87 protein-coding genes and 1 tRNA gene are annotated in these 113,403 nt (G+C 65.1%); 41 read left to right on the forward strand and 47 right to left on the reverse strand.

Going from position 1 to position 113,403, the window contains the following annotated elements:
• From QRN45_RS15825 to QRN45_RS15835, 3 genes are all read left to right on the forward strand, one after another.
• Positions 1-737: MFS transporter (locus QRN45_RS15825; RefSeq protein WP_502870724.1), on the forward strand; the 737-nt coding region annotated here is incomplete at its 5' end.
• A 1-nt stretch (position 738) separates the two neighbouring features.
• Positions 739-2,931, forward strand: coding sequence for a molybdopterin oxidoreductase family protein (locus QRN45_RS15830; RefSeq protein ID WP_284763930.1), 2,193 nt, complete (start codon positions 739-741; stop codon positions 2,929-2,931).
• Complete coding sequence (locus tag QRN45_RS15835; protein ID WP_284763931.1) at positions 2,928-4,490, forward strand: FAD-dependent oxidoreductase; 1,563 nt, start codon at positions 2,928-2,930, stop codon at positions 4,488-4,490. Before QRN45_RS15830 ends, QRN45_RS15835 begins: the two co-directional genes overlap by 4 nt.
• A gap of 92 nt (positions 4,491-4,582) precedes the next feature.
• Here QRN45_RS15835 and QRN45_RS15840 read toward each other — a convergent pair whose 3' ends face one another.
• Together QRN45_RS15840 and QRN45_RS15845 are read right to left on the reverse strand one after the other, a co-directional pair.
• Complete coding sequence (locus QRN45_RS15840) at positions 4,583-4,948, reverse strand: hypothetical protein (RefSeq protein ID WP_284764008.1); 366 nt, start codon at positions 4,946-4,948, stop codon at positions 4,583-4,585.
• Between the two features lie 244 nt (positions 4,949-5,192).
• Positions 5,193-6,608, reverse strand: coding sequence for an NAD(P)H-quinone dehydrogenase (locus QRN45_RS15845; RefSeq protein ID WP_284763933.1), 1,416 nt, complete (start codon positions 6,606-6,608; stop codon positions 5,193-5,195).
• Between the two features lie 145 nt (positions 6,609-6,753).
• On the opposite strand from QRN45_RS15845, the gene QRN45_RS15850 reads away from it, so the two are divergent.
• The 4 genes from QRN45_RS15850 to QRN45_RS15865 all read left to right on the forward strand — a co-directional run bounded on the left by QRN45_RS15850 (position 6,754) and on the right by QRN45_RS15865 (position 11,029).
• Positions 6,754-7,554 (forward strand): purine-nucleoside phosphorylase, encoded by an 801-nt coding sequence (locus QRN45_RS15850; RefSeq protein WP_284763934.1) that lies wholly within the window; start codon positions 6,754-6,756, stop codon positions 7,552-7,554.
• Positions 7,555-7,661: 107 nt separating this feature from the next.
• A complete protein-coding gene (locus tag QRN45_RS15855) occupies positions 7,662-8,264 on the forward strand; it encodes a hypothetical protein (protein WP_284763936.1) in 603 nt (200 codons plus the stop codon).
• Positions 8,265-8,377: 113 nt separating this feature from the next.
• Positions 8,378-9,103: a YcnI family copper-binding membrane protein gene (locus tag QRN45_RS15860; protein WP_284763937.1), complete on the forward strand. Its 726-nt coding sequence runs from the start codon at positions 8,378-8,380 to the stop codon at positions 9,101-9,103.
• 177 nt (positions 9,104-9,280) lie between these two features.
• Entirely contained in the window at positions 9,281-11,029 is a 1,749-nt protein-coding gene (locus tag QRN45_RS15865) for a phospho-sugar mutase (protein WP_284763938.1), read from the forward strand.
• On the opposite strand, the gene nirD is transcribed toward QRN45_RS15865, so the two are convergent.
• Entirely contained in the window at positions 11,030-11,401 is a 372-nt protein-coding gene (gene nirD, locus QRN45_RS15870; protein ID WP_078105873.1) for a nitrite reductase small subunit NirD, read from the reverse strand.
• Positions 11,402-11,680: 279 nt separating this feature from the next.
• Here nirD and nirB point away from each other — a divergent pair, with 279 nt between their 5' ends.
• From nirB to QRN45_RS15885, 3 genes are read left to right on the forward strand one after another with little or no spacing between them, the layout of a single operon-like run.
• A complete protein-coding gene (gene nirB, locus QRN45_RS15875) occupies positions 11,681-14,305 on the forward strand; it encodes a nitrite reductase large subunit NirB (RefSeq protein ID WP_284763939.1) in 2,625 nt (874 codons plus the stop codon).
• A 13-nt stretch (positions 14,306-14,318) separates the two neighbouring features.
• Complete coding sequence (gene cobA, locus QRN45_RS15880; RefSeq protein ID WP_284763940.1) at positions 14,319-15,353, forward strand: uroporphyrinogen-III C-methyltransferase; 1,035 nt, start codon at positions 14,319-14,321, stop codon at positions 15,351-15,353.
• Positions 15,354-15,363: 10 nt separating this feature from the next.
• Positions 15,364-16,524, forward strand: coding sequence for a uroporphyrinogen-III synthase (locus QRN45_RS15885; protein WP_284763941.1), 1,161 nt, complete (start codon positions 15,364-15,366; stop codon positions 16,522-16,524).
• Here the strand turns inward: QRN45_RS15885 and QRN45_RS15890 are convergent.
• Positions 16,521-17,978, reverse strand: a complete 1,458-nt coding sequence (locus QRN45_RS15890) for a sugar porter family MFS transporter (protein WP_284763942.1) — start codon at positions 17,976-17,978, stop codon at positions 16,521-16,523. The genes QRN45_RS15885 and QRN45_RS15890 overlap by 4 nt on opposite strands.
• Positions 17,979-18,111: 133 nt before the next feature.
• Here QRN45_RS15890 and QRN45_RS15895 point away from each other — a divergent pair, with 133 nt between their 5' ends.
• The 9 genes from QRN45_RS15895 to QRN45_RS15935 all read left to right on the forward strand — a co-directional run bounded on the left by QRN45_RS15895 (position 18,112) and on the right by QRN45_RS15935 (position 25,875).
• Positions 18,112-19,122, forward strand: a complete 1,011-nt coding sequence (locus tag QRN45_RS15895; protein WP_284763944.1) for a LacI family DNA-binding transcriptional regulator — start codon at positions 18,112-18,114, stop codon at positions 19,120-19,122.
• 74 nt (positions 19,123-19,196) lie between these two features.
• Entirely contained in the window at positions 19,197-20,144 is a 948-nt protein-coding gene (locus QRN45_RS15900; RefSeq protein WP_284763945.1) for an acetoacetate decarboxylase family protein, read from the forward strand.
• Between the two features lie 177 nt (positions 20,145-20,321).
• Positions 20,322-21,233, forward strand: coding sequence for an FAD-dependent oxidoreductase (locus QRN45_RS15905; RefSeq protein WP_284763947.1), 912 nt, complete (start codon positions 20,322-20,324; stop codon positions 21,231-21,233).
• Positions 21,234-21,400: 167 nt separating this feature from the next.
• Positions 21,401-22,105: a deoxyribose-phosphate aldolase gene (gene deoC / locus QRN45_RS15910; RefSeq protein ID WP_241707955.1), complete on the forward strand. Its 705-nt coding sequence runs from the start codon at positions 21,401-21,403 to the stop codon at positions 22,103-22,105.
• 53 nt (positions 22,106-22,158) lie between these two features.
• Positions 22,159-22,383, forward strand: coding sequence for a hypothetical protein (locus QRN45_RS15915; RefSeq protein ID WP_078105872.1), 225 nt, complete (start codon positions 22,159-22,161; stop codon positions 22,381-22,383).
• 355 nt (positions 22,384-22,738) lie between these two features.
• Positions 22,739-23,197, forward strand: a complete 459-nt coding sequence (locus QRN45_RS15920; protein WP_284763948.1) for a hypothetical protein — start codon at positions 22,739-22,741, stop codon at positions 23,195-23,197.
• 86 nt (positions 23,198-23,283) lie between these two features.
• Complete coding sequence (locus QRN45_RS15925) at positions 23,284-24,135, forward strand: COG1470 family protein (protein ID WP_284763949.1); 852 nt, start codon at positions 23,284-23,286, stop codon at positions 24,133-24,135.
• A 1-nt stretch (position 24,136) separates the two neighbouring features.
• Entirely contained in the window at positions 24,137-24,646 is a 510-nt protein-coding gene (locus QRN45_RS15930) for a hypothetical protein (RefSeq protein WP_284763950.1), read from the forward strand.
• Positions 24,643-25,875 carry an OmpL47-type beta-barrel domain-containing protein gene (locus tag QRN45_RS15935; RefSeq protein WP_284763952.1) on the forward strand — a complete coding sequence of 411 codons (1,233 nt, stop codon included), beginning with the start codon at positions 24,643-24,645 and terminating at the stop codon, positions 25,873-25,875. The genes QRN45_RS15930 and QRN45_RS15935 overlap by 4 nt, the downstream gene beginning before the upstream one ends.
• Positions 25,876-25,884: 9 nt before the next feature.
• Here the strand turns inward: QRN45_RS15935 and QRN45_RS15940 are convergent, their stop codons facing one another.
• Complete coding sequence (locus tag QRN45_RS15940) at positions 25,885-26,691, reverse strand: metal-dependent hydrolase (RefSeq protein WP_241707958.1); 807 nt, start codon at positions 26,689-26,691, stop codon at positions 25,885-25,887.
• 3 nt (positions 26,692-26,694) lie between these two features.
• Complete coding sequence (gene mfd, locus QRN45_RS15945) at positions 26,695-30,411, reverse strand: transcription-repair coupling factor (RefSeq protein WP_241707959.1); 3,717 nt, start codon at positions 30,409-30,411, stop codon at positions 26,695-26,697.
• Between the two features lie 142 nt (positions 30,412-30,553).
• On the opposite strand from mfd, the gene QRN45_RS15950 reads away from it, so the two are divergent.
• The 3 genes from QRN45_RS15950 to nhaA all read left to right on the forward strand — a co-directional run bounded on the left by QRN45_RS15950 (position 30,554) and on the right by nhaA (position 32,747).
• Positions 30,554-31,051, forward strand: a complete 498-nt coding sequence (locus tag QRN45_RS15950; protein WP_241707960.1) for a DUF2505 domain-containing protein — start codon at positions 30,554-30,556, stop codon at positions 31,049-31,051.
• A gap of 1 nt (position 31,052) precedes the next feature.
• Positions 31,053-31,274: an SCO4848 family membrane protein gene (locus QRN45_RS15955; RefSeq protein WP_241707961.1), complete on the forward strand. Its 222-nt coding sequence runs from the start codon at positions 31,053-31,055 to the stop codon at positions 31,272-31,274.
• Positions 31,275-31,457: 183 nt separating this feature from the next.
• Positions 31,458-32,747: a Na+/H+ antiporter NhaA gene (gene nhaA, locus QRN45_RS15960; protein WP_284763956.1), complete on the forward strand. Its 1,290-nt coding sequence runs from the start codon at positions 31,458-31,460 to the stop codon at positions 32,745-32,747.
• On the opposite strand, the gene QRN45_RS15965 is transcribed toward nhaA, so the two are convergent.
• The 6 genes from QRN45_RS15965 to QRN45_RS15990 all read right to left on the reverse strand — a co-directional run bounded on the left by QRN45_RS15965 (position 32,744) and on the right by QRN45_RS15990 (position 40,650).
• The gene (locus QRN45_RS15965; protein ID WP_284763959.1) at positions 32,744-33,733 is read right to left on the reverse strand and encodes a glycosyltransferase family 2 protein; all 990 of its coding nucleotides are present in this window, start codon (positions 33,731-33,733) and stop codon (positions 32,744-32,746) included. The genes nhaA and QRN45_RS15965 overlap by 4 nt on opposite strands.
• Positions 33,730-35,268, reverse strand: coding sequence for a polysaccharide pyruvyl transferase family protein (locus QRN45_RS15970; RefSeq protein ID WP_284763961.1), 1,539 nt, complete (start codon positions 35,266-35,268; stop codon positions 33,730-33,732). The genes QRN45_RS15965 and QRN45_RS15970 overlap by 4 nt, the downstream gene beginning before the upstream one ends.
• Positions 35,269-35,804: 536 nt before the next feature.
• Positions 35,805-35,942 (reverse strand): hypothetical protein, encoded by a 138-nt coding sequence (locus tag QRN45_RS15975; protein WP_171983394.1) that lies wholly within the window; start codon positions 35,940-35,942, stop codon positions 35,805-35,807.
• 68 nt (positions 35,943-36,010) lie between these two features.
• The gene (sufU, locus tag QRN45_RS15980) at positions 36,011-36,526 is read right to left on the reverse strand and encodes a Fe-S cluster assembly sulfur transfer protein SufU (protein WP_241707966.1); all 516 of its coding nucleotides are present in this window, start codon (positions 36,524-36,526) and stop codon (positions 36,011-36,013) included.
• Positions 36,523-37,857: a SufS family cysteine desulfurase gene (locus tag QRN45_RS15985; RefSeq protein WP_241707967.1), complete on the reverse strand. Its 1,335-nt coding sequence runs from the start codon at positions 37,855-37,857 to the stop codon at positions 36,523-36,525. Before QRN45_RS15985 ends, sufU begins: the two co-directional genes overlap by 4 nt.
• Positions 37,858-37,995: 138 nt before the next feature.
• Entirely contained in the window at positions 37,996-40,650 is a 2,655-nt protein-coding gene (locus QRN45_RS15990) for a LuxR C-terminal-related transcriptional regulator (protein ID WP_284763964.1), read from the reverse strand.
• Positions 40,651-41,107: 457 nt separating this feature from the next.
• On the opposite strand from QRN45_RS15990, the gene QRN45_RS15995 reads away from it, so the two are divergent.
• Complete coding sequence (locus tag QRN45_RS15995) at positions 41,108-42,298, forward strand: hypothetical protein (protein ID WP_284763966.1); 1,191 nt, start codon at positions 41,108-41,110, stop codon at positions 42,296-42,298.
• 137 nt (positions 42,299-42,435) lie between these two features.
• Here the strand turns inward: QRN45_RS15995 and QRN45_RS16000 are convergent, their stop codons facing one another.
• Positions 42,436-43,815, reverse strand: a complete 1,380-nt coding sequence (locus tag QRN45_RS16000; protein ID WP_078105889.1) for a glycosyltransferase family 2 protein — start codon at positions 43,813-43,815, stop codon at positions 42,436-42,438.
• The gene (locus QRN45_RS16005; RefSeq protein WP_284763971.1) at positions 43,812-45,203 is read right to left on the reverse strand and encodes a polysaccharide deacetylase family protein; all 1,392 of its coding nucleotides are present in this window, start codon (positions 45,201-45,203) and stop codon (positions 43,812-43,814) included. The genes QRN45_RS16000 and QRN45_RS16005 overlap by 4 nt, the downstream gene beginning before the upstream one ends.
• 538 nt (positions 45,204-45,741) lie before the next feature.
• Here QRN45_RS16005 and QRN45_RS16010 point away from each other — a divergent pair.
• Positions 45,742-46,905: a chitinase gene (locus QRN45_RS16010; protein WP_241707972.1), complete on the forward strand. Its 1,164-nt coding sequence runs from the start codon at positions 45,742-45,744 to the stop codon at positions 46,903-46,905.
• Positions 46,906-47,133: 228 nt separating this feature from the next.
• On the opposite strand, the gene QRN45_RS16015 is transcribed toward QRN45_RS16010, so the two are convergent.
• The 13 genes from QRN45_RS16015 to QRN45_RS16075 all read right to left on the reverse strand — a co-directional run bounded on the left by QRN45_RS16015 (position 47,134) and on the right by QRN45_RS16075 (position 68,696).
• Complete coding sequence (locus QRN45_RS16015; protein WP_241707973.1) at positions 47,134-47,577, reverse strand: hypothetical protein; 444 nt, start codon at positions 47,575-47,577, stop codon at positions 47,134-47,136.
• Positions 47,578-48,026: 449 nt separating this feature from the next.
• Entirely contained in the window at positions 48,027-49,874 is a 1,848-nt protein-coding gene (locus QRN45_RS16020) for an S-layer homology domain-containing protein (protein WP_264637581.1), read from the reverse strand.
• 196 nt (positions 49,875-50,070) lie between these two features.
• Positions 50,071-51,075, reverse strand: coding sequence for a dTDP-glucose 4,6-dehydratase (locus tag QRN45_RS16025; protein ID WP_078105892.1), 1,005 nt, complete (start codon positions 51,073-51,075; stop codon positions 50,071-50,073).
• A gap of 32 nt (positions 51,076-51,107) precedes the next feature.
• Positions 51,108-52,490: a nucleotide sugar dehydrogenase gene (locus QRN45_RS16030; RefSeq protein WP_241707975.1), complete on the reverse strand. Its 1,383-nt coding sequence runs from the start codon at positions 52,488-52,490 to the stop codon at positions 51,108-51,110.
• Between the two features lie 482 nt (positions 52,491-52,972).
• A complete protein-coding gene (locus tag QRN45_RS16035; RefSeq protein WP_284763976.1) occupies positions 52,973-55,654 on the reverse strand; it encodes a helix-turn-helix transcriptional regulator in 2,682 nt (893 codons plus the stop codon).
• Positions 55,651-58,437, reverse strand: a complete 2,787-nt coding sequence (locus QRN45_RS16040; RefSeq protein WP_284763977.1) for a helix-turn-helix transcriptional regulator — start codon at positions 58,435-58,437, stop codon at positions 55,651-55,653. The genes QRN45_RS16035 and QRN45_RS16040 overlap by 4 nt, the downstream gene beginning before the upstream one ends.
• A 212-nt stretch (positions 58,438-58,649) precedes the next feature.
• Positions 58,650-61,403 carry a LuxR C-terminal-related transcriptional regulator gene (locus QRN45_RS16045; RefSeq protein ID WP_284763978.1) on the reverse strand — a complete coding sequence of 918 codons (2,754 nt, stop codon included), beginning with the start codon at positions 61,401-61,403 and terminating at the stop codon, positions 58,650-58,652.
• Entirely contained in the window at positions 61,381-63,945 is a 2,565-nt protein-coding gene (locus tag QRN45_RS16050; protein WP_264637576.1) for a helix-turn-helix transcriptional regulator, read from the reverse strand. The genes QRN45_RS16045 and QRN45_RS16050 overlap by 23 nt, the downstream gene beginning before the upstream one ends.
• A gap of 435 nt (positions 63,946-64,380) precedes the next feature.
• Complete coding sequence (gene pth / locus QRN45_RS16055) at positions 64,381-64,965, reverse strand: aminoacyl-tRNA hydrolase (RefSeq protein WP_284763980.1); 585 nt, start codon at positions 64,963-64,965, stop codon at positions 64,381-64,383.
• A 106-nt stretch (positions 64,966-65,071) separates the two neighbouring features.
• On the reverse strand, positions 65,072-65,644 hold the full coding sequence (locus QRN45_RS16060; RefSeq protein ID WP_241707981.1) for a 50S ribosomal protein L25/general stress protein Ctc: 573 nt from the start codon (positions 65,642-65,644) through the stop codon (positions 65,072-65,074).
• Between the two features lie 340 nt (positions 65,645-65,984).
• The gene (locus QRN45_RS16065) at positions 65,985-66,965 is read right to left on the reverse strand and encodes a ribose-phosphate diphosphokinase (protein WP_078105900.1); all 981 of its coding nucleotides are present in this window, start codon (positions 66,963-66,965) and stop codon (positions 65,985-65,987) included.
• Positions 66,962-68,470, reverse strand: coding sequence for a bifunctional UDP-N-acetylglucosamine diphosphorylase/glucosamine-1-phosphate N-acetyltransferase GlmU (glmU, locus tag QRN45_RS16070; RefSeq protein ID WP_078105901.1), 1,509 nt, complete (start codon positions 68,468-68,470; stop codon positions 66,962-66,964). Before glmU ends, QRN45_RS16065 begins: the two co-directional genes overlap by 4 nt.
• A 154-nt stretch (positions 68,471-68,624) precedes the next feature.
• A tRNA-Gln gene (locus tag QRN45_RS16075) sits at positions 68,625-68,696 on the reverse strand.
• Positions 68,697-68,882: 186 nt separating this feature from the next.
• Here QRN45_RS16075 and QRN45_RS16080 point away from each other — a divergent pair.
• Positions 68,883-69,569, forward strand: coding sequence for a TetR/AcrR family transcriptional regulator (locus QRN45_RS16080; protein WP_502870725.1), 687 nt, complete (start codon positions 68,883-68,885; stop codon positions 69,567-69,569).
• Positions 69,570-69,722: 153 nt separating this feature from the next.
• Here the strand turns inward: QRN45_RS16080 and QRN45_RS16085 are convergent, their stop codons facing one another.
• The 5 genes from QRN45_RS16085 to QRN45_RS16105 form a co-directional block, all read right to left on the reverse strand.
• Positions 69,723-71,570, reverse strand: a complete 1,848-nt coding sequence (locus QRN45_RS16085) for an ABC-F family ATP-binding cassette domain-containing protein (protein WP_241707982.1) — start codon at positions 71,568-71,570, stop codon at positions 69,723-69,725.
• Between the two features lie 39 nt (positions 71,571-71,609).
• Entirely contained in the window at positions 71,610-72,587 is a 978-nt protein-coding gene (locus tag QRN45_RS16090) for a 4-(cytidine 5'-diphospho)-2-C-methyl-D-erythritol kinase (RefSeq protein ID WP_078105903.1), read from the reverse strand.
• Positions 72,584-73,465, reverse strand: a complete 882-nt coding sequence (rsmA, locus tag QRN45_RS16095; RefSeq protein ID WP_284763982.1) for a 16S rRNA (adenine(1518)-N(6)/adenine(1519)-N(6))-dimethyltransferase RsmA — start codon at positions 73,463-73,465, stop codon at positions 72,584-72,586. Before rsmA ends, QRN45_RS16090 begins: the two co-directional genes overlap by 4 nt.
• 105 nt (positions 73,466-73,570) lie before the next feature.
• On the reverse strand, positions 73,571-74,722 hold the full coding sequence (locus QRN45_RS16100; RefSeq protein ID WP_241709521.1) for a resuscitation-promoting factor: 1,152 nt from the start codon (positions 74,720-74,722) through the stop codon (positions 73,571-73,573).
• A gap of 265 nt (positions 74,723-74,987) precedes the next feature.
• The gene (locus QRN45_RS16105) at positions 74,988-75,872 is read right to left on the reverse strand and encodes a TatD family hydrolase (protein ID WP_284763983.1); all 885 of its coding nucleotides are present in this window, start codon (positions 75,870-75,872) and stop codon (positions 74,988-74,990) included.
• A gap of 187 nt (positions 75,873-76,059) precedes the next feature.
• Here QRN45_RS16105 and QRN45_RS16110 point away from each other — a divergent pair, with 187 nt between their 5' ends.
• The 3 genes from QRN45_RS16110 (at position 76,060) to QRN45_RS16120 (ending at position 81,069) form a co-directional block, all read left to right on the forward strand.
• Positions 76,060-77,136, forward strand: a complete 1,077-nt coding sequence (locus tag QRN45_RS16110) for an AAA family ATPase (protein ID WP_284763984.1) — start codon at positions 76,060-76,062, stop codon at positions 77,134-77,136.
• 22 nt (positions 77,137-77,158) lie between these two features.
• On the forward strand, positions 77,159-78,580 hold the full coding sequence (locus tag QRN45_RS16115) for a DUF58 domain-containing protein (RefSeq protein WP_284763986.1): 1,422 nt from the start codon (positions 77,159-77,161) through the stop codon (positions 78,578-78,580).
• A 134-nt stretch (positions 78,581-78,714) separates the two neighbouring features.
• Positions 78,715-81,069, forward strand: coding sequence for a transglutaminase TgpA family protein (locus QRN45_RS16120; RefSeq protein WP_241709517.1), 2,355 nt, complete (start codon positions 78,715-78,717; stop codon positions 81,067-81,069).
• Positions 81,070-81,235: 166 nt separating this feature from the next.
• Here the strand turns inward: QRN45_RS16120 and QRN45_RS16125 are convergent, their stop codons facing one another.
• On the reverse strand, positions 81,236-82,717 hold the full coding sequence (locus tag QRN45_RS16125) for an NAD-dependent succinate-semialdehyde dehydrogenase (protein WP_241709516.1): 1,482 nt from the start codon (positions 82,715-82,717) through the stop codon (positions 81,236-81,238).
• 232 nt (positions 82,718-82,949) lie between these two features.
• Positions 82,950-83,873: a 16S rRNA (cytidine(1402)-2'-O)-methyltransferase gene (gene rsmI / locus QRN45_RS16130; RefSeq protein WP_502870726.1), complete on the reverse strand. Its 924-nt coding sequence runs from the start codon at positions 83,871-83,873 to the stop codon at positions 82,950-82,952.
• A 68-nt stretch (positions 83,874-83,941) separates the two neighbouring features.
• Between rsmI and QRN45_RS16135 the strand changes: the two genes are divergently transcribed.
• The gene (locus QRN45_RS16135; protein WP_241709515.1) at positions 83,942-85,588 is read left to right on the forward strand and encodes a dolichyl-phosphate-mannose--protein mannosyltransferase; all 1,647 of its coding nucleotides are present in this window, start codon (positions 83,942-83,944) and stop codon (positions 85,586-85,588) included.
• A gap of 95 nt (positions 85,589-85,683) precedes the next feature.
• Here the strand turns inward: QRN45_RS16135 and QRN45_RS16140 are convergent, their stop codons facing one another.
• Together QRN45_RS16140 and QRN45_RS16145 are read right to left on the reverse strand one after the other, a co-directional pair.
• Complete coding sequence (locus QRN45_RS16140; protein WP_284763989.1) at positions 85,684-86,799, reverse strand: TIGR01906 family membrane protein; 1,116 nt, start codon at positions 86,797-86,799, stop codon at positions 85,684-85,686.
• A gap of 146 nt (positions 86,800-86,945) precedes the next feature.
• Positions 86,946-87,938 carry a stage II sporulation protein M gene (locus QRN45_RS16145; protein WP_241709513.1) on the reverse strand — a complete coding sequence of 331 codons (993 nt, stop codon included), beginning with the start codon at positions 87,936-87,938 and terminating at the stop codon, positions 86,946-86,948.
• 139 nt (positions 87,939-88,077) lie between these two features.
• Between QRN45_RS16145 and QRN45_RS16150 the strand changes: the two genes are divergently transcribed.
• Complete coding sequence (locus tag QRN45_RS16150) at positions 88,078-88,878, forward strand: RDD family protein (protein ID WP_284763991.1); 801 nt, start codon at positions 88,078-88,080, stop codon at positions 88,876-88,878.
• Between the two features lie 64 nt (positions 88,879-88,942).
• Here the strand turns inward: QRN45_RS16150 and QRN45_RS16155 are convergent, their stop codons facing one another.
• From QRN45_RS16155 to QRN45_RS16175, 5 genes are all read right to left on the reverse strand, one after another.
• Positions 88,943-90,175 (reverse strand): L,D-transpeptidase, encoded by a 1,233-nt coding sequence (locus QRN45_RS16155; RefSeq protein WP_284763993.1) that lies wholly within the window; start codon positions 90,173-90,175, stop codon positions 88,943-88,945.
• Positions 90,176-90,291: 116 nt separating this feature from the next.
• The gene (locus tag QRN45_RS16160; protein ID WP_241709510.1) at positions 90,292-91,623 is read right to left on the reverse strand and encodes a L,D-transpeptidase; all 1,332 of its coding nucleotides are present in this window, start codon (positions 91,621-91,623) and stop codon (positions 90,292-90,294) included.
• A gap of 119 nt (positions 91,624-91,742) precedes the next feature.
• Positions 91,743-93,236 (reverse strand): adenosylhomocysteinase, encoded by a 1,494-nt coding sequence (ahcY, locus tag QRN45_RS16165; protein ID WP_284763994.1) that lies wholly within the window; start codon positions 93,234-93,236, stop codon positions 91,743-91,745.
• 42 nt (positions 93,237-93,278) lie between these two features.
• The gene (locus tag QRN45_RS16170) at positions 93,279-93,518 is read right to left on the reverse strand and encodes a Trm112 family protein (RefSeq protein ID WP_264637568.1); all 240 of its coding nucleotides are present in this window, start codon (positions 93,516-93,518) and stop codon (positions 93,279-93,281) included.
• Positions 93,519-93,698: 180 nt separating this feature from the next.
• Positions 93,699-94,076 carry a DUF3499 domain-containing protein gene (locus tag QRN45_RS16175; protein ID WP_284763995.1) on the reverse strand — a complete coding sequence of 126 codons (378 nt, stop codon included), beginning with the start codon at positions 94,074-94,076 and terminating at the stop codon, positions 93,699-93,701.
• 97 nt (positions 94,077-94,173) lie between these two features.
• Here QRN45_RS16175 and QRN45_RS16180 point away from each other — a divergent pair, with 97 nt between their 5' ends.
• Positions 94,174-94,692 (forward strand): metallopeptidase family protein, encoded by a 519-nt coding sequence (locus QRN45_RS16180; protein WP_241709507.1) that lies wholly within the window; start codon positions 94,174-94,176, stop codon positions 94,690-94,692.
• On the opposite strand, the gene QRN45_RS16185 is transcribed toward QRN45_RS16180, so the two are convergent.
• From QRN45_RS16185 to QRN45_RS16195, 3 genes are read right to left on the reverse strand one after another with little or no spacing between them, the layout of a single operon-like run.
• Entirely contained in the window at positions 94,686-96,365 is a 1,680-nt protein-coding gene (locus QRN45_RS16185; RefSeq protein WP_284763996.1) for a DUF5719 family protein, read from the reverse strand. The genes QRN45_RS16180 and QRN45_RS16185 overlap by 7 nt on opposite strands.
• Positions 96,358-99,693: a glycosyltransferase family 2 protein gene (locus QRN45_RS16190; protein ID WP_284764006.1), complete on the reverse strand. Its 3,336-nt coding sequence runs from the start codon at positions 99,691-99,693 to the stop codon at positions 96,358-96,360. Before QRN45_RS16190 ends, QRN45_RS16185 begins: the two co-directional genes overlap by 8 nt.
• Positions 99,693-100,238, reverse strand: coding sequence for a WhiB family transcriptional regulator (locus QRN45_RS16195; RefSeq protein ID WP_241709529.1), 546 nt, complete (start codon positions 100,236-100,238; stop codon positions 99,693-99,695). The genes QRN45_RS16190 and QRN45_RS16195 overlap by 1 nt, the downstream gene beginning before the upstream one ends.
• 364 nt (positions 100,239-100,602) lie before the next feature.
• Between QRN45_RS16195 and QRN45_RS16200 the strand changes: the two genes are divergently transcribed.
• Positions 100,603-101,301 (forward strand): TIGR03089 family protein, encoded by a 699-nt coding sequence (locus QRN45_RS16200; RefSeq protein WP_241709505.1) that lies wholly within the window; start codon positions 100,603-100,605, stop codon positions 101,299-101,301.
• On the opposite strand, the gene QRN45_RS16205 is transcribed toward QRN45_RS16200, so the two are convergent.
• On the reverse strand, positions 101,288-101,860 hold the full coding sequence (locus QRN45_RS16205; RefSeq protein WP_241709504.1) for a GtrA family protein: 573 nt from the start codon (positions 101,858-101,860) through the stop codon (positions 101,288-101,290). The two genes, QRN45_RS16200 and QRN45_RS16205, sit on opposite strands and share 14 nt — an antisense overlap.
• Positions 101,861-102,031: 171 nt before the next feature.
• Here QRN45_RS16205 and QRN45_RS16210 point away from each other — a divergent pair, with 171 nt between their 5' ends.
• From QRN45_RS16210 to QRN45_RS16225, 4 genes are all read left to right on the forward strand, one after another.
• Positions 102,032-103,219: a 5-(carboxyamino)imidazole ribonucleotide synthase gene (locus tag QRN45_RS16210; protein WP_284763997.1), complete on the forward strand. Its 1,188-nt coding sequence runs from the start codon at positions 102,032-102,034 to the stop codon at positions 103,217-103,219.
• Complete coding sequence (purE, locus tag QRN45_RS16215) at positions 103,216-103,809, forward strand: 5-(carboxyamino)imidazole ribonucleotide mutase (RefSeq protein ID WP_241709503.1); 594 nt, start codon at positions 103,216-103,218, stop codon at positions 103,807-103,809. The genes QRN45_RS16210 and purE overlap by 4 nt, the downstream gene beginning before the upstream one ends.
• 76 nt (positions 103,810-103,885) lie before the next feature.
• Positions 103,886-105,136, forward strand: coding sequence for a mannose-6-phosphate isomerase, class I (gene manA, locus QRN45_RS16220; protein ID WP_264637564.1), 1,251 nt, complete (start codon positions 103,886-103,888; stop codon positions 105,134-105,136).
• Positions 105,137-105,138: 2 nt separating this feature from the next.
• Positions 105,139-106,074 carry a lipid II:glycine glycyltransferase FemX gene (locus QRN45_RS16225; RefSeq protein WP_284763998.1) on the forward strand — a complete coding sequence of 312 codons (936 nt, stop codon included), beginning with the start codon at positions 105,139-105,141 and terminating at the stop codon, positions 106,072-106,074.
• A 29-nt stretch (positions 106,075-106,103) separates the two neighbouring features.
• Here QRN45_RS16225 and QRN45_RS16230 read toward each other — a convergent pair whose 3' ends face one another.
• Both QRN45_RS16230 and glpX read right to left on the reverse strand, forming a co-directional pair.
• Positions 106,104-106,448, reverse strand: coding sequence for a hypothetical protein (locus QRN45_RS16230; protein WP_284763999.1), 345 nt, complete (start codon positions 106,446-106,448; stop codon positions 106,104-106,106).
• 202 nt (positions 106,449-106,650) lie between these two features.
• Complete coding sequence (glpX, locus tag QRN45_RS16235; protein ID WP_171983398.1) at positions 106,651-107,670, reverse strand: class II fructose-bisphosphatase; 1,020 nt, start codon at positions 107,668-107,670, stop codon at positions 106,651-106,653.
• A 204-nt stretch (positions 107,671-107,874) separates the two neighbouring features.
• Between glpX and QRN45_RS16240 the strand changes: the two genes are divergently transcribed.
• The 5 genes from QRN45_RS16240 to QRN45_RS16260 all read left to right on the forward strand — a co-directional run bounded on the left by QRN45_RS16240 (position 107,875) and on the right by QRN45_RS16260 (position 113,273).
• Complete coding sequence (locus QRN45_RS16240; protein WP_413542310.1) at positions 107,875-108,594, forward strand: DUF4245 domain-containing protein; 720 nt, start codon at positions 107,875-107,877, stop codon at positions 108,592-108,594.
• A gap of 9 nt (positions 108,595-108,603) precedes the next feature.
• Entirely contained in the window at positions 108,604-109,218 is a 615-nt protein-coding gene (locus tag QRN45_RS16245) for a carbonic anhydrase (protein WP_264637561.1), read from the forward strand.
• Positions 109,219-109,316: 98 nt separating this feature from the next.
• A complete protein-coding gene (locus QRN45_RS16250) occupies positions 109,317-110,753 on the forward strand; it encodes a class II fumarate hydratase (protein ID WP_264637560.1) in 1,437 nt (478 codons plus the stop codon).
• Positions 110,754-110,883: 130 nt separating this feature from the next.
• Positions 110,884-111,552, forward strand: a complete 669-nt coding sequence (locus tag QRN45_RS16255; RefSeq protein WP_264637559.1) for a TetR/AcrR family transcriptional regulator — start codon at positions 110,884-110,886, stop codon at positions 111,550-111,552.
• Positions 111,549-113,273 carry an MDR family MFS transporter gene (locus QRN45_RS16260; protein ID WP_284764002.1) on the forward strand — a complete coding sequence of 575 codons (1,725 nt, stop codon included), beginning with the start codon at positions 111,549-111,551 and terminating at the stop codon, positions 113,271-113,273. Before QRN45_RS16255 ends, QRN45_RS16260 begins: the two co-directional genes overlap by 4 nt.
• Positions 113,274-113,403: the final 130 nt, after the last annotated feature.

Below are 113,403 nucleotides of genomic sequence, written 5' to 3' on the forward strand. Positions count from 1 at the left end.
CCCTCATCCTTGTCGCTGCGTTCGGCGCCTGGAAGTACATGAACAACCTCACCAGTGCCAAGGGTGACGTCGCAGGCTCCATCGCCGCACTCAAGGAACCGCACCTGTGGGTCATGGCTTTCCTGTACATCGGCACCTTCGGCTCGTTCATCGGCTTCTCCGGAGTCTTCCCCAAGCTCATCAAGGACTACTTTCCGGCCTTTTCGTCCATGCACCTCGGCGCGGTTGTCCTCTCGCTCGCCTTCCTTGGTCCGCTGGTCGGCTCCCTTGCCCGTCCCTACGGCGGACGCATGGCGGACCGCATGGGCGGAGCCCGCATGACCGTCACGGCGTTCGCGGCGATGGCGGTCATCACGTTGACCATGATCTGGACCCTTCCCCTCAAGAACTTCTGGCTCTTCCTGGTCCTGTTCCTGTTCCTCTTCACCGCAAGCGGCTTTGGAAACGGCGCCACCTACCGCATGATCCCGGTCATCTTTGCCACGTCCAGCCGGGCAGCGCTCTCCGGTGCAAAGCCCGCCGAAACGGCCCGGCTCGCGGCTTCCTCCCTCGGCCTGATCTCGGCGATCGGCGCTTACGGCGGATTCGTCATCCCCCAGGTGCTCAACGCATCCAGCGCTTCCGGCTCCTACACCCCGGCGTTCTATGGCTTCGTCGGCGCCTACGTGCTGATGCTCATCGTCTGTTGGGCCTGCTACCTCCGGAAGGCCAACCGCAACGCGATGGGACACATCTAACATGCCCAATGGCGCCAACACCCACTGCCCGTATTGTGCGCTGCAGTGCGCCATGACCCTGACCCCGGCGGCGCCCACAGCGCAGCCGGGGTCAGGGGTTGCGCAGCCGGGGTCAGACCCCGCTCCCGCGGCAAAGGCGCTTCCGCTCCTGGAAGTAGCCGGCCGCGACTTCCCCACCAACCGGGGCGGGCTGTGCCGCAAGGGCTGGACATCGCCGTCGTTGTTGAACCACAGCGGACGCGTCACGGAACCCATGCTCAAAGGGTCCGACGGCGTCCACCGGCCGGTTACGTGGGGCCAGGCACTCATGCTGGTCACCGGAGCCGTCAAGCAGACCCGCGAACAGTACGGTCCCGACGCCGTCGGCGTGTTCGGTGGCGGCGGACTCACCAATGAGAAGGCCTACCAATTGGGCAAGTTCGCCCGCCTGGCGCTCGGAACCTCGCGCATCGACTACAACGGGCGCTTTTGCATGTCTTCCGCCGCGGCAGCCGGAAACCGCGCGTTCGGCGTGGACCGCGGCCTCCCGTTTCCCGTCGAGGACCTTGATTCGGCAAGCGTCATCTTCCTCCTCGGCTCCAATGTTGCCGAGACCATGCCGCCGTTCGTCCAGCACCTGCAGGGCGCGCGGGATTCCGGCGGGCTGATCGTGGCCGATCCCCGCCGTTCCGCGACCGCCGCATTCACCGGCGACGGCGGCGGCATCCACTTGCAGCCGACCCCCGGAACGGACCTCGCCCTGCTGTTGGGTATCTCCCACGTGGTGGTCCTCGAAGGCCTCGCCGACACCGACTACCTCCAGGACCGCACCACGGGTTACCCCGCGATCGTTCGCAGCCTCGCCGGCTTCTGGCCGGAGCGCGTCCAGTCGATAACCGGCGTGCCCGCCACGCTTATCCGGGACACCGCCCGCCGACTTGCCGACGGCGCCCGGCGCGGCGGCAGCTACATCCTGACCGGCCGCGGCGTCGAGCAGCACGTCGACGGCACGGACACCGCGACGGCAGCGATCAACCTCAGCCTCCTCCTCGGCCTGCCGGGATCCGCCCGCAGCGGCTACGGCACCCTGACGGGCCAAGGCAACGGCCAGGGCGGCCGCGAGCACGGCCAAAAGGCCGACCAGCTCCCTGGCTACCGCAAGATCACCGATCCCGTCGCCCGCGCCCACGTCGCCAAAGTGTGGGGCGTCGACGAATCCCTCATCCCCGGCCCCGGACTTCCGGCCGTGGAGCTCTTGAATTCTTTAGGACAGCCCGACGGTATCCGTTGCCTTTTCGTGCACGGCGCCAATGTGGCAGTGTCAGCCCCCGACGCCGGTGCCGTGATCGAGGGCCTGCGCAGCCTGGATTTCCTTGTCGTCTGCGATTTCTTCATGTCCGAGACGGCGCTGGAAGCCGACCTGGTCCTCCCGGTGACCCAGTGGGCCGAGGAAGAAGGCACCCTGACCAACCTCGAGGGCCGCGTGCTCCGCCGTCGAAAGGCACTCAGCCCTCCCCCGGGCGTCCGCAGCGAATTGTGGCTCATGGCCCGGCTCGCCGAATCGCTCGACGCACCGTCCACGTTCAGCGACGATCCCGAGACCGTCTTCGAGGAGCTCCGGCTTGCCTCGGCGGGCGGCCTGGCCGACTACTCCGGAATCGACTACGCCATGCTGGACCGCGGGGAAGCCGCCTACTGGCCTTATCCCACCGGCAGTTCGGGAACGCCGCGGCTCTTCCTCGACGGTTTCGCGCACGCCGGCGGACGCGCGGTGATGGTCCCGGTGGCGCCGCAGAAGCGGTCCCGGCACTCCGCCGTCGTCGGCTCTGATCCTGATCCGCTGACGCTCGTCACCGGGCGGCTGCTGGAACACTACCAATCGGGCGCCCAGACCCGCCGCGTGGCCGAACTTGCGGCGGCGCAGCCGGAACCGCTGTTGCAGATCCACCCCGCGACGGCGGCTGTCAGGAAAATCTCCGACGGGGACTTCGTCCGGGTCTCCAACGAGCGCGGAGAGGTCGTGTGCCGGGTGGAGCTCAGCAACAGCATCCGGACGGACACCGTCTTCCTCCCCTTCCATTTCCCCGGACCGGGCAGCGCCAACCTGCTCACCGAAGCGGTCAGCGATCCTATTTCCGGCATGCCGGAGTTCAAGACCAGCACGGTCTGGGTCCGTAAGGCGGCACTGCCAATTCAAGTCAAGGAGGCGTCGTGAGCGAGCGAATTGTGGTGGTGGGATTCGGGCCGGTCGCGGCCCGGCTGGTGGACGAGTTGGTGCCTGCCGTGCGGAGCGGCCTTGTCCGGTTGCTCGTCGTCGGACAGGAAGCCGAAGCCGCGTACAACCGCGTCATGGTGGCGGAACTCGGCGTGGGGCGGACCACCGCGGAGGCACTCGCGATGGCGGACGCTGCCGCTTTGGCGGCCGACGGCGTCGAGGTCCGGCTGGGCGTCACGGTCAAACGCATCGACCGCGCCCGCCAGCAGGTGGTCCTATCGGATGGGACCACGCCCGGTTACGACCGCCTGGTGTTCGCCACAGGCTCGCGGCCCGTCATTCCGAACCTTACGGGTATCAACCCCGATCCTTCGCACCCTGTACTCCCTTCAGGGGTGACGGCCCTCCGCGATCTCCGAGATGCCGCGCAATTGCGCGACGCCGTGACTGCCGGCAAGCGCGTGATCGTCCTCGGCGGCGGTGTACTCGGCCTCGAAACTGCCTTGGCTGCGGCCGAAGAAGGCGCCCTCACCACAGTGGTTCACAACGGCGCCTTCCCGCTGGGCCGCAATATCGACCGCGGAGGCGGGGCTGTCCTCGCGGCGAGCTTGCGCAACAGCGGGATCACCATGGTGGGCAACGCCCGTTCCACGGCGGTGGAACACAACGGCCCGCACGGAATGTTTTCTGCCCTGGTACTCAACGATGGATCGAGGATCGAAGGCGACCTGCTGGTTCTGTCCTGCGGCGTGCGTCCGCGGATCGAACTGGCCGAAGGTTGTGGGTTGCCTGCGGCCACCGGGATCCTAGTGGATCACCACTTGCGGACCTATCACGAGCCGCACATGTTCGCGATCGGCGACTGCGCCGAAGTCCGCTGCGCCGATGCCGAGTGCGCCGAATGCCGCACGGCCTTGGGTCCTTCCGGGCTGGTGGGTCCGGGCTGGCGGCAGGCCGAGTGGCTTGCCGAGTATCTGATCCTCCTTGCAGAGGGCGGCCAGGGCGCTGCGGACACCCTGGCACCGCTCCCGCAGGAGAAGCCCGGCGTCGTGGTGTTGAAGGCGCGCGGCATCAACCTGGCGGTCGCCGGGGACAACAGCGCCGAGCCCTGGGACGACGAGTTATTGTCCGCCGGCGTCTCCGAGGGGATGCCCCAGCGCCAGGTCGCCCAGTGGGCCGATCCCGAACACGGCCGCTACGTCAAAATGACCACGCGGGGCGGCGCGCTCGAAGGACTCGTGACGGTAGGCATGCCGCGCACGGCCGCGGAGCTCGTGATGCTGTTCGAACGCGGCTCCGAACTGCCCGCAGACCGTTCGCTCCTGCTTCGCCTGGACGGTCCGGAGCAGCTGGGTTCCTCTGCTTCGAATGATGATCCGCAGCGCACAGTTTGCCGCTGCGCGGGCGTCAGCGGTGCGAGCATCGAGGAAGCCGTGCTGGATGGCTGCTCTTCCGTGCCGGAGGTTTCCAAAGCGACCCGCGCGGGGACCGGGTGCGGCGGGTGCCATGGGGACATCAAGGGGATTATTGAAAAGCACTTTCAGGGGGTTGCGGCGTAGGGGCTCGATCTTGGGCTCGGCGTTGTTGCGGTTGCCGATAGCTGCCCGTGCATCTCCTAGCCTGACAGTTTCCATCACACGGACACACGTGGTCACAGCTGAAAGTAGCGGTTCTTGCGTGGTCTTTGCCGTGGGTCGATGTGGGGTGGCGGGATGAACCAAGGCAAGCCGGTTCGGACTTGGATGAGTGGATCAGATGGTGGTGGTGGCTGCACAGCAAGCTGCAAATAGTCCAGCGTGCGGGAGAGTTCCTCCACACGGGAAGCAAACGCGGCGGAACCCTGCAGCCCCAGCGGCCCGACGTCGTCCTCCGTCGTCCGTGCCAGCGAGCGCAACGCCGCGAGTGCGCCCACAAGAACCCGCCGCGGATCACCGCGGCCGCCGTCGTGACCGCCACCGCGGCCGCCGTCGCGATCCTCGGGCGGATCCAGCAGGGCGAGCCGGCGCGGCCCCGGCATTTGACCCGGCGCTTGGGCAGCCGCCGTCACCCTCCGAGGACCGCGCACCTTACGGAACACGACGAACCCGCCGCCGGGCGCAGCGGCCTGGCGGGTAGTGGGATGTTCGATCCACCGCGAGTACGGAGCAGTTTGGATGGCGCATCTGGTTTCACGCGACGCAAAATGCCCCACGACACGCGAATACGCGCGTCGCGGGGCATTTAATGTGTCACAGATCCGAATGCGAGTCGAGAGCCATGCCCTACATATGCACGTGCAACCGTCGCGCAGCTTCCGAGATGGACCCGGTCAGCGAGGGGTACACGGTAAAGGTGCTTGCGACGTCGTCGACATGCAGTTTCTGCTTCACTGCGACGGCGATCGGGAAGATCAACTCGGAGGCGTTCGGTCCAACGACGACGCCGCCGATCACGGTGCCCGAACCCTTGCGCGCGATGATCTTGACGAAGCCGTCCTTGGAATTGCGCATCTTGGCGCGGGCGTTGCTCAGCAAGGAGAGCATGACCACGTCACCCTGGTATTTGCCGGATTCGAGGTCGGCCTCGGAGACGCCCACGGAGGCGATTTCCGGTGAAGTGAAGATGTTTGACGCCACCTGGCGGAGCTTGATCGGCATGACAGCGTCGCCCAGGAAGTGCGCAACCGCGATGCGGCCTTGCATGGCAGCGACCGAGGCGAGGGCCAGGATCCCGGTGCAGTCGCCCGCCGCGTAGATGTTCGGCGCCGTGGTGCGGGACACGCCGTCGACCTTGATGTGGCCGGACTCCGTGACAGCCACGCCGGCTTCTTCCAAGCCCATTCCGTCAGTGTTCGGGATGGAGCCAACACACACGAGGCAGTGGCTGCCCGAGACGGTGCTGCCATCGCCGAGCGTCACCTTCACGCCGGCGTCGGTCCTCTCAACCGCCTCCGCGCGCGAGCGGGACAGAACGCGCACGCCGCGTCGCTTGAAGACACCCTCAAGGACCTGGGCCGCGTCGGTGTCCGAGCCGGGAAGCACCTGGTCGCGGCTCGAAATCAGGGTGACGTTCGAGCCAAGGCCGTTGTAGGCGGAAGCGAACTCTGCGCCGGTGACGCCGGAACCGACGACGATCAGGTCTTCCGGAAGTTCCTCGAGGTTGTAGATCTGAGCCCAGTTCAGGATGCGCTCACCGTCGGGCTTTGCCGTGGGCAGCTCGCGCGGGTGGGCGCCGACAGCGAGAAGAATGGCGTCGGCGGTGATCGTCTTGACGCCGTCCGAGGTGATGACCTCGATGGTGTGGTTGTCGAGGAGCTTGCCGGAGCCCATCAGGATTTCCACGCCCAGGTTTTCGAGGCCCACCCGGATGTCGTCGGACTGCTCCCGCGCGAGGTGCAGCACGCGGTCATTGATGTGTGCGAGGTCCGCGCGCATGCGCGGCGCTACATCGCCGCCGTCGACGGCGAACTTGACTCCCAGCTCCCCCGCCTCGCCGACGCGGGTCATGAGATCCGCCGTCGCGATCAGGGTTTTGGAAGGTACGACGTCGGTGAGGACGGCTGAGCCGCCGAGCCCGGCGCGCTCGATGAGGGTTACCCGCGCGCCCAGGTGCGCTGCGACCATGGCCGCTTCATATCCGCCTGGACCTCCGCCCAGGATCGCGATTCGTGGTGAGCTGAAGTCAGGATGCATGGTCACAATGTTCAATTCTCACTTAATGCCGGCGGACCTGCCACTAAGCCCCGCCTGAGGACGCCCGCCGAGGCCGTTTACCTGCCCGACTGCGCCCTGTTCAACAGCGCGCGCGGCAATGTAGTTTGTACCAGTGAGTAACACAGAGCTGATGAAGACAGACCCATTCGAGGCCGCCAAATCTGCGGCCGACTACATCGCGGCGGAGACCGGCGTCGAATCGCACGACGTCGCGCTCGTCCTCGGCTCAGGCTGGGGCGCGGCTGCGGACCTCATAGGCGAAACGACGGCGACCCTCACGGCGTCGGAGGTTCCCGGCTTCCATGCTCCTGCCGTTGAGGGGCATGTGGGCACCATCCGCTCGGTCCTGACGAAGCAGGGCAAGCGGGCCCTCGTCCTGGGCGCGCGCACCCACTACTACGAAGGCAAAGGCGTCCGCGCAGTGGTCCACGGCGTGCGCACGGCCGCGGCGGCCGGATGCAAGACCTTGGTGGTAACCAACGGTTGCGGCGGATTGAACGAGGCCTGGACCCCCGGAACTCCCGTGCTCATCAGTGACCACATCAACCTGACGGCGGCTTCGCCCCTTGAAGGCGCCACGTTCGTCGACCTCACGGACCTGTACTCCTCGCGCATCCGTGGCCTGGCCCGCGAAGTGGATCCGACGCTTGATGAAGGCGTCTACGCCCAGTTCACAGGCCCGCACTACGAAACTCCGGCCGAGGTCCAGTACGCCAAGCGAATCGGCGCGGACCTGGTGGGCATGTCCACTGCTTTGGAAGCGATCGCCGGCCGGCATGCAGGCATGGAGGTCTTCGGCATCTCGTTGGTGACAAACCTCGCCGCAGGCATCAGCCCGGTACCGCTGAGCCACCAGGAAGTCATCGAGGCGGGCCAGACGGCGGGTGCACGCATTTCGCGCCTCCTGGCGGACATCATCGCCAAACTTTGATCGAGTGCCGGGGGGGTCAAAGCTCCCCGGCGCTTCGGGCCCGGGCGGCACCGTAGAATTTGAGTGATTCTCCGCCACTGCCACCGAATCGGAAAGGACCGCCGATCATGACATCCGCGCCTTTCCGGCTATTACGAACAACCCTGATCGGCGCAATCATCCTGGGCTTGGCCGCGGGTGGTCACCTTGCCGGCGGCGGAAACCTTCCGGCGCCAGCCATTTTGACGGCGCTCTGTGCTTTGACGATCCTCCCTGTCGCCATCCTGACGCGCGCCCGGCTGTCGTTTCCGGCCCTCGCAGGACTACTAGGGGCCGGGCAGCTCTGTCTTCACTGGGCGTTCGGCGCCTTGTCCGGGACCTCCACCGCGGCCCAATTACCGTCCGGGCATGCTGGACATGTCCCTTGGTCGCCGGCACCCGACGCCGTAGGCGTCATCGCCTCGAGCCACGCCGCGGCAAGCGACTGGCAGATGCTCGCGGCGCACACCCTGGCAACCGCGGGCACTGCGCTGGTGCTTGCACGCGGCGAACAAGCGCTGTGGGCCTTGGCATCGTGGCTGCGACCGTTGGTCCACCTGCCGGCTCCAACAGCGATTCAGCCGCTCCGCGCCCCAGCCCCCTGCACGCCTCCGGCTGTGCGTCCTCGCGGCCTTGCCGGACTGCGGCTTCCCTCGCGGCGCGGTCCACCCACCCTGGTGCCCGCCGCCTAAGACCCGTCATCACACACGGAAAGGGTCCTGGCGGCGACTCGCTGCCTTCACCGGTCCGGACCCACGTCCGCCCGGCCACCCACCGCTTTTCATTTGTGAAAGGGCACCTTGCCATGAAATCCTCACGCCGCCGTACCCTCAAAACCGCCTCCGCTGCCATGATGGCCGCGGGGCTGCTCGCCTTCGGCGTCTCAGCCGCCTCAGCACACGTCAACGTCAATCCCGACGACCCCGCAGCTGGTGGCTACACCCACCTGACCTTCAACGTCCCCAACGAGTCCGCGACAGCCAAGACCAACAAGCTCGAAGTCGCCCTCCCCACCGATACACCCTTCAACTCGGTGTCCGTGAAACCCGTTGAGGGCTGGACGGCCCAGCTCGTCACCACCACCCTGCCCAAGCCCATCACGGTTGCCGGAGCAACAGTGACCAAGGCGATCAGTTCAGTGGTGTGGACTGCGGACGCCGCCCACCAGATCGGGCAGAACGAATACCAGGCGTTCTCGATCTCCGTGGGGGTCCTGCCCGACGCCGGCACCACTGTGTCGCTGCCGGCGACCCAGACGTACACCGACGGCTCAGTAGTGAAATGGGACGAGAAGACCGTTGCGGGACAGCCCGAACCGGAACACCCGGCTCCTTCGTTCGTGACCACAGCTAGTGACGATGCCGCGGCTTCCACGTCCACACCGTCCGCGACACCTGCTCCGTCAGCTGCGGCGTCGACGAGCGACGCCGGATCCACGGCCGGCTGGTTCGGCCTCGCGGCCGGCCTCATCGGCCTGGCCGCCGGCGTCACAGCCCTGGTGCGGACCCGCTCGACCCAAGCTGCCAAATAGCGCCACCACGAACAGCGGAACCGCCCCCGGCATCCCAACTGACTCGCAGTACTTGTCGTTAAAACGCCCCATAACGACAACAAATGCGAGTCAGTTGGGGTGGGGGCGACCGGACTGTGACGGCTGCCATAGCTCGTGACCTCGGCATTCAATCTCTTTGACGATAGCTTTGTTCCTATGACATCGAGCGATGCCGAATTTGAAAAGCTGATATCCGACGCCGGCGAGTGGGCTGCCCAGGACCCGGACCCGATCACTGCGGCAGCACTGGCCGAACTGACCGGACTCGCCTCCAGCGGCGTCGCTGCTGCCCGTCAACAGCTTGAAGACAGCTTCAGTGGAACCCTGCAGTTCGGTACCGCGGGACTCCGGGCAGCCCTCGGCCCAGGTCCCAACAGGATGAACCGCGTGGTGGTGCGGCGGGCAGCGGCAGGTTTGGCGGCCTTCCTCCAGGACGCCGTTGAGGCGGCTTCCCCCGGAACGCGGCCGCGCGCCGTCGTCGGCTATGACGCGAGGCACAACTCGGATGTCTTCGCCCTGGAAACGGCGGCAATCTTCACGGCCGCGGGAATCGACACCTTCCTGATGCCTTCGGCGCTTCCTACCCCGCTGCTGGCGTACGCGGTCCGTTCCCTTGATTGCGACGGCGGGGTCATGGTCACAGCGAGCCATAACCCCCCGCAGGACAACGGATACAAGGTGTACCTGGGCGGCCGGGCTGTTGAGGAAAGCGGCCAGGGGTCCCAGATCGTGGCGCCCTACGATTCGCAGATAGCCGCAAGCATCGAAGCCGTGGGCTCTTTGGATTCCATTGAACTGGCTGAATCCGGCTGGACCGTGCTCCCCGGCTCCATCACCGGCGAGTACGAGGCCGCAATGGCCGGCCTGGCCGACGTCGAAAACTTTCCGGCCCGCGAGCTGAAGATCGTCCTGACCCCCATGCATGGCGTGGGCGGCGAGACTGCGGTGTCGGTACTCAATGCCGCGGGCTTCACGGACGTCTCACTCGTGGAAGAGCAAGCAGCCCCGGACCCGGATTTCCCCACGGTCAGCTTCCCCAACCCGGAAGAACCCGGCGCGCTGGACCTGGCTTTGGCGGCAGCGGCGCGCTTGGATGCCGATATCGTGCTGGCCAACGACCCCGACGCCGACCGTGCGGCCGTGGCGGCGAAGGACCCGGACACGGGTGCTTGGCGGATGTTGCGCGGCGACGAAGTAGGAGCCCTGCTTGGGGCACATGTCGTGGCCCGGCACGCCGCGGACGTCCGGCAAAGCGACTCAAGCCGGGGTGTATTTGCCAATTCGATCGTCTCGTCCCGGCTGCTCTCCCGCATCGCTGCTGCGGCTGGCTTCGCGCATGAGGAGACCCTGACAGGATTCAAGTGGATTTCCCGAGTGCCCGGGCTGGTTTACGGCTACGAAGAGGCCCTGGGCTACTGCGTGGCACCCGAACTCGTCAGGGACAAGGATGGCATTTCGGCCTCCTTGCTCATCGCCGAACTGGCTGCGGCGGCCAAGGCCGAAGGAAAGACGATCTTCAACACCTTGGACGAGATCTACCTGGTGCACGGCCTGCATGCGAGTGACCAACTCAGCATCCGGGTGGCGGACCTTGGATTGCTGGACGCCATGATGAACCGGCTCCGGGCCGATCCCCCGGAATCCTTCGGCGGATCCGCCATCGAGACCTTTGTGGACTTGGCCGAGGGAAGCGAGCAGTTGCCGCCGACGGACGGCCTCCTCTACCTGACCAAGGACCTAAGCCGCGTCATCATCCGGCCCAGCGGCACCGAGCCGAAGCTCAAGTGCTACCTGGAGGTCATCAAGCCGGTCGGCTCGGCGGCGGAACTCGCGGAAACCCGGCAGGCAGCGCGAACCACTTTGGATCACATCCTCGCGGACGTCCGCGAGGCGCTCGGGCTCTAGTTAGACTTCGACCTCGATGAAACCGTCAACCATGCGGGTCTTGAATGCCGGAAGCCGGAGCCCGGGGTTGGAATAGCACTCACCGGTCTGCAGGTCGTAGACCTCCTTGTGCAACGGCGAGGCGATGGTGGGGCGTGATCCCCGGGAACCGGTAATGCCGCGGGCCATGACGTTGGCCAAAGTTGCAGGGTCCTGCTGGGCAACCGCGTAGACATTTTCGGCGTCGACACGGAAGAGCGCCACCTGCACGCCGTCGATCAACGCTGCCTCGCCCCAAGCCGGCTCCAGCTCATCCAACGGGCATATCCGGTGCCAGCCCGACGCCGTCGACGCGCTCGTCAGTTGTTCTTCCCGTTCCAGAATGACGGTCATGTCAACCCTTTCCACTATGCCTGCGTCGGGACAAATGCTGCCCTTCCTTTCAGGCCCTGGCCGCGCAGCAGCCATACCTTCAAGGTAGGCGGGCAGTGTTTCACTCGATCGCAGTCAATGTGTCCGGTGCGTAAAAGAGACCTCACGCGACCCGACATCCAATCGTGACCCAGAAGTTAAGACCACGAAACAAAAGGGAAACTGAGGAGAAACTGCCCGTCCGTAGTCTGAAACGACAAGTTGCGGAGCACGTTCTGCGGCGTATGCGAAAGGCCACCAGTGACCGGACACACCTCCACCCCAGAAAACCTGCGCCGTATTGTCGTGGCGGGCGGGGGCCCTGCGGCCCACCGTTTCGCCGATGCCATGCATACCCGCGGTCTTGAGGGCTGGCACGTCACGGTCCTGGCCGAGGAAGATCACGTTCCGTATGACCGGGTCACCTTGAGCAAGGCACTGACCGACGTGGACTACGACCTCAGCCTGGGGGACATGTCCATGTGGGAGCACGAGGCCCTGGACCTGCGCACGGGCGAACGGGTGGTCAAGATCAATCCCGAGGCCAAGTCCGTGGAAACCGCGGCCGGCAATACGTACGGCTTCGACCACCTGGTGGTGGCCACCGGCTCGGACGCGGCACGGCTCCCCTTCCCCGGCGGTGAGCTCGCCCATGTCTACCGCACCCTCGACGACGTGTGGGCCATCAACAATGCCATCGCCGAACTCAGGGAGACGCTCGGGCGGACCGTCAGGACCGTCACCATCGGCGGCGGCCTCCTCGGCTTGGAAGCAGCAGCCGGCACCATGGAGCTGGGCGCTCAAGCCACTGTCATCAACGGTTCGCGCTGGCTTATGAACGCCCAGCTGGATGAGGGCGCCGGCCAGGCATTGGGCCGGCTGGTCGCTGCCAAGGGACTCGAAGTGCTGACGGGAACCTACCCCGCCGAAGTATTGTCCGACGACGACGGCCGGGTCACCGGAGTCCTCATGAAGGACGGCCGCATCATCCCCGCGGACATGGTCATCGCGTCCATCGGCATCCGCCCCCGCGATGAACTGTTTCGCGCCGAGGACAATGCGGACGGCGCAGAACAGCTGTTCGAACTCGGCAAGAAAGGTGGCGTGGTCATCAACGACCATTGCGCCACGCCGGTCCCCGGTGTTTGGGCCATCGGTGAGGTGGCGAACTTCGAGGGCATGTGCCTGGGACTCGTGGCGCCGGCGAACACCATGGCCGAGATCGTGGCCGACCGGCTGCACGGCGGGCAGGCGACCTTCCCCGGCTTTGACACCGCCACCAAGCTCAAGCTCTCCGGCGTGGACGTTGCCAGCTTCGGCGACGCCTTCGCCACCACCGAGCACTCCCTGGAAATCGTCTATGCCGACCCGGCCCGGGGCGTCTACCAGAAAATCGTCACCACCGACGACGCCAAGACCCTCCTGGGCGGCATCTTCGTCGGCGACGCCACCCCCTACATGAGCCTGCGCCCCTTGCTCGGCCGCGAACTTCCCGCCGAGCCCGGCGCCTACCTCAGCGCCGCGGGCGGCGGCGACGCGCCCGACACCGAACTGCCGGACGACGCGATCCTGTGCTCCTGCAACAACGTGGCCGCAGGCAGCGTCCGCGACGCCATCAACGGTTGCGGCTCCTGCGACGGAAACGCCCCCGTCCAGGAACTCGGTGAGCTGAAGACCTGTACGCGGGCCGGGACGCAGTGCGGCTCCTGCGTCCCGATGCTCAAGAAACTCCTCGAAGGGGAACTGAAGAAATCCGGCATCGAAGTCTCCAAGGCCCTGTGCGAGCACTTCAGCCTCTCCCGCCAGGAGCTCTTTGACGCCATCCGGGTCCTGGAACTGACCTCCTTCGAAGACATCCTGGCCAAGTACGGCACCGGCGCGGGCTGTGACATCTGCAAGCCCACCATCGCCTCGATTCTCGCCTCGCAGAACAGCGAATACGTCTTGGGCGCCGGGCGCGGCACCCTCCAGGACACCAACGACCGCGCCCTGGCCAACATGCAAAAGGACGGCACCTACTCCGTGGTCCCCCGCATCGCCGGCGGCGAAATCACGCCGAAGGGCCTCGGGGTCATTGCCGCCGTCGCCGAGAAGTACGGGCTCTACACGAAGATCACAGGCGGGCAGCGGATCGACATGTTCGGGGCCCGCCTCGAACAGCTCCCGGAGATCTGGAAGGAACTCGTCGACGCCGGATTCGAGTCCGGCCAGGCCTACGGCAAGAGCCTGCGTACCGTGAAATCCTGCGTCGGCTCCACCTGGTGCCGCTTCGGCGTTCAGGACTCGGTCGCCATGGCCATCAATTTGGAACTGCGCTACCGTGGACTGCGCAGCCCGCACAAGCTCAAAATGGGCGTCTCCGGCTGCGCCCGCGAGTGCGCCGAAGCCCGAGGCAAGGATGTCGGCGTCATCGCCACCGACAAAGGCTGGAACCTGTACGTCGGCGGCAACGGCGGCTTCCTGCCCGCCCATGCCCAACTCCTCGCCCAGGACCTGGACGACGACACGCTGATCACATACATCGACCGTTACCTCATGTACTACATCCGCACCGCCGACCGCCTGCAGCGCACCGCCCGCTGGCAGGAAGAACTCGACGGCGGCCTCAAGCACATCGAAGACGTCATCATCCACGACTCCCTCGGCATCGCCAACGAGCTCGAGGCCGCCATGGCCCGGCACGTAGAGAACTACCAGGACGAATGGGCCGAAACCCTCAAGGATCCCGAACGCCTGCGCCGCTTCCGTTCCTTCGTCAACGCCCCCGACCAGAAGGACGAGGCCATTGCGTTCGTCCCCGAACGCGGCCAGATCCGCCCCGCCACCAACGAGGAAAAGGGCGGCGTCCTCATCGCCAGCACCATCCCCGTCCGCGGCCAGGACTAAGGAGCACCAAGCCATGCAGCTCACCCTCGACCTCACAGGCCGCGACGTTCTGGTCACCGGCTCGGCCCACGCCGCACGCCAAGCAGTCCGGCGCTTCGAAGCCGCCGGCGCCGTCGTCCATCGGCTCAGCACCCCCGACGGCGCCGACGCTGACGGCCCGCTGCCCGAGCGCCCCTTCCTGGTCGCGGCAGTCGACGACGGCCAGCCCGGATGGGAACCCCTGCTCGAACGCTGCCGCCAAGCGGGGATTCCCGTCGCCAGCGAACCTCCCGCAGGCGGGTCAGGCCACGTCACCTTGGTCGGCGGCGGACCCGGCGCCCTTGACCTGCTCACCATGGGCGGGGTCAACGCCCTGCGGGACGCCGACGTCGTCTTCTACGACCGGCTTGCCCCCTACGCGGAACTGGCGCAACTCACGTCCGCGGAGATGGTGGACGTCGGCAAGCGCCCGGGGCACCACAAGGTCGCCCAATGCGACATCGAAAAGCTCATGGTGGACGCCGCATTGAGCGGCAAGAACGTGGTCCGGCTCAAAGGCGGTGACCCCTACGTGTTCGGCCGCGGCGGCGAAGAAGTCAGCGCCTGCGTGCAGGCGGGCGTCCCCGTCCGCGTCATCTCCGGCGTCACGAGCGCCATCTCGGTCCCCGCGGCCGCAGGCATTCCCGTCACGCACCGCGAGGTCAGCCACATGTTCACGGTGGTCTCCGGCCACGCACCCCTGACCGAAAAAGAGCACACGCACCTCGCCGGGCTTGGCGGGACCATCGTGGTCCTGATGGGCATCGGGACCCTCCCCCAACTCGCCGCCGGGCTAAGGCGGGCCGGGATGGACCCCGCAATGCCCATGGCCGTCGTCGAACGCGGCTACCGCCCCGGACAACGCACCACGATCGCCGAACTCGGTACCATCGAAACCGCGGCCGCCGGCTGTACCAACCCGGCCGTCCTGGTCATCGGCGAGGTGGTCCGGGTGGCCGAAGCCAACCGCAGCCACGCCGAAGCCACGGCAGACCTGGACCGCCTCGCAGCTTCCCTCCTCGAAGCCTGAAAGAATACACATGACTACGTTGAATGCCCTTGATTCCCTCGATGCTGGCTCGCCGTTGGCCACCCAGGCATTAAACGACGACGCGCCCTTGGACGGTTTCCGCATCGGAGTGACTTCACACCGGCGTTCACGCGACTTGATCGAGGCGCTCGAACGGCGTGGCGCTTCGGTGCTGCACGCCCCGGCGCTGAAGATCGCCCCGGTCCAGGAAGACGTGACGCTCATCGAGGACACGAAAACGATCATCGCCGCCAAGCCCGATATCTGCATCGCAACCACCGCCTACGGCATGCGGCGCTGGTGCGAGGCCGCGGACTCCTTCGGCATCGGCGAGCAACTCCTCGACGTCCTGGCCGCCTGCCGCATGTTCGTGCGGGGACCCAAGGCGCGGGGTGCGGTCCGCGCGGCAGGACTTGCCGACGTCGGGATCAGCAGTGACGAAACCACCGCCACGCTGGTGGACATGCTCCTTCACGAAGGCGTCCGGGGGAAGACCGTCGCCGTGCAATTGCACGGCTACACCGACGTCCGCCAGCTGGAACGCCTAAGGATGTCCGGCGCGACGGTCCTCACCGTCACGCCCTACCGCTGGGTCAAGCCCGACGGCGAAGACAAGCTGCCGCGCCTTATCGAAGCCGCATGCTCTGGGGACTTGGACGTGCTCACCTTTACGAGCGCGCCCGCGGTAGACGCCATGTGGAGCACGGCCCACGAGATGGGCCTGTACCGGCAGCTGGTCGATGCCCTCAAGACCCAGGTGACCGTCGCCGCCGTCGGGCCCGTCACCGCACAGCCGCTGATCGACGCCGGGCTCTCTCCGCTCATCCCGGACCGCTACCGCATGGGTGCGCTCATCCGCCTCGTGACGGAACACCTGGCCTTGAACCATGTGCGCCGGCTCGACACGCCCGCCGGGCATATCGAGCTCCGGGGCCGCTGTTTGAGGATCGATGGTTCCGTGGTGGAGCTGGCCCCGGCTCCGCTGCTCCTGCTGCGGGCGCTTTTGGGAGCCGGGGGCGCCGTGCTGTCCCGCGAGGCGCTATCAGACCTACTGGAATTGCGTGGCTCGGTCCATGCCTTGGACATGACGGTGAGCCGCTTGCGGTCCTCGCTGCCGGACGGGAAGCTCGTGGAAACCGTAGTCAAGCGGGGCTATCGGCTCCGCGTCTAGCCCTGGCTCTTGTGGACGAGGTAGATGGCACCGGTGGTGACGTCTTCCTCGAGTGCTTCCAGGGTGCGGCCACGGGTTTCGGGAACCTGCTTGACGACGAAGACCAGAGCGAGCGCCCCGACGACGGCGAAGAGGAAGAACGTGCCGGTGATCCCGACCCCCGCGACCAACGACGGGAAGAACAGCGAAAGGAAGCCGTTGACGACCCAAAGGAAGAAGATCGAGACACCGGTGCCGAAGCCGCGCATGTGCAGCGGGAAGACCTCCGACAAGTAGACCCACACCGCGACGTTCAAGAACGTCTGCATGGACCCGACGAAGGCAACCACCAGGAAGAGGATCAAGTACGGGCGGATCGGGTTGCCCGCGGGCAGCATCATGGAGGCGAAGCCGATGAGCAGGTGGCAGCTGGTGGTCAGCGTGAGGCCCAGGATGAAGGTCTTGCGACGGTCGATCCGGTCCATGAGAGACAAGGCGATGACGCCGCCGATCACGGCGATCACGCCGGGCGCGATGTTCGCGATGAGCGCGCCGCTCTCGTTGAAGCCCGACTCCACGAGCACCGTCTGGCCGTAGTACATGATCGAGTTGATGCCGGTCAGCTGTTGGGCGACGCCCAGGCCGATGCCCACGAGCAGGATGCGGAACAGGTTCTTGTTGCTGAAGACCGCACGCCAACCGATCTGCTGGCTCTGCTGCTCTTCCTTGGCGACGCTCTCGACCTCGCCGAGCTCGGCAAGGGCACGGTCCTCGGAGCGGACGGACTGCAGCACGGCGAGGGCTTCGTCGTGCCGGCCCTTCTCGACGAGCCAGCGCGGCGACTCGGGCACGCGGAGCATCCCGAAGAACAGCGCGATCGCCGGCAACGCGCAGACCGCAAGCATGATGCGCCACACGCCGGGGATGTCGCCCCACACGATGCCGATGATGGCGTTGACCACGAAGGCGGCCAGCTGGCCGACGACGATCATGAGCTCGTTGCGGCCCGCGAGGGAGCCGCGGATCTCATACGGGGCCATCTCCGCGAGGAACACCGGGACCACCGCCGAGGCGCCTCCCACAGCGAGGCCGAGCAGGACGCGGCCGACGACGAGCACGCCGAAGCTCGGTGTGAACACGCACACCAGGGTGCCGGCGAAGAACAGCACAGCCAGCAGAATGATCGTCTTGCGCCGACCCCACCCGTCGGAGATGCGGCCGCCCGAGAGCGCGCCGATTGCCGCGGCGAAGACGAGCGAGCTGGCGACGATGCCCTCGGTGAACGGGGTGAGGCCGAGCTCGGCCGTCATCGGCCGGAGCGCCCCGTTGATGACACCCGTGTCATAGCCGAACAGCAGGCCGCCGAAGGTGGCGATCAGGGCGACCATGCCAAGGCGCTTGCGGTGCGGGCCGCTCGTCAGTGGAGGAAGCGCGATTGCGCTGCCGGCTCCCCTATGGCTTTGCGTTGCAGACATCAGGACTCCTTTGTCTTGTGATGCGGGTCATACACCCGCGCTGAATTACAGACTAACGCGCGAAAGGGTTAAATGTAAGGTCAATCTAACAAATGACTTAATTGAGACCTCTGCGCCGTGGGAAGATGAACCCATGGGTCTTGACCGGCAGCTTCGTCCCGCGACACAGAGCGATGTGGCCCGTGAAGTCGGCGTCTCCCGCACGCTTGTGTCTTTCGCCTTCCGCGATGCACCCGGTGTCAGCGGCGAGACGAAACAGGCCATCTTCGACGCGGCAAAACGTCTCGGCTACCGGCCCAACGCGGCCGCCGCCGACCTGGCACGCAAGCATCGCTCCGCCGTCGGGCTCTATTTGATGGACATCCACAACGAGGTCTACGCCGACATCCTCAGCGGCGTCAGGACGGCGCTCCCCCAGGCGCGCAACCGACTCATCCTGAGCGTCTCCCAGTCTATCGACGGCGTGGATCCGGGTGCCGTGGAATCGCTGATCGAGGCACGGGTGGGGATCATCATCGCCGCAACGCTGCTCGACCCGGACGAACGGGTGCAGGAACTTGCACAAATAGTCCCGATCGTCAGCGTCGCGCGGCCGGTACCCGGCGTCGACAGCGTCTATTCGGACGACGACGCCGGCGCCCGCGCCGCTACCGAACACCTCCTCGGCCTTGGACACACCCGGATCGCCCATCTGGCTGGACCCGATTATCACGGCCACACGGTCCGGCGGAAAAGCTACGAAAAGACGATGCGCGACGCCGGCCTGGTTCCCTGGACCGTACCGGCGGATGACTTCACCCAGGCTGCCGGACAGCGTGCCGCTGCTGGACTGCTTGACGCCGCGGACCGGCCGACCGCCGTCTTCGCCCACAATGACCAGTTCGCCATGGCGGCACGCGAAGCTGCCTACGCCAGGGGCCTCGCCGTTCCCGGGGACCTGTCGCTGGTGGGCTACGACAACTCACGGACCGGCCGGCTCCACGGAATCGACCTGACGTCGGTCGACCTCCACGCGATGGAACTGGGAAGCGTCGCCGGAGCCGTGGCCATGGACCGGCTCAACAATCCCGAGGCTCCCGTCGCGGACGAGCGTCTCACGCCCGAACTGGTCATCCGCAACTCGACGGCGGCGCCCAGGCGCTAAGTCCGCGTCATGGACAGATGCCCGGCCCGGTGGGACCATGGCCGTAGATTCGCTGTTGGTCCGGAGGAACGGCCATGAAAAACTTCGCACAGCTGCATGCGGCGATGCACAGGTCCTTCCACAGCTTGCTTCCCTCACCGGTCCCACGCCGCCAGACCAGACTCAGCGGCCAGTACGCCAAAGTGGATGGCATCAATCATGTGATGCCGCTTGAGTCGAACGACTCCCCCATGCTGATGGCGGCCTTTCCCATCAACAAACGCGCCGCCGCTGGACTGCTCCCAGGCAAGGAATTGCGGCCCTTCAGCTTCGGGGGCAAGGCCCTGCTGATGGTCATGGTGGTCAACCATACGTCGACGGATATCGGCACATACATCGAATATTCCCTGGCCATTGCCGTCACCCACGGCAGCCGGCCCGTCCCGCCGTTCCTGCCGCTCATCTTCCAGAAGTCGTTCAGGCTGGGCCTCTTCGTGTTGGACCTGCCGGTCAACACCGAAATCTCGGTCAAGGGCGGCAAGGGAATCTGGGGCATGCCCAAACATCAGGCCAACCTCGACTTCGTAGTCACGGACGCCACCGTCTCAGCCCAGTACGACCAGGACGGAATGCTGGGCTGCTATGTCGAAATCGAAAAGCCTCCTCCGGTCGGGCTCCCGGTGAGGCTCGCAGTCTCCAACTACTGCGCCTTCCGTGGAATGCTCTGGAAGTCGGACAGCTATGTAGAGGGCACGGCGAACGTCGCCTACGGCAGGCAGGCCAAGGCGCGGCTCGTCTTGGGCGACGCTCCCGGCGTCGCGCCCTTGAAAGCCCTCCAGGTGGCACCCGAGCCAGTGTTCACCGGGTGGCTTCCCCACGCTCATAGCCTCCTGGACGACCACGTCGAGGGCTGGTTCCTTACGGCTTCCACGCAAGCAAGTGCGGCGGCCCTCGGGGGCGCAGGCACGATGGACAGCGTCGTCGGGCTTGGCCAAGGTCAGCAGTGGTTGGCGCCTCCGGACCGCTCCCGCACTGCGCACTAACTGTCCCGAATTGTTGCCGCGCCCGCGCCCGTGTGACCCAGCTCATTACCAGCCGGTAACCATCAGGGAACGGGTCACCGCCAAATGGCAACAACGGGGAAACACCACCGAAAAACCCCGCGCCTACGCTGGGCACAGGCACATCCACCACAGCTCACTTCAGCGAAGGGACCCGCCATGTCCATCACCCCGTCCGCAGGCTCCATCCACCTCGTCATCGCCGGAGCCGGGCCCGCAGCCCAGGCCCTGGTCCGTCGGCTGACAGGCAGCAGCGCTACATCGCGACAGCCGGGAACGGCTGCATTCCACGGCACCATCACCGTCCTGAGCAACCGCGACGATTGCCCGGATGCGCTCCTGGAGCTCGCCGCCCTCCCCCAGGTCTCCATGCGTTTCGGCCAGGCCGCGAGCTTCATCGATGCCGACGCCCGCACGGTCACCACCACGGAGGGCCTCGAGTTCCCCTACGATCAGCTGGTCATTGCCACCGGCTCCTCCCCCATGTTTCCCCCGGTCCAAGGCGCCGCGCGGAGCCTTAGTTACTCCACCATCGACGACGCCGAACAGATCGGCACCGCAGTCCAGGACATCACCCGCGTTCTGGGCCGTCGGCCGCTGGGCATTTTGGTCGGCACCGGTCCGGCAGCCGGCCAGGCCGAGGCTGTGCTGCGTGCCCGCGGAGTCCGGCCTATCCGAACCACCTTGCGGCCGGCCGCTGTCATGCCTTCCGTCGCCGGTTCGGCCCTGCCGGCCACCGGGATCATTTTCGAGGACGGGAGCAGCATGAACGGCGATCTTGTGGTGCTCGCCGAGGAACGGCTCCCCCGCAACGGGCTCGCTGAAAGCGCGGGCCTGCAAACAGCTCCCGACGGCGGCATCAGGGTGGGGCGCGACTTCGCCACGTCGGTGCCAGGCATCTGGGCGATCGGCGACGCCGCCTCCCGGGACGGCATGCGCCTTGGTCTCGTGTTCTCCTCGAATGCCGCGGCGGCCCATTGCGCCGCCCGGCTCGAGGAAGACGCCAGGCTCCGCACCTCCAGCCCCGCGCAGTCCCCGCGTTCAGCACGCTCCGCCGTCGCCGCGGCCTGAGACGGCGCAGCCGGGTGCCTTCGCCGGACTGGGGGGCCGGGGAGCCCGATACCGGGCGCCCCGGCGCCCCACAGGGAGCCTCCGCGGCGCCCGGGCAGTGTGGCAAGATGGTCATTTGACGAGCCGCGACCCGTGCGGCACATCCGGCCCGCCACGGAAGGACCTCCATGAGCAACGAAGCCTCCCCCGCACTGGACAATAGTGCAAGCATCGCCTCCTACATCGACCACACGCTCCTCAAGCCAGAGGCCAGCGAAGCCGAGGTGCGCCAGATCTGCGCGGAGGCCGCGGAGTACAAGTTCAAGTCCGTGTGCGTCAATCCGATTTGGGTCAAGACCGTCACCAAGGCACTCAAGGGTTCCGGAGTACTCACCTGCTCGGTCGTCGGATTCCCGCTCGGCGCCACACCCAGCGACGTCAAGGCTTTCGAAGCACGCGGCGCAGTGTTGGACGGTGCGGATGAAGTGGACATGGTGATCAACATCGCCGCGGCCCGCGCTGGAGACAAAGGCGCGTTGGTGGATGACATCACGGCCGTAGCGGAGGCGGTCCACGCGGGCGGAGCCATCCTGAAGGTCATTATCGAGACCGCCCTGCTGAATGACGAGCAAAAGGTCCTGGCTTGCGAGGCATCCGTGGAGGCAGGGGCGGACTTCGTCAAGACCTCAACCGGCTTCAACGGTGGCGGCGCCACGGTGGAAGACGTGGCCCTCATGCGCAACACCGTGGGGCCGGACCTCGGCGTCAAAGCCTCCGGCGGAGTACGCTCCCTGGCCGATGCACAGGCTATGATTGCTGCTGGTGCAACACGTATCGGTGCGAGCTCCGGAATTGCCATCGTCAAAGGTGAACAAGGTTCATCCGCGTACTGAGTTTCCCGGCAGCCGCCATAGTTTTTGAGCCCCTCGGGGCCGAGGAGGAAAGCATGTCACAGAACACCAGCCAGCCCATCGAAAAAGAGAACCCGCTGGGCCAGAGCATTCTGCTCTTTGTGATCAGCATGGTCCTCTTCCTCGGCGCCATCTACTCCCTCACGTTCCTGACGCTTGAGAACACGTGGCCGATGGCCGTCTGCCTGGTCCTCTTTGGCCTCGCGTTCTGGATCCCGCAGACCATCCTCGGCCGCTCCAACTCGGCCGGCGAGAGCTAAGAACCCAACTGCAAACGCTGTGGCCCCGGACTTCGGTCCGGGGCCACAGTCGTTTAAGCGTCACTCCACCACTTCTGACCTCTTTTGAACGCGGACGACGGCGAAACGCCCCAAAAGAGGGTGTGTCGCCGTCGTTTTCCCAGCAAAGAAGGTCGAAAGTGACGGTCGAAACAAGTATTACCACTCGCTTTTGACAGCGAAAGACGGGTAACACCACTCGTTGTTAGTTAAAGACCGCCCATGCAAGCATTTGGTCATCGATTGAATGGGCAATCGAAGCAAGAGTTGGAACTTTCGAATTCATTGCCGCTGTCGCCTGTTCTGGGGAATACCAATTCACAAAGGAGTCTCACTAATGCGCAAATTGAGCAAAAAGGGAAAAGTCTACGCGGCAGCGGCAACAATCGCCCTCGTGGCGGCAAGCGGCGGAGCGGCCTACGCCTACTGGAGCACCACGGGTAGTGGTTCCGGCGGAGCGGCCAACTCGACAGGCGGAGGAACGGTCACCCTCCACGCAAACTTTGACGCGGGCGTTGCCCCCGGCGGTTCGGTGGCCGTCACGTACACGGCCGACAACGCCAGCACCACCACGGACACCAAAGTCGGGGTCCTCACGGTTAAATCAATTACCACAAGCGATCCTGGCTGCCTGTCCACGTGGTTCTCCGCGGACGCAACCACGATCAACGCTACCGTGCTGCACAATTCCACAAACACCACCGTGGGCACCGGCACGTTGACGTTCGCGAACGACACTGCCGACCAAGACGCCTGCAAGAGCGCCACCGTCACCATCAACGTAGGCAGCAACTAGTCATCCAACTGGTGGGCCCACCATGGGCCCACCAGCTTGTGCTGCCTCCACAGAAGCCACGCAAAACAAACCCAGAGGAGCAAACGGTGCCACGCATTCCGGAGTTATTCCGATCGCCGGTCCGCACCGTTCGCGCGGGAGCGAAAGTGCTTCTGGCCGGCCTTCTCTTGGTGACCCTCACATCTGGCGTCGTGCTCGCCGCCGGCAGCAATGGCAATGGCAATGGTAACCAAAACCCACAAATGGGCATCACCCTGCAGCTTGCCCCAAGCAGCAGATCTGTCACCCAGGGTACCTCGGCAAGCTACAACGTCGTGGTCCAGCCCTCAGGCGGGTTTGTTGGGAACGTCTGGCTGACGATCTCGGGTCTGCCGGCAGGCGCCACAGCTTCGTTTTCGCCCGCCGTCGTCGCCGCCGGGCCAGGATCGGCAACCTCGAACCTTGACGTGTCCACGAGTTCCGCCACACCCCTTGGCAACTACTCCCTGAGCCTCAAGGGCACCAGCGGAACGCTACAGTCCGCCGTCGTCGTCGCTTCTTTGACGGTGACCGCCGGCCAGCACCAGCCGTTCACCATCTCAGGCAACCCCACCGGCCTGCTGGCACCGGGCAACGCTGTCTCGATCAATCTGCAATTGGCAAACCCGGGCAATAACAACATCAACGTCACCGGCCTGACCGTATCCATCACGGGAATCACGCGGACCGCACAAGCCGTGGCGAACAGCCGGCCTTGCAATCCTTCGGATTACGTCATCACCCAATTCAGCGGCAATTATCCGATTTCTGCCCCGCCAGGGAATTCCTCGCTTTCCGGGGGCGGAATTCCGGCGGCTCGGTGGCCGCAGATAAGAATGCTGGACACGTCGCTCAACCAGGACGGTTGCAAAGGCGCAACCCTCCAACTTTCCTACTCCGGAACGGGACAGGGCAACTGACATGAAAGCGAACAGGTGGATTAAGTCCGGCTCCTTGGCGGCAGCCAAAGCAGCCGCGACGGCTACTGTGCTCAGCTTGGTGCTGGGAGTCGGATCGGCCTACGCCTATTGGTCCACTATCGGGATCGGCAGCGGCTCGGCCGCAAACGGCACCATGCAGACGGTGACCGTGGATGCCCTGGTGGCCGGCGACAGTCCCGCAACCACTCTCGTTCCAGGCAGCACCGCGGACGTCATCGTGCGGGCGAGCAACCCGAATGCCTTCGCGGTGCAGGTGTACAGTTTCACCGCGAACGGAACCGCCACCGCAGATGCTTCCCACCCGCTGTGCACCACCACTGGCGTGACGTTCAACGCCCCGGCCGCCCCTTTGACGCCGATGGTTTCCATACCGGCGAGTTCCTCCATTCTGATCACCTTGCCGGCAGCCGCGTCCATGTCGACGGCCTCACAATCCAGCTGCCAAGGCGCCGTATTCCAAATTCCAGTGACGATGGCGGTCCGCAAATGAACAAGCCCAAGCACTCTGCAGGCCGCGGATACAGGCATGCAGTCCACCGTCGCGTGACCTGGACGCTCCTGGCAGTGCTCTTCATCTCCTGGGGCGGCCCCGCCGCCAATGCCTTCTGGCAATCGCTGAGCAGCAGCAATTTCGGTGCAGCCAAAGCCGACAGCATGCCGCAAGGCGGCATTCCGACTGCATCCCTGAGCGGCACGAATGTCACAGTCAGCTGGGCGGCAGTCTCCACGCCGGCCGGACATGCAGTGACGGGATACACCGTCGCGCGCTACACCTCTGCGAGCGGTGGTACCGCGGTAGCCGCAGGAGGGGGCTGCGCGGGCACGGTGACCACCCTCAGCTGCATTGAACAAAGCGTGCCGGGCGGCTCCTGGTTCTACACCGTGACGCCCGTCATCTCCTTGTGGGCGGGCGCGGAAAGCGCCCGCAGTGCTGCCGTAAATACCGATTCGACGCCGCCCACTATCAGCGTGACGTCAATATCCCCGACGCCGAACGGTTTGGGCTATGACAACACCAGCCCGGTGACCGTGAACCTCGCCGCCGTGGACAACACGGGCGGATCCGGTATTGCGAACATCAAGTACGCGGTCGACGGCGGCAGCGCGGTAACGGTAAACGCGGCCACAGCCGCAGTAAGTGTCAGTGGCAACGGCACCCATACGGTGTCCTATTTCGCCACCGATGTCGAAGGGAACTCCAGCACACCCCAGACCCAGACGGTCAACATCGACACCACAGCCCCGACGGTCAGTTCCGTGACCATGGCCAACGGCGGGGGCGGCGGCAACGCCGGACGCGCAAGCACTGGCGACACGCTCACCATCGCCTTTTCCACGGACATGGACCCACACACCCTTTGCAGTGGCTGGGACTCCACCTCCGCCAGCCAGACGGCCAGCGGCATGGCCAGCATCAGCACTGCCGAGGTTTTGACGTTCAGCAGCACGAGCTGCGCGGTACCGTCGTTTGGCAGCGTCGCCCTTGGCGCCGCCTACAACACCAGTACCACGTCGTCCTTGGACTTCACCTCGTCCACGATGACCTGGACCCAGTCCACTGGGACACTGGTCATCACCCTCGGCATGCCGGGTACGGGGGGCACTGCGGGAACCGGCCTCTCACCGGCTACTCCCGTGTACAGCCCGGTCACGGGTGCAGCGGACAAGGCGGGCAACCATGTTGGAACCATCACCTCCGGCGGCAAGTCCAAGTTCTGAATTCCACCGTCATCCACCCAGGCCCAACATGAGCGCCAGGAGTGCCGGCCACTTGTTTCGCAGCAATGCCCACGCCGCAAGCCCGAATCCAACCATGGCATAGCCGCCCACGGGTATCAGGACAAGCCATTCCCGCCGGGAACCGGCCTTGCCAAGCAGGGGGATGGAGAAGGCGCCGTTGGACCGCCAGATCCCGCTGACCAAAGGCAGTTTGCGCCAGAACTTCGGCGGCTTGATGACGATGGGCCACAGCAGCGGCACTCCCCCGGTGGTGATCATGTCGCCCACGATGTGGACCACGACGCCGGTGAGCATGGCCAAGGGCAGCCAGCTCCACTGATGCGGGGCGAACCACGTGACCAGGCCGGCCATGGCAAGGGCAAAGACCCAGTTGGTGATCCACCCGGATTTCGGGAACAGCTTGAGTGCTTTGGCGGCCAAATTGACCATGAACATGCACAAGAGCCCGGCCCCGATGGACAAACGGCCCACGGGAGTATCCAGCTGGAGCTGGGCAGCCATGGCGGCGAGCACCACGAATGCCGAGGCACCCAGAAGCGAATGGGTTCCCTGCCGGTGCCCTCCGCTGGCCTTCTCGATCCCGACGGCAATCACGTTGGACAGCGGCGGCAGTGAGTGGGCGATGGTGCTTGCGCGGTGGTCCCAGTCGCACACCAAGGCAGTCCCCGCCGTCGTCATTGCTCCTATGAGGATTCCGGTGGCGTCCAGCGGGTACCAGCCCAGCGCGTACGGGCCGGTTGAAGCGATAGCTATCCACGCCGCGGCCCCGGACGCGGCGTGGTGTCCTCCCATCATCGGCTAGCCTGCGGTCTGCGAAGCGCTGGGTGTCGGCGAAGCCGAGAAAAAGATGGCTTCGATCACGGTGTTGGCCCACTCGAGGATCTCGGCGTCCTGCAGGTCCCGGCCGCCGATCCTCGCCGTCTTCGGCTTGGGGAGCAGCACGGCGTCGAGGGCAGGCTTGATCTGCGAGCCCGGGTACATGCGGTTGAGCCGCATGACCTTTGATTCAGGCAGCTGGGCCGGCGAGAAACGGATGAAGTTGCCTTGGAGCGCGACGTCGGACAGTCCGGCTTCGCGGGCACCCACCCTGAACCGGGCGACGGCGATCAGGTTCTTCGCGGGCAGCGGCGGCTCACCGTAACGGTCCACGAGTTCAGCCAGGACCTCGTCGATGGCGTCGTTGGTGATGGCTGCGGCCAGTTTCCTGTAGGCCTCGAGGCGAAGGCGTTCGCCCGGCACGTAGTCGTGCGGCAGGTGGGCGTTGACGGGCAGCTCGATCTTCATGTCGGCAGCCTTCTCTTCCGCCTCGCCGCGGTATTCGGCCACGGCTTCACCCACCAGCCGGATGTACAGGTCGAAGCCGACTCCTTGGATGTGCCCGGATTGCTCCCCGCCCAGCAGGTTGCCGGCGCCGCGGATTTCGAGGTCCTTCATGGCCAACTGCATGCCGGCGCCGAGCTCGTTATGCGTGGCGACGGCTTTGAGCCGCTCGAGCGCCACCTCGCCCAGGGGCTTCTCGCTCGGGTACAGGAAGTACGCGTAGGCGCGTTCGCGGCCACGGCCCACGCGGCCGCGCAACTGGTGGAGCTGCGACAGGCCGTACTTGTCCGCGCCGTCCACAATCAGGGTGTTGGCGTTGGAAATGTCCAGGCCGGTTTCGATGATGGTGGTGCAGACCAGGACGTCAAAGCGCTTCTCCCAGAAGTCCACGATGATCTTTTCCAGGCGGCTCTCGGACATCTGCCCATGCGCCACTTCGACGCGGGCTTCGGGAACGAGTTCCCGGATCTGGGCGGCGATGCGCTCAATCGAGGACACCCGGTTGTGGACGAAGAAGACCTGGCCTTCGCGCATGAGTTCGCGCCGGATCGCCGCGGAGGTCTGCTTGTTGGTGAACGGCCCGACGTAGGTCAGCACGGGGTGCCGTTCCTCCGGCGGTGTGGCCAGTGTGGACGTTTCGCGGATGCCTGTGAGGGACATTTCCAAGGTACGCGGGATGGGGGTGGCACTCATGGCAAGGACGTCCACGTTGGTGCGCATCTTCTTGAGCGCTTCCTTGTGTTCCACACCGAAGCGCTGCTCCTCGTCCACGATCACCAGGCCGAGATCCTTGAACTCGAAGTCCTTGGACAACAGGCGGTGCGTGCCGATGACCACGTCAACGGAGCCGTTCCTGACTCCTTCTATGGTCTCCTTGGCCTCCTTGGCACCTTGGAACCTTGACAGCGGCTTGACCCGCAGGGGGAATCCGGAAAAGCGCTCCGTGAATGTCTCGTAGTGCTGCTGGGCGAGCAGGGTGGTGGGAACCAGCACCGCGACCTGTTTGCCGTCCTGTACCGCCTTGAACGCAGCGCGGACGGCGATCTCGGTCTTCCCGTAGCCGACGTCGCCCGAGACCAGGCGGTCCATGGGGATCTCGCGTTCCATGTCGGCTTTGACCTCGTTGATCGTGGTGAGCTGGTCCGGCGTCTCCACATACGGGAAGGCTTCCTCGAGCTCCCGCTGCCACGGCGTGTCCGGCGCGAAGGCATGCCCGCGCGAGGCCATGCGGGCCGAGTACAGCCTGATGAGCTCACCGGCGATTTCCTTGACGGCCTTGCGGGCCTTGGACTTGGTGCTTGCCCAGTCCGCTCCGCCCATCTTGCTCAACGACGGCGTGTCGCCCCCGACGTAGCGGGTCACCTGGTCCAGCTGGTCCGTCGGCACGAAAAGCCGGTCGCCCGGGGCACCCCGCTTGGACGCTGCGTACTCGAGCACGAGGTACTCGCGGAGACCTTCATCGTTCGGGGAGGAACCGGCCACCTTGCGCTGGATCAGCTCCACGAACTTGCCGATCCCGTGCTGTTCGTGGACCACGAAGTCACCGGCGTGCAACTGGAGGGGGTCGACGGCGTTGCGGCGCTTGGAGGGCATGCGCCGCATGTCCTTCGTGGACCCGGCCGAGGTGCGGCCCAGGAGGTCCGCTTCCGTCAGCAGCCCTAGTTTGAGGCCGTCCAGGACAAAACCGCGTCCGACGGCGGCAGTGGTTACCTCGATGATCCCGGCCTGCGGTTCGTGGGCCAGGGATTCGACGCGGGAGCACGGGATATCCGCATCATGGAACAACTCGGCGAGACGCTGGGCAGGCCCAGGGCCATCGGTCGCCACCACGATGCGCCATTGCTCGCGCACGTGGGAACCGATGAATTCGAGCATTTCCGCGACGTCACCCTGGTAGCCGCGAGGTTCCCGGGCGTGCAGGTTCAGGACGTCGATGTCGAGGACCAGTTCCTCGTCCGTCGCCAATGATGTGATGGACCACCAGGACACGCCGTGGGCCAGGGCTGCGCTCCGGGTGTCCGTTAAGGATCGGAAACTGGCCGCATGCAAGGCGGAAGCGGCCTGGGAGCCCAACACCGAGTCGAGATCGAGGGGCGCCGTCCCGCCGTCGGACGCCGTGGACCAAGCCGCCTCGAGGAACTCCTCGTTGGTGGCCGCGAGGTCGTGCGCGCGGGTGCGGACCTTCTCCGGCTCGATGACCACACCGATCGAACCGGCCGGCAACTGGTCCACGAAAGGCACCATCGCGTCCACCAGGACCGGGGCCAGGGACTCCATGCCCTCGACGGCGATGCCGCCGGCGATCTTTTCCAACATGTCCGCGGCGGCCGGCAAGTCTGCCTTGAGCTTGGCCGCCCGGGACATGACCGACGGCGTGATGAGGATTTCCCGGCACGGCGGGGCGTGCAATTCGGTGGGGTGGTGCACGCCCGGGCCGGAGAGCGAACGCTGGTCTGCCACCGCAAACCAACGCATCTGGTCCACCTCGTCGCCGAAGAATTCCACCCTGATCGGGTGGTCTTCGGTGGGTGGGAAGACGTCCAAAATACCGCCCCTGACGGCGAATTCACCGCGGTGGGTAACCATGTCGACGCGCGAATAGGCAGCGTCGGCAAGGCGGCGTACCACGTCGCTGAAAGGCATTTCCTGCCCCACGCTCAACGTCACGGGGACCAGCTCGCCCAAGCCTGCCACGACCGGCTGGACCACGGCGCGAACCGGTGCCACGACCACCCGCAGGGGGCCCGCCGTCGAGCTCTCCGGGTGGGCCAGGCGCCGAAGGACCGAAAGCCTGCGTCCCACGGTGTCCGAGCGCGGGGAGAGCCTTTCGTGCGGCAGGGTTTCCCAGCTGGGGAAGGCCGCTACCGAGTCCGCGGGAAGGTAGGCGGCCAAAGCCGCGGTGAGGTCCTCGGCTTCCCGGCCCGTGGCCGTCACGGCCAACACCACCGCGCTGTCGTCGAGATTCCGGGAGGCGAGGCCGTCGGCCATCTCCGCCAGCAGCGCAGCCCTCAAGCCCGCCGGGGCGCTGATCTGGTAATCGCTACTGCGTTCACTAAACGCGCGCGAAGCCTCGGGCCTGACCCGCGAGAACGTCCGGTCCTCACCCAGGGCACGCCGCAATCCATCAAGCGATGCGACAGCAGCGGCAGGGCTGATTCCGGAGTTGACCGCTGACGGTTGGCCTTTGGGGCTCATTTGGCTCTCCTGGGATGGGGGAAGGCAGCACGAAAACCCGAAATTCTCTCGAATCCCGGGGCGTTCCTAGCCTACCCCGACCACACCGTAGGATGTTTGGGAGCCGCAAGAGCTTTCAACCGAGATATTCACGGAGGACCCCATGGCCCTGAACGCATCCACCACCCTGCCCTACGGCGTCGACCGCGTAGCCGCTACTTTCATTGACGAAGACTTCCTGCGCCACACGAGCGAGTACGTCGGCGGCACGTTGGAGTCATTCCAGATCGACGGCGACGTCGCCGGCGCCTTCACCACCACCACGGTCCGCACGCTGCCCACCACGCGCCTTCCGGAGATCGCCCGCAAGTTCGTGGGCGAGAAGCTCACCGTCACCCAGACCGAGAAGTGGGACGCCCCGACCGCCGACGGCTCCCGGAGCAGCAACATCTCCCTGAAGATCTCCGGCGCCCCGCTTGATGTCACCGCAGTCCAGCGCCTCGTGGCCGACGGCGGCAACACCCGCGTCGAGCTCGAAGGTGCCGTCACGTCGTCGGTCCCGTTCCTCGGCGGCAAGATCGCCGACGCAGCAGAACCGATGGTGGGCAAGGCCTTGAACATCCAGTCGCAGCAGGCCCAGGCCTGGCTCGAAAGCCACTAGCATGCAGCTGGGAGCCGGGCTGTCGATCGTACTGATCGTCGCAGGTGCGTGGTCCCTCATCGTGTGGCCACAGTTCCTGCGGCGTGTCATGGCAGACTCCCGTGCCCGCGACTCCAACGGGAAAGCCACGAAGTTCCTCACGGTGCACGTCGTGTTGGTCACCATCTCCATGGTGCTCGGACTCGCGACGGCGGTCATCGGGATCGCGGCGCTGCTCACGTAAGGCCCCTTCCGGCCCCAACTAGCTCGCATTTGTTGTCGTTATGAGGGCTCATAACGACAACAAATGCGAGCTAGTTGGGGGCTCGGCGGGGTGGGTGACCGTTCCGCTAAAATAGAACACAGGTGCGCCGGGAAGTCTGGTCGGCAATAGTTTTGTCGACCCCCGCACTTCCCAAGGAGCCACATGGCGAACCGTCCGCACCCCGCTGCCCCTTCCACGGTTTTCAGCCGATCCAGTCTCCCGGAATACCAACGGATCCTGGCCATTCTGCGCACTGAAACCGTTGGCGGGGCACTCCTGCTCGCCGCCACGGTGGCCGCGCTCGTCTGGGCAAACTCACCCCTCGCGAACGGCTACTTCGCGCTGCGCGACGTCAAGATCGGCTACGCCCCCTGGCATCTCGAATTGAGCCTGGGCCACTGGGCCTCCGACGGGCTCCTGGCCGTGTTCTTCTTCATTGCGGGGCTGGAGCTCAAGCGCGAATTCGTGGCCGGGGAACTGCGGAAGCCCGCAAAAGCGATCGTCCCGGTGGCGGCAGCAGTGGGCGGCGTGGTCCTTCCCGCACTCATCTACGTGGTTGTCAACCTCGGCTCGGGCCCGGAAACGCTCCGGGGTTGGGCCATTCCCACCGCCACGGACATCGCCTTCGCCCTGGCCGTCCTCGCGGTCATCAACACGCATTTGCCAGCTGCGTTGCGGACCTTCCTCCTGACACTCGCGGTGGTGGACGACTTGATTGCCATCGGCATCATCGCGTTCTTCTACTCGAGCGGCCTGGAGCCCTTCATGCTGCTGGCCGCCGCCGTGCCGCTGGCCCTCTTTACCGTTTTGGTCCAGAAACGCGTCCGGACCTGGTACCTGCTCCTCCCCCTGGCCGCAGCCACCTGGGCCTTCGTCCATGCCTCGGGAATCCATGCCACCGTCGCGGGTGTCCTGCTCGGTTTCGCCGTGCCGGTCGTGGCCTCCGGCAAGAAGGGCGAGCCAGCGGCCGGGCTCGCCGAAAGCTTCGAACACCGCTTGCGCCCCTTCTCCGCCGGCTTTGCGGTGCCTGTTTTCGCGTTCTTCTCCGCCGGCGTGGCCTTGGGCGGCGCCGGGGGCCTCGGAGCTGCCCTGCGCGATCCCGTGGCGATCGGCATCGTGCTGGCCCTTGTGGCGGGCAAGGCGGCAGGAGTCTTCGGCACCACATTCCTGATCACCAAGACCACCCGCGCGCGGCTCGATGACGGCCTCGGGTGGATCGACGTCGCGGGGCTGGCCATGCTGGCGGGCGTCGGGTTCACCGTCTCCCTTTTGATCGCCGAGCTGGGCTTCGGCACTGGCTCTCCGCACGATGACCACGCGAAAGTGGCCATCCTCGCCGGTTCCGTCGCCGCCGCGGTGCTTGCCGCCGTCGTGCTCAAAGCCCGGAACCGGCACTACCGCCGGGTCACGCGGGAGGAACAAGCGGACGACGGCGGATGGGTTGGCTTTTAGCGGTTGCCGCGCAGGAACCGGACGATCCTGGCGGTCAACCGGCCCGGCCGCCTCGCGAGATCAGTGAAACTCGTCCTGTTCAGGACGGTTTGTTCCAAGGAGGCCACCCTTCGTCCGAGCTCGTCCACGCTTGAATTTATCCGCTCGGCCAATTCGCGCAACGCATGGATCGAGCCTTCTTGCTGGCCGTGCATTTGGGCCAAATAAAGCAACGTTCCGTATCCGGTCTTGCCTGCCTCTTCGCGAAGGTAGACGTCACGGACGTAGCGGTCGAACTTCTGGTGGTCATCGGCACCGGCTATGACGCTGTTTCCCATGTCGCCGCGCTCTGATGGTCGATGGCACCAAAATGCGAGAGGCTCGCCGTCCAGCAATTCGATGGGGGAATCCGAAAGGAAACGGAGGTTGAACTCCCAATCTCCCACGGCGTCCAACGCTTCGTTGTAGACCCCGATCCTCTCGAGGATGGAACGGCGGTACAGGAAGGAAATCGGCACCACCCGGTTGGTTCGAAGCATATCTGACAGGGTGATTGCCCGAAGCTCACGCTCAAACCCTTGGGAGCCGGTCTGCTCGATGACTCCCCCGCGGATCTCCTCATAGACGATATCCGTCCGGACAGCCACGCCCTGGGCCTGCGGCGTCCCGTCGAGGAACCCCACGGTCTTCTTCAAGAAGTCCCTGTGCCAACGATCGTCGTCGTCGTGAATGGAGATGAACTCCGAGGCGCTGGCTTGGATTCCCGCGTTGGACGCGGCCTCCATGCCTTTGCTGGCCCCGTGGTGGAGGATCGTCAGCTTGCCGGCGGGAAGGTGGTCCCAGGTCCTGGCGAGCGCATCCACGGGAACCGGATCCCCGCCGTCGTTCACGACGACCACCGCAACATCCTCAAAGGACTGGTCAAAGATGTCCTCGAGCGCCCGGCGCAGGAGGACCGGCCGGTTCTTCGTGCGGACGACGACGGCGACGCGGGCCTGGGCGTTCATCGACGGCCTCCCGAAACACGGCGCAGCACGCCGGCGCCCCGGCGCAACAGGGAAGCGGCCCTGAAAGATCGTGATCGCACTATTCGTTCCTTTTCTTCCATCGCTTCATTCCGTTCATGCAACAGCAGGTCCCGTTGCGAGCGGACATCGTCCCACTCCGTCCAGAGGCTGGCGATTCCCCCGCTCAAGGCACGGAACTGGCCGCGTTGCCCCCTGGCCTGCGTGGCCCATTCCGAGTCCGATCCAAGCGTCACGACGTCCCCCAGCCCCTTAGCTGCCTCGGCATCCGTTGCCGAGAAAATGCTTGCGACGGCGTCCCACCAGTTCTCGTGGACGGCACGTATCCCGGGACGCAACGATTCGAGGTGCTCACGGATTTCCGCGCGCCTCGCCCAGGCTTCGGCGATGGCGTGGTCGAAACCACCGATGTCGAGGCTGTTCAGCGGCAAGGCCCAGTCCTGCACACCCCAATTGCCCATGGCTCCGTGCAGTCTTACGTCCGAGTAGGCGTCATTCGCGAGCGCAACCACGGGCACGCCTGCCGCGAGGCCGAAGACCACAGGGTGGTAGCGGTTTGTCAGCACCAGATCCGCTGCCACGGTCAATGCCGCGGCGGCGGGGGCAGGAAGGACGGGGCATACGTGAATCCGGCCGCTGCGGGAGTGCGCCACAACCGTCTCATGGGACTCGTGGTCACCACCCTGGCCATCGTGGCCCAGAGGACCCACATGTGGGATGAGATACACCGGAAGCCCGGTCAGCTCCACGGCACGGTCCAGCGCTTCTCCCAATTTCGCGAGGCTGCGGGTTCCGTCCCGCCAGGATTCAGGACCGAAGGTCGCCGCGATGAAGGGGCCGCTCGGAAGCCCGGATTCCTCCCCGGCTGGATCGTGCAACCTTGCCGATCCGGCCGGCATCCCTGGCGTTCCGGGCGGGACCAGGAAGCTCGCGTCGTCCAGGACCCTGGTCAGTTTCCCGGAATCCAAGCCCATCTGGAAGCCCACCGCATAGGAGGATGGCTCCCGCGCGCCCACCAATGCCGCGTAATCCAGGAGTTCGTGAAGAACATGCTGGTCCTGGGGCAACAGCGTGGGACCAAAGGTCTGGCCGCTCACCACCAAGGGCTTGCCCAGTTCCTTTGCGATGAGGCCAAGTGCCACGCGTTCGTACAGCAACCATCCGTAGAGGGAATTCATGTTGCCGCCGCCCGCGATCAGCACGCCGTCGGCCGACTTCACTTCGTCGATGACCTGCCACACGGAATCTTCCGGGGGCAAGGCAGTCCGGTCTCCGCGAGCGGCCCGGCGGACGAGCTCCAAGTGCTTAGTGCGTTCGGCGGGCGGCCAAGGGAACACCAAGGTGCCTATCGCGTCCGTGCCGTAAAGTTCCCTGGTCTGTCCCGGGTCACGGGTGAGGAGGACGATTCCGGCGTGCAACCGGGCTCGAAGCTCATCGGCCGCGGCGATTGCCATCGCCTCGTCACCTACGTGGTAGGCCACCTGGCCCAGGTCGCCTTGCACAAGAATCTTCAACACTCGGTCCTTCCCTCACGGCACGCAGCGGCTGCATTGGCTTGAGGCCTATGCACTTCCGGATGCGCTGAAACAGCCTATCGTTCTTCTCCCGGGATCTCCGAACCGCGGTGATTCCCCGGGTTTTGAGTGCTGTTACCCAGGAAATGCCCTGATGGGAATGATACGAGTAGCCGAAATTTCGATTGGAGTAATGAGCCGTTCAAGTAGGGTGGTTGGCACGCTGTTTGGGCGGAATCGGCAGGAATACCTTGCTGATATGGACGCGAATAGTATGGAACGAGTGTGGCATGGGGCCCACAGGAAAGCCCACGAGAAGAACTGGTCATTGATCTTTGTGTGGGCAATTCTCGGTATCATGTCAATTTCGGTGCTCATCGCAGCGGTACCCAAATGAGGCGATGACTAGGCCAACGGTACAAAAAAGCTCGGACCGGTATTTGCGGGTCCGAGCTTTTCTTTTCTTTGTTCGTCCGATTTCCAACGTCGCATAGCCAGCGGTGAACGACGCAGCATGGCTGCGTTCGAGCTTCCGTTCTTTACTGCACCAGCCCCGCGACGGCGGCAAGGATGGTGGCCGCGACGAGGACGAGCAACATTCCCACGACCACGAACTCCGCCCGGCGGACCCGATGCTGGCTCCGGCGCCATTCGCGCCTGCTCTCCAAGGTAATCATGCTTCGAGGCTAGGTCCGGCCAAGTGCGCGACATAGAGTGGACGCTACTCGACCTTCGGCTCCGCGCATTAGAGAGGCCGGGATACCCCTTGGCTCGCCTCGGCCTGGCGCAGTGCGTCCTCCGCGGCAACCCATGCGAGCATGGCGCACTTGACGCGGGCAGGATATTTGGCCACCCCGGCCAGGGCAGCAGCATCCTGGAGCAATTCCTCATCAGCTTCCAGCTTGCCGCGCGAACGCATCAATTCCCTGAAGTGATCGATCGTGTGTCGAAGGGACACCGGGGACATGCCCGGTGCCATTTCACTGAGTATGGACGCGGACGCCATCGAAATGGCACAACCGTCGCCGTCCCAGTGGATTTCGGTAACGGTTTGTCCATCCCCGTCGGCGCCGAGGCTGAGCCGGAGGGTGATTTCGTCCCCGCACACGGGATTGAGCTGGTGGCTCTGTCCCGTCCCAGCCTGTCCCGCGTCCCCGCGTCCCGCGTCCGCTGCGGCCGGAAGCTTGGCAAGGTCTCCCCCGCTGCGGGCCTTGGAGTGCTCCAGGATCAGCTGCTGGTACAGGGAGTCCAGGCCGCTCATGATGCGGCTCCGGCCGCGGTTACCCCAAAGTAGGGCCTGACCTGGGCAACGGCCTCAACGAGCATGTCGACTTCTTCGGAGGTGGTGTACAGGTAGGTACTGGCCCTCGTGGTAGCGCTCAGGCCAAGCCTGCGGTGCAGGGGCTGGGCGCAATGGTGGCCCACCCGGACAGCGATGCCCAGGTTGTCGAGGTACTGCCCGACGTCGTGGGCGTGCACTCCGGCGACATCGAAGGCGGCAAGTCCGGTCCGTTCTTCCCCCGGCCCGGGTCCGAGCACCCGCACGCCGTCGATGGCGCTGAGGCCCGTGACAAGCTTTTGGCCGAGCTCCGCCTCGCGAAGGGCAATCCGGTGCATTCCCGTTTCACTGAGGTAGTTTGCGGCGGCGGCGAGGGCCACGGCCTGCGAAATAGGCTGGGTTCCGGCCTCGAAGCGCTGCGGGGCCGGCAGGTACCGGGCTTCTTCCATGGTCACCGTGGTGATCATGGAACCGCCGGTCAGGAACGGCGGCATGGCATTGAGCAATTCGCTGCGCCCGTAGACCGCGCCGATCCCCGTGGGCCCCAGCATTTTGTGGCCGGAGAAGACGGCGAAGTCCACGTCCAGGGCCTTGAAGTCCAAGGGCAGGTGCGGCGCGGACTGGCAGGCGTCGAGGACCACCAAGGCGCCTACCTCGCGTGCCATGCGGACCAGCACGTCCACGGGGTTGATGTTGCCGAGCACGTTCGAAGTGTGGGTGAAGGCCAGGATCCTGGTGCGCGCGGTGATGAGGCGTGCCGCTTCCTCAAGGCGCAGCGCACCGGCGTCGTCAATGGGGATGTACTTGAGTGTCGCCCCGGTCCGCCGGCACAGCTCCTGCCAGGGGATCAGGTTGGCGTGGTGTTCCATTTCGGTGACAAGCACTTCGTCACCCGGCTTCAGGGCGAAACGCCCGGTGCCGCCTGCGGCCCTGTCCACGCTGGCGTTCGACAACGAATAGGCCAAGAGGTTCAGGCCAGCGGTGGCGTTGGCGGTCCAGATCAGCTCATCGTCCTGCACGCCCACGAAACGAGCCACGGTGGCACGCGCATCCTCGAAGGCGTCCGTCGCCTCCACTGCAAGGTGGTGCGCGCCGCGATGGACGGCGGAGTTCCGCTGCTCATAGAATTCCTGCTCGGCCTCAAGCACGCTCCGGGGGTTCTGCGAGGTGGCTCCGGAATCGAGGTAGACCAGCGGTTTGCCATTGATTTCCTGCTCAAGGACGGGGAAGTCGTTGCGGATGCGACGGACTTCATCGTCATCGAGTGCGGAAACCTGGGCATCTCCCCACGCGGGGGTGGAAACCATTGTCAAAACCGGTGCTCCTTGTCAGGACTACGTTTTGTTGGGACTACGTGGCAGTCACGAGCGGCTGACCGCCAGGGGTGGCGGCGTCACCTTGTAATTGTCCCACCAATCGGCTTCGCTGCCTTCATCCCGGGAGCACCGGCCCTACTCCTCCGGCTTCGCCAACTCGTCCCACAGTTCGGAAAGCTTCTGCCTGCGCGAAACTCCGAGCTTGCCGTAAACCCGCTGCAGATGGGCGTTGACCGTGTTCACGGCGATCCCCAATCGGGCAGCGACTTCCGCACTGCTCAGCCCGGAGGCCACCAACGCAGTCACTTCGCGTTCACGCTGGGAAAGCTTCACGACGCCGGGAAGAACCGAGGATCCGGCCTCCGGGCCCGCCTGGTGGGGCTCGTCAAAAACGAAAGCCTCCTCATGGTCGGTCGCTTGCTGGGCTTCTCCCATGCTTACCTGTCCTGTTCCCATTTCCTGTCCCGCTTCCTGTCCGGACGGCATGCCGGACTCCACACTCCACACCAGCTCGGACACTCCCGCCCCCAGCTGCCGGTATCCCCGGCTGCCGGTGCGGGCGGCCAGGCCGAGATTCAACATTTCAAGCGCCCGGTGTCCCTTCTTGGCCGCGGAACCGGCAAGTTGGAGCAGCTTCCGGTGCGAGTGTTCCGTACCAACCAGCACTGACCGTGCGGCGGACGAATAGCTTTCGGCGAGCTGCGAAGCAAGATAGTTGCCGCCACTGGCCCGCGAATCGTAGGCCGCCAGGGCGCGACGCACCTGGTTGACATCGCCCAGCAACCACGCAGCCGCGGCAAGTCCTCCGAGGGCCGGTGGCAGGAGTCCGTCAGGGTCGGCTTCATCTAGGCGTGCCTTGGCCTGGCGGAACTGTTCGCACGCCAGCTCCAGGCTCCCCTGCCGGGCAAGGACGAGTGCCCTGTAGAGATGCGCAGACCCGCCGAAGTAGCTCATCCGGTTGCTGTAGCTGGAACTGCCGGCGCAGAACATTTCGGGGCCGCCCCATTGCCCGCGCCAGATCAGATTGGACCCGTGGATGGTCAGCACGGTCGAGTGGAAGTCCACGGGGCACCGCGGCAACCGCCCGAGGGACTCGAGGGCCAGCGTCGAGAGCGCGACGGCGTCCGCGAACCGGCCGCTGACGGCCAGCCCTTGCGAGACGAGCGCCATCAACAGCACGCCGGCCTGGGTCGGCGGCGGTGGATGGCCCTCCGTACGCAATCCAGGGTCGACCAACTGGCTGTGGCAAAGCCTTTGGAACAGCTCGCCATTGCCTGAAGGCCAGCTGCCGTTCTGGGCGTCCAGATACAGCTGGAGGACGTCCAGTTCGTCCCGGACGGCCGCATAGTCCGCATGGGCCGGCTCGCCCTTCTGGAGGCCGACGGCGGCAGCCTCCAGCCGCCGTCGGGCATCCTGGAGGACCGCCTGCAGCACGTTGGCCCCGGGCGACGTCGGCAAGAGCGCATGCAGGAGAAGCCACACCGCGTGGGCGAAATCCACAGTCAGGACGCCGGGGGTGTTTGCCACCAAGCCCTTGAGGATTGTCACGGCTCCGGGGAAATCCCTGGTCTGGTAGAGCGCCCTTGCCAGTTCCACACCTGCAAGCAGAGCGAGCTCGGGCGCCTTCACGGCCTCGGCGGCCCGCCGCGCCCTTCGGTTGTCGTGAATGTCGTTTGCGGCGATGGCCACCGCCAGAAGATCGGCATCGGGGACCGGCATGCCACTTGCCTGTTCGAGATCCACGCGACGGAACAACGCCCAGATCGAGTCCTCGGCGGCGGGTGCGGACGCTGCGTAGATGCTCCGGTGAAGTTCGAGGATCCGCGCGGATCCCAGCTGTTGCCGGGCCAGTCTCCCCTCGATGGCGTGGCTGAGCGTCGCGGTCTCCTGGCTGTCTTTTTGGATACGGATCGTTCCGTCGGCACGCAGCGCGTCGATCGCGCGCTTTTGGACAAGTTGCTCAAGGACCGCCAGCGGTATCGGCTCTCCCACGGCGAGAAGGTCCACTACCTGCCTCTGTGGCACGGAATAGCCCTCAAGGCGGTGGCGGGTCAGTTCGAGCGCCTGCGAACCGTCCAGGCGTATCGGTCCGGACAACATCAAGGAATCGGCCTGCTCCACGATCTCGCCGCGAGCTGCGGCTTCGTCCAAAAGCAATTTCGCGGTCTGCAGGTTGCCGCCGGTGAGGGCATGGATGTCCCGGACGAGGCTGCGGGCGGCGTGGCCGCCGAGGCGGTCATCGAGGAATTCGCGAAGTTGCTCCTCTGTGAGATCGTCCAGCGTCACAACCGCCAGCTGCCGCGAAACCACGGACTCCATGAGTTCCATCCTCAGGGGCCGGTCCGAGCGGTGGGTGGCAATCAGGCGGATGTCCGGTTCGACAAGCAGTTGGCTCAAGAGCCAAAGGGACATGTCATCCAGGAAATCGAGGTTGTCCAGCACCAGCAAGGCAGGGGATCCGGAGGTCGCAGCGCCACGCACGGCCTTCCGGCAGGCCGCCACGATGGAACCGGGCCACACTTTGGCCCTGGCCGGCAGGTCCGGAACAAGCGCCATGGCGATTCCGAAAGGAATATCCGCGAAAGACTCCGAGACGTTGTGGGCGATCACGCTGAAGGATCCGCCCAGCACTGAGGCCGCCGCGTCCAAGAGGGTGGTCATTCCTGAGCCGCCCGGTCCCGAGATGATCATCCCGGCCGGTTCCGGCCCTGACAAGGCAACGACAATCTCTTGGAGCTCGGCTGCCCGAATGATCGGGGGCGAGGTGTGGGTCCCTTCGGTATCGTCCATGGTCCTGTCTCATCTTCGGGCCGCCGGACACACGTTCCTGACGGCTGTGGCACGGACCGGTGTCATTTCCACACGTTACCTCCGGGTTTCAGTCCTGGATTGAGTGGTAACTACTTGGTTTTCCGGGGTTACTTGCATGAAATATTCCCGCTCCACGCGGCCCTCGACGACGGCTGCGAGGCCGCTAAACAGAGCCTCCGCGCGGCCTGCCACGGAGCCTCCCGGCGAGCGCCGGCGGAGCCTCCCGGCAGGGTGCCGAAGGAGCCTCCCGGCAGGGTGCCGAAGGAGCCTCCCGGCAGGGTGCCGAAGCATCGTTTCCAGCCCGTGTCTTCCCCCGGATGTGCATCCGCTGTTATCGCCCTGTGATCTGACTGTGTAAGCTGGTGCCGCAAGAGTAAGTTCCGGCTGGCTACTTCTGGGGAGTTGAAGCGCAGCCGATTCCCGTAACAACTCTGTCGTGACACACCATTTGGCCGTGTACGACGCTGCGGCATTTTCGCCTGCAGATCGCCTTATCCATGCCCAGGTCTCGTATGTCTATGTCCCCAACAGATATGTCACCCAAAATATGAAACACCTGATCACAGCACTTGTCGCCGTGGCGCTCCTTGCCTTCGGCGGGTTCGCCACCATCTCCGCTGTCCAGTCCTCGCACAAATCCGCCTACCAGGCCGGAGACCGCTCTTCGAGCACGAGCACGCGGGCAACCCCCGCACCTTCCGCCACCTCCACCCCCAAGGCCACTCCGGCGCCGACGCCGACGCCGACGCCCAGCAATGTTCCGGCCTCGACGCCGTCGAGCAAGCCCGCCCCGGCGACGCCCGCGCCGGCCACCACAGCCGCGAGCGCGCCCGCCCCGACGGCGGCGCCGCTGCCCGTCACCGGGACCTACCCGCTGCACACCAACATCGTGAGCACCACCTTCTGGGTGGGCGAGATCTTCAATGCCAGCCTTTCGGACGGCTCCCAGGTGTGCTCCACCTACAACGGCCAGTGGGCTTTGCAGCACACCGGCGTCAACATGGGAACCACTCCTTCCAGCGCGAGCGGTTGCCCCGGCAGCACGTACGGCGGTTGTGACGGAGTCAGCTCCGGCACCGGCACGAACTTCACCTGCGCCACGGAACAACGCGTGGCCAGCAATGGATACTTCCCGCTGCACCAGCCCAAGCCTTTGCAGAACCCGTTCTACCTGGATCTGCCATACGACGACGTCAATGACAGCGTCGCGTTCGCCCAGCGTTGCAATGTGATTCCCTGGGCCGCCGCGGACAACGCCAAAACAGGCGTCAACCACTGCGCGGACTCGAGCTACAGCTACATGAAGAACGCTTGGGTCCAGATCACCGGCCCCAATGGCGGCGTGTGCTACGGACAAGTTGAAGATGCCGGTCCCTCCAGCGGCTCCCTGTACCACGATTCCGCCTACGTATTCGGCGCGAACAACGCCCGTCCGGCCAACAAGTCCTTCTCCGGCGACCCGAGCCAGGGTGCGGGCATGGATGTGTCTCCTGCCCTGAACGGTTGCCTGGGCTTCGCTGAGCTGAACGGCGACAATGACCACGTCTCGTGGCGCTTCGTTGACCGCGCCAGTGTCCCGGCTGGTCCGTGGCTCAATGTTGTCACCACGTCCGGAGTCACCAACTAGCGCAACACGCGTTCCCGGGGCCCTTACGGTCGGCAAGACACTGCGGACTCCGGAAATGTCAGACGCCCATGCCGCAAAGCCGCAAAGGCTGTGTGGCATGGGCGTCCGCGTGTCCGCTCACTGGGCGCGGCAGCGTCTTAGCCGGTCCGCACGACGGAAGGCCCCGGCGTCGCGATCTCCTGGGATTGGCGTTGGATTCTCCGGACCGGGCTGACCCAGACTCCCGATGAACTCGACGAGTACGCCCTGGGCAAGACCTGGAGGCAGATCACTGCGTCCAGGATCCGCATCAGCGGAAACAAGGGAGCCATCAACAAAAAGCGCGGGTTGCGCATCGAAACTGCGGCAAGGACCGTCAGGAAAAGGTCAGGCAGGAAGACGCCGATCAGGACGTCCTGGGGCCGCAGGACACCCGACAGGAAGACAAAGACGTCCGATCTATTTCCAAAGATCCACACCTCGATGGCCGCGAGGGACGACAGCAGGAAAGCCGGCACCAGAAGCACGAAGAAGAGGCAGCTGGCCACGAGCTCAACAATGTACAGCCCGAGCACAAACCAGAATCTGCTGAATTGCAGGCCGTGCCGGCGGACGGTCTGCCAGAAGCCGAGGATCCATCGACGCACTTGCTTGATGTAGTCCTTCAGGTTGTCCGGATCCTGGGTGTACGCAACGGCGGCAGAGGGATGGAATGCAATCCGTCCCAGTTTTTTTGCATGGATCTCAAACGTCATGTTGAAGTCTTCGATCACCAGTCCGGGCGCCAGGACCTCGATTTTCGCGAGCGCACTGGTTCTGTACATGCTGGCGAATCCAGGCACGATGGAGACGACATTGGCTCCGCGGGCTGCCTGCCCGTATTTGAGCAGCAATTGGACCACGATGTACAAGCGCTCCCGGTAGGCCACCAGGAAGCGGCCGATCGCCGTCGGAGGCGCCGGGCTCATGATCGACTTGGCGCGTCCCGCGACGGCAACCACGGTGGGATCATCAAACAGCGGGAGCCCTGTTTCGAGGTAATCCGGCGTCGGGCGGGTGTCCGCGTCCAGGAGCATGACCACCTTGAACCGCTTGCAGAGATCGAAATGGGCGATGCCCGCTGCGAGCGCGCCAGCCTTGCCACGGTTCGGTTCAAGGTCCAGGACCTTCACCCCGGCGGCCCGGGCAATGGCCGCGGTGTCGTCAGTGGACATGTCCGAAACGACGTGGATGTTGCGTCGGGGAACCAGCGCGGACGCGGCGAGGATTGTGTCCTTGATGACCAAGGCCTCGTTGTGGGCGGCCACGAGGACCGCGACATTCGACGGGGAGATACGCACTCCCTTCGAACGATGGCGGGCCCGTTGACGTCGAGGGATCGGCGCCTTGCGGCCGCGCAGCATGGCGATCCACCCGAGGATCCGGTAAGTCAAGCCCCGGGCACGCCACGACTCCTCACCCGCCAAACGGATCAGACCGGCAAGCGACCAAAAGATCGTGCTTACCCCCAGAACCAAAAAGATCGAAAGAACTATCACGGCGACGGAGCTCCAACTGTGTCGTACATTTCGTAGTCATCGGTAGCAAGCTGGCCATCACTGAAGAGGTTCATTCCAAAGCTGATGGCCTCGGCTCCTGCCGGCACGGGCGGCGTTTCCCAGACCGCCTGCTCGTAACTGGTGTTGGCCGCGAACCACGGACTGGCTGTCCAATAGGTCCACGTGCCCAGCTTGTTGCGGTAATACACTTCAAATTGGGTCTTCGCGGTGGACTGGTACCAAGCCCTCAGCGAATAGCTGTGGCCAGTGCTCACGCTCGGAGCGCAGGCGCCGAGGTCGAGGACGGGAAGCAGTTTGGCGTCACCGGAGGAGTATTCGGTCACGTCCAGGCGTCGGGCCACCGCGCCGGTGTGTCCCGGGGTCAAAGTGCTCAGGACCACGGCGTTCCTGCCGTAGGACGACACCTGCCAGCATTGCGGCAAGCCATACTTTCCAGCGATCTCCAGCCCCGGATTCCGAATGGCGTTCTGTCCTGGTGCTGCCGGCGCGGCCACGGGACCGTTCACCACCGGTTTCGCCACGCCGCCGATCACGTCATGTATCGTGCGCACGGCCATGGTCCCTTGTTGGGTCTTGGCCGCCAGCCATGTGGCGAACTGCTCGAACAAAGCCGGGCTGATGGAGCGGGGACTGCCGCTGTTATCGATGTCGTAGAAGGTGAGCTGCAACCAGCCTCCGGCCTTTTCGGCCTGCGCCACGGTCGCCTCAAGGTCTGCCAGCGTCCAGTTGCTGCCGACCTCCGATGTTGCCCGTGTCCGGAAGGGGTCGGCGGGGCGGACGGTTTCTGCTGCCGCGCAACCCACGCAGTCAACGGGGGTGGTGATCTCGCCGAGGCCCCGCGCGCTGTTGTAGCCGCATGCGGCCACCAATTCCTCCGACTTCGGCGTCGACGCCGCAAACGGATAGGCAAAGGAAGTGACCTTGAAGCCCCAGTCGGTAAGGTTCGCCCGATCGTTGCAGATCTGCCTCGACGCTTCGTCCGGTTCCACCGACGTCACATCGGCAAGGGTGACGGTATGGCCGCCGATTTCATTCTGGTCCGCGGCCAGGGTGTGGAGATTGTCTACCGTCATGTAGTCGGGTGCGCCGACAAAGCCCGAATCGATGAAGAAGGTTCCCCGGAGGCCGTGCTCCTTCAGGATCTTGGCCGCATCCATCTGGCTTGCCCGGCCCGCATCGAACGTCAAGCTGACGGACGAGAGCGGGTCGGCAGAAGGTGTGGGGCTGCTGTTCGCGGAGCCGCCGGCAGGAACTTGGTTTCCGTTGATCAGCGAGGTGGCGCCCGTCAGCAGGAGCAGTACCGACACCCAGGAGACAGCCCATAAGCCCGCCCGTTTCCTCGACGTGCGAACCGGGCCGGATGCCATGCCCTTCCCCCGGGCACTCATCGCCAACCCGCGCTGCCGGTTTTCCTGAAGGGGCCGGTGGCGACTGGGGGAAGCCTCGGTCTCAAAGGCTTATTCACCACCGGCCCCCGTTCAGGGGCCCTCTCTGCGAGGGCGCACTGCCGTCGGGCAGCTCCATCAATTGGCGCTGGGTCCATGGGAGGATCCGTGATGGTTCCCCCAAAAACAGGCTCGAACTCCAGGCAAACGCCTTCTCGGATTAATCCGCCGTGTCCTGATGCCGCTCGGACCAGAGCGTCCGTTTCCATTGTGAGACCTGTCTTTCCCCCGTTGCCCTCAACCAACTGACAGCATCAGCCTATGAATCAGGGCGACGGCGGACACGAGTAGCCTCTACCCGTCTTTACACTCAACCTTGACGTCCGGACAACGCCACTACTCGTCCGCTACGCGCCGAAACCCACGGGGACAAAAGCCGGGTGGGAGCAGGGGCGAATCCGATCTGTTCGTGGTCAAATGGTGCAATCAGGGCAGTCGGGGTTAAGGATGGCGGGAGAGCGTGTCCAGGAAACAGGCAAGCGGCACGCGTGTTGCGGCCGGGGCGCGCGCCCGGCGGGCGGTTCGTGGCTTGCCCACCCCGGCCAATGGACCCCGCCGCCGGCTGTCGGCTTTCGCCCGGGCCTGCATTGCCGCGGTCCTTGTGGTGGTGGGGATGGGAGGCATCCTCGTGTGGCGGTTTACGACCGACGCAAACGGCTCCCTCGAGCCCCCGTGGTTTTCCGGCTACGTCGACGTCACCGTCGTCCCCCAGTACCCCTTCGAGACACCCGCGGGCGAGGGCACCAAGAATGTCACCCTGGCGTTTGTGGTGGCATTGTCTGGACAGGCGTGCACACCGAGTTGGGGTAGCACCTACAGCCTCGATGCGGCGAAGACCTCGCTCAAGCTCGAGGACCGGATCGCCAAGCTGCGGTCGAATGGCGGCGCCTTCGCCGTGTCCTTTGGCGGCTCAGTGAACAGCGAGCTCGCCAACTCCTGCCAGAACGCAGCAGATTTGGAAAGGGCCTACCGGGCCGTCCTGGAGCGCTACAACCCCGCAACCATCGACTTCGACATCGAGGGCGACAACCTGGCGGACAGCGCAGCATGGCAGCGCCGCGCGTCAGCGATCGCGGCCCTCCAGAAGGAGCGGATCAAGGAAGGACACGCCCTGTCAATTTGGCTGACCCTTCCGGTCACCCCGCAAGGACTGACCGACGCCGGAACCTCGGCCGTTGACCAGATGCTCGCCGCCGGGGTCCAGCTGTCCGGCGTCAACATCATGACCATGAACTACGGTTCAAGCCGGAGTCCGTCGCAAAGCATGCTCGATGCCGGAACGTCGGCGGCCCAGTCCACCCACGATCAGCTCAGCATCATCTATCAGCGCGCAGGGACGACCCTCAACAGCGAGCAGATCTGGGGAAAAATGGGATTGACCCCCATGATCGGCCGGAACGACCTCCCTGGCGAAGTGTTTGACCTCGACGCCGCCCGGGGATTGAACTCCTTCGCCATCAGCAAAGGGGTTCAAAGAGTGTCCATGTGGTCCCTCAACCGGGACATGTCGTGCCCGCAGGACATGCCGGAGGACACGGCCAGCCACGTTTGCAGCGGCGTCGATCAAGGCACCCAACGCTTCTCCGATGTGTTGGGGGCGGGATTCCGCGCCAAACTGCCGTGACCCCGCAGATCAACCGGTAGGCGGATCGACCACCCAGGCGGTAGGCCGGCAAGCCGGTCGACCAGGGATCATGCGGGGCCGGGACGTTCCACCCTGCCCTGGTTCTTGGCCTCGGCCGGCCGGGCGAGGTGCCGGCCATTGCCGTGCTGGAACAGCTTCTTGAGCCACTGCATGGATACCTCCAGTTTTCGAGGGACTGCTTTTATCGGATTGCTTGGACGGCGCGGCCTACTTCACTTGGCTTACCGTGACGATGTTGAGCCATGGTCCCGCCGGAACCTGGTCCCGCGGCACGAACTGCCAGTCGACTTTGTCCGACTCGCCATCGAGCTCGGAGAAACCGAGGCACCCGTTAAGCGCAGGTGAGACATCCATGCCGGCTCCGTTGAAGTTCTTGTTGGCCGGACGCGCATCATTCGAACCAAAAACGTAGTCCTTGTCGTGATACTGGCCCGGACCGGCATCTTCGATCTGTCCATAGCATTCGCGGTTGCCCAGCCGGATCCTGACCCATTGGTTCTTCATGTAGCTGAAGGAACGGTTCTGGGCGTTGCCCGCGAAACCAGGGTCGTTGGCCCAGGGGATGACGCTGGCCCGTTCCGCAAAAGCGACGGGATCGTTGACGTCGTCAAAAGGAAGATCGAGGTAGAACGGGTTCTGTTTCGGAGTCATGCTGGTTGGCGCATATCCTTTGGCCGGCGTTCTCGCCTCGGTCTGGCAGCCGTTCGTCACCACGCCATCACAGCCTCCGTAGCTCTGCATCCATTGGGAGTCGTAGGTCGAAACCACTTGGCTGCCGTCCGCAGCATTGGGATCAAAGATCTCGCCGACCCAAAACGTCGTGGACACAATCCCGGTGTGCCAGGGATATCGGCCGGCTGATTGGCTCGGACTCGGTGCCGGGCTTGGTCCTGTGCAGGCTGCCGTCAGCAGGGCCAGGAAAAATGCACAGCAGACGGCTGGGCGTTTCCAACGCTTGACCGTCGATTTCGCCGTATTCACCATTCACTCCCCTAGAGGCCTTTCTCGGGTGCTTCTCGCAGTGTACGTGGCCTTGGGTGGGGGTTCACCGGAAATTGCCTGGCAAATCCCCGCCCGCCGTCCCTCAGGACGAGCCGCCGTCAGCCTTTCGGGAAATCGATGTTGTAGCGATACAGGAAAGCAGCCATGGCGTCGCGGTTGATCGCCGTGGTTGGCCTGTACGTGCCATCCGGGAAGCCGGTGGTGATGCCTGTGGACGCCAACCACCGGATCTCGTTGTAGAACGGAGCGACTGCCGGTACATCGGAGAAGGTCGGTGCGTTCGCCGGCACGGCCGGACTGCCCTTGAGACGGTAGAGGAAGGCGGCCATCGCGGCCCGGCTGACGGCTTCACCAGGGTGGTAGGTTCCGTCCGGGTAGCCTTTCGTGATCCCTGTTGAAGCCAGCCACCGGATCTCGTTGTAGAACGGAGCGCCGGGAGGAACGTCGGAGAACGTGGGAGCGTTGGCCGGCACCGCAGGGCTTCCGGAGAACCGGTAAAGGAACGCGGCCATCGCATCGCGGGTGATTGACGTGAGAGGACGGTAGGTATTATCCGGCCAACCCTGCGAAATCAAATTGTTCGACAGCCAACTGATCTCGTCATAGAAGGCCGCGGTAGGAGTGACGTCCGTGAAATGCTTGATGCCTGCACTGTCATAGAGTTCGAAATCATCCGTGGTCAGCGTTCCGTTGCCGAGCAGGTTCAAGCCCAAACTGATGGCCGAGGCACCGGCGGGAAGTGCCGGCGAGGTCCAGGTGGCATGGGCCCAGGAAGTGGATGCCGGGAAATACGGGCTGGCGGTCCAATACGTCCAGGTGCCCAGCCCGGTGCGGTAATACAGTTCGAATTGGGTGGTGGTCGTCGAGGTATACCAGGCCTTCATCTCGTAGGTGTGGCCGGGGGTAGCACTCGGTGCGCACTCGCCCAGGTCGAGGGTAGGCAAGAGCTTGGCGTCCCCGCTGACATAGGCGGACATCACCAGCTGCTCGGCGTGCGTCCCGGTGGTGCCTCCATGGCCTGGAGTCGCGGTAGTGAAGGTCGCGGTGTGGCTGCCATAGCTGCCTTGGGCCCAGCACTGCGGCAGTCCAGAGGCCACCGGCCCGGCGGTTTCCATGCTGGCGTTCTTGACGAGGTTCCCCGCGGTAACGGGAGGCGGTGCGGCCGGCCCCGCGACAACCGGCTTGAACGCGCCGCCCAGTGTCTCTTGCACTGTTTGGACGGCGATCCGCCCGGCGGCCTTCTCCGCGGCCAGCCACTGTACGTACTGGGTGAAGAGCGTGGTGGATACCGTCAGCGGATCAGCGATTCCCGACGTTGGATCAATGCCGGTGCCGATGTGGTGGAACGTCACCTGGACCCAGCCGCCGCCCGGCTCGGCCTTGGTGACCAGGTTCTTCAGGTCGGCCAAGGTCCAGGTGTTGTCCACTTCGTCCGGGGCCTTCGTGTCATAGGGATCGGCGGGAGGAAGGGTCTCAGCGAATCCAAGTCCAGCGCTCCCGGGCACAACGCTTTCAAGGTCTCCGAGCCCGCGGGCGCTGTTGTATCCGCAGGCCGCAACAGTGCTCTCCACCGCCGGGGTGAGGGACGCGAAGGGGTACGCGAAGTTGGTGACGGTGAATCCCATGTTGGTGAGATTGACCCGGTCATTGCAGATCTGGCGTTTGACCTCGTCCGGACCCATCTGGGCCAGGTCCGGGTGGGTGACGGTGTGGCCGCCTATCTCGTTGCCGTCCGCCTGCAACGCCAGCGCTTCCTGCGTCGTCATGTAGTTCGGAGCGTTGAGGAAGCCGGACGGCGTAAAAAACGTCCCTTTGAGCCCGTTGCTTTTGAGGATGGCCGCGGCGGGGATCTGGTCCGCGTTGGCGTCGTCGAACGTCAGGGTGATAATGGTGTTCGGCGCCGCGTGCGCGGCCGGTATCGCTATCCCGAAAACAGACGCTGACATCAAGACGCTCAGAACGCCGGCGAGCCAACGCGGTTTTCCGGCAGGGCTCAAACGTTGGGCCCTGTGGCGAGGTTGAGACAAGGACGCCCCCCAAACACGTTGCATTTGCACTCAGCCTTTCCTTTTGTGCTGCTTCTTCAGTTGAACGACTTCAGTTGAATGACGCCGCACGGTCGGCGGCTTCATTGCCCACGCATCACGATGCGAGGGTGATCTTCCATCCCGCGGGATCCAGGACTTTTGCCGGCTTGTAGTCGGCTGCGACGTTGCGGATGATTTCATCCAAGGTGGTCTTCGGGTCGAAGCCGACAAGCCCGAGGGACTTGCTGTTGTCCGGAACCCGCCGGCGCATGTCTTCGTAGCCTTCCGAATACGCCTGCTCATAGGGCACCAAGGTGATGGCGCTGTCGCTGCCGAGGAGTTCGACTATCCTTTGGGCCAGCGTCAGGATGGAAATCTCGTAGCTGCCGCCGAGGTTGTAGGCATTTCCGTAGGCAAGCGGCTCCTCGGAAATGCGGACGATGGCCGGAACGATGTCGCCGACGTAGGAGAAGCACCTCGTCTGGTGGCCGTCTCCATAGACCGTCAGGGGCTCACCGGCGAGCGCCTGGCGGACCAGTCGTGGAACAACCATTCCGTAGCGGCCCGTCTGCCGCGGACCGACTGTGTTGAAGAGCCTCACAATGGCAACCGGCAAGCCGAATTGGCGCCAGTATGCGTGGGCGAATGCTTCGTCAATGCCTTTGGCCGCGGCGTAGGTCCACCGGGATTTGAGCGCAGACCCCAGGATGCGGTCCGCTTCCTCCGAGAGGCTGTCCGAGGTGTTCTTGCCATAGATCTCGCTTGTGGAGGCCAGCAGCAGCGAGGCACCCGATTCCAGGACCGAGTCCAGGACCACTTCGGTGCCATGGATGTTCGTGCGGAGGCTCTCCAACGGGTGGTCGACAATCAGGTTCACGCCAACCGCGGCGGCCAGGTGGAAGACCCTGTCGGAACCCGCCACGACTTTGTCCACCGCGTCGCGGTCGAGAATGGTTCCCTCGATGAAATGGAAGTTCCTGTGGCCGATGACGCCTTTGAGGTTCTCCAAGCGTCCGGTGGACAAGTTGTCCAGCACGGCGACTTCGTCCCCTGCCGCCAACAAGTGCTCAACGAGGTGGCTTCCTATGAACCCGGCACCGCCGGTTATTGCTGTTTTCATTACTCCTGCTTCCGTCGGAAAACCTGGTGGATCTAGAGTCGGGTTACGTTGTCGGCTTTGGGCAAGCGGTACGTCGTGTCCAGGACTGCGGGTGCTTCGGCCAGCCAGTCAAGTTGCATCTGGCTGTGCCTCGTGTGCAGGATCACCAGATCCGCACCCCAGTCCTCCGGCGATTGCTCGGACTCGAGTGTCCCGCCGTGACCGTCCGGAGCTGTCCGGCACCAAGGGTCGGAGAATGCCACTTCCGCACCGTCGGCGATCAGGGCGGCGATGATCTCCAACGCCGGGGATTCCCGGAGATCTTCGACGTCGGGCTTGTACGCAACCCCGAGGACCATGACGCGGGCACCGGCAACACCGTGGTTGCGGTCGGAGAGGATTCGCCGGGCCTTCTCGACCACCTGGTGCGGCCTGCCCGCAATGCCGGCCATTGCTTGTTCGATCACGGGGGCCGTCAAGCGGGCTTTGCGCAATTGCCACAGCAAGTAGTGGGGGTCGCACGGTATGCAGTGCCCGCCGACTCCGGGACCAGGGGTGAACGCCATGAATCCGTAGGGCTTGGTGGAAGCCGCATCGATGACGTCCATCACCTCCATGTTGAGTTCGTGGCAGATGTCGGCGAACTCGTTCGCCAAGGCGATGTTGACGGCCCTGAAGGTGTTTTCCACCAGCTTGGTCATTTCGGCAACGTCCGCCGACGGCACCACGTGAACCAGCTTGGTGCTGGCGCTCAGAAGCCGTTCGGCGACTTCGCCGCAGGCCGGGGTCACGCCGCCGACTACCCGCGGGACGTCTTCGTGGGAGAACGAGTCCACGCCGGGGTTGATGCGCTCGGGCGAGAAGGCCACGAACACATCACGCCCCGGAATGAGTCCCCTGGCAGCCAAGGGCAAAGCCAGAAGGTCCCGGGTGGATCCTACGTACGTTGTCGAGGTCAGCATCAGCAACTGGCCGGTGGTCGCGAAATCGACCACCGAAGCGCACGCGGACCGGAGAATGCCAAGGTCCGGAACCAAGTACTCGTCGACGGGAGTGGGAACGCAGACAACCACTGCCGCCGCGCGGGCAAGCAACGACAAGTCGCTGCTCAGCATGAAGGTCGGGTCCAGCAACGCGTTCCTGAGCCGCTCCTTGTCCGAGTCCAGGAGATCTGCCCGTTGCTCGCGGATCACGGCCAGGCGGGCGTCGGACACGTCGAGGCCAAGAACACGCCGGCCCGAGGCGTTGATCGCCAGTGCGGTGGGCAGGCCGACGTAGCCCATGCCCACGATCGCCACGTCGAAAGTAAAAGCCTGGTCCTGCGTGGTTGCCCGTGTTCCTGCGCCCTCCGGCCATGCCGGCGCCTGTGTGTGCAAGGACTGCGAGCTCCCGCTGGGCTCTGCCTTGAGGGTCTTTACCTTCGTGTTCGGTGCCATGGTCAGTCGACCTCCCGGTGCCTGTTGTCTCCAGTGTGAAAGAAAGCCGGCGACGAAACGGGACGTGCCCTGGTCTCAGAGGGCACATGACCGCCCGCCGCCGGCTCGATTGTGGGGGTACCCGCCGAATGCGTGCGCCCGGTTGCATTGGAGTTGATTTCTCGCTGGATTACCGGGTGGTTTTCCTGTAGCAAAGAATTCTTCCTGCGTTTCATCTCGAGACCCACTTATCCCCAATTGAGTGGCGGTTGCCATCAGGAAAAGCGTATTAACGAACCCCTAGGGCGGGCGCGAGTGGGCTCTACCCGTCTTTGGATGCGCGGTCCCTTCCGAGGCCATTGACTACCCGTCCGAGCGCTTTTAACCACTCGATTCAGTACTCGCTTTTGGGCCTCGGGCCCTTTACCGCAGCGGACGACGGCGGAAGGAGACTTCGGGGAAGCGCTCACCCATCGCCGGGGCCAGGACAGTTGCGTCCGCGGCTAGCCCTGGCCCTGCGTGCCGTGGGCGCCGTTCATCAAGTCTTCCCGGTGGCTGATGCCCAGCTTGGCGAACATTCGATACAGGTGACCCTCAACGGTGCGCAATGACAGGCCCAAGCTCAGCGCAATGTCCTTGTTGCTCGATCCCGACTGCACCAGCGTTGCGATTTCCTGTTCGCGCCGGGTCAGTTTCTGGAGATCCGGGGAGCCCCCGTCAACGGCCGGACCGGCCTTGTCGAGGGCGGCCGTGCGGCGCTTGAGGAGCCGCTGGCCCTCGAGCTGGCGTGCCTTGTCGCCCCTGCTTTCAAGGATGCGCAGGGCGTGGCTGGCGCAGTCGGCTGCGGCGAGCTCCAAGCCGTCCCTGGCTGCCGAGTCGCTCAGCTCAATCAGGCGGTCCGCGTCCTTGTGCGCGAGGGCAAGCCCGACGCTCAGGGCAAACTCCGCAGTGCGGCCTTCGCTGCCTTCCGCTACGGCCGTCAGCCGGCGTGCCACACCAGGGTCTCCGAGCCGAAGGACCAACATGAGGATGTCGATCTCAGCGCCGATCGCTCCGTCCGCAGCCGCGGAATCCGCAAGGGCCATCAGTCTCGCGATCGCCGTTTGCGTTCCGGTATGTTCGGCCCGCGCTACGGCCGCATGGCCTTGCGCCAGGAGCGACGGATGCACGCCTTCCCGGACCAACGCGTCGTATTCGCTTGAGTACGTCATCGCAGTGTCCCGGCGCTTCAGGATCGACGCCGCGTACGCGGCGGCAGCAACGGCGTCGGGCAGGTCGCTTCCCATATCGGAGACCCGCAGCATGCTGACCGCCTGCCGAAGCCTTGGCAGCGCCACCCCCAGGTCTCCCCGGCGCAGGTCAACCATTCCTGCAGCCAGATGGAACATCCCGCCTGAATAGATCAGGGAGTTCGGTGCTTGGGAAACGTGGTTCTTGAGAAAGGTTTCAAGAGCGCCGAACTCACCGGCCTGTTGCAGGGCAAGGATGTAGCGGCGCATCACCATCCCCGCGTACTGGAGGCTCCAGTCGCCGCTGGTGGCAACCATCTCCTGTATCTCCATCAGAATCTGGATGGCCGAAACCGGCCGTCCCGTGACCGCCATGGCCTCTGCGAGGAGGGTACCCGACACGAGGCGGGACTCGTCGTCGTCCGCTTCTTTCCAGATCTGGCGGAGCTCACGCTCCGTCTCGATGTAGTGGCCTTCGGCTTGGAGGCCTTCCAAGGAGAGGAGCCGGCTTCCCAGCTTCCCGCGTTCCAGGTCATCAGGGTCGATGCCTTGACGGGATTCGGCGAGCCGGGCCAGGGCTGCCTCCCATTCGTATGCTGCCTGTTTGATGGCGTTCGGCCCGACGCCTTGACGTCCGGCAAGCTGGGCCGCCAACATCGATGCCTGACGGACCGTCCGCGGGTCATTTGTCCTGTCCACCACTCCGGCGAGCGAGGACACCGATCCCCTGATGTCGCCCCGGTACCATTTGGCGCGTGCCACCTCCACCTGGGCTGCCAGCCGCAGGGAAGGATCCTTGATTGCGCCGGCTACCCGTTCCACGTAGCTGGGGATGAACAAGCGGTTGGCCAGCTGGGCTGCTTCCAGGATGTCGGAGTCCGGGACCTCGGTGCCCGATTCCAATCCCCAGGAGACATAGCGCAGCAGTCCGTCCATGGTCTGCGGTTTGGCATCCATGAGGTCCACGATGCGCCGCCGGATGGTCATGCTGTGGGCGGTCGGGACCAGCTGGCGGATCACTTCGCCCACCAGCGGCTGGGCCAGCCGGACATGCCGGGCGGGGTCTGATGCGATCTCGATGAAATGCAGCTCCTGCAGTTCGTCCACAGCCGTGGAGTCGCTGGCCTGTTGCACGACGCTCAGCGGGACCGGCTCCGCGAGTGCCACCGTTTCCAGGGTTTCCCGCTGCGCGGCTCCCAGCATCAGGATCTGGTTCCGCACGAGGTCCATGAGGCGCACGCTGGTCCCCCGAAGCTCGCCCGAAAGCATCCAGGCATCGTTGCGGCACACCAACTGGCCCAGCGACTTGGCGTGCTCGATGAGTTCCAGCAGGAACATCGGGTTTCCGCCGGAGTACTTGCAGAGGACCGCGCTGGTGCCCTGCACCACTGGCGCATCCAATGCCTGGGTGCAAAGTTGGTTGACTTCCTGCTCATTGAGCGGCTGCAGGTCGAACCGGTCCACGAGCCCTTCGGACCACATCGAGAAAACCTCGGCTGGCGGGGCAGGATACGGCCGGCACAAGAACACGACTTTGGCGGCTTCCGCTGCCGCCAGCTGTGCCAGGACAGCCACGCTGCTGTCGTCGATGTGGTGCGCGTCCTCCACGATCAGGACGGCTGGTGCCGGATGCGGCTGGCCTGCCGGGTTCAATGCCGCCACCACAGCCCTGAGGACGGACAACGGTTCATTGATCTGGCCGGGGGTCAAGGCCGTCAGCAAGGGTGCCAAGGCAGCAAACGGCACCGAGGCCAGGGTGGGACCGGCAAAGACCCTGAAAGGGCGGACACGCTGCCCCAATTCATGGACCACTTCGTTAATCAGTGCAGTCTTGCCGATACCCGCGTCGCCGAAAAGCAGGACCCCGGGGCCATTGGCATCGAGAAGGCAGTCCACGACGGCTGCCATCACGCTGAATCGACCAACGAGCGCATCTGCTGCGAGAACCTCAGTCATTTCGCACCTCCTTCGACGTTGCCCAAGGCGAAGCTGAGCTCGGAGCGTTCCACGATTTTCAGCTTGCCGAAGATCTGGTAGAGGTGCCCCTCCACCGTGCGTACTGAAACATGGAGCTTCGCGGCGATGCCTTTGTTGCTCTCCCGGTTCGCCGCCAGCCGGGCGATCTCCAACTCGCGGGCAGTGAGCCTGAGTCCTTCTTGGTTGCCGCTTTGCGGTGTGCGCAAGCGCTGCCGGCACGTCTCCGCGAGCTGCCGCGCCTTCCTCAGGACCGCCTTGTCCAACTGGATGTGGTCAAGATGCAACACGGTCTCCGCGATATCGAAGGCGAACCTGTCGTTCTGCATGTCTTCGGCCAACCGCGCGGCCTCGAGAAGAAGCTCGGCACTTCCGGATATTGTGGCCCGTGCGTACGCGACGCACAGTTCGGCGAACTGTCCCTGGCACCGCAGGGCCGAGTCCAACAGCCGCGGAGCGGCTGCCACCGCGCCCAGCCGAACGGCCGAACTGAGGCAAAAGATCTCGTGACCCGGGGCACCCTCGTCCCGGTCGGCGTCGGCCAAGCGGAGGAGCTCCCCGACGGCGGCCTCCGGGCCGTCGATTCGATCCCGGGCCATAGCCGCGAGGTACCTCTTCGTCCGTTCCTTCCGCCACGTCGGCCTGCGCAGCTGGATGGATGCTTCCTTGAGGTAATGCCGGGCCTGCTCTTGCCCGCCTTGCAAGGCGGAGGCGTAGGCCGCCGCCGTGCAGGCGACATCCAGCATGCCTTCATTGTCCTGAACCCGCAGCTGGCTGATCACCGGAATAAGAGCTTCCAGGCCGTCTTGGCCACGGCCCTGGATGCACCGGAAGATCGCTTTGGGAAGATCGATGGCAGTCGGGAGGGCCTCGGCGGCGGAAACCAGGAGGTCATCCCCGGGCTGGACCATTTCCCCTTCTATGTCCCAGCGTCCGGCGAGTACGAAGGCGAACCGCAGCCGCGATGTGGCGCGTCGGGCTGCGGCGACGGATACGGACGGATCATGGCAGTCAGCCATCAGCTGTTCTGCCATGTCCGCCGCCTCGGATTGCCGTCCCGTCAGGGCCCATGCCTCGCACAGCCAGCTTCCGGCGAGGAGGCGGAACTCCGTGCCGTGCGATTCAAAGTCTTGAAGTACCTCTTCCAGTCGTGCCGCCATCTCGGCGTACGAACCCGAATAGCTGGCCGCCTGCGATTCGGCCAGGACAAGCTCCTCCCGCAGTGTGGCGAGGCCCGGGCCGTTTGCGGTTCTGGCCGCTTCGTCGTCGAGCCGTCGACGGACATGCGCCAAGGTCTCGCACGCTTGCGCCGTGGTTTCGGGGAGTGCCAGAAGAACCGAAGCCTCCGATAGCTTGAGCCGGACCCATTCGGCAAGGGGGGCTTCGTCACCGGACCCACCAACGCGAGCCCTCAGCACGTCCCGGGCCCCGGCGACGTCGCCGAGTGTCATCAACGCACGGGTTTCCTCGGCTACTGCCCCGGGCAACGAGGAGTGGCCTGGAATGCTCCGGACCAGGCGGAGGGCCAGCCGCGCATCAAGTTGCCGATTCGCCACTGCGGCAGCTTCAAGCGCTTCTTCCCTTCCCAACGTGGCTCCGCAGTCCAATGCCCACGCGGCCATGGACAGCAACATCGAGCGCTGCCCGAGGGCCGGATCCATGGACTCCAGGAGCAAGCCGCGGAGTTCGTTGCTGCGGCCGGGTGGAACATTCGCGCGGACCACGTCACCCACCAGCTGGCTCTGGAGGTGAGCCATCCTGGGCAGCGAATCGTCGACGACGAGGATGCTCCTTTTCTCAAGGGAATCCACATCATCCGCCGATGCGATGGCCAGCAGGGATTCCAGGGGGACGGCCCTGGCCAGGGAAAGGATCTCCAGGACTTTGCGCTCACCGGCCCCCATCCGCCCAAGCCGTGTGGTGATGAGATCGGTGATTGCCCTGCCGTGCAGTTCGCTCCGGGACGTCAGGACCCAGACGCCGTCGCTTTTCAGGAGCGAACCAGACTCGCCGAGCTCCGCCGCGAGCATCTTGAGGTAGTGGGGGTTGCCCCCGCTGGCCGTCCACAAGGCATGGGCGCCGGACGGCGAGACCTGGGCTCCCAGCCCGGCCTCGAGCCAGGCATGCGATTCATGGAAAGTCAGTGCTTTGAGGTCTATCCGGTGCAGGAACCCATCGCCGCAAAGCCGGGTGATCTCGCCGCAGAGCCGCTGCGGGTCGGTGCAGGTGAGGACAAGCTGGGCCGTGCCGTTCCTCGCGAGTTGGGCAACCGTCATGGCCGCCAGCTCGTCAAGCTCGGCCGCGTTTTCAATGACCAGGTATACCGGTTTTCCCTCGGCGCGCTCACGAAGCAAATTGGTGAGTGCCGACAACACCAGGACGGGATGGGCCAGGTATCCCGGGTCAAGATCGCTCAAAAGGATGTTGAGGGCGCCGTAGGGCGATCTGGCCAACGCTGCGCTGCCGCGGATGACGACGACGAATGAGCGCCCGCGTAGTTCGTTCACCGCACGAGTAGTCAAGTAGCTCTTGCCGCTCCCCGACGGGCCTGTGACGAGCACTCCACCTTTGGAGGCCGCGAGTGCCAGCGCAATGTCCTCAACATCGGCCCGGGGCCCGATCGGCGGCCAGAGGGTCGGAATGACCGGCTTGCCTTCGGCTCCGTCATGTTGGTTCGGAGCCGAGGGCGCGTCGAACGCCTGGTACCGGGACCCGCCCCCGGACCGAGGGGCATGGACCGTAGATGCACTGCCTGCTGTCAACATGAGCGAGACCCCCAGTGATCGAGTGGTGACACCCCCCAATTAACCAGCTAGCCGTCAGGCCTACACCAGTAGTGAGTACTCGACTTTCATGTCCCCGGATACTCGTATGCGGGTGTGAGTACCCCTGCCCCGGGCGGCGGGTACTCGTCGGCGGCAGTGGCTGCGGCTCGAACCGAGAGTACGCTACTACTGCCCTGCTGCCTCTCCCGGCTTCAGTTTGTGCCCGACGCTCCCTGCGCGACGGCGGCAGCCCCCGCGAGTTCGTCCCTGCCGGTGATCCCCAATTTCGAATAGCACCGGTACAGATGTCCCTCGACGGTGCGCACGGAGATGAGGAGCGTGTCTGCGATCTGCCGGTCGCTGAGGCCCTGGACCGCCAGGTTGACGATGTCCCATTCCCTCCTGGTCAGCTTCGGAGCCATGGAGTCGTGCGGCGCTTCTTCCCTGCCGTGTCCCAGTTCTTCGTTGCAGCGCGCCAGCCCCGCGCGGGCCGCCGCGCTGAGCTCCTTGGTGTGGCCCCGGTCCGATGCTCCCAGCGCCAAACCATAGGCCTTGGCGGCCAGGTGATAGATGGTGGCAGCCTCCAGCTTCTCCGCTGCGGCGAGGTACCGCGCGGCACCCCCGAAATTGAGTGCGAGCCCGTATTCCGCGAGCGCTTGCGCCCATTCGCCTTCGGTGGCGGCTGCGGTTTCACAAAACCGCTCCAGCCTGCTCGCGTCTCCCAGGCCAAGCGCGAGCTCCAGGGCATGAAGTTCAAGGTATGTGGCATTTTCCTTCGCCGCGTTGTCGGCGTTGAGCTGCAACGCTTCCACGCCGGAGCCATCAGCGTTGAGGAGTTCGAGCGCGGCGTCGAAAAAACTCTTTGCCTGTGCCGCGAGAAGGTGGGTGCTGTGTTGTCCCCAGCCCTTGTAGTCCGCCTGGAACCGTTCGGCTTCAGGCAAGCCCGCGCCGGCTGCCGTGTAGAAAGCCATGGCGGCACACAGTCCGAAGAGATTCTGCGGATCGCTGTCCCTCAGGGCTTCGAGGCCCGCAGTCAGCAACGGCAAGGCGTCGCTGGATTTTCCTTGCCTGATGGCGATGTACCCGGCAACCACGTAGGCCGCTCCGCCGAAGGACGCCATCGAGACGCCCGATGTTTCGTAGTACCTGTCGAGGAGCTTTTGCGCTTCCGCCCAGTCGCCCACGGCCAAGGCGCAAATGACGAGGCGGGCGGAGATGAACTCCGGGACGAAGAAGACGTCGTTCTCCTGGGGCTGGGCCAGGGCGGCGGCCTCGAGGACCAACTGCTTTCCCTGGCGCCCGCAGCCGAGCGCGCAGAGCATTTCGGACTTCATGGCCAGCGCCAGGGCCTTGAACAGCGGAGGCAAAGAGCCGTCCACGGTTCCCGTCTGGAGGAGCACGCGTTCCAGTTCGGGGCCCATCTTCCGGTAGTCGCCGTCCACGGAGCCGGCCAGCAGCCCGATCACGGTGACGGCGAGCGGCACTGCGGCTTTCGCGTCCTGCGAGCGCTGGCCCTCGAGTCCGGGCTGCTGTCCGCCCCATTCGCGCAGGGCCTCGCCTTCTGCCCGGATCAAGGAAGCGGACTGCCCGACGGCGGCCCGCGTGACCGCGCGAAGAAGGCTGTCGGAAACTACGTTGGAGGCGCCGGCGTCGACTGTTCCTTGTGCCAGGACTGTCGCGGCCTCGTCCCGGCGGCCGAGATTGAAATACGACCTGGCCAAGACCGCCTGGGCAATCGATTGCCACTGCGGGTCCCGTACCGCTGTCGCCATGCGCAACGCCGACTCGCTCTGCAGGAGCCTCGCCGAAAGGACAGCCGCCCGGATCAGGAGACGATCGGGCACATCCGCCCCGCAATCCAGTGACCACGTCACCATCCTCAGCAAGGAATCCGGATTGTCCTCCAAGACATCCATGCGCGAGATCAGCTGCCGGTGCAGTTGAAGGCTCTGCGCTGCCGGGACGATGCTGCGAAGCACCTCTCCGTAGACCGGATTGACGAGCCGAAGCGTTGGCAACCCATTGCCCGCGGGCTTGATCAAATGCTGGTCCACCAACTCCTGCACGGCCGCTTCTCCGGCCACGACGGTAATCAACGTCTCGTCCACCGGTTCCGCCAAGGCAATCAAGTTCAAAGCTTCCCTGCCGGCGGCCGAAATACGCATCAGCTGGAGTTTGACGACAGCCTCGAGCTTCACCGTGTGCACAGGCGTTGCGGCTGCCTTGAGCCACACCCCGTGCCTCTGGACGAGGGTTCCCGAGCTCTCGGCTTCGCGCACAAGGGTCTTCAGAAGCAGGGTGTTGCCCCCTGCCTCGGTCCAGAACCCATGGCTTGTGCTGTTCAGGACGATTCCCCCCAAGAGGGCCTCGCACAATTCGTGGCCCTGCTCTGCTGTCAGGGGCTCCAGGTCGAACCACTCGGCAGTTCCTTCGTGCCACAAGCGCAGGAGCGGGCCCGGAACTCCCGGCCGCGGAACGCATGCGGCCACGATTTTGGCCCATCCTGCCTGAACAAGCTCCGTCAGCATCGCGCAGGTTGCATCGTCCAGGTAGTGCGCGTCATCGACGAGCAGCAAAGCCGGTCCGGTACCGACGCGGATGCCCTCGAGGTGATCCCAAAGTGAGCGCAACACAGCGACCCTGGAGGATATGTCGGCAAGGGAGAGGTGGGAAAGAAACGGAGCCAACACCCCATACGGGACAGCGGACAATGAGGGACTCCCGTGAATCGGGACTACCGCAAGGTCCCCGCCGAAGACGTTGCCTACCTGGGCCAGGAGCGATGACGCGCCGAGACCGGAATCACCCACGATGAAGACGGCCGAACAATCGTCCGCACGGATTGCTGCCGCAATTCCAGGAAGCAAATGCCCATAGTCGATCCACGGTTCGGGCGGTCTTGCGTCGCCTTCTCCGGCATGGCCATGCACCGCCGCAGCGTTGTCATGACTGCGCGGTTCCTTCAAGCTCGCTCCTCGATGAGATGCCCATTTTGGTGAAGATTTGGTACAGGTGGCCTTCTACTGTGCGGACGGAAACTTGCAACTGGTTGGCTACCTCTTTGTTACTCAACCCTTGACTGGCCATCTTTGCAACCTGACGCTCCCTTTCGGTCAGTTCGGGTCCGAAAGTGTGCGGGGCCAGGGGCAGCACAGGCACGGTACCGACCAGCCGGTCCAGCCGCTGCTGGGCCAGCCTGGCGGACGCCGAATCGCCGGCTTCCCGGGCGATGTCCAGGGCCAGGACGGCACAACGGGACTCCACCGCATCCAGGCTCAGTTCCTGGGCAACGGACGCTGCGAGAAGCAGCGTCTTCGGGTCCTTCTTGCGGCTTCCCTCCGCCACCATCCGGTTCACCGCGGCCATCTTGCCTTGGCGGCGGGACGAAACCTGCTCCAGGAGCAACAACTCTTCCTCCGTGCCGTGGACGGTGGCGCCGAAGAGGCTGATGGATGCCGTGGTGATCCGCCCCTTCGCCAAGTCACGGTTGGCCGACTCGATGAGGCTCTGTTTCGCCCCGGGATCCTTCAACCAGCGTCGTGCCATCTTGACGCAGAATTCGGCCATCCACGCGGGGAACCACGCCGTTTCGCCTTGTCCTTTTTCGGCCAACTCGAGGAAAGTCCGGGATTCCTTGACATCGCCGGCCTGGGCGTAGGCAAAGGCGAGCGCGGAATAGGCCAGGACGGGTCCGTAGTAGTTGCGCCTGATCTCCAATTGCGCCTGGGCCCCCAGCAGGGTGTCGATCGCAACTGAGGCCCGTCCGGCATAGGTGTAGGAAACACCCAGTGCGAGTTCGGCGGCGCCGCCAAGGTAGTGGATGTTCTTTGGCTGCTGATCGAGGGTAGCCGTCAGCATCCGTGCTAGTTCTTCCCACTGTCCGCTGCAGAGGAGTGCGGCGAACAAGCCTTCGGACAACCAGTTGTGCAACCGCGGGCGGGCCTTGGCGCGCTGTATCTTGTGCTTCAACTCGCGCGCCAGTTCGATGGCCTCCATTTCCCTGCCGAGTACCGCCCAGGCCATGGTCAGCAGGCTCCCGCAGCTCAACCGCTGCTCAAGATCGAGGCCGTCCCTGTACTCCTGCTCCAAGGCTTCGGCAACGTCGGCATACTCTCCCTGATGGACCTGGAGCTCGAAACGCGCGAGCCTGAGCATCCCGCATGCCCGTTCAATTTCCGTACCATCCGCTCCGGCTTCCTGCGACCGGCGGGAAAGATCTTCCTGGGCCTCGGCGATGAGGCCGGGTATCTGGAGGTGCCCGCCTGGAATCCACAACAGCGCACTGCAGAGCTCCTGGACATAGTCCGCATATTCGTACGGCGGAAGGCGCCGGAGCTGCTCGGGCGCCACGTCCTTCAATGCGGCCACCGCGGCCTCGTGCTCGGCCAGAATGACGTGGGAAACGCAGCGTTGCTGGGCTGCAGCCACCCATTCCTTGTCCTCGCGACCGATCTGCCGGGCGCATTCCAAAGCGAACCAAGGATCGAACTGCCTGTTTGCCGCGGTGGCGGCCGCCAGGGCCACTGCCGGTTCAAGTGTTTCGCGGACGTTCAGCGTCGAAGAGGCAAAGCCCAGGAGCGCCTCGGCGTCGAGGTCCCGGGTAATGCTGCCCATCACCCCGGCGGCAAGCTGCCGCAGTTCATTCCGCCGTGGCAGGTCCATCCAGCCTCGAATGACCTCACCCATGTACTCGTCGCGCAGCGCCACCCGGCGGGCACCTGACCGTTCGATGCGGAGATAACCGGACCACTCCATCTCCGCGACCACTTCAGGTTCAAGCACGTCCAACAGTACGGAGAGCGGGGCGGTTCGAATGAGCGCAAGCAGCTCCAGGGCTTCCCGGACCGCGGGACTCTCCCGGGCCAGGCGCGACCGGACGAGGTCTGTCAGGACTTCCGCGGAAGAAAGGTGGATTTCGCCTTTCATTGCCCAAACCTGGCCGGCCAGGTGCAGGTTGCCTGAGCGGAGCTGCTCGGTGACGATGGCTTGGAGAACCAAGGGATTTCCACCACTGGATGCATGCAAAGCGCTCGCTGCCGTTGCGGTAACCCGTTTTCCCAGGACGCCGCCCAGCAATTTGGCAACTTCCGCGCGGGAAAAGACCTGAAGTTCGACCTCGTCGAGGAGGCCGTCTTTCAAAAGCCTGATCAGGTCTTCCGGCATGTCCGTGGCTTGGCGGACAGTGACGAGGACTTTTGCGGTCCCGCTAATTAACAAGTGCACCAGGAGGGCCGTGCTCATGCTGTCCAGCGCAGGAAGTTCCGAGAGAACCAACAACACTTTGCGTCCCGCGGCATCCGAACTGATCAAGTGCGAGATGCCGTAGATGATCGCGCCGGGGGAATCTGCGGCCTCTGCCGGCAGCCTCGCGACCAGATGGGCGAGCGCCCCGAACGGGGTGTTGACGTCCGTGGAGCCATGGAGGTGCAGTACGTGCGTCCTTGGAGTGAGCCGGGCCTCCACCGAACGGGCAAAGGTCGCTTTGCCCACGCCCGGTGCGCCAACCACCACCACTCCGTACGAAGACGGTTCGTCGAGCGCTTCAATAACCGTGTTCTGAAGATCCTGCCGGACCAGCGACGACCATTTTCGACGTTCTGCAGCCCCCAGTGGCTGCCGCTCCGTTGCGGATCGCCCTGTTTCTGATTCCGGTGTTGCTCGCAATTTAGATCACGCTACCTTCGCAGCTCTGGCGGACGTGACGTTCAGCGGGTCGTTTGCCTTGGGATTTCCTCTTCACCCCCAGCAGTGATTTGCAAAGTATCATAGCGACCGGTCCGAATCAATTAGTCAGGCGACTAACGATCAGGGTACTTGTTAACCACTGAAATGAGTGCACGTGGGGCCGCGTCGCCCCGGCCCACGCGATCGAGGGGCCCGAGACGAGCGTGCGGGTGTGGAGAGCTAGCGGGGAGGGTTCCTTGGCCGAGCCGAGCGGGTGGGTCAGGCCTTGACCGGGTGGAACTTCTGCTGCGCGGCAAGCAAGCCTTCGGTCATCAGGACCTCAACAGCATCCGCCGCTTCATCCAAAAGAAACGGAAGTTCCTTCTTTTCGGAGGCCCCGAAATCCCTCAGGACATAGTCGGCGGTGTCCATCCTCCCTGGTGGCCTGCCGACGCCCACGCGAACCCGCAAATAGTCCTTGGTACCCAAAGCCTTCGAAATATCCCGCAGGCCGTTATGGCCGCCCTCTCCGCCGCCGATCTTCAACTTGACGGTATTGAAGGGAATATCAATTTCGTCGTGGACGGCAATCACGTGATCCGGTGCAATGTCGAAAAACCGGGCCAGGCCGGAAACAGGTCCCCCGGAGACATTCATATAGCTCATCGGTTTCGCCAAAACCACGCGCGGGCCCCCGATCCCGAGCCTGCCCTCGACCACCTGGGCCCGGGCTTTGTGGGCCTTGAAGCTTCCGCCCATGCGCGAGGCAAGTTCGTCCAGGACCATCTGGCCGACGTTGTGGCGGTTGTGGCTGTATTCAGCGCCGGGATTGCCAAGGCCTACGATCAGCCAGGTGTCTGTCATGGAGTCATCCTAGGGAATCAGGAGGGTGGAATGAAAAAGAAGTGGCCGGGACCCCTCAGGGACCCGGCCACTCTCGAAGGCTTCTGCCGACTACTAGGCAGAAAGACTACTCGGCAGCAGGAGCTGCCTCTTCCTCGGCCTCGGACGTGGCCTCGGAGATGTTGATGATGAGGGTCTCGGGGTCGGTGAGCAGTGCCGAACCGCTCGGCAGGACGATGTCCGAGGCGTGGACGTGCTCGCCGGCCTTACGGCCTTCGATGCTGATTTCGACGAAGGTCGGCAGGTGCGTCGCTTCGGCTTCGAGGGAAACCGTGGTGGCTTCCTGGTTGGCGACTGCGCCGATGGCAGCATCGCCAATGACGTGGACGGCCACGTCCACGGTGACCTTCTCGCCCTTGCGGACGGTCAGGAGGTCGATGTGCTCGATGATCTGCTTGATCGGGTCGCGCTGGATGTCCTTGACCAGGGCCAGGTGCTCTTCGCCGTTGACGTCCAGGGCCAAAAGCGCGTTGGACACGCGGACGGCCAAGGTGGTGGCGCGGCCCGGCAGGTTGATGTGGATGGGCTCAGCGCCGTGACCGTAGATGACGGCCGGGATCTGGCCGGCTGCACGGGCGCGGCGGGCGAAACCCTTGCCGAATTCGGTGCGCAGTTCTGCTGCGAGCTTCTGCTCAGACATGTGTACTCCTTGATTACTGTGGCGCCGGCAAATTGCCGGCAAGTCGATCAGCAAGGGCGGAGGTCTGTGGTGACCTTCCACGCCCGGCAGAATGCCCGCAGCTGAGCAGCAGGTTCAGTCCACCTTCGTTGAAGGAGATTCAGACCCAGTCGATAACGGAGACCCGCAATCCGGTTTTAACCCGGATGTGCTCTCCCTCGCCAAGGTATCCCCAAGAGTTTAGCAGCCGCGTCCCGCCAAAGGGAAAACGGCCCCGGCTTTGCCCAACTCACTCGCATTAGGTGTCGTTATCAGGCCCCAAAACGACAACAAATGCGAGTCAGTTGGGTGCCGGCGGGGCTTAGGCGTTGCCGTCGAAGAGGCTCGTGACGGAACCGTCGTCGAACACTTCACGGATGGCGCGCGCAATCAACGGCGCGATCGACAGCACCGTGAGCTGCGGGAAGCGCTTGTCGGCCGGAATCGGCAGGGTGTTGGTGACGACGACCTCGCGGGCACCGGAATCGGCAAGTCGCTGCGCCGCGGGCTCGGAGAACACAGCGTGGGTGCACGCGATGATGACGTCTTTGGCACCGGCGTTCTTGAGGACCTGGACAGCGCCGGAGATGGTTCCACCGGTATCGATCATGTCGTCGATCAGGACGCAGGTGCGGCCTTCGATCTGCCCGACGACGGTCTTCGAGACAGCCTGGTTCGGCACCGTGAGGTCGCGGCTCTTGTGGACGAACGCCAGCGGCGCACCGCCGAGGCGCTCGGCCCACTGTTCCGCGACCCGGACACGGCCGGTGTCCGGCGAGACAACCGTGATGTTGTCTGCCTCGACCTTGGTGCGGATGTAGTCGGCAAGCAGCGGGATGGCCATGAGGTGATCCACCGGGCCGTCAAAGAAGCCCTGGATCTGGGACGTGTGCAGGTCCACGGACATGATGCGGTCCGCGCCGGCGGTCTTGTAGAGGTCCGCCACCAAGCGGGCCGAAATCGGCTCGCGGCCGCGGCCCTTCTTGTCCTGGCGGGCATACGGGTAGAACGGCGAGACGACGGTGATCCGCTTCGCCGAAGCGCGCTTCAGGGAATCGATCATGATCAACTGCTCCATGAGCCAGTTGTTCAACGGGGCCGGGTGCGCCTGGATGACGAACGCATCGGTGCCCCGGACGCTCTCCCCCGAGCGCACATAGATTTCCCCGTTCGCGAAGTCGTAGGCGTCGATAGGCAGGAGTTCGGTGTCCAGCTCCTTGGCGATTTCCTGCGCCAGCTCGGGGTGCGCCCGTCCGGCGGCGAGAACTAGTTTCTTCTCGCCGTGTGCGGTAATTTCGCTCATGCCTGTGTGCCCTCTTCTGTGGTTGCCGGAGTACTTGAGGAATCGGGGGTGGCAGTGGAACCATGCGCGGCTTGCGCAGCCTGCGCCAGCCGGGCCGAGTTGCTGCCCTGCCGGTTTGCGATGACCCAGCCTTCGGCGTTGCGTTGCGGAGCGACGCTCAGGGTGAGGGCTCCGGCGGGAACGTCCTTGCGGATGATGGCGCCGGCGCCACTGTATGCACCGTCGCCAATAGTGACGGGGGCCACGAAGACGGTGTTGGAACCGGTCCGTACACCCGAGCCGATCACCGTGCGGTGCTTCTTCTCGCCGTCGTAGTTCGCCGTGATGTTGCCGCAGCCGATGTTGGTGTCCTCGCCGATCTCGGCGTCGCCCGCATAGCCGAGGTGGGACAGCTTCGAACCGCGGCCGATCGTCACGTTCTTGGTTTCGTAGAAGGCGCCGATCTTGCCGGTCTCCCCGAGGACAGTGCCCGGGCGCAGGTAAGTGAACGGGCCCACGCTGGCCTTGGCCCCGATAGTGGATCCCGAGCCGTGGGTGCGGGTCACCTTCGCGCCTTCGCCCACCGAAACATCGGTGAGGGTCGTGTCGGGGCCGACGACGGCGTCCCGCGCCACCGTGGTGGCGCCGTGGAGCTGCGTGTTGGGCAGGAGGCGGACGTCTTCGTCCAGGGTCACGGTGGAATCGATCCACGTGGTGGCCGGGTCGACGACCGTGACGCCGGCACGCATCCAGGCCTCGACGATGCGGCGGTTGTGTTCGGCCCCGAGGGCGGCGAGCTGGACGCGGTCGTTGGCGCCCTCCACCTGCCAGCGGTCCTCGGTGACGACGGCGGAAACCCGGCCTCCGGCGTCGCGCGTCAGTCCGAGCACGTCGGTGAGGTACTTCTCGCGCTGAATGTTGTCAGTTGTCACTTTGTGCAGCTGCTCACGGAGCACCTTTGCGTCAAAAGCGTAGATACCGGAGTTCACCTCGCGGATGGAGCGCTCGGCGTCGCTCGCGTCTTTGTGTTCGCGGATGCCCAGCACGGTGCCGTCCTCGGCCCGAAGGATACGGCCATAACCATTGGCGTCGTCGAGGACCGCGGTCAGGACCGTCACGGCGTTGCCCTCGGATTCGTGCGTGGCGACCAGCTCGGAGAGAAGGGAACCGGTCAGCAACGGCACATCGCCATACGTGACAACCACCGTGCCGCTGAGTTCGGCTTTCGCGTCCAAGGCGTCAAGGGCGACTTCCACCGCACGTCCGGTTCCAGGAACATCGTCCTGGTCCACGATGACGGCGTCGGGATCGATCAATTCGATGTGCCCGGCGACCAAGTCCCGTTCATGGCGGACCACGAGGGCCAGCTGCTGAGGATCGATGGACCGGGCTGCAAGGATGGCGTGCGCCACCATGGAGCGTCCGCCGATTTCGTGAAGGATCTTGGGAGTCCGCGACTTCATGCGCGTACCGGCTCCGGCAGCTAGGACAATTACAGCGGCGGGGCCAGTAGTATCGGGGCTCACGAAGTCGCTCTCCTTGCTCGGTTACGTCCGGGCGAACCCGGCTGCGGCATCTGCTCTATCCTACTCTTGCCGATTCACAGCCCTCCGCGCAGCCAGTGGACAGCTTCGGGAGAGGCAGTGCCTTCAGAGGCGGTGCCGGCAGACCACCGACAAGTTCCGCCCATAGGATTCGAACCTATACTCCACGGCTCCAAAGGCCGGGGTGCTGCCATTACACCAGAGCGGACCGCGCGCACGTACCCTTGCGGACGCAGGATCCGCGGGGTTCCCGTTGACCGGGTCGCACACACAAGAATCTAGTTTGCCATGACCATTGCGGTGTTCGCGACTTGGCGCATCCCCGAGTCCCTTTCAGCACTATTGGCAGGCCCTTCGAGGCCGCTTCACGCTTGACATAAGGCATGATGGATGGGTGAGCAACAGCACAGGACTTCCCCGGCAGGCTGCGGGTTCCAGGGTGATCAACCACCCGCCCGCGGGCCAGGTCGTCCGTGCCCGGATGACGGGCTCCCAGCGTCGCTCCCAGCTCATCGACATAGGCCGGCGCCTCTTCGCCGCCCGCGGCCTGGACGCCACGACCATCGACGAAATCGCGGCCGCCGCAGGAGTGTCCAAGCCGGTGATCTACGAACACTTCGGCTCGAAGGAAGGCCTCTACACCCGGGTCGTGGAGTTCGAATTCCGGATCCTCCTCGACGCCATCAACGAGTCCCTCGCCGCCGAAGCCAAACCACGCGTGCTCGTCGAACAGGCGGCCCTCGCCTTGCTCGGCTACATCGAAGAGCGGAGCGACGGCTTCCGGATCCTCATGCGGGACGCACCGCCCTCCCAGCCCGAAGGCGCCCTCTCCACGTTGCTCTCCCACGTGGCCGACCGTGTGGAAGACCTGCTCGCCGACGAATTTTCCCGGCGCGGATTCAGCACCGCCGACGGCGCGATGTACGCCCAGATGCTGGTAGGCATGGTGGCCATGACCGGCCAATGGTGGCTCGACCACCGCGAGCCCGACAAGCGCGCAGTCGCAGCCCACCTGGTCAACCTGGCATGGAACGGCCTGACGGACCTGCAAAAGGAGCCGGAACTCCGGAGCGAGGTCTAGGGGTTCCGGTTGGCTCCGCGGCGCAACCGCCCGACGCCGGATGCCCCGCCGACGCGCAAAATTCCTGTCGACACCGGAATCCGCGCGTCGAATTCCCTTTTCCGAGTCGCCAGAACATTTGGGTGTCGAGAATCGAAGCCGTCCCACCCACGCCTACTCCCCCAGGATCTCCGCCGCCTCGAGCCATTCGAGCTCCAGGCCTTCTTTTTCTTCGAGGAGCTCCTGCAGCTTGGCGTTCAATTCGCCGAGGGCGTCGAAGTCGCCGGATTGGGACTTCGCGGCCATTTGGACGTGGAGCTTCTCTTCCTGCTGCGCGATCTTGCCCAGCTGCCGATCGATCCTGTTCAGGTCCTTGCGGGCTTCACGCTTTTCCGCTTCGCTCGGTCCGGAAACCACGGCACTCGAGCCGCTTGCCGCCGTCGGCCTTGCGCTCCCGCTCGAAGCGCCGCCGGTCACTGCGCCGCTCGCGAGGGCCGCTTCGCGCAATTCCAGGTACTGGTCCACGCCACCGGGAAGTCCGCGGAGTTTGCCGTCGCCGAGGAGAGCCATTTGGGAATCCGTGACACGTTCCAGCAGGTAGCGGTCGTGGCTGACAACAACGAGCGTGCCGGGCCAGCCGTCCAGGACGTCTTCGACGGCGGCAAGGGTGTCGGTATCGAGGTCGTTGGTGGGCTCGTCGAGCATCAGGACGTTCGGTTCGCCCACGAGCAGGCGCAGAAGTTGCAGGCGGCGCCGTTCACCACCGGACAGGTCGGTGACGGGTGTCCACTGCTTTTCCTTCGTGAACCCGAGTTGCTCCACGAGCTGACCGGCAGTGAACTCCTTGCCCCCAACGCTGAAGGATCGCTTCTCTCGTTCGATGACTTCGATCACGCGAAGGTCGGAGACGTCGTCGAGCTCCTTGACGTCCTGGCTGAGCACCGCCGTGACCACGGTCTTGCCGCGCTTGACCTTTCCGGAACTCGGCGTGATCTCGCCGTTGAGGAGCCTCAGAAGCGTGGACTTCCCGGCGCCGTTGACGCCCACCAGCCCGAGCCGCTGCCCCGGTGCCAAGCGCAAGGTGACGTCGTCGAAGAGCTTCTGCTTTGTGCGGCTGGCAGAGTCGCCACCCTTGAAATCCAGGGAGACTCCTTCAAGGTCCAGCACGTCCTTGCCGAGCCGGGCGGTTGCCATCTTGCTGAGCGCCACCGAGTCGCGCGGATCGGGAACATCGGCGATCAGCTCGTTGGCGGCTTCGATGCGGAACTTCGGCTTCGAAGTGCGCGCCGGGGCGCCCCGGCGCAGCCACGCCAGTTCCTTCTTGACGAGCTGCTGCCGCTTGCTTTCGACGACGGACGCGGAGCGGTCACGCTCGGCGCGGGCCAACACGTAGGCCGCGTACCCGCCATCGAACGGGTCCACCATGGCGTCGTGCACTTCCCAGGTCCGGTTGCAGACTTCGTCCAGGAACCACCGATCGTGGGTCACCACGAGGAACGCGCCCTGATTGGCCCGCCAGCGGGTCTTCAGGTGCCGGGAAAGCCAGGCGACGCCTTCGACGTCGAGGTGGTTGGTGGGCTCGTCGAGCATGATCACGTCGTGGTCCTCGATGAGCAGCTTGGCCAAGGCGACCCTGCGCTTTTGGCCGCCGGAGAGGGCATGCACGTTGGCGTGCCAATCGACGTCGGCCACAAGTCCGCCCATGATCTCCCGGATCTTGGGGTTCGCGGCCCATTCGTGGTCGGCCTGGTCGCCGACGATCGCGGCGCCGACCGTGAGGTCGCCGTCGAGCACGTCGGACTGGTCGAGGTAGCCGACGTTGACGTCGCCGCGTTTGGTCACACGGCCGGAGTCCGGCGTCGAGCGCAATGCCAGCAAGCGCATCAGCGTCGATTTGCCGTCACCGTTGCGCCCGACCATGCCGATCCTGTCGCCGTCCTCCAAACCAAGGGTTACGCCGTCGAGGATGGTGCGGGTTGCGAACGAAACGGTGAGGTTTTCACCGCCGAGCAGGTGGGCCACTAGGTACTACTTTCTGGTGTGAACAGTCAGAGCGACGTGTCATAGGAGGGTATCGGAGATGATCCGGGCACCGGGAACCGGGCCGTGCACGGCAAGGGCGTTGTGGCCAAGGTGCCGAAGGTCCTCGGCGAGCCCCTCGGCCGCCCGGGGGTTGTGGGCGAGCAAAGCCACCGTGGGGCCGGAACCGGATACAATCCCGGCGAGTGCGCCGTTCGACTCCCCCGTCCCGATCGTGTCGCGCAATTGCGGAGCCAGCGCGATCGAGGCGCGCTGGAGGTCGTTGATGAGGACTTTGCTCAGGGCGTCCGGATCGCCGTTGCGCAGCGCCTGCAGGATTTTGGCGTCGACCTCGATCGGCTCGGGGATGTCGAGTCCCTCGGTGTTCCGGAGCCTGTCCAAGGTGTGGAAAACCTCGGGCGTGGAAAGTCCGTAGTCGGCGCAGACCAGGACCCAGTCCATCTGGGCTTTCGCGAGCGCCGGCGAGAGTTCGTCGCCGACGCCAAGACCGACGGCGGTGCCCCCAAGCAACGAGAACGGCACGTCCGCGCCCAACTCGGCGGCAAGGTGGGCCAGTTCTTCGCGTGACAAACCACTGTTCCAGAGCGCATCGCAGGCAAGGAGTGTCGCCGCGGCATCGGCCGAGCCGCCGCCCATTCCACCGGCAACGGGAACCCGCTTGGTGATTTCCAAGTGCACGCCCGTGGCGTTCTCCGAGACATCCCTCATGATGGCGGCGGCCTTGTAAGCCAGGTTCCGCTCGTCGAGCGGGATGTCGACGCCGTCGAGGTCCAAGGTGCTGGCGGGCCCGATGCTGACGGTGATCCCCGGCCCCTCCGTGCTCGTGGCGGCTACTTCCTCGTACAGGGACACCGCGAGATACACGCTGGCCACCGAGTGGTAGCCGTCGGGCCGCAAGGGGCCGACGTTGAGGGAAACGTTCACCTTGCCGGGTGCCCGGACGCGGACGGTCCGTGCGAGGAAGCGCCCGCGGTTCGCACCGCTGATTGCCGGACTCATGCGTCCAGGGGGTGGCGTGCCTCGGCGATTCGGACAAACGCGTTGATATCGAGCACTTCACCGCGGGCAGTCGGATCTACGCCGGCAGCCACAATGAATCGTTCGGCTTCGGCGGCGCTCCCGGCCCAGGTTGCGAGGGCCGCGCGGAGCGTCTTGCGGCGTTGGGCAAATGCGGCGTCGATGACCGCGAACACCTGTTCGCGGGTGGCGTGGGTTTCCGGCGGCGCGCCGCGCGTGAAGGACACGAGCCCTGAGTGGATCTTCGGGGCCGGCCAGAAGACATTCATGCCGATCACGCCGGCCTTGCGCATGTGGCCGTACCAGGCGGCCTTGACCGACGGGACCCCGTAGATCTTGGAGCCCGGCCCCGCGGCCAAACGGTCCGCCACCTCCTCCTGGACCATGACCAGCCCGTGTTGCAGGCTCGGGAAATGCTGGAGCAGGTGAAGGACCACGGGAACCGCGACGTTGTAAGGCAGGTTCGCCACAAGGGCGGTGGGCTGTACTGGAAGTTCGGTGACCTTCATGGCGTCGGAAAGGACCAAGTGGAAATCGTCCGCTGCCTGCGGGCGCCAGGTGCGCACCGTTTCCGGCAACCTGCCGGCCAGCACGGGATCGATTTCGACGGCGACGACTGTTTTGGCGGCGTCGAGCAAGCCGAGCGTCAACGAACCGAGCCCCGGCCCGACCTCAAGCACGGTTTCCCCGGGATCAATACCGGCGGCGGAGACGATCCTCCGGACCGTGTTTCCGTCGATGACGAAGTTCTGCCCCAGGGTTTTGGTTGGGCGGACACCGATCTCCTCGGCGAGCCGTCGGATGTCAGCAGCTCCCAGAAGGGGTGCGACGGCGGCATGTTCGGAATTCGGTTCAGTCACCTAGGTATCGTATCGTCTGAGCGGCCGGCGGGGGCGCCCGCCCGCTTTATCGAGGACGCGAAAAGGCCGGGCCCGGAGATTCCGGACCCGGCCAATTTCACGTGCCTAGCTGGAAGCTGCCCATCCGCAGCCCCACGGCGACAGGCCGCGCTGAGCGTAGACGCGGTTGGCGATGTCGATCTGCTGGGCTTTGCTGGCGGCGGCGGCGTTGGGAGCGTAGGCGCCACCGCCGTTGCCGACCCAGGTCTGGATGTCGAACTGCAGGCCACCGTAGTAACCGTTGCCGGTGTTGATGGCCCAGTTCCCACCGGACTCACACTGTGCGACTTTGTCCCACATTGCCTCGTTCGGCGCCCCGGTGGGTCCGGAGGCGACAGCAGCGGCGGGGGCAGGCTGGGGACGCGCCTTGGTTCCGACCGTCACCTTCGCAGGGACGGGCTGGACCGTGACGTCAGAGGAGACCAAGGTCCTGGAAGCCTCGCGGCCATCCACCAGGACGAGTTTGAATGTCTTGCTGAGCAGCCCGAGGACACCTTCCTGGGTTACCGTCTTCTGGTCGCTGAACTGGGTGGGGTCCTGGGTGGTGACCGTGTCGAAGGGAACGTTCTCCGTCTCGGTGGCGGTCTTGCTCGTGTCCACCCGGGAAACCTTGATCACCATGTTGGGGACAACGGGGGCCGAGTTCGGCTGCGAAACCCGGTCGTTCGCGCCGAGCGAGACGCCGGCATCACTGAGCACGGTGCCTACGTCGGGCGCCGTCGTTGTCTTCGAAGAGCTCTGGCCATCAACGATCAGGCTGATCGTCTTGGGGGTCAGGATCGAAACGTAGGATCCGGAAACGGCCAGCTGGGTGTCCTTCGGCTGGGATACAGCCGAAGCGCTCGCGACGCCGAGCTCGGAGACGAGGCCTTCGACGTTGGGAGCCGTGGTGTTGACCGTCCGTTGGGCGCCATCGAGGCTGACGGTGACGGCCTTGGCCAGGTTGACGTTGATGATGGAGCCGTTCTGCACCGAGGTATTCAAAGCCGGTGAAACCCGGTCTTCGGCCTTCAGGTCGACCTTGGCTGCCTTGACCACCTGGTCAACGGTATTGCCGAAGGTCTGGACGGAACTCACTTTGCCGTCGACGTTGAGGGTGACTGATTTGTTGTTGCCCGTAAAGGCAACCACTCCCAGTACCAGTGCCGAAAGAACCAGCAGCTGCGCACCGACCTTGACGAAACTGAACTTGCCGCCCGTGGTGAAGAACTTGACCATGTTTGCCCGTAACTTTTGGACCATCCGGGCACGGGGAAAAGCGCACAGGGGCCTCCTGCCGCGGTCCCGAAGCAGGCAGAAGCATGCTGGAGGACTGCAGCGGAGCTGGGCGCCGCCACACTCAATTCAACTAAAAACACCAATTGCGAACGGAGTAAGTTGTCCGAAGGCCTTCCCCGACCCCGGCTACTGGTTACCCACTGTAACCGAAGCGTTATAAAGTGACCAAGATTTTTACATACCGGGTATGTAGTGCGACTTCTGCTCAGTCCCAGGATCCGTATGTCGCGACGGTGTTTTGGGCCAGTTGCGAGCACAGCGCCGAAAGCTCGGTTCCCGTCACTTCAGCCATGGAACGGACCGTGTACGGGACCATGTAGCTTGCGTTCGGACGGCCCCGGTAAGGGTGCGGAGTGAGGAACGGAGAATCGGTTTCGACGAGCAGCAGTTCCGGATCCGCGATGGCCAAGGCGTCCCTCAGGTGCGCCGCATTCTTGAACGTCATGGTGCCGGCAAAGGACATGTACCAGCCGTTCATGTTACAAATCCGTGCCAGTTCTTCATCGCCCGAGAAGCAATGGAATACCACCCGCTCCGGGGCCCCCTCCTCCCGCAGGACCTGGACGACGTCGTCATGGGCGTCGCGGTCGTGGATCTGGAGGGTGAGGTCCAGCCTCTTTGCGATATCGATGTGGCGGCGGAAAGACTGGCGCTGGTGCACTAGGCCCTCGCCGTGGGTGCGGAAGAAATCAAGCCCGGTTTCGCCGATCGCGCGCACCCGTGGGTGGGCGGCCAGCTCTTCGATTTCCGCGAGCGCCGATTCCAGCTCTCCGCGGCCCGCGTACACGGGGGCGTCGTTGGGGTGGATGGCGACAGCTCCGAGGAGCCGCCGGTCGGCGTCGAGCGCCTGGACCGTGAACCGCGACGACTCCAGGTCGCAACCCACCTGCACCGCGCCCTGGACGCCCACGGCTTCGGCCGCGTCCAGGGCATCCGCCACCGCGACGTCGATCAAGCCGTGCCGGAAATCGAGGTGCGTGTGGTTGTCCATCACGGGGACCGGCAGAGGCTCGGGCGCAGGTGGGTACTCCTTGCGGGAATCGCCGGTATCCGGCGCGCGGTAGGAGGCCGGTGGGAGGGAATTGCACATGGATCCACCCTATCTTTCCCTGCTGATGCCTCCCTGACCGTTGCCGCATCCCACCCATGCCACTTGCTTCGGAAAGCTGCCCCTGTCTGCGGCGGGCCTTGGCTGGGTAGTCTGGTACAAAGGCGGTATATCCCGGCCAGGGCACCGCCGCCCGGCCGGGGTGCCGTCATGGCTGAGGGGATAGTCCATGGACTCAAAGCGACACGGCACCGTTGATGAACAGTTGGTACGGGACGAGGCCGTGGTTGCCCTGCCGCCTGAGCGCGAGTCCTTCAACGGGCACAAGCAGACGGTCATGGACCCTGAGCAATTCCACGCTGCCAGTGAGAAGATCCTGGCGGCCATCAACAAAGTCATCGACGGCAAAGCCGAGGCCGCAAAACTTGCCCTCACCGTGCTCCTCGCCCAAGGCCACCTGCTGGTGGAGGACGTCCCGGGTGTCGGCAAGACGCTGCTCGCCAAAACCCTCGCCCGCACCATCGATTGCAGGGTCAGCCGTATCCAGTTCACCCCGGACCTGCTTCCCTCGGACGTCACGGGGGTCTCGATCTACAACCAGTCCTCGCGCCAGTTCGAGTTCCGGATGGGCGCGGTGTTCGCCAACATCGTGATCGGAGACGAAATCAATCGCGCCTCCGCGAAGACGCAGTCAGCCCTCCTTGAATGCATGGAGGAACATCAAGTGACGGTGGACGGCCATTCGTACCAGCTGGGCGAACCGTTCATGGTTGTCGCGACGCAGAACCCCATCGAGATGGAAGGCACGTATCCGCTTCCGGAGGCACAGCGGGACCGTTTCATGGCCCGCATCTCGATGGGCTACCCGGACAAGCTCTCCGAAATCGAGATGCTCGAGACCCATCAGGCGGTCTCGCCCCTCGCCAAAGTCACCCCGGTGGTCACCTCCGCCGACGTGGCCGCGATGATCGCCACGGTGCAGCAGGTCTACGTCTCCCAATCCGTCAAGGAATATATGGTTGCCTTGGGCCGGGCCACCCGGGACAGCGCCCGGCTGCGCCTCGGAGCCAGCCCCCGCTCCCTGCTGCAACTACTGCGGGCGGCCAAAGCGACCGCCGCCCTGGACGGAAGGGACTTCGTCCTCCCTGACGACGTCATTTCCGTAGCCGAGTCCGTCCTGGCACACCGCATCATCCTGGACCGCAAGGCCGCGAGTTCCGGTGACACCCCGCAAAGCATCATCCGGGCCATCCTGGCCTCCCTCCCCGTCAGCCAAGACGCTGGCGCGGAACGCCGCGGCGCCTAGGGCAGCGAAGAAGGGGGCAGGCATGGCGCTGATCGATCTACTTCCGAAGCATCTGTTCACGAACCGGGGCTGGGGCTTGCTTGCCAGCGGCGTAGGTTCCTTGCTGCTGGCCCAGATCATGGGCAGGCGCGATCTGCTGGCCCTCGGGATCCTGCTGTTGGTGCTGCCGCTGGTATCGCTTGCCGGCGTCCGTATCCTCAAACCGCGCTTCCAGGTATTCCGCGAATTCCATCCCGCGTCCGTGGAGACTTCCTCCACGGCCACCGTGCGGCTGGCCGTGGCACGAACCGGCGCCGCCGCCGGGCCGGTGATCATGGAGGAGCAATTGCCGCCACGTTTCGGCGAACCTCCGGCCTTCCGCTTTCCTGCCCGTGCCGCGTCCGGCGGCACCAGCCGCTACGAATACCATTTGCGCTCCGGCAAGCGCGGCCAGTTCAGGATCGGCCCGGTGACGGCCGAGTTCTGCGATCCCTTCGGCTTGTCGCTGCATCGCCACGAGATCGACAACGGCGACATCCTCACCGTGACGCCGGCCGCCGTCGAACTCCCCGCCACCGGGCTGGCCGGCGCACGCGGAAACGACGGCGTGACGGCCACCCGGATCCGGGCCAATCCCAGCGACGACGACGTGATGACCCGCGAATACCGGCACGGAGACCCCATGAGGCGAGTCCACTGGGCCGCGACAGCGCGGCACGGCGAACTCATGGTGCGGCAGGAGGAATCCGTCACCACGCCCGAGGCGACCATCATCCTGGACCAGCGCTATTCCGCTTTCGTGTCCGGCTCCGCCGCGGTCTTCGGTCCTACCCACGAGGACGCTTTCGAACTGGTGAGCAGCGAAAACTTCGAATGGGTGGTGACGGCAGCGATGTCGATCAGTGCCCACCTCGCCGACCGCAACTATTCGCTGCGTTTCCTCGATGCTGCAGGACACCCCGCGTTCCGCGCATCCCGCTCCGCACCGTATCCCGAAACCGAGGAATTCAGTGGTCTGGGAGGCCTGCAGTCCATCGCCGAAAGCCTGGCCGCCATCCAGCTCAGCGGCCCGCGGCATGTCCACGGCGAGCGCAGCCACAAAGAGGCCGCCGGCGTCGCCGATGGTGCCGAAGCGCCTTTCGACGACCATCTGATGGATAAGCTCGCGGCACACCGCCTGCGTGGTCCCGTCCTCGCGCTGCTCGGCAACATGCCGCTCTCGGAGGCCCGTGCGTTGGCGCCGGCCGCAGGCTACGGGGCCAACGCTTTTGCCCTCGTGGTGACCGACCACCCGCACCATGTCCAGCCGGTCATCGAAGCCTTGAAACTGGGCGGCTGGCGGGCCGTCGCCGTGAGTTCGAGGACAGACCTTCCCGCTGCATGGGCCGGTTTCGACCAAGGAGAGATCGTCGCCGCCGCTGCGGCAGCGATGGACGTCCGCCGTGGCGCGGCGGTGCCGCGATGACCACTACCTCCAGGAACGGCGCTCCGGGACGTTCCCCGCTCCCGGCGCCGGCAACGGCAGGCGACACCCCGTCGCGCGGCCCGGGAAGGTGGCTCCGCCCGCGAAAGGCAGGGCCGGGAGCCTACCCTTGGGCAATGTCCGCGGCCATCGCCGTCGCCGTCCTCGGAGCGTCACTCTCACTCAATGGGGTCTTCAGGGGCTGGGTGTGGCTGGTTCCCGCGATCACCACGGTGTTCATCGTCGGATTGACCCTGGCTGTCCTCCGTGCCCTGGGGGTCCACCCGGTGCTCACTACCGTGGGCGGCTTGGTCGCGTTGGTCTTCATCCTCGACTTCACGTTCTTCCGGCCGGAAAGCATCGCGGGCTTCATTCCCTCCGGCGCTACCCTGGACACGCTGGGCCAGTTCCTGAAACGGGCCGGCGAAACCGTGGTGTCGGAGACCGCCCCCGTCTCCCCGAACGCCGGAATAGTGTTTGTCGCCTGCGCGGGCCTGGGCTTGGCGGTTGTCCTGGTCGATGCCCTGGCGGTCCCGCTCGGCATGCCTGCGACGAGTGGCCTGGGCCTGCTGGTTGTCCTCGTTTTCCCGGCGACCATCAAGCCGCAAAGCGTCGGGCTCGCCGGGTTCCTCGCCGCCGCCGTCGGCTTCATTCTGATCCTGGGTTGCAGCCAGTGGTTCGCACCGGACTCGCGGCTGCAGAACGACACCGCCCACGGCACGGGGCAGCTCAAGCGGTCCATGGTGATCGGTGGCGTGGCCTTGGTTCTGGGGTTGCTGTTGCCGTTGGCGGTTCCGGGATTCGAGCGCGGGACGTTTCCCGTGGGTTCCCGGCTGAACCCGTGGGGCGTCTCCAACGGCCTGAATCCCATGATTACGCTCGGCAACAGCCTGCGGAATCCTACCGGCGACGGCAGCATCACCTATGCCACGAGTTCCACGGCCCCGGTGTACCTGCGCTCCGTCACCATTGACAAGTTCGACGGCGATACCTGGGCACCGGACGACCGGGAGGCCTCCCGGCGCATCGGACCGGGCCGGATGGCGCCGGACTACCCGCTCCCCTCCGAGTTGGTGCGCCAAGTGACGGTGATCGATACGGGGCAGTTCACCAGCCCGTATCTCCCGGTCCCCTATGCCCCGACAGCCGTCAACGGCCTGAGCGGACGCTGGTCGTGGGATCCTGAGACGCTCAGCATCCGTGGCGAGGACGGCACGACGAGGAACCAGCAGTACACGGTGTATTCAGCGCTGCCGGCCCTGACATCGGCAACGTTGAGCCAGGACAACGCCAAGCCCACTTCCATCTCGCAGGATTTCATCCAGTTGCCGGGCAACGTTCCGGACATCGTGAAGAACACCGCCAAGACGGTGACGGCCGGCGCCAACGGCAATTATGCGAAGGCGATGGCGATCCAGGACTACCTGCGCTCGTCCCAGTTCACCTACTCGCTGCAGGCTCCGGTGCAAGGCGGTTACGACGGCAACGGGATGTCCGTGCTGGCGGACTTCCTGCAGCAGAAGAGCGGCTATTGCGTTCACTTCGCCTCCGCGATGGCGGTCATGGCGCGGCTCGAGGGAATCCCCAGCCGCATCGCCGTGGGCTACGCGCCGGGCCACTCCACAGGCGCCACGGTTGCCGTGGCTGGACAGGAACCCCTGCCGGAGTTCCAAGTGGATTCCCGTGACGCCCATGCCTGGCCTGAGCTCTACTTCGAAGGAGCCGGCTGGGTCGCCTTCGAGCCAACGCCTTCCCGTGGCGTGGTCCCGGCCTACGCGAGCGAGCCTGTGGCAGCGGGCGGCCCGAGCACCAACCTGCATGACGAGAACCTGGTGCCGGGTTCCTCGACTCCCGCGCCGAGCACCGCCGCTGTGCCTCCGCTTGCGGCTCCGGGGGTCGGAGCGGGCACGGCCACGGGCTCGGGAACCGTTCTTTACGTCACCGCGGCCGCGCTCCTTTTGGCGGTGTTAGTGGCCTCCCCGCGGTTGGTCCGCTCCGGCATCCGGGCGCGGCGCTTGAGGCCCGCGCGGGCACGACAGCGCGGTTCGGGACACGCGGCCGGCCCGGGCCCGCCCCGGGACGGCCCGGTCCTGGCATGGGCTGAGCTCCAGGACCTCGCCACGGATTACGGCGTACCGCCGGTGCCCAGCGAAACGCCGCGGCATTTCGCGGCCCGATTGGGCACCTCGGCTGCGCTCGGAGCACCGGTGGCGGCAGCGTCGCCGTCGGGCGCTTCCGACGACGCCGGGCGGCGCGCGCTTGCGTCACTCACGGGCGACTTCGAACGGCAGCGTTACGGTCCCCCGGCGGGAATCCCCGCGATTGCGGCAGCGGAGCAAGCGAACTCGGCCGCGGCCCGGATCGCGGCTGTCCGTGCCGCGTTCCGGCGCAATGCCTCCTGGATTGCCGTCTTGCGGGCGGACTGGTTCCCGCCGTCCTTGATGTCCAGGTGGTTCCAACTCCTGTGGTCGCCCTTCCGCTGGCGGCCCTGACCCAACTAGCTCGCATTAGATGTCGTTATGGGCCTCGAAAACGACAACAAATGCGAGTCAGTTGGGCTTGGAACGGCAAAGGCAGGGCACCGGAACCCAAATGTTCCAGTGCCCTGCCCTTCACTCAACGGCAGTTCCCCGTTGCGAGAGGTCCGCCGAAGTTGTACTAGTCGGCATACGGATCCGCGATGCCGACGTACTGCGTGGTGAGGTATTCCTCGATGCCTTCGAATCCGCCTTCACGGCCCAGCCCGGACTGCTTCACGCCGCCGAACGGTGCTGCGGCGTTGGAGATGACGCCGGCGTTGAGGCCGAGCATGCCGGTCTCGATCCTTTCGCTGACGCGCAGTCCACGGTTCAGGTCCTTGGTGTAGACATAGGCGACCAGCCCGTACTCGGTGTTGTTGGCCAGGTTGATTGCCTCGTCTTCGCTCTTGAACGTGATGATCGGGGCAACAGGTCCGAAGATCTCTTCCTTCAGGATGCGGGCGTCCGCGGACACGTTCTTGAGCACGGTGGGCTGGTAGAAGTAGCCCGGGCCGTCCACCGGGGCGCCGCCGGTGACGGCAATCGCGCCGTTGGCGACGGCGTCGGACACGAGTGCATGCACCCCGTTGCGGGCCTTGCCGTCGATCAGCGGGCCGACCGTTGAGTCCGGCTCGGTGCCGCGCGCGGTGTTGAGTGCCGAGATCTTGGCAGCGAACTTGTCGGCGAAGGCGTCAGCGATGGAGTCGTGCACAATGAAGCGGTTGGCTGCAGTGCAAGCCTCGCCCATGTTGCGCATCTTGGCCGCGACGGCGCCTTCGACGGCCTTGTCCAGGTCAGCGTCCTCGAAGACCACGAACGGCGCGTTGCCGCCGAGCTCCATGGAGCTGCGCAGGACCTTGTCCGCGGCTTCGCGCATGAGGGACTGCCCGACGGCGGTGGAGCCCGTGAAGGAGATCTTGCGCAGGCGGTCGTCCTTGATGAGGGGCCCGGTGACTGCGCCTGCCGTGGAGGTCTGGATGACGTTGAGCACACCTGCGGGGAGGCCGGCTTCCTGCATGACCTGCGCGAAGAGCAGGCTGGTCAGCGGGGTCAGGTTGGCGGGCTTGAGGACCATGGTGCAGCCGGCAGCCACCGCGGGGGCGATCTTGCGGGTAGCCATGGCCAGCGGGAAGTTCCACGGCGTGATCAGCAGGCAGGGACCAACGGGCTTCTTCTGGACCAGGATGCGGTTCTTGCCGTCCGGAGCCGCGGAATAGCGGCCGCTGACGCGGACGGCTTCCTCGGAGAACCAGCGCAGGAACTCGGCACCATAAGCTACTTCGCCGCGGGCTTCGGCCAAGGGCTTGCCCATTTCCAGGGTCATGAGCAGCGCGAAGTCTTCTGCGCGCGCCGTGACCAGCTCGAACGCGCGGCGCAGGATTTCGCCACGCTCGCGGGGAGCCGTACGGGCCCAGGAGGCCTGCGCGGCTGCGGCGGCGTCCATCGCCGCGGCGCCGTCTTCCACTCCGGCGTCGGAAATGCTCACGAGCACCTTGCCGGTGGAGGGATCCTCGACGTCGAACGTCTTGCCGGATGCCGCAGGCAGCCACTGGCCGTTGATGAGCAGCCCCGTGGGAACGGATGCGAGAAGTTCGCTTTCGCGATCGGCGGTAACAGTCACAGTGACTCCTTCGTCAGTCAGCGCAGCTTGTAGGGATGCGCCAACACTTGATTATTGTGGAATTACTGTCACGGTACTGCCCGCCGCGAAGCAGTGTCTACGCCTTCGCGCACTGCCGCGGGAGCAAGAGTTTGTGCAATTGCACAGCCCCTGTGGAGGCGGAAGCCACCGCACCCGCCAGTACGGCACTACCGCGCCGCGAGCACGGCCTTAACGCGCCGCGAGCACGGCCTTAACGCGCCGCGAGCACAGCGGAGTAGAGCTCGCGCTTGCTGATGCGGGCCTCCTCGGCCACCGCCGCCACGGCTTCCTTGAGCCTGATGCCTTGTGCAATGAGTTCATTGACCGCGGCAACATGGTCTTCAGGCTTGCCTGGCGCCTGTTCGGGGGCGCCCGCCACGACGACGGCGATCTCGCCACGGACCTCGTTGTTCTCGGCCCACTCCAGCAATTCCCGGACGGTTCCCCTGATGACCTCCTCGTAGGTCTTCGTCAATTCACGGCAGACCGCGATGCGGCGGTCAGAGCCGAACCGCTCGTGCAGGGCGCGGAGCATGGGCTCAAGCCGGTGCGGCGCCTCGAAAAACACCATCGTCCGCCGTTCGTCGACCAGGTCCGCAAGCCGGGTGCTGCGTTCTCCGGCTTTGCGCGGCAGGAATCCCTCGAAACAGAAACGGTCCGTGGGCAGCCCCGAGAGCGCCAGCGCCGTCAAGACGGCGGACGGGCCCGGGAAGGCTGTGACGAAGAGCCCAGCCGCCACGGCTCCCTCCACGAGGCGGAAGCCGGGGTCGGACACCGCGGGCATGCCGGCGTCGCTCACCATGATGATGGTCTTGCCGGCCCGCACGTGATCCAGCAGTTCCTCGGTCTTGGCGGCCTCGTTGTGCTCGTGGTAGCTGATGACGCGGCCGGACACTGTGATGCCGAGCGACTGGACCAGCCGGTGCAGTCGCCGGGTGTCTTCCGCGGCGACGATGTCGGCCGTCTGCAACAACTCGATGAGCCGGCTGGAGGCATCGCCGACGTTGCCGATGGGAGTGGCGGCCAGCACGATGCGGCCTACACCGTCGGGCAGCGCGGGAAGAGCCTGCTCCTCGTGGGGCTCCGCCGGGTCGGGAACGGTGGTTTCATCCGGGGAGCTCAGCTGTTCAGTCACCCAACAAGCCTAATGCCCCGGCTGCGGCTTTCAGTGAGCTACCGGAGCCGAAAGGTAGCATGGGCTGAGTGACCGATACCTCCGTGCGCCCCGCCCCGCAAACCTGGTTGATACGGCCCCGGGAGGCTTTTACGGCCGAGGCCCTGCGGACGCGGCTCATTGGCAGCATCCAAAGCTGGCGGGATTATCCGCCGTCGTTGAGGCTGTGGTTCTGGCTGATCCCCACGATCACGGCCGTGATCGGCGGGATCCTGCGTTTCGTCCGCCTCGATGATCCGCACAGCCTGGTCTTCGACGAGACCTACTACGTCAAGGATGCCTACTCGCTCCTGGTCAGCGGATACGAGCGCAGCTGGCCGGACAAGGCCAACGACGCCTTCAATGCGGGCAACCCCAACGTGCTGCTCAACTCCCCCGAGTACGTGGTCCATCCCCCGGTGGGGAAATGGATGATCGCCTTCGGGATGTGGCTCTTCGGTTCGGACAACTCCTTCGGCTGGCGGTTCTCCGCTGCCCTGACGGGCACCCTCTCCATCTTCCTGATCGCCTTGATCGCCTTGAAGCTGTTCCGTTCCCACATCCTGGGCGCGGTCGCGGGGCTGCTGCTCGCCGTCGACGGCCATCACCTGGTCATGTCGCGGACGTCCCTGCTGGACATCTTCCTGATGTTTTGGCTGCTCGCAGCCTTTGGTGCCCTGCTGATGGATCGCGACGACGGCCGGCGGCGCCTTGCGGCACGGCTTGCCGCGCTGGCAGCCGCTTCCAAGGACGGACGGCCGACGGCGTTGCACCTCGCCTCGGGCCCGTGGCTCGGATTCCGGTGGTGGCGGCTGGCGGCCGGCGTCTGTCTCGGCTTGGCGGTCGGCACGAAGTGGTCGGCCCTGTTCTTCGTTGCCGGTTTCGGCCTGATGACCGTCTTCTGGGACATGAGCGCCCGGCGCATCGCGGGCATCCGGAGCTGGCCCAGCGCGGGAATCATCAAGGACGGCATTCCCGCATTCCTCACCATGATCCCGGTGGCCGGTGCCGTGTATTTGTCGACGTGGACCGGCTGGTTCCTCTCCAAGGACGCCTATTACCGGCACTGGGCGGACACGAATCCCTCCGCCACCTGGGGCTGGATTCCGGGGCCGTTGCGTTCCCTTGCCTATTACCATGTGCAGGCCTACAACTTCCACCAGGGCCTCAGCTCGCCGCACCCGTATTCGGCCAGTCCATGGACCTGGCTCGTCATGGGGCGCCCCACGTCGTTCTACTACGAGTCCCCCAAGCCGGGAACGCCCGGCTGCGACCTGCCCAACTGCACCTCGGCAATTCTGTCCGTCGGCAACCCCGTGGTCTGGTGGGGTGCCACGATCGCGCTCTTTGTGGTCCTGTTCTGGTGGGCCGGACGCCGCGACTGGCGGGCCGGGGCCATCCTGGCGGGCGTCGCCGCGGGGTACCTGCCCTGGTTCATGTACCCGGAGCGCACCATGTTCTACTTCTATGCGCTCTCCTTCGAGCCTTTCCTGGTCCTGGCCCTCGTCTATGGCTTGGGCCTGGTGCTGGGCAGGAGTGACGCTCCTCCGTGGCGCCGCCGGTCCGGCCTGTACCTGGTGGGCCTTGTGGTTGTCCTTGCCGTGCTGTTGTCGGCGTTCTTCTATCCGGTCTGGACGGCGGAAGTGATCAGCTACCAGGACTGGCACATCCGCATGTGGATGCCTTCCTGGATCTAAGGGGGCTGCTCCGAAGGGCGGGCACACACAAAGGAGCGGCCCGCCCGGGATTGGAGATTCCCGGGCGGTACGCTTCTTTCGTTGGTGGCGAAGTGTTACTTCTCCGGCACGCCGGTTTCCACGGGAGCCTCCGCGTCAGTGTTCGCGGCGTCTTCCGCAGCGGCTTCATTCCTGGGAGGAAGTCCGCGACGACGGCGGGTAGGCCAGGTGAAGATGAGGGTCAGCAGCGCCGTGAGGAAGACCAAAGCGCCGATCGCGATTCCGGAGTCCATCCAGTACTGCCCCGGGAACAAGCGGATCAACGTGTCGTCGAGCGCAAAGGTCCAGGTGCCGTTGGCGAAGAAGATGTGGTGGAAGTCCGTGAAGAACTGCTGCCAGCCCAAGGCCGCTAGCGTGCCCAGTCCGATAATGAGCACCAAGGTGACGATCGAACCGGCAAACAGTCCGCGGCGGATCCCGCCGGTGCTCCGCTTGCGCAGATAGATCATTGCGATGATGCCAATGATGATCATGAGGGCACCGGCGCCGAAAGCGGAGAGAATCACGGTCTTGACGTCGGCCATGTGGGCAACTTCGCCCTCCTTGAACAGCTTCTCGCCGTTCTGGTTGACGAGGTCGCCCAAGTATCGTGGCCCGGACCAGTTGGTCAGGTAGTCCACCGCATAGGAACCATAGGTCATGCGGTCATCGGCGTTGAAGCCGTAGCCGTCGCCGGGGAATCCCGGCCGGTAATACTCCACCCACAGGAACAGCGGGCTCGCCACGGCGCGGATTGCGAGTATCAGCAGGACCACGGGGTAGAAGACAGCCAGCAGGACCTGGAAAATGCGCGGCGCCAGCGGCTTGGCGTTGGCAGCCTGCTCCCGCTCGTGGTTGCGGCGTTCCACCTCGGCTTCCGGGGGACGGACCTGAAGGGCCGACGTCGGCAGCGGCTCTGCGAAGAGGGCCGGTTCCGGCCCGGTCTCCGCAGCCTCTGCGGCTTTGCGGTCGGCCCGGCTCTCCGGCTGTTGTCCTGCCAGGGGCTCGGCTGGCGCATTTCCTTCCTTGGGCGCCCGCTTCGAAGAGTCCCGGGGTGCGTCAGCAGCACCTGCCGGGCGCGCGTCAGCGGCCGTGGACTTGGGGGCGGGCTTCATCCATTCGAAGGCCGGCTCATCGCCGCCGTCGTGGATATCCGCGTCCGGGTCGTTGGGGATCGGGCTCTTCTCGGTCACTTGGATTTCACTTCCGTAGGATTCACATGCCGGAGCAGGAACGGTCCGCTGGCAATCTTCTCTGCCTTTGAGCCTACCGTCAGCCCTCGCGGAGAGACGATGAGCCACCCCGGCGGACGTCGGATTGCGGCCGGACCCGGGCGCCGTCAGGCGGCTATCTCACGGTAACCGGCGTCGTTTGCGTCCAGGTCGCCTGTGGCGCCGGCGCGGAATGCCCGTCCGCCCAGAACCAAGGCATAGACCCAGTATGCCGCGAGAACGAGCGAACCGATCAGGATCTTGGCCCACACTGGAAGCGGGCTGGGCGTCACAAAGGCCTCGACGAGTCCCGAAACGAACAGGACAAGCACCAAGCCAAGTGCCACCGTGATCAGGGAGCGCCCCTCGTCCGCCACTGCCTGCATCCTGCGCCGCGGTCCCGGGGCAACCATGGCCCAGAATATGCGTAGTCCGCCCGCGGAGGCGATGAACACGGCTGTCAGCTCCATGAGGCCGTGCGGCAGGATGTAGCTGAAAAACACGTCCATCTTGCCGGTGGCGGCAAACACACCCGCAGCAATCCCCAGCCCCTGCGCATTTGCGAACAGCGTGTACGGCACCCAGAATCCGGTGATGCCCAGGGCCACGGCCTGCGCGCCGATCCATGCATTGTTCGTCCAGACGGCGCCGGCGAAGGACGCAGCAGGGTTCTCGGAGTAGTAGCCGACGAAGTCGTGGTCGACGTATTGCTTCACGGCATCGCTGCTTCCCAGGGCCCGCAAAGCGTCCGGGGACGTTCCGATCCAGAGCGTGTAGGCCGCGGCAACAAGGCAGAAGAACGTCCCGCACCCTACCGTGAGCCACCGCAGGCGGTAGAACGCGGCCGGCAGGGAGACCACGAAAAAGCGGGCGAGGTCTTCCATGAAGTTCGATCTCGCCCCGGTGAAGCGGGTTCGGGCCTGCGCGAGGGCCGCCGACAAGGACGCCGAGAGTGCGCTTTCCGGCGCCACGGATCGAATGAGGGACAAGTGTGATGACACCACTTGGTACAAACGCAGGAGCTCGTCGGCTTCGCCGCCGTCGAGGCGCCGTTTGTGCGCGAGCTCATGCAAACGGGACCATTTGGTCCCGTTCACGACAGAGAAGGCATCCATGTCCACGGCTCCACCCTAATCCCAACCTTCGCCAAACAGTCCCACATCCCAGCAAACCCTGCTCCACGGCCGTTGCCGCCGCTAGACTCGATCCAGCGGGAGCCGTCCGGTCCTGCGGACATCGTGGCAAGGCTTGGGGGCGGGCTTGAGTTCGATCATTACCGGCGAGGCCGTGGTCCTCGAACTGCGGCCGGCGTCATTCGGGGCAAGGGCGCTCGGGCTTATGCTCGACGTCCTGGTTCAGGTTGTTTTGTTGCTCGGCCTGTTGTTCCTGCTCGGTATGGTGGCGCCGGATGTGGACGCGGCGGCGGGCCGTGCCATGGCCTTGTCCAGCGTGGTGCTGTGCCTCGTGGTCGTCCCCGTTGCGGTGGAAACGCTGAGCCGCGGCCGCTCGCTGGGCAAGTTGGCCACGGGGCTCCGGATCGTGCGCGACGACGGCGGATCCATCCGTTTCCGGCACGCGGTGATCCGCGGGTTGATTGGTTTCCTGGAGATCTACGCGACGTTCGGCGGATTGGCGATCGCCGTCGCGCTGTTCAACGGCAAGTCGAAGAGGCTGGGAGACGTTGTGGCCGGTACGTATTCGCTCAGGCAGCGCGTTCCTTCCGAACCCAAAATCCTTGCCTACGCGCCCCCGTACTTGCAGGCGTGGGTGGGACTCGCGGACATCGGCAGGGTTCCGGACGGCACGGCGCGGCGGGCTTCGCAGTTCATCCAGCAGGCTTCCCGGATGGCTCCGCGCTCGCGCGCCAGCCTGGCGGCAGCCCTCGCTACGGAACTGGCGACGTACGTCGCCCCGCCTCCCCCGCCCGGAACAACGCCGGAGGGCTACTTGCACGCAGTACTGGGCGAGCGGCGAAACCGGGACCTGGAACGGCTGCGCCGCGCAGAACAACGCAGCGCCGTCGTCGGGGATCGACTCAACAAGCTCCCGTTCACGGGCTAGTGCAGACGCGCGCACCCACGGTGCGCACCGCCGTCGGGCCATCTGCGGCACGTCCCGGAAGCGCTCAGCGCTTTGCGTAGCGTGTCCAGTCAATGTTCCAGTCGCCGAAGCCTTCAAGCGGTTCCACTGCGGGGGCGCCGGTGTTCAGGACCTGCACCACGTCCCCTGTCCGCATGTTATTGAAGAACCAGGCTGCGTCGTCAGGGAGCAGGCCAACACAGCCGTGCGAGACGTTGTCCACGCCAACGGCCCCGTACGCCGAGGGCAGCGCTTGGTGCACATACACCCCTGAGTTCGTGAGCCGGTTGGCGTGCTCGACGACGAGCGGCGCGTAATAGCCCTTGTCACCGGGTTTGAGGCCGATGCTGCCCGCATTGAACCTGGAATGGCGTTCCTGCTCCATGATCACGGCGTAGCCGGTGGGCGAAAGCCAGTCCGGGCTTCCGAGGGTGACAGGAGCAGTCTTGACGAGTGCGCCGTCGAAATACACTTTCATGGCCTTGGTGGCGTCATCCACGACCGCTATCCGCTGCGGACCGGTCGTGAACGTGGACCTGACGTTGGAATTGCCGATCATTCCGCTGCCGAAGTCCCTGCCGAACAAGGGCAAGTCCACGGCGACCCTCGTGTCGGCCGCCCAGAATGCTTCAGGACGGATCCGCACTTTCCGGTCCGAGTACCAGCGCCAGGCCACTTCCTGGCCCGAGGAAACACTGATCTTCACGGCCTCTTCCATGGCGGCTTTATCCGCCACGGGCTCGCTGAAGTTGATTTCGATGGGCTGCCCTGAACCCATGATGGAGCCATCGCGGGGGAACACCACCGCATTGGCCTCGTTGGCCGTGGATACCGTGGTGAAGGACTGGGTCTTCCGGGTTTCCCGGCCCGCGCCGTCAACAACGGTAAACCCGTAGCGGTATTCGGTGTTGAACTCCAGGGGATCCAGCGTGGACCACGTGCTGCCGTCGGCGCTGATGGTTCCCCTGACGGCTTTGCCACCCGCGGCCGGCATCAGTTCAACGTCTTTCAGGGTGCCGTGCACCGCCTTCACGGAAGGCCCGACGGCGGGATTCACTTCGCGGGCACCGTCAAGGGGCGTGATTCCCAACTCCACTGCCGTCACGACTGCGGATCCGAGCCCGGCGTCGGTGCGCTGGGGCGTTCCCGCTTCCGATTCAACCGCTGTTTGCAGCCAATCAGGGGCGGTTGCAACACCGAGTCCTCCGGCCGCAACGCCGGCACACATTCCGATGATTCCGAGAATCTTCCCGGTCTTGCGTTTCCTTTGCGTCCCCACGGCAACCCCACATCCCCCGGCAGAAAGCCAGCCCCCAAGACTGACCCGCCCAGTCTACCGGGGGTGCCGATCCGTCCTGGACGGTGCCCGGAGGTCGCCGTCGGTTGGCGTACTGCCTAGTTGGCGTATTGGGCCCAGGGGATGTTCCAGTCGCCGAAACCGTCGTCGAAGTTGGCGTAGTCACCCTGCGTATTGACCACTTGGACGACGTCTCCGGTGGTCATGTTGTCGAACACCCATTTCGCCCCGTCAGGTCCCAGACCGATGCAACCGTGGGACAGGTTCGTGACGCCGATGTACGGCAACGCCGAGTCGGTGGCCTGGTGGATGAACTCGCCGCTGGGTGTCAGGCGCGTGGCGTAGTTGACGTCAAGCTGTCCGTAGTAGGCCGGATCCCCCGGTTTGAGGCCGATGGTGGAGGCATCCATGTGCTCCACCCGGTACTTTTCCATGAGCACCAGGTAGCCGCGCGCGGAAGGGAACCTGGTGTCTCCCATGGTGTCCTGCCACTGGCCCACTTGCTGGTCGTTGACGCTGACCGTGAACGTGTGGGCAACTGCGTCGGCAACCGCCACCTTCTTGTCGCCGATCTTGAACGTGTTGGTCTTGTTGAAGTTGCCGATCTGGCCGTTGCCGAAGTCCACCCCGAACAGCTTGAGGTCCACGGTGACGGTACTGTTCGCTGCCCAGAAGTTCTCCGGGCGGTAGCGCACCATGGTGTCGCTGAACCAGTGGAAGGCCCCGGCCTGGCCTGAGGTGGACGTGACCTTGATGGCCTTCTCGACGGCGGCTTTGTTGACCACGGGTTCACTGAACGTGAGCTGGAGGGGCTGCGCCACGCCTACCTTGGACCCGTCCAGGGGGTACATGGCGGCGTCTGCCTCGTTCTGGGTGGATACCGTCGTGAACGATCCGGTCTTCGACGTTGCTCGGCCGACAGAATCCGCAACCGTGTAGTTGAAGGTGTAGGAGGAGTTGAACTCGAGGGGCGTGGAGGCAGTCCAGCTCAGTCCATCCGGAGTCAACGCACCATCGACGGTCTTTCCCTGGGAGCTCGTCAAGGAGACCCTGTCCAGCGTTCCGTCTTTGACGCTGATCGTGACGGGAGCAGCCGGATTCACTTGTTTGGCACCGCTCGCAGGCGAGGCGACCACCGTGGCAGGCTTCACGACGGGCAACACGGCTGCCGCTTCGCTGCGTTCGCCTGATGACCCCTCGGATTCGATTGCCGCACTGGCCGCGTGCGGGGCCACTGCCGCGAACGTGCCGCTGAGCGCGGCGATGAGGCAGACCACCACGATCCAGGCGACCTTCCGGAACCTGCTTCGCTTCGTTGGCGCAGTGTCCAAGAGACCGGCGTTGCCGCTGCCCTGTTCATTGTCGAAGAGCCGCGCGGCGTCCACATGCTCGAAAGTGTCCGCTTGCTCGCCGTCGGGATTAAGACCCATTCCTGTTTTCTCCAAAACTCACGCCCCCCAAAAAACCCACGCCCCACAACCGCATCCTAAACGGCGCGGCTTGATATTGGCTGGGAGCGCGCCCGCGGGCTTGCTCCCAGCCGGTGTTCTCAGTACCGGTAGTGCTCCGGCTTGTACGGACCCGCGACGTCAAGGTCCAGGTATTCCGCCTGCTCCTTGCTGAGTTCGGTCAGTTCCACGCCCAAGGCATCCAGGTGCAGCCGGGCGACCTTCTCGTCGAGGATCTTGGGCAGCACGTAGACCTGGTTCGAATATTCGCGCTCGGCCCCTGGGCCAGAGCCGGTCTGGTCCTTCTTGGTCCACAGCTCGATCTGCGCGATCGTCTGGTTGGCGAAGGAGTTGCTCATGACGAACGAGGGGTGGCCGGTCGCGTTGCCCAGGTTCAGGAGGCGGCCTTCGGAAAGCACAATGATCGATCGCTCTTCGCGGCCGTCGGCCGCGGCGAACACCCACTCGTGCACCTGCGGCTTGATTTCGACCTTCTGGACGCCGGGGACCTTCGCCAGTCCGGCCATGTCGATCTCGTTGTCGAAGTGGCCGATGTTGCCCACGATCGCCTTGTTCTTCATCCGGAGCATGTCGGAGGCCATGATGACGTCCTTGTTGCCGGTCGTCGTGACGAAGATGTCGCCCTGTTCCACCACCGAGTCCAGCTTGGCCACCTGGTAGCCGTCCATGGCTGCCTGGAGTGCGCAGATGGGATCGATCTCCGTCACGATCACGCGCGAGCCCTGGCCACGGAGCGCCTCGGCCGCGCCCTTGCCGACGTCGCCATAGCCGCAGACGACGGCGACCTTACCGCCCATGAGGACATCCGTGGCGCGGTTGATGCCGTCAGGCAGGGAGTGGCGGATACCGTATTTGTTGTCGAATTTGCTCTTGGTCACCGAGTCGTTGACATTGATGGCCGGGAACAGGAGCTTGCCCTGTTCGGCGAGCTGGTAAAGACGGTGCACGCCCGTGGTGGTTTCCTCGCTCACGCCACGGATGCCGGCGGCGACGCGGGTCCACTTCTTCGGGTCGGCGGCGAGGCTCTTCCGCAGCACGTCGAGGACGAGTGCGTACTCTTCGGGATCGCTTTCCGTCGCGGCCGGAACCGCACCCGCAGCTTCGAACTCGACGCCCTTGTGGACCAGCAACGTGGCGTCGCCGCCGTCGTCGAGGATCATGTTGGGGCCGAGGTCCGGGTTGGCGTCCGCGCCCGGCCAGCTGAGAATCTGCTCGGCGGTCCACCAGTATTCGTCGAGGGTCTCGCCCTTCCACGCGAACACGGGGACACCTTGCGGATCCTCGACGGTTCCCTGGCCGACCACGACGGCGGCAGCGGCCTCGTCCTGCGTGGAGAAGATGTTGCAGGAGGCCCAGCGGACCTCGGCGCCGAGGGCTGTCAACGTCTCGATGAGCACCGCGGTCTGCACGGTCATGTGCAGGGATCCCGCAATGCGCGCACCCTTGAGCGGCTGGCTCGGACCGAATTCGGCGCGCAGCGACATGAGGCCCGGCATTTCGTGCTCGGCGAGGCGGATCTGGTGGCGTCCGGCTTCAGCCAGGGAGATGTCTGCAACCTTGTAGTCGAAAGTCATGGAAGTCCTTTGGAAGTACCGAATGGTCAGGTCAGGTGGAGCTCAGGCGTGCCGGAGACCGTCGTGCAGTCCTGCGTCGTGTTGGTCCGAGGCCGCGGCGTTGGCGGCTGCCAGCAGCTCCGGCGGCAGCAGCAACGGGATGCCGTCCTGGATGGCATAGCGGATCTTTTCACCCGAGGCGGCCGCGACCGTCGAGACGAGATCATCGCCGTCCTGCTCCAGCGGGGACCCGGTGACAGGGCACCGCAGGATGGACAACAATTCAGGACTGACCTTTGGCATGGTTGGAGCTCCCTGGATGGCATCTCACGGACGCCGCTATGGACAGATATGGCAGCTTCCAGAGTACAACCCGGCGGCGCTGAGCACGTTGTCACAAAAGCCCGTCCCGCGGGAACAGCGACACACTGCGTCAGACGACGGCCAGTTCCCGTCGCGCCGGACTTCAGGAGGGATCGCGGTTCAGGAGGGATCGCGCAGGATGCGCAGGTGCCTCCTGGTTCCCTCCACAGGGGCCGGCCCGTCAAAAGGGGTGCGGACGCTGCGAAGCTCGGGTGCGGGTGCCGGGGCCGATGCGGCCTCGCGCACGGCGTTGGCCAGGGCAAGGAGATCGTCCGGTCCGGGCGGGGGCGGGGAGGACGGCATGGCCAGCCGCATGACTTCCCAACCCCTCGGTACGGTCAACGACTCCGCATGCTGCGCGCACAGATCGTAGGAGTGCGGCTCGGCATACGTAGCCAAGGGACCAAGCACCGCCGTGGATTCGGCGTAGACGTACGTCAAAGTGGCCACCGCGGATTGGCGGCAGGCTGATCTGGAACACTGACGAATTGCACCCACAACATCCCAGATTAGCCGCACTTCGCCGCGGCGCGGTGCATTGCCCCTTTGCGGGCATTATGTCGCGTTGGCCGAATCACGGGTCTAAAGTCGATATATGCAGTCACAGCACCACGTTCCGGGCTTTACGGTCCATTTGTCCGACACCGGGGACAGCCAGGAAACGACGACGGCGGGCTCGTCCGCACGCGGCTTCAGGGAGCGCCGCAGGAACCGCCACGGGCGGGGATTGCGGGGCGAAATCATCCTGCCCAACCTTCCGGGCTACCGGACGCGTGCCGAGAGGTTCGACGACCTTGTGCTCGATTCCGCGGAACGGCTGCAGGATATGTGGGGCAAACGGCTCGACGGCGTCGCGTTCGCCGTCGAAGAGATCCCGCCGAACCTTGAACAACTGGTGGCCGAAGGAACCGCGGCGCCGCTGGGTTCCTACACCCCGGCGGCCCACGGTGCCGGACCCGTCATCACGCTCTATCGGCGCGTCGTCGAGCACACTACCGGCGGCCGCGAGGACCTGCAGGACCTGGTGCACGACGTGGTCGTCGAGTACACCGCCGAGATGCTCGGAGTGCCGCCGGAGACCTTGGATCCCGTGTACCGCCGTCGTTATCAGTAACCCAGGGTGACCTGTACTTTTTCGTGGCCGGCAGCGCCGTCCTGGATGGTCAGGACCGAAATCCCGGGCTGATCGCCTTGGCCCAGCACGAGCGCGCCGTAGGCCGCGTCCCCTGACGCCGACACGATGTAGCCCGAAACCGCCGCGCCGTCGGACTTGTCCGGAACGCCGATGACCGAAGTGGTCCCCCCGGCAATGTCCACGGTTTCCGTTTTGTGCACCTTGCCGTCCGAGGTGACGGGCGTGTAACTGACCGTCGCACGGCCCGTCGGCACGCCGAAGCTCAGGAAGCGGGTGCCGCCTTGAGGTACTGCCACCATGTGCTGGCTTCCGAGACGGACCGCGGCCGGAGACCAGGCGAAATCAACAGGATCCGCGGACTTCAGTCCCCGCGTCACGCGTGAGGACGCGGCGAAGGAAACATCCGAGGTGGCGCTCACGGTGTACATGCCGGCCGGGACGCCCGTGAGCGGTACTTCGGTGACCGAACCCGCTTTGGCGGTCACTGCTCCCCCGCCGGGCAACGCGCGCTGGCCGTTCGGCCCGAACAACCGCACATCCACCACGGCGTCGACGGGACCCGGGACCGTGATCTGCAAGGCAGGAACGACATCGGCAAACCCGGGCTTGTCCGCGAGCGACTTCACGGCGGCCGGGTCCTGGATGTCCACCCCGGTCATGACCTGGGAATCGGCGACGCCGGCACCGGGAGTAATGAGTTCGACGCCACCGGCCGTGAGGCCACGAAGGACGCTTTGCTGGATGGTTGCCGCGACGGGGCCTCCACCGCTGCGCAGATGGACGGAGAGCTGACCCTCGTTCGGGGCCAGTCCGGCCAAGTTGATGGAACGGGTCGTTCCGGGCGAAACCAGCAAGCCACGGCTATCCGGGGCTTGGATCTGGCCACGGGCGCCGAACAAGTCGAGATTGACGGTGGCCGGCGTGCCCGAGGCATTGCTGATGTTCAAAACCGCCGTCCGCCCCAGCGCGGTGTTGGCGCCAAGGAGCCATGCATCGTTGACCGGCTGTTGGCAGGGCGCCGCAGCCAGTCCGCGGAGATCGCCGTCGCCTGCGGTGTAGCTCATCAAGCCCGCTACCGCGGCCTGCTGCCCGCTGATGGGATCGGCGTCCACCACAGTGACGTCGCCCGCGGGCCTCTGTGCCACGACGCCGGCATTCAGGACGGGAGGTCCTGACGCCGGCGGCTGCGCGGCAGCTGGGGGTTTGGCAATGCCGGCGATCGCGGAGCCACCGAGCGCGGCGAGGTTGCTCCCTGGGACGGATCCGGTGGCGTCACTGAGGACCACCGCATCGAGGAAGCTCTTTGCCGAGCGTGAAACAGGATTGAACTGGGTGTCGGTGCCCGCCGGGGTTCCTTCGGCGAGGCGGGGAGGTGCCGGGCACACCGCGGTTGTCTTTCCTACCGGGACATCCGCGAGGGACATGTCCAGGGTTTTGTTCCCTGCCGGGGACGGCACGATGGATGCTGCCGACACCATCCCGGCCCCTGCGGCAAGGAGCAGCGTTGCGGAAAGCGCTCCCAACACAACAGCTTTGTTCTTGTTCTGGCCTTTGTTCCGGCCCTGGGCTTTGTTCCGGCTCCCGGCTTTGCGCTGGCCGCGCCTCCGCGACCCCGCGCCGGCCTCGGGGGCCGGGCCTTGGTTGTCAGACACTGCTGTACTCCTTACGGAGAGAGTTTTGTTCCTTCAGGAGGCCCGCCTTCGGCCTGCGGGCGGGCATGGGGATGGCCAGCAGGACGGTCAATCCAATGACCACGGCCTGCAGGATGCTGAGCCAAGGCTCCCAGACGGTGGTGTAGCGGATCTCGATCTGGCCGCCTGCGGGCGGCAAGGTGAACGCTTGCGCCCATCCCGACGTCGTCGGGGTCAGTTGACGCCCATCCAACCAGGCGCTCCAGCCGGAGTCCGCCCGCTCGGCGAGCACTACCTGGCGTCCGTCCGTGCCTGCCGGGATGCTGCCGACGGAAGACGTCCCGAGGGATGGCAAGAGGGCAACAACGGCACCCTTGGCGTCCACCACCCTGGCACGGTGCGCCGTCTCGGCGTCGGCTGCAGCGGCCTGGTTGAGCGGCGTGACCCGCCACAGCCAGCCGGAATCGGTCTTGCCCACGGCGACCAGGCCGGGAACGGAATCGATCCGGTTGGCCGTCAACTGCGCAGCCGTGTCCGACGACTTCAGAACCACGAATCCGGCACCAAGCTGCTCAAGGCCGGGCCGGGGGTCCACGCCCGTTCCCGCGACAATCGTGGCTACGGCGTTACGGATGGACGCGGTGGCGTCGTCGTCGGCCACCAGGCGTTCCTGTCCGGGTGATCCGACGATGGAACGTGCGGCAGCAACAGTGGAGAGCGAATCCAAGGTAGTTCCGGCGCCGCGCATAAGTGAGGACGTGTAGCCACCACTGTCATCCGCGGTGATGACCAGCGTCCGTGTCTGTTCCGGGCCTTGGCCGTGGTCGACGGCGGTGGCAGGCAACGTGCCCTGCCCGGACGGCTGGACAAGCCGCGGCGTGCCAAGCGCGCCGCTGGCCGAAGGCGAAGTGCCGGCGCCGGCCAGGGCATTCTGGGTTGCCCACAGGCCCATGCTGGCCAAGGGCCCGGCAATGAGGAGGAGGGTTGCGACAGCGGAGACGATCCGTACTGCCGCGCGCTGGACCGGGCGGCCGCCCTCTGCCTTGACCTTCAGCTGGAAGAGGTTTTCAGCGCCGATCAACGCCGCTCCGAGGAACGCGAAGCCCGCGGCGGAAACTGCCGGGCCCGTGAAAGGAGCCACGAGCAGGTTGCCGTCCACTCCGGTTGCCACGTGTCCGGCGAGCCATGACCAGGCGAGGACCACAAGGGCCCCGGCCCAGAGGAAACGTGCGATGCGTGACCGTTTTCCGGGAACAAAGAGTGCGGCAATGGACAAGAGGAGGACCGGCGCACCAAGCAGCAGGGCAAGCGCCAGAGCCCACGGAATACCCGACGGGCCAAACGGCGCCAACCCGGCCAATCCGCCGTTGACGTCGAATTTCAAGGGTTGGCCAAGCAGTTGCTGCCACAGCGGTGCCGCTTGGAACCCCAGCGGGAGGCCTGGATCGGCCAGCATGGCGCGGGGTCGTTCCAGGACCGAGAGGACATACGGCGCAAAGAGCGCGGCGCTCGGAAGCAGCGACCACCAAATGGTTCGCCCGCGCCGCCCCAAGGCGATGCCGCAAAAAACAATGAGGACTACCAACGGAAGCAGCAGGGACGGCGCTGAGGCCGTCACCACCGCCAGCGCCAGGCCGGCCGCGGCAGCAGCCGTCCACGACGGAGTGCCGTTGACGCCCGGCTTGCCGGGGAACGGCTTTGTTGCGGCGTAGCCGGCGGGTTGGACCCGGTGGCTATTCAACGCAGCGTCGCGCCCGAGCGCAGAACCAGTGGCCCGGAAGAGGGCCAGCACCAGCAGGGGCATCGCCACGTGTGCCAGGAGGGCGCCGGCCCGTCCCTGGTTCAGTGCGACTTGGAGGGCCGGTGCTCCGGCCCAGATCAGCGCCGCAATGAAACGGTATCGGCGCAGCGTGGTCATGGCGCCCGCCGCAAACCAGGCGCCCAGGCCGGACAACGGCATGGCCAACAACAACAGCCACACGATGGCTGTGCTGGAGTTTCCTCCCCCGAGCAATGAAACAAGCCACAGGATGTAGGCGAACGGATCACCGTGCCCGGGCAAGCCTGCCCCCAAGTTGATCCACCAACTGGACGCGGACCGCCAAATGTCACCGGCGGCGGACAACGGCAAGAGGCCGCCGCCGGTCACCGCGCTGGCCCCCAGGAGCCCCAGCAGCCCCACGATGGAGCCGGCCAGCGCAACAAATCCGGCGGCCACTGCGCCCGTTCCGATCCAACCCCGCTCGTTCGTCGCGAGGGCCACGAAATCGTCGCCGGCGTCGCCGCTCGGTTCAGGAGCGAGGGAATCCGTCTCCTGGAATTCGTCGGCGCCAATCGCCTCGATGAGGGAGCGGCGGTGGGCCCGGACCTCGCGGCGCGGGGTCTGAAGGCCCTTGACCATCGAGCGGCGTACGCGTCGCGTCCGCGCGGCGTTCTGCCTGGACCGCCAAATCGCCCGGGGACGGCCGAGGGCCGCGATGGTGGCGCCGAGCTGGGAAATTCCGTAACCGGGCTCTTTGACCAGGATGCTCATGACGAGCCTCACCATGCTTCCGAGCAACGCGCCGAGCGCATGCAGGGGAACCTTCCACGGCGAAGCATGGGTAAGCCTCAAATGGATCTGGCTCTTGCGGGCGGCGGCGGGTGTCGCAAGGCCGTGGGGACGATGCTCGACATGGAACATGCGCGCGGCCGGGACCACGACAACCCTGTTGCCCGCAAGCCAGTTGCGCCAGCAGAAATCGACGTCGTCTCCCACGCCGGGAAACGCGGGGTCGAAGCCGCCCAGTTGCTCCCAGGCGTCGCGGCGGATCAACATGCCCGCGGAATTCACCGCGAAAGTGTCCGTGCGCCCGTCGTACTGGCCTTGGTCGAGCTCGTCGGCTTCAATGAGCGTCAGACGCTCGGCCCAGCGGCTCGTGGAAAGACCGGCGTCGATGAGCCTGCGCTCCGCGTCCCAGGCCAATTGCTTGCAACCGGCCACTGTGACCGACGGCGCGCGCTCGACTGCCTGAAGCAGCTCGGCGAGTGCGTCCGGGGCCGGAGCGGCGTCGTCGTGCAACAACCAGATCCATTCAACGGCCCCCGGCTCCCGCGAAGGGGCCGAACGGGCCAGGCCAGCCAGGACAGCGGCACCGAAACCTACTTTGTGTTCGCCGGTGCTGGTGACGTTGGCCGCGCCGAGGGCCCGCTGCAGCAACGCTGCGGACTTGTCGCGGGAGCCCGTATCAATGCCAATGGCGGCATCTGCCGGACGCGTCTGGTCCAGCAGAGCCGCCAGGGTTCTGGGGAGATAGTTACCGCCGTCGTGCGAGACGACGACGGCGGTAACGTGTACTGCCTTGAGAATCAGACCGCTCGCTTCCTCAGCCTGCGGCGTTCACGCTCGGAGAGCCCGCCCCAGATACCAAAACGTTCATCGTTGGCGAGTGCGTATTCAAGGCACTGCGAACGGACATTGCACGCACCGCATACCTTTTTGGCATCCCGCGTGGAGCCGCCCTTCTCGGGGAAGAACGCCTCCGGGTCCGTCTGGGCGCACAAGGCGTCCGTCTGCCAGCCAAGTTCGCCTTCATCGTCGAAGTCACCTTGGCCCGGAAGTCCGATCCACACCGGCTGGGCCGGATTGTCGAGCGGACCGCGCAGCTCCATGGGAGGATCATCGAGATCGTCCTCCGGATCTACCGGTGCTCCTCCCACGAGAGCCTCGTGCGCAGCAAGAAGGGCTGTTGCCTCATCTTCCAGCGACTCCCGAGTGGCCTCGATATAGCGGTCGGCCGCCTGCGGATCTGCCGGGTCAACATACCAATCCCCCGGAACTTCGCGCGACCGGTATTTCACCGACGCATAATCCGCGACGACTGCATCTTCCTGGATACGCAACGCTTGCCCCATGGCGTCCCTCCTGATTTTTGCAGCTGCTGCCGTGCTCATTCGGTACTCGGTTATGTACCCGATACTCCCGCAGCGGCGTTCGATATCTAATTACACGTGTGTAACTACCAAGCCGTCAAGCCGCGCCGGGATAATAATCAACTTTCCGCACTAACCAGCGCCGCGCCACGCCCGGTATTTTTTCGCCCCGCCCGCGCGCCATGGCGGAAAACGGAAGCTTTGCATCACTTAAGATGTATTTTCATTGAATTTCAGGGAAATCGTTTGACCCTTCGAGCGCCGCACCCTCGCCGTCCCACAGCTCCATGTGGCGCAATTCACACGCCCCGGGACCTGATCTGACGCCCCGTGGCAAGATGTAGCCATGAGCACCCCCGCGATGAACCTGATGGCAGCCCTGCGTTCCGGACACGCCACATCCCCCCGCCTGACCTGGTACGGACCGGACGCCGAACGGGTGGAGCTCTCTGGGCGGGTCCTGGACAATTGGGTGGCCAAGACCAGCAACCTGCTCCAGGACGAGTTCGACGCCGAACCGGGCATGAGCCTTCGCCTGGACTTGCCCGCCCATTGGAAGTCCCTCGTGTGGGCGCTGGCCGGATGGCAGCTGGGCATGGAACTCGTGCTCGACGGCGGCAGCGCGGACCTGCTTGTCACGGACACCCCCGACGCCGGCGCGGGAGCCGGCTTCGACGCCGTGGTCGCCGTGCCGCTCGCGGCACTCGCGATGCGCTGGCCGGGAGAACTGCCGGCCGGCGTCGTGGACTACGCGGCCGAAGTCCGCTCCCACGGAGACGTATTCATGGCGCACGCCGAACCCGACGCGGCACTGCCGGCCCTGCGCCGCCCTGAAACCGGGCACTCGCACGGCGAATTGCTGGACGGCTTCGCCAAGGACCATGACTCCGGCGTACGGCTGCTGGTCCGCGCGGCCGACGGCTTGGAGTCGGCCCTCGCGGACGCCCTCGGCGCATGGAACAAGGACGGTTCAGTGGTCCTGGTGCACCCGGACGTTGATGTCACCCGGCACCTGCTGGAGAACGAGCGCGTCAGCGGCGCTTGACCGCGTCTTCGCCTTCGTCGGAGCCAGCCTCGGAGCCGGCGGCATGCATGGCCTTGGCCTTGGCCCTGTGGTGGGCCTCGATGATCTCGTGGTCATGCGAGAAGGCCTCTTCTTCGTCGAGCTCCTTGTTGAACACCAGGAAGCGGTAGGCGAAGAAGCGCACCACGGTGGCCACGAGGATGCCGACAACCCCGGCTGCGAAAAGGACGTTCTTGTCCTGGATGTTCATGCCGTATTTCGCGATGGCGGTCAGGCCGGTGGAGATACCGATCCCAATGCCGTTGATGACGATGAACATCACGAACTCGCGCACCACGTTCGCCTGGCGGCGGTGGCGGAAGGTCCAGAAACGGTTGGCGACCCAGGAGAACACGGTGGCCACGGTGGCGCCGACGAAACGGGCTTTGGCCTCACTGTCGGACATCGGGCCGTGCATGAGATAGTAGGTCAAGCCGTTATCTATGACGAACGCAACACCGCCGACAGCGCCGAACTTCGCTACTTCGCGCCAAAAGAGCGAGGCGAGCCCGCGCATGCGATCTGCAAGTGTGTTGATCATGACCCTCCATGGCCGTTGTTCTAGGGGGCCGATGGGCCGAGGCTCTATTTTAGCTCCGATTCCTTGGAGCTTGCCGAATTATTCGGCCCCAAGAGCCACGGGCCAACGCTGCATGGGGCCGGCGACGGACAAAATCAAGGAACCGGCCGCTGGTTCGGTAGGCTGAACCTTGTGACTTTTCCTGTAATTGGCGTGGTTGGCGGCGGCCAGCTCGCACGAATGATGGCTCCGGCGGCAACCGCTCTTGGCTTTGAACTCCGGGTCCTTGCCGAAGGCGAGGACGTTTCCGCGGTCCGGGCCGTGGCAACGGCTCCCATTGGCGACTACAAGGACCTCGCGGCACTCCTTGAGTTCTCGGAGGGCCTGGACGTCATGACGTTCGACCACGAGCACGTCCCCACCGAGCACCTGAGGGCGCTGATCGAGGCCGGAGTCAACGTCCAGCCCGGCCCCGATGCCTTGGTGCACGCCCAGGACAAACTGGTGATGCGCGCCGCGATCGACCGCCTGGGGCTCCCCAACCCGGCGTGGGCTGCCGTCACCGGCGTCGAAGACCTGGTGGCTTTCGGCGAGCAGACCGGCTGGCCGATCGTCTTGAAAACCCCCCGGGGAGGCTATGACGGCAAGGGCGTGCGCATCATCCATTCCGCCGACGACGCCCGGAGCACCACGGACTGGTTCGACGCCATGAGCCCGCTCCTGGCCGAAGAGAAGGTCGACTTCAGCCGCGAGCTTTCCGCGCTCGTTGCGAGGACGCCCGACGGCGAATCCCGCGCATGGCCGGTTGTCCACACTGTCCAGGTGGATGGCGTCTGCGACGAAGTGATTGCGCCGGCCCAGGACATTCCCGTGGAGGTCGCTGCGGCAGCCGAAGAGGCCGCGCTGCGGATTGCCAATGAACTCGGAGTCACGGGAGTGATGGCTGCGGAACTCTTCGAAACGCCCGGCGTCGGAGTCGGGTTCCTGGTCAACGAGCTCGCCATGCGGCCGCACAACACCGGCCACTGGACGCAGGACGGCTCCGTCACCAGCCAGTTCGAGCAGCACTTGCGCGCAGTCCTCAACCTCCCGCTCGGTGCTACCGACGCCCTGGGCGCGGTGGTCGTCATGAAGAACTTCCTCGGCGGCGACAACCAGGATCTCTACAGCGCGTACCCGAAGGCCCTCGCCTACGAGCCGGCCGCAAAAGTCCATTGCTACGGCAAGTCCGTGCGGGCCGGCCGCAAGATCGGACACGTGAACCTCGTCGGCAACTCGACGGCGGACGTCGACTCCATCCGACACCGCGCCACCATAGTGGCCGACATCATCCGTGACGGCCGCATGCCGGCCGAGACCACCTCCGAGGAGACCGCATGAGCGCAGAAACAATGGATCCCGAAAACGCGGGGGCAGCGAACGCCTCCCCGATCGTGGGGCTTGTCATGGGCTCCGACTCGGACTGGCCCGTCATGGAAGCCGCAGCCGACGCCCTGGCGGAATTCGGCATCCCCTTCGAAGCCGACGTCGTCTCCGCGCACCGCATGCCCACGGAGATGATCCGCTACGGCCAGACCGCCCATGAGCGCGGTATCCGGGTCATCATCGCCGGAGCAGGCGGCGCAGCCCACTTGCCGGGCATGCTCGCCTCCGTTACCCCGCTGCCCGTCATCGGCGTCCCGGTCCCGCTGAAGACCTTGGACGGCATGGACTCCTTGCTGTCCATCGTGCAGATGCCCGCCGGCGTTCCCGTGGCCACTGTTTCCATCGGCGGCGCCCGCAACGCCGGCCTCCTGGCTGTACGCATGCTGGCGTCCGGAACCGATGACCTTGCCGTGCGCCTTCGTGGCGAACTGCTCGAATTCGCGCAGGAGCTCAACAACACCGCCACGGAGAAGGGTGCCAGGCTCCGCGACAAGGTTGCCGAAGTCTTCTCGACGGCGAACGTCTCCGCCCGGAGCACTCGTTAAGAGCCCGGGCAGCCGCACAGAGGTCATCCCCGGCAATCCCGAATGAACCGTCCCGCAATGACAAGGATCCCCCGCCGTGTACCAGCTTGAGAATGTTCTCCGCCCCTACGCATGGGGATCGACGACGGCGATCGCCGCCCTGCTGGGAAGGCCCGCCTCGGGTGGTCCGGAAGCGGAGTTGTGGATCGGAGCGCACCCGGACTCGCCGTCCGTGGCCACCCGTCCGGATGGCTCTTCCGTCGCCTTGGACGCCTTGATCAGCGTGGATCCCGTGCATTTCCTTGGTGAAACGAGCGTGGCCGAATTCGGTCCCCGCTTGCCGTTCCTCACCAAGCTCCTTGCAGCCGACAAGCCCCTGTCCTTGCAGGTCCACCCTCGCCTGCAGCAGGCCAGGGACGGCTTCGCGAAGGAAAATGCCGCGGGCATGGAAGCGGACTCACCGGAGCGCAACTATCGCGATGACAACCACAAGCCGGAGATGATCTTCGCGCTGACGCCGTTTCACGCCCTTTGCGGTTTCCGCCCGGCCGCCGATTCGCAGCGTGTCTTCGAGCACCTCGCGACCCTCCTGGACCTTGCCGCCGTCGACGTTCCGGACGTCATCGCCGGAGTCATCTCGGACCTTTCCGGCTCCGATGAGCCCTCGGCACTCAAAGCTGCGTTCACCCGGCTGATTACCGGCGGGGAGGCCGTCTCCGCGGCCACCGATCAGGTGGTTTCCATCCTGAAATCGGGCGCGCCGATGGGGCAGCACGCCGCGGAACTCTCGACGTTGGTGGACATCAACAGCGAGTTCCCGGGCGATCCCGGTGTCCTGATTTCCCTGCTCCTGAACCTTGTGTTCCTGTCCCCGGGCGAATCGGTGTACTTGCCCGGCGGAAACGTCCACGCCTACCTGAAAGGCCTCGGCGTGGAGGTGATGGCGGCGTCGGACAACGTGCTCCGTGGCGGCCTCACCCCCAAGCACGTGGATGTTCCGGAACTCCTGAAGACCATCGAATTCGCTTCCCTCGGCGTCCCGCGCATCGAGCCCCGGATCTCCGGCTTCGGCCAGGATCTCTATGTGCCGCCCTTCAAGGAATTCCAGCTCCAGCGCATCGAGCTGGGACCCGGAGCGGAACCGGTGCCGATGGCCCAGGCGGGTCCCGCCGTCGTCGTCGTGGTTTCGGGTTCCGTGGTGCTCGACTCCCCCAAGAGCGAGCTCGCCGTCGAGCGTGGGGGGAGTGCGTTCATCCCGGCGTCGGAAGAGCCCGTCATGGTGCACCCGGTTGCCGGTGCCACGGGAACCAGCGTCGCCTTTGCCGTGACAACAGGCTTGGGGAATTAACGGTGGAGTACTTCCTGCAGACGCCCGCATGGGCGTCCTTCCAGCGATCCCTCGGACGTACCGTGCACGAGGAATCCGGGCCGGGGTGGCGTTTCCTCGCAGTGGAGGAAACGAACCCCGCCGGCAAGGTGATCTACACGCCCTACGGACCCGTCGCCGATTCGCTGGAGGCCTTCGACGAAGCCGTAGCCGCCCTCGTGGCGATCGCGCGCCGCAGCCGCGCTGTGTTTGTCCGGATGGAACCAGTCACCGCCGGGTTCGAAGCCGCCGACGCCGGTGCGGTCCTGCGGGAACGCGGCCTGCAGCCGGCGCCGTCCAACCAGCAACCGGAATTGAGCTGGATCGTGGATCTGGAGGGCGACTTCAAGGACGTCCTTGCGGGCATGAAACCCACCAACCGGAACCTGTACCGCAACATCCACAAGAAGGGTGTCACCTTCCGGTCCTCGCAGGATCCCGAAGAGATCTCGGTGCTCCTGGACTTCCTGCACATGACCGCCGCACGCAACGGCTTCAAGCCCCAGAGCGACGACTACCTCAGCGCCGTGGCCCAATCCCTCATGCCGGCCGGTGCCGGCACCCTGTTCATCGCGGAACTCGACGGCGAGCCCATCGCGGCGGCCCTGGCGTACGACTCTGCCGACACGCGAACCTACGCCCACGCGGCGCTCGATGATACGCATCGCAAGCTCAGCGCCGGCATTCCGTTGCTCGTGACGCTCATGGCGGACGCCAAGGACAAGGGACTCAAGCACGTCGATTTGTGGGGCGTGGCCCCGGAAGACCATCCTGACCACAAGTGGGCCGGATTCACCGCCTTCAAGAAGTCCTTCGGCGGCCGCGAAATCGCCTACCCGGGCACATGGGACCTTCCGGTCAACAAGCTTCGCTACGGGGCCTACCAAGTAGCCCGGAAACTCCGCGACAAGCTCCGCTAGGGTTCCTCCGCGCGAACCAGCAGATGACCTCAAAATCCGATTGATGTCCCTCTGGTACTGCTCAGCTTCCCCATGGTGCCGCCCGTCGTATTGGAGGGCGACCCGCTCTTTGACGTAAGCGGCATCGGGCGCCGACCCGGGGCCAGGTGAAGGGCCAGCCGGGCCTTACGTACGCCACGCATGCCGGGACGGGCTGACACCTTCGCCTTCAAGTCGTCAATGGTCGCCAAGGGCTCGCGCGGCCTGGGATGGTTGTCGCCGTGCTCGACGACGATCGAGTCGCCCGCCGCGACAGTGTCGTCCATACTCATCAATTGGGCCAGGTCCAGCCACGTCCGGGCAGGCGAGGTGAGCCGGACGCCGTCGAGCACCATCACTTCACCCGGTTTGAACGTAAGTTGGTGCCCTACAACATTCCGTCGCGGACCTTTCTCCCAGTTAGCCCGACGGAAGTCTGCGGGCACGCAAAAGGGCGGTGGGATCGTGACAGCGGCGTCAGAATCGACAAGGTCCGTGAGGACAAAGCCAGAGAAAGCCGCCGAGCGATCGTGCCGCCCTTTTGGACTAAGCCAGGAGTTACTTGCGGGCGTAACCTTCCCACTTGCTGGCCTGGTGCTCGCCGTCGACGAAGCGGATCGTGCCGGACTTGGAGCGCATGACGATGGACTGGGTCAGGACCTTGTCCTTGGAGTAGCGCACGCCCTTGAGCAGGTCGCCGTCGGTGATGCCGGTAGCTGCGAAGTAGCAGTTATCGCTCGTGACGAGGTCGTTCGTGGAGAGGACGCGCTCGAGGTCGTGTCCGGCGTCGATGGCCTTCTGCTTCTCGTCGTCGCTCGTGGGCCACAGGCGGCCCTGGATAACACCGCCGAGGGACTTGATGGCACATGCGGCAACGATGCCTTCCGGCGTGCCGCCGATGCCCATCAGGGCGTCGACGCCGGTGCCGGAACGTGCGGCGGCGATGGCGCCGGCAACGTCGCCATCCATGATGAACTTGGTGCGCGCACCGGCTTCGCGGATTTCCTCCACCAGCGGGCGGTGGCGGTCGCGGTCAAGGATCATGACGTTGAGCTGGTTGACCTTGACGCCCTTGGCCTTGGCGATCAGGTGCAGGTTCTGCTTCACCGGCAGGCGGAGGTCCACCATGTCGGCGGCTTCAGGACCCGTGACGAGCTTCTCCATGTAGAACACGGCGGAGGGATCGAACATGGTGCCGCGTTCGGCCACTGCAAGCACGGCGAGGGCGTTGTTGATGCCCAGGGCAGTCAGCCGGGTTCCGTCGATGGGATCGACGGCGACGTCGCACTCGGGTCCGGTGCCGTCACCGACATGCTCGCCATTGAAGAGCATCGGGGCTTCGTCCTTTTCACCCTCGCCAATGACAACGACGCCGTTGAAATGGACGGTGTGGAGGAAGGAGCGCATGGCGTCAACGGCCGCGCCGTCCGCCTTGTTCTTGTCGCCGAAACCAACCCAGTGGCCGCCGGCGATGGCAGCAGCTTCGGTGACCCGGACAAGTTCGAGGGCCAGGTTGCGGTCCGGCTCATCGGTCCCGACGGCGAGCGCCGGCGAAATAGTGGAATACTTCTGGGACATTGGCGCTGGAGACACGTGAACCTCTTCTTCGATGACGCGATTCGTGGGACCAGGAATGGCTGGGCTTGGCGGCCTGAATGATTCCTCTACAAGAGATCATAGTCGCGGCGGAGCGGCACGGTCATGGGATGACCAACTCCCGGAACGCCCCTTGCGCGGACCGGCCGATGTGTATTAGCCGCTTGGATAGGAGACTATTGAAGCGTGAGTGAAACGCAAGACAAAGCAATTGCCGCTGTCCCGCCAAGCAACGGAGGCACCAAGGCAGCAGGCAACAATGACGCCGGCCGGCCGGCCGTCAAGCCTGTAATCGCGGCAAAAGCCGCCAAACGGGCCAATGCTTCCGTCATCGGCATGCTCATCGCGTTGCTCCTGTGCGTGCTGGCGTTCCTTCCGATCGTGCTCATGAATCCGGCGCCAAAGAGCAGCGGTTACAAGCCCGACGTCGATGTGGCCGCAACGGCCGCCAATGCGAAAGATGTGGCGGGTTTCACACCTGTGGCGCCGAATACCGGCGACACATTTAGTCCGAACTACGCTCGCTGGTCATCCGGGACCGGCGACGGCGTACCCACGTGGGAGGTCGGCTACGTGACTCCCCAGCAGATGTTCATCGGGCTTGTCCAGACCCGCAAGGCCAATCCAACCTGGATTTTCCAGCAGACCGGCAGCGCTCCGGTCACCGGCACGCGGAGCGCCGGTGGCCATGACTGGGAGCTCCATGACACGGCCAAGGGCAACCGCAGCATGGTGCTGAACTACCGCGGCACCACGATCATCCTGAGCGGGAGCGCAGGACTGGACGAGTTCTCCACGTTGGCCGCCGCCGTGGTCAAGGCGATGGACGCTGCTCCTGTCGCCTCCGCGGACGCGGGCACGAAGCCCGGCGACACAGTTTCGCAGCCTGCCACCCCAAAGCCGTAAAGTAGCGCCGTGGCTACCTATCTGACTCCCGCACTTGCCTGGCGCCGTTTGCGCGAAGGAAACGAACGCTTCGTCGCCGGCGAGTCCCTGCACCCCAACCAGGACGCTTCGCGCCGGCACTCCCTCGTCGAGGACCAGCATCCATTTGCCGTGATCTTCGGCTGCTCGGATTCCCGCTTGGCCGCGGAGATTATCTTCGACCTCGGCCTGGGGGATGCCTTCGTGGTCCGCACGGCCGGGCAAGTGATCGACGACGCCGTCCTCGGTTCGCTGGAATACAGCATCTCCCAACTTCATGTTCCGCTCATCGTGATCCTTGGCCACGACAGTTGCGGCGCCGTGACTGCGACGAAGAGTGCCGTGGAGACAGGTGAAATGCCGGCAGGTTTCATCCGTTCCCTCGTGGAACGCATCACTCCCTCCGTCCTCACGGCAATGCGCAACGAGCAATCGGACGTCAACGAGATGGTGGTGGAGCACGTCAAGCAGACAGCCCGCCGATTGGCCGACAGTTCCCGTGTGATTTCCGACGCGATCGACGACGGCCGGGCCGCCGTCGTCGGGCTTTCCTACAAACTGGACGAAGGCCGCGCGGCGCTTGTTTCCGGGATCGGCAAGCTCTAAGCCGGATGCCGGGCCGCCCCCGGAGGGGCGGCACCAAGCGGCCGTAGCTTTGCTCCTCCGGTTTTCGGTCAAGCGGCTGCTCGCCATAAGCTAGCCCCATGACTTCCACTCAAGAATCCAACGCGGCCGAGTTCCGTATTGAACATGACACGATGGGCGAAGTTCGCGTTCCCGTGAACGCCCTGTACCGCGCCCAGACGCAGCGCGCCGTGGAGAATTTCCCGATCTCCGGCAAGACGCTTGAGCGCGCGCACATCGAGGCCCTGGCGCGGGTCAAGAAGGCCGCGGCCCTCGCGAACGCCGAACTTGGGGTGCTCGACGGCGAGCTCGCCGAGGCGATTGCCAACGCAGCCGATGAGGTTGCCGCCGGAAAGTACGACGGCGATTTCCCCATCGACGTCTTCCAGACCGGTTCGGGCACGTCGTCCAACATGAACACGAACGAGGTCATCGCCGAGCTGGCGACGCGTGCCCTCGCGGCCGCCGGGAGCGACAAAGTTGTCCACCCGAACGACCACGTCAACGCTTCCCAGTCCTCCAACGATGTCTTCCCGACGTCGGTCCACGTCGCCGCGACGTCGGCCCTGATCAACGACCTGATCCCGGCCCTCGAGTACCTGGCTGCTTCCCTGGACCGCAAGGCGGTGGAGTTCAAGGATGTCGTCAAGTCCGGCCGCACCCACCTCATGGACGCCACGCCTGTGACCTTGGGCCAGGAGTTCGGCGGCTACGCCGCGCAGGTCCGTTACGGCATCGAGCGCATCAACGCTGCGCTCCCCCGCGTCGCCGAGGTCCCCCTGGGCGGCACCGCGGTGGGCACCGGCATCAACACCCCGGAAGGCTTCCCGGAGCGCGTCATCGAGCTCCTCGCGGCCGACACCGGCCTGCCGCTGACCGAGGCGCGCGACCACTTCGAAGCGCAGGCCAACCGCGACGGCCTCATCGAAGGCTCCAGCCAGCTGCGCAACATCGCCATCTCCTTCATGAAGATCAACAACGACCTCCGCTGGATGGGGTCCGGCCCCAACACGGGACTCGGCGAGATCTCCATTCCGGACCTCCAGCCGGGCTCGTCGATCATGCCGGGCAAGGTCAACCCGGTCATCTGCGAAGCCTCGATCATGGTCTGCGCCCAGGTCATCGGCAACGACACCGCCATCGCCTGGTCGGGTACCAACGGCGCCTTCGAGCTCAACGTCGGCATCCCCGTGATGGCGGCCAACCTGCTCGAATCCATCCGACTCCTGGCCAACACCAGCCGCGTCATGGCCGACAAGATGATCGACGGCATCACGGCCAACGTGGAGCGCGCCCGCTTCCTGGCCGAGGCTTCCCCGTCCATCGTGACCCCGTTGAACAAGTTCATCGGTTACGAAGCAGCCGCAAAGATCGCCAAGAAGGCCGTTGCCGAGGGTTTGACCATCCGCGAAGCCGTGATCTCCCTTGGCTACCTTGAGCGTGGCGAGCTGACCGAAGAGCAGCTCGACAAGGCCCTCGACGTCACCACCATGACCCGCCCGGCCCACAAGGCCTAGCCTCCCCAGTCCGACTGGCCAGCCCGACGGCGGCCGGCGCCTTCCCCTCGGAAGGTGCCGGCCGCCGTCGTCGTTTCCTCCCGCAGAACTTTTCTTGCACTATTTAACTAAAGGTGCAAAACTTTACTTTGTGGACAATAGTGCAACCAATGACGGTGGGCTCCGGGAGCGCAAGCGCGCTCAGACCCGCGCGGCGATCTCAGCCATCGCCCGCTCCCTGACGGCCCAGCGCGGACTCAACGGCTTCACGGTCGAGGAAGCCTGCGAACAGGCCGGGATTTCGCGGCGGACCTTCTTCAACTATTTCCATACCAAGGAAGACGCGGTGATCGGCTCGTTCTCCGACGAGCTTCCCGAAGAGGCCCTGGAGGCCTTCAACCGCAACCCCGCCCGTGCCGCCGGCACCATCTCGGACTCGTTGCTGTCCGCGCTGCGCCAATTCACCCTGGCGGTCCTCGAGCGGTCCACCGTGAGTCCGTCGGAGATCCGTCAGCTCATCGCGGCAGTCACGGCCGAGCCCCAGCTCCTGGGCCGTTTGACCCGCGAAGGCGAAGTCCGCGAGCGCCAGTTCGCCGAACTCATCGCCGCCCGTGAAGGCCTCCCGGCGGATCACACGGAGGTCGTCATGGCCGCCGCAGCCTTCGGTGCGGTCACCAAGAAGACGAGCAAGCAGTTCTTTTCCGAGGAGAACACGCAGCCATACCGGGAACTGCTGGACCGGAACCTCAACGCAGCCCGCACGCTCTTCGCCCAACCGCTGGACATCAACCCCGTCGAACCCCAGAAGGATCAACCGTGAGTACCACTCTCAAGACCAAAGCGGCCGCACCGCTGCTTTTGACCCAGAGAAGGATCTGGATCATTTTCTCGGCGTTGATCGCCGGCATGCTGCTCTCGAGCCTGGACCAGACCATCGTGTCCACGGCCATGCCCACGATCGTCGGCAAGCTCGGCGGCGTGGAAAACCAGGCCTGGATCACCACGGCCTACCTGCTCGCCACCACCATCGTCATGCCGATCTACGGCAAGTTCGGTGACATCCTGGGCCGTCGGAACCTCTTCCTGATTGCCATCGGTTTGTTCACGGCAGCTTCCATCGGTTGTGCCTTCGCCACCGATTTCTGGGGCTTCGTGATCTTCCGCGCCATCCAGGGCCTGGGCGGCGGCGGACTGATGATCCTCTCGCAGGCCATCATCGCGGACATCGTGCCCGCCAAGGAACGCGGCAAGTACATGGGCCCGCTCGGTGCCATCTTCGGGCTTTCCGCCGTGGCCGGTCCGCTCCTGGGCGGCTTCTTCGTCGATCACCTGACCTGGGAATGGGCCTTCTACATCAACATCCCCATCGGCATTGCAGCCTTCACCATCGCCTGGTTCACGCTCACCCTGCCAAACAAGAAGGCCGAAAAGCGCATCGACATCCTTGGGGTCCTGCTGCTGTCCGCTGCCACGGCATGCTTGATCTTCTTCACCGATTTCGGCGGCAAGAAGGACCAAGGCTGGGACTCCCCCCTTACGTGGGCCTTCGGCGCCGGCATGGTGCTTGCCGCCTTCCTCTTCGTCCTCGTGGAGCGCAAGGCGGAAGACCCCATCATTCCGCTGAGCCTGTTCAAGAACCGGATCTTCATCAACGCAACCGCCATCGGCTTTACCCTGGGGCTGGGCATGTTCGCCGCGATCGCCTTCGTGCCGACGTTCCTGCAGATGTCCTCCGGTACTTCAGCCGCGGTTTCCGGCCTGCTCATGCTGCCGATGATGGTCGGACTCATGGGGACGTCCATCTATTCGGGTATACGCATCTCCAAGACCGGCAAGTACAAGATGTTCCCGATCCTCGGAGCCAGCCTCACGATCGTTGCCATGTTGTGGCTCACCACGCTCACCGCGTCAACTCCGATCTGGGTCATCTGCATCCAGCTGTTCATCTTCGGCGCGGGCCTGGGCTTGATCATGCAGGTCATCGTCCTGGTGGTCCAGAATGCGGTTCCGGCCGGGCAAATCGGCACGGCAACGAGCACGAACAACTACTTCCGCGAGGTCGGTGCTTCGTTGGGCGTCGCCGTCTTCGGCTCTATCTTCACGACGCGGCTGGCCGAGTCCCTCACCAAGGCATTCACAGGCGCCGGGGCTTCCGCCGCGCAGGCTGCACAGTCAACCAGCAAGCTTGATCCGCAGACCTTGGCCCAGCTGCCGGTCCAGGTCAAGGACGCCATCGTCAATGCCTACGCCGACTCGCTGGCACCGGTGTTCTGGTACCTGATCCCGTTCATCGCGGCCGCCCTCCTGCTCGCCGTCACCCTCAAGCAGATCCCGCTCTCCGACACCGCGGGAATGGTGGCCCGGGGCGAGGCTGTCGGAGGTGAGGAGGCGGAACGACTTGAAGCCGAACGCCTCGGAGTTTCCTCCGACTCGACCGTTGACACGGTCGCCAAGCCTGAGTCCGACCCGGTGGGGCCAGTGGGGCTGGTGGAGCCGGAGGAGCCGGTGGAGGATAATGACGGCGAGCTCGCCCGGCGCTGAGCCCGGGACATGTCCAGCGTTGCCTCGGACGAGTGGACATGCTCGGCGCTGAGCCCGGGACATGCCCAGCGTTGCCTCGGACGAGTGGACATGCTCGGCGCTGAGCCCGGGACATGCCCGCCGCAGGCTC

The sequence above is a fragment of the Arthrobacter sp. efr-133-R2A-63 genome, from assembly GCF_030209795.1.
In the GTDB taxonomy this organism is placed as follows: domain Bacteria; phylum Actinomycetota; class Actinomycetes; order Actinomycetales; family Micrococcaceae; genus Arthrobacter; species Arthrobacter bambusae_A.

Excerpts from the sequence above, each read along its gene's own strand:
- QRN45_RS16120 (WP_241709517.1), top strand. The coding sequence starts at position 78,715 with ATGTCCGCGGCCATCGCCGTCGCCGTCCTCGGAGCGTCACTCTCACTC.
- QRN45_RS16250 (WP_264637560.1), top strand. The coding sequence starts at position 109,317 with ATGACTTCCACTCAAGAATCCAACGCGGCCGAGTTCCGTATTGAACAT.
- mfd (WP_241707959.1), bottom strand. The coding sequence starts at position 30,411 with ATGAGCCCCAAAGGCCAACCGTCAGCGGTCAACTCCGGAATCAGCCCT.
- QRN45_RS16030 (WP_241707975.1), bottom strand. The coding sequence starts at position 52,490 with ATGGCACCGAACACGAAGGTAAAGACCCTCAAGGCAGAGCCCAGCGGG.
- QRN45_RS15890 (WP_284763942.1), bottom strand. The coding sequence starts at position 17,978 with ATGTCTGCAACGCAAAGCCATAGGGGAGCCGGCAGCGCAATCGCGCTT.
- pth (WP_284763980.1), bottom strand. The coding sequence starts at position 64,965 with ATGACAGACACCTGGCTGATCGTAGGCCTTGGCAATCCCGGCGCTGAA.
- QRN45_RS16180 (WP_241709507.1), top strand. The coding sequence starts at position 94,174 with ATGCAGTCACAGCACCACGTTCCGGGCTTTACGGTCCATTTGTCCGAC.
- QRN45_RS16015 (WP_241707973.1), bottom strand. The coding sequence starts at position 47,577 with ATGACTCCGAAACAGAACCCGTTCTACCTCGATCTTCCTTTTGACGAC.
- QRN45_RS16110 (WP_284763984.1), top strand. The coding sequence starts at position 76,060 with ATGGACTCAAAGCGACACGGCACCGTTGATGAACAGTTGGTACGGGAC.
- QRN45_RS16195 (WP_241709529.1), bottom strand. The coding sequence starts at position 100,238 with ATGGGGCAAGCGTTGCGTATCCAGGAAGATGCAGTCGTCGCGGATTAT.
- QRN45_RS15850 (WP_284763934.1), top strand. The coding sequence starts at position 6,754 with ATGAAGACAGACCCATTCGAGGCCGCCAAATCTGCGGCCGACTACATC.
- QRN45_RS15865 (WP_284763938.1), top strand. The coding sequence starts at position 9,281 with ATGACATCGAGCGATGCCGAATTTGAAAAGCTGATATCCGACGCCGGC.
- QRN45_RS16040 (WP_284763977.1), bottom strand. The coding sequence starts at position 58,437 with ATGTTGACAGCAGGCAGTGCATCTACGGTCCATGCCCCTCGGTCCGGG.
- glpX (WP_171983398.1), bottom strand. The coding sequence starts at position 107,670 with ATGTCCCAGAAGTATTCCACTATTTCGCCGGCGCTCGCCGTCGGGACC.
- QRN45_RS15955 (WP_241707961.1), top strand. The coding sequence starts at position 31,053 with ATGCAGCTGGGAGCCGGGCTGTCGATCGTACTGATCGTCGCAGGTGCG.
- QRN45_RS15930 (WP_284763950.1), top strand. The coding sequence starts at position 24,137 with ATGAAAGCGAACAGGTGGATTAAGTCCGGCTCCTTGGCGGCAGCCAAA.
- QRN45_RS16090 (WP_078105903.1), bottom strand. The coding sequence starts at position 72,587 with ATGAGTCCGGCAATCAGCGGTGCGAACCGCGGGCGCTTCCTCGCACGG.
- purE (WP_241709503.1), top strand. The coding sequence starts at position 103,216 with ATGAGCGCAGAAACAATGGATCCCGAAAACGCGGGGGCAGCGAACGCC.
- QRN45_RS16200 (WP_241709505.1), top strand. The coding sequence starts at position 100,603 with ATGAGCACCCCCGCGATGAACCTGATGGCAGCCCTGCGTTCCGGACAC.
- QRN45_RS15860 (WP_284763937.1), top strand. The coding sequence starts at position 8,378 with ATGAAATCCTCACGCCGCCGTACCCTCAAAACCGCCTCCGCTGCCATG.
- QRN45_RS15855 (WP_284763936.1), top strand. The coding sequence starts at position 7,662 with ATGACATCCGCGCCTTTCCGGCTATTACGAACAACCCTGATCGGCGCA.
- QRN45_RS16100 (WP_241709521.1), bottom strand. The coding sequence starts at position 74,722 with ATGGTCAAGTTCTTCACCACGGGCGGCAAGTTCAGTTTCGTCAAGGTC.
- QRN45_RS16035 (WP_284763976.1), bottom strand. The coding sequence starts at position 55,654 with ATGACTGAGGTTCTCGCAGCAGATGCGCTCGTTGGTCGATTCAGCGTG.
- QRN45_RS15895 (WP_284763944.1), top strand. The coding sequence starts at position 18,112 with ATGGGTCTTGACCGGCAGCTTCGTCCCGCGACACAGAGCGATGTGGCC.
- nirD (WP_078105873.1), bottom strand. The coding sequence starts at position 11,401 with ATGACCGTCATTCTGGAACGGGAAGAACAACTGACGAGCGCGTCGACG.
- QRN45_RS15885 (WP_284763941.1), top strand. The coding sequence starts at position 15,364 with ATGACTACGTTGAATGCCCTTGATTCCCTCGATGCTGGCTCGCCGTTG.
- QRN45_RS15935 (WP_284763952.1), top strand. The coding sequence starts at position 24,643 with ATGAACAAGCCCAAGCACTCTGCAGGCCGCGGATACAGGCATGCAGTC.
- QRN45_RS15915 (WP_078105872.1), top strand. The coding sequence starts at position 22,159 with ATGTCACAGAACACCAGCCAGCCCATCGAAAAAGAGAACCCGCTGGGC.
- QRN45_RS15900 (WP_284763945.1), top strand. The coding sequence starts at position 19,197 with ATGAAAAACTTCGCACAGCTGCATGCGGCGATGCACAGGTCCTTCCAC.
- QRN45_RS16115 (WP_284763986.1), top strand. The coding sequence starts at position 77,159 with ATGGCGCTGATCGATCTACTTCCGAAGCATCTGTTCACGAACCGGGGC.
- QRN45_RS16005 (WP_284763971.1), bottom strand. The coding sequence starts at position 45,203 with ATGGCATCCGGCCCGGTTCGCACGTCGAGGAAACGGGCGGGCTTATGG.
- QRN45_RS15990 (WP_284763964.1), bottom strand. The coding sequence starts at position 40,650 with ATGGACGATACCGAAGGGACCCACACCTCGCCCCCGATCATTCGGGCA.
- QRN45_RS16230 (WP_284763999.1), bottom strand. The coding sequence starts at position 106,448 with ATGGTGCTCGACGGCGTCCGGCTCACCTCGCCTGCCCGGACGTGGCTG.
- QRN45_RS15940 (WP_241707958.1), bottom strand. The coding sequence starts at position 26,691 with ATGATGGGAGGACACCACGCCGCGTCCGGGGCCGCGGCGTGGATAGCT.
- QRN45_RS15950 (WP_241707960.1), top strand. The coding sequence starts at position 30,554 with ATGGCCCTGAACGCATCCACCACCCTGCCCTACGGCGTCGACCGCGTA.
- QRN45_RS15975 (WP_171983394.1), bottom strand. The coding sequence starts at position 35,942 with ATGATTACCTTGGAGAGCAGGCGCGAATGGCGCCGGAGCCAGCATCGG.
- QRN45_RS15920 (WP_284763948.1), top strand. The coding sequence starts at position 22,739 with ATGCGCAAATTGAGCAAAAAGGGAAAAGTCTACGCGGCAGCGGCAACA.
- QRN45_RS16160 (WP_241709510.1), bottom strand. The coding sequence starts at position 91,623 with ATGGGTCTTAATCCCGACGGCGAGCAAGCGGACACTTTCGAGCATGTG.
- nhaA (WP_284763956.1), top strand. The coding sequence starts at position 31,458 with ATGGCGAACCGTCCGCACCCCGCTGCCCCTTCCACGGTTTTCAGCCGA.
- QRN45_RS16170 (WP_264637568.1), bottom strand. The coding sequence starts at position 93,518 with ATGCCAAAGGTCAGTCCTGAATTGTTGTCCATCCTGCGGTGCCCTGTC.
- QRN45_RS15905 (WP_284763947.1), top strand. The coding sequence starts at position 20,322 with ATGTCCATCACCCCGTCCGCAGGCTCCATCCACCTCGTCATCGCCGGA.
- QRN45_RS15830 (WP_284763930.1), top strand. The coding sequence starts at position 739 with ATGCCCAATGGCGCCAACACCCACTGCCCGTATTGTGCGCTGCAGTGC.
- cobA (WP_284763940.1), top strand. The coding sequence starts at position 14,319 with ATGCAGCTCACCCTCGACCTCACAGGCCGCGACGTTCTGGTCACCGGC.
- QRN45_RS15965 (WP_284763959.1), bottom strand. The coding sequence starts at position 33,733 with ATGAACGCCCAGGCCCGCGTCGCCGTCGTCGTCCGCACGAAGAACCGG.
- QRN45_RS16025 (WP_078105892.1), bottom strand. The coding sequence starts at position 51,075 with ATGAAAACAGCAATAACCGGCGGTGCCGGGTTCATAGGAAGCCACCTC.
- QRN45_RS16065 (WP_078105900.1), bottom strand. The coding sequence starts at position 66,965 with ATGAGCGAAATTACCGCACACGGCGAGAAGAAACTAGTTCTCGCCGCC.
- QRN45_RS16020 (WP_264637581.1), bottom strand. The coding sequence starts at position 49,874 with ATGTCAGCGTCTGTTTTCGGGATAGCGATACCGGCCGCGCACGCGGCG.
- QRN45_RS15840 (WP_284764008.1), bottom strand. The coding sequence starts at position 4,948 with ATGCCGGGGCCGCGCCGGCTCGCCCTGCTGGATCCGCCCGAGGATCGC.
- sufU (WP_241707966.1), bottom strand. The coding sequence starts at position 36,526 with ATGAGCGGCCTGGACTCCCTGTACCAGCAGCTGATCCTGGAGCACTCC.
- QRN45_RS16060 (WP_241707981.1), bottom strand. The coding sequence starts at position 65,644 with ATGTCTGAGCAGAAGCTCGCAGCAGAACTGCGCACCGAATTCGGCAAG.
- ahcY (WP_284763994.1), bottom strand. The coding sequence starts at position 93,236 with ATGACTTTCGACTACAAGGTTGCAGACATCTCCCTGGCTGAAGCCGGA.
- deoC (WP_241707955.1), top strand. The coding sequence starts at position 21,401 with ATGAGCAACGAAGCCTCCCCCGCACTGGACAATAGTGCAAGCATCGCC.
- QRN45_RS16105 (WP_284763983.1), bottom strand. The coding sequence starts at position 75,872 with ATGTGCAATTCCCTCCCACCGGCCTCCTACCGCGCGCCGGATACCGGC.
- QRN45_RS16205 (WP_241709504.1), bottom strand. The coding sequence starts at position 101,860 with ATGATCAACACACTTGCAGATCGCATGCGCGGGCTCGCCTCGCTCTTT.